This window comes from Pseudomonas sp. (assembly GCF_046581935.1).
Taxonomy (GTDB): Bacteria; Pseudomonadota; Gammaproteobacteria; order Pseudomonadales; family Pseudomonadaceae; genus Aquipseudomonas.
In genome coordinates this window covers 1-81891 of sequence record NZ_JAYGFK010000024.1, presented here as the reverse complement: position 1 = coordinate 81891, position 81891 = coordinate 1, and the positions used below count along the sequence as shown (strand labels likewise).

Sequence of the window (81891 nt, the reverse complement as noted above, 5' to 3'; positions counted from 1 at the left end):
CCGGTCACCCAGGTAGCCATTGATCACTGCCAGGATGCCGGCAGCCAACTCATGTTTCTCCAGCAAACGACGGAAGTTGAGGATGGTGGTTTCGTCAGGAATACGCTCCAGGCTCAGCCCGGCAAACTGGCGCAGGATGGTCGTTTCGTACAGCGCTTCTTCCATCGCCGGGTCGCTGTAGCCGAACCAGTTCTGCATCAGATGTACCCGCAGCACCGCCATCAGCGGATAGGACGGCCGGCCGCCTTCACCCTTGGGGTAATGCGGTTCGATCAAAGCGATCAGCCCTTTCCACGGCACTGCCCGATCCATCTCGATCAGAAACAACTCTTTGCGGGTCTGCTTGCGCTTACCGGCGTACTCGGCGTCGGCGAAGGTCATCTGCTTCATCGGAAAACTCGGCGGGTGAAATCCGGGTATTTTGCCAAAATCAGGAAGTCTTTTTCAGACCTTCCCTAACAGCACCCTGTTGCTCAAGCACCTCTCGGCGCGGTATTCGGCTTTTCTGCTGACGGCCATGGTGGCGTTTGTCGGCACCATCTTCTTCCTGCCATTGGCGTTGCTCAGTGCGCCGCTGCCGAGCAGCATCAGCCCGATGGGGATTGGCGCAGTGGTTTACCTGGGCATTCTGGTTACCGTAGGCGCATACGGGCTGTACAACTTCAGCGTTAGCCGTATGCCGGCCAGTCAGGCGTCGGGCTTTAGCAATTTGATCCCGGTATTCACCTTGCTATTCGCCATACTGCTGCTGGGTGAGCGCTTAAACGCCATGCAGATGCTCGCTGCCGCATTGGTCTTCACCGGGGTGCTGCTGAGCCAGTGGCGTGGCCCCCGTGTGATGCCGGCGGGCGTGTTGGATTAAGGAAGTTGAGTCTGCTGCGCGTCGGCGATGCTGGTTTAAAAGTGGCCTCGCTCTAGCTCGCGAGATACTAAAAATTGGGGAAGAAGGCATGAGTGATTCAAGAACCTGGGCGGGTGAAGCTATCCGCATCATTGAGGCGGATTTTCAGCGTAGCGCCGATACCCACCTGATCCCTTTGCCGCTTCCGGGCTTGCCGGGCGTCGAGCTGTATTTCAAGGATGAGTCCAGTCATCCCACGGGCAGCCTCAAGCATCGTTTGGCGCGTTCGCTGTTTCTCTATGCGTTGTGCAATGGCTGGCTTAAACCGGGTGCGCCGGTAATTGAAGCCTCCAGCGGCTCTACGGCGATTTCTGAAGCGTATTTTGCGCGGTTGTTGGGCTTGCCATTTATTGCGGTGATGCCGGCCAGTACCTCGAAGGAGAAGATCGCGCAGATCGCCTTTTATGGTGGGCAGAGCCATTTGGTGAGTGACCCGACGCAGATTTATGCCGAGTCCGAGCGTTTGGCCCGTGAAACCGGCGGGCATTTTATGGATCAATTCACCTACGCCGAGCGCGCTACTGATTGGCGCGCCAACAACAATATTGCCGAATCGATCTTCCAGCAGATGCGCAGCGAGCAATTCCCCGAGCCACGCTGGCTGGTTTCCAGCCCCGGTACGGGTGGCACGTTGGCCACGCTTGGGCGCTATGTGCGTTATCGCCGCCACAGCACCCAGGTGATGTGCGCCGATGCCGAGCGGTCGGTGTTTTATGACTATTACCGCAGCGGCGATGCCAGTCTGACTCTGGACTGTGGCTCACGCATTGAAGGCATCGGCCGGCCACGGGTCGAGGCGTCCTTTTTGCCTGCGGTGATCGATGCCATGTGCAAGGTGCCGGATGCTTGGTCGCTGGCGGCTATGCACTACCTGGCGCAGCGTTTGGGTCGCCGGGTGGGCGGTTCCAGTGGCACCAACTTGATCGGCTCATTGTTGGTGGCGCAGCGCATGGTGGCGGCGGGGGAGTCCGGCTCGGTGGTGACGATTCTCTGTGATAGCGGCGAGCGTTATGCCACCACCTATTACGATGACGCATGGTTGCACGCTCAGGGCTTCGAGCTGACTGCGTTAATCGCAGCGGTGGCCGACTGTGCTGAGCGGGGCGTCTCGCTGCCGGGTGAGTTATCTGTGTTGGGGGGCTAGATGGATAACCTACGCATTCGTCGGGCCCAGGCTGCTGATATCGACAATCTCTGCGCGCTGATTTTGGAGCACGGGCCAAATCCCTGGAATCACCTGCCTTCTGTTGATTGCTTGGCGCTTGAAATGTGACGATCCAAGTTGTGCTGTCGTCTTGCTGGGCTGGTCTGCGTAATCGTTGACCGCTCATTGCGGCGTGCTTCGCCGCTAATCGGGTGGCTGCAGGCTGATTCGTTGCACCTTTGCCGAGTACTCGGCAGCCTTGCCCAGACGCGCTGTTACAAAAACAACTCCAGCTGCTGAATTGGCTCTCAAAAGTTAGTTGGAGATGTACATCTATGAATACCTGGTTTGGCAACATCAGTGTCACCCGCAAGCTGCTAGTGGGGTTTGGCGCGGTCCTCGCGCTTACTGTGCTTATGGCATGGACCGGCTGGACCGGCCTGGGCAGCTTGATCCAGCGCGCTACCTGGATGACCGAAATCACCCACCTCAATAGCACGCTCACTGACCTGCGTATTGCTCGCTTGCAGTACATGATTGCCGATGGCGACCAAGCCAGCAGTGAACGTCTGCAGTCGACCCTGGGGGCTTACCTTAGCCAGCAGCAAGCGCTGCAAGCCTCGTTTAAAAACCCAGTCAATGTTGCGCTACTCAAGCAGCAGGGGGCGGTCAACGATGCCTATCAGCTATCCCTGAACGCTATGCGTGAGGCCTACAGTGCTGCCAATACGGCCGAGACGGCTCTGAAGCAAGGTGCCCGTGATGGCATCGAGCAACTCCTGCGGATCAACGACGCGGTGTTGCAGTTACCTGAGTTCGATCCGCAGCGGTTTAGTCAGTTCCAGGCCGTCAGCGAGAGTCGTGTGGACTTGCTGACATTGCAGGGGCTGGTCAACGCCTACAGCGATAACGCCAATCCTGAACGTGAGCAGGCGATGATGCGTGGCGTCGAGGCGATCAGTGAGGGTTTGACTGACCTAGCGAGGGCCTTCGACGGCACGCAGCAAGCAGCTATCGCGCAAGTTGAACGCACTCTGAAGCAATACCGCGATGCCGCCGTAGCGCTGCGCAGTGCTACTAAGGCCATTGCTCAGGCGCGCCAGGAGATGACCGCGCAGGGCGCTGAAATCCTCAAGATCAGCGAACAGCTTTATAGCTTCCAGACTGGTCGTCTGGCGGACGAAAGCACCAGCGCACGTAACGTGCAGCTCGGTACCACCTTGCTGGCGCTGTTGCTGGGTGTGCTTGCTGCCTGGCTGATTACCCGTCAGATCACCCGCCCGCTACAAGCAACCCTGGCCGAAGTTGAGCGCATTGCCGCAGGTGATCTGACGCCTGGCATAGCAGTGACCCGCCGTGATGAGCTTGGTGTGTTGCAGCAAGGTGTGCAGCGCATGGGTAGCACGTTGCGTGAGTTGATCGGTGGTATTCGCGATGGCGTCAGCCAGATCAGCAGCGCTGCCGAAGAATTGTCGGCGGTTACCGCGCAGACCAGCGCCGGGGCTAACAACCAGAAAAATGAGACCGATCAAGTGGCCACGGCCATGCACGAAATGTCTGCCACGGTGCAGGAAGTGGCGCGCAACGCCGAGCAGGCCTCCGAGGCTGCAACGCTTGCCGACACTGAAGCGCGAGACGGTGACCGGGTGGTGAATGAGGCGATTGATCAGATTGAACGCTTGGCCAGTGAAGTGAGTCGCTCCACCGAGGCCATGCGCGCGTTGCAGAAAGAAAGCGACAAGATCGGCAGTGTGGTCGACGTAATCAAGGCGGTGGCCGAGCAAACTAACCTGTTGGCGCTCAATGCCGCTATTGAGGCGGCCCGTGCAGGGGAAGCAGGGCGTGGCTTTGCGGTGGTCGCCGATGAAGTGCGTGGTTTGGCTAAGCGTACGCAGAAGTCCACCGAGGAGATCGAGGGGCTGGTTGCAGGCCTGTTGCTGGGTACCCAGCAGGTGGCCAGCAGCATGCAGAGCAGTTACGAGCTGACCGGCAGCAGTGTTGAGTTAAGCCGCCGTGCCGGTGGCTCGTTGGAAAGCATCACCCGTACGGTGTCGAATATCCAGTCGATGAACCAGCAGATCGCCGCGGCCGCTGAACAGCAAAGCGCGGTGGCTGAAGAGATTGGCCGCAGCATCATCAGCGTGCGCGACGTTTCCGAACAGACCGCCAGCGCCAGCGATGAGACCGCCCACGCGACTGTAGAACTGGCCCGCTTGGGTAATCAGTTGCAGATGATGGTTAGTCGTTTCCGCATCTAGGTGCTAGGTGGCGCATTAAGTGCGCCAGCGTTAGCTGATACAGCGTTGCTGTAGTCAACTCGACGCTGCAAAGAAAACGCCCCGCCTGTGCGGGGCGTTTTGCATTCAAGCTTCGGCGATACCGAGCATGTCGCGAATCAGCGCTTCGGCCACACGAATACCGTCAACGCCCGCCGACAGAATACCGCCAGCGTAACCGGCACCTTCACCTGCTGGGTAAAGCCCGCGTACGTTGAGGCTTTGCATGTCCGCACCACGGGTAATGCGCAGCGGTGAGGAGGTGCGGGTTTCGATGCCGGTGAGTACCGCATCATGCAGGTCGAAACCTTTGATCTGCTTGCCGAAAGCCGGCAGGGCTTCGCGGATGGCTTGGATGGCAAAGTCCGGCAGGGCCAATGCCAGGTCGCCTAGCTTGATGCCTGGTTTGTAGGACGGCTCGACACTGCCCAGCTCGGTCGACGGTTTGCCGGCGATAAAGTCGCCAACCAGTTGCCCCGGTGCTTCGTAGGTGCTGCCGCCGAGCAGGTAGGCTTGCGACTCCAAGCGTTCTTGTAACTCGACGCCAGCCAGCGGGCCGCCTGGGTAATCCTGCTCGGGGGTGATGCCAACGACGATGCCGGCGTTGGCATTACGCTCGTTGCGTGAGTATTGGCTCATGCCGTTGGTCACTACGCGATGCGGTTCCGAGGTCGCTGCTACCACCGTGCCACCGGGGCACATGCAAAAGCTGTAGACCGAGCGGCCGTTCTTGGCGTGGTGCACCAGCTTGTAGTCCGCCGCGCCGAGTTTCGGGTGGCCAGCGTATTTGCCTAGGCGCGCGCGGTCGATCAGACCCTGCGGGTGTTCGATACGGAAACCCACCGAGAACGGCTTGGCCTCCATAAATACCTCGCGCTTATGCAGCATACGGAAGGTGTCGCGCGAGCTGTGGCCTAACGCGAGGATCACCTGGCGGCTGTGAATCTGTTCGCCGCTATCGAGTACCACGCCGGTCAGTTGACCGTCTTCGATCAGCACATCGCTGACGCGCTGTTGAAAACGTACTTCGCCGCCCAGCGCTTTGATTTCTTCGCGCATGGTGGCAACCACGCCGGTGAGGCGGAAGGTGCCGATGTGCGGCTTGCTGACGTAGAGGATTTCTTCCGGCGCGCCGGCTTTAACGAACTCATGCAGCACTTTGCGCCCGTAGTGCTTGGGGTCTTTGATCTGGCTGTAGAGTTTGCCGTCAGAGAACGTACCGGCACCGCCTTCGCCGAACTGCACGTTGGACTCTGGGTTGAGCACATTCTTGCGCCACAGGCCCCAGGTGTCTTTGGTGCGCTGGCGCACCTCAGTGCCGCGCTCCAGCACGATTGGGCGCAAGCCGGCTTGAGCAAGAATCAGTGCAGCAAAAATCCCACAAGGCCCGAAGCCTACTACCACTGGGCGCTCGGCAAGGTTCTCTGCTTGGCCAACCGGCTTGTAAGTGATGTCTGGGGTGACGCTGATGTGCTTGTCGTCACTGAGTTTGGCCAGTAAGGCGGCTTCATCGCGCAGGCTGCAGTCGACGGTGTAGATGAAGTGCATCTCGCTGGATTTTTTGCGCGCGTCGTAGCTGCGTTTGAACAAGGTGAAGTCGAGCAGTGCGTCGTCGGCTATGTTCAAACGTTGCAGGATGGCCGGGCGCAGGGCCTCTTCTGCATGGTCGAGCGGCAGCTTGAGTTCGGTGATGCGTAGCATGGGGCGGTCCACAATCAGGGCCGGAGGCAACCCGGCAAGGTGTAAAAGGCGGCGATTATACCTGCGATTACCCGGCCAGCGCCGCCCCGTCAGCGCGAACGGCTGTTGGGGCGGCTTGCGGTGATATGAGGTCTAACGTGCTGCGGGCTTCACCCAGGCCAGCATCACATCGAGCATGCGGTTGGCGAAGGCCCACTCGTTGTCATACCAGGCCAATACCTTGACCAGATCACCCTGCACGCGGGTGTGGTTGAGGTCGGCCACGCAGGACACCGGGTAACCGTTGAAGTCGCTAGACACCAGCGGCAGCTCATTGCATTCCATCACCCCAGCCGGCAACTGCGCGGCACCCTGTTGCAGCGCGGCGTTAATCGCCTCACGGCTGGTTGGGCGTTCGCTGGTAAAGGTCAGGTCGACCAGCGATACGTTGGGCGTCGGTACGCGTATCGACAACCCATCCAGGCGACCAATTAGCTCTGGCATCACCAAACCGATGGCCTTGGCTGCACCGGTGCTGGTGGGAATCATCGATAACGCCGCGGCGCGAGCGCGATACAGGTCGCTGTGGGTTTTATCCAGCAGGTTCTGGTCGTTGGTGTAGGAGTGGATGGTGTTGACCAGCCCCTGGCGAATACCTACCGCTTCATGTAGCACCTTGGCCAGTGGTGCCAGGCAGTTAGTGGTGCAAGAGGCATTGGAGACGATCTGCTGATCGCCCAGCAGTTGATGGTTAACCCCGTAAACCACGGTCAAATCGGCGCTATCAAGTGGGTGAGAGAGCAGCACTCGTGGGCTACCGGCGCTGATGTGCTGTTCGACCAAGGTGCGCGTTTTCAGCTTGCCGGTGCATTCGAGTACCAGATCAACCGCGTGCTCACGCCAGGGCAGGTTGGCCACTTCACGTTCACGCAGCAGTTGGATCGAGTGACCATTTACCTGCAGTACATCGCCGTCCAGGCTGATGTGCCCAGGGAAACGGCCGAAGGTTGAGTCAAAGCTGGTCAAGTGGGCGAGGGTACTTTGCTCGCCCAAGTCATTGATGGCGGTGAGGTGAATTTGCTGCTCCAGCTTGCGCTCGAACAACGCGCGCACCAGGCAGCGACCGATACGTCCATATCCATTGATGGCAATGCGCAGCATAGTAATTTTCCTTTGGCTGACTTCACTGTCAGCTTAGGCCAATCGTCCAGCGGTGGGCTGATCTATCTCAGCTCTCTGCGCATTGTGTGTTTGCCCATGTGTCTAGTTGCTAGTCGTTGCGCGCGCCGCCGAGATAAGCACAGCCACGCAGTACTTCACCATTTATGCGCAACTCAGCGCTCATGTGCTGCACTGTGCCGCTCATGCTGTCGACACAGCGTTGCTTGGCGACCCATAGTTCCAGGCGCTGACCATTGGCTTCGCTGCTGAGGCTCATGCGGCCTTCGGGTAACTGCTCTTCCAGGTAAGGCAGCGCCTGAGGTTCTTGACCGGAGCGGTTGAGAATCAAACCTTGATTGCTAACGGCGATATTCCAGTCCGGTTCATGGCCGCTGGCGCGCAGTAGGGTGCGGGCGTAATTGATGTCATTGCAGGCATTGCCTTCAGCCTGTACGCGGTACACCTGGCTCGGTACGAACTGGCCATCGATGCCGGCTTGCGCGTTAGCCTGTAGCTGGCCGCGCATGTCTACATAGAGCTTGCTGTGACCATTACTGAACAGCGTGTTGGCATCACTGCTCAGCCCAGATGCGCCGTTGTCCTTGAGGATAAATTGGCGCTGTTCTTGGCAGGGGCGAAAGAGTAACTGGCCAGCGTTCAGGCTTAGCTCACCCTGCAGGCGTGTCTGCAGCATTTCGGGGTCGGCGGGTTTATCCGTGTACACTTGGCAACTGGCAAGCAGCGGTAACAAGGCAAAGCAAAAACGGCGGTTGAAACGCATCGTGACACTCCTGAAAAGTGCGCCCACGTTACCGAGTGCCCTGGCGTACCACAAGAGTGCGCGATCTATCAGTGTGCGCATGTTTGGCGGGGTTAGACACGTCAATCAAAGGCATTAACGCCACGATTGACGTGCCAGCGTACTTAGCTGTTTGTCTTGATAGTTGTTGAGGGACCATTGGTCTTGACCGACTCAATTCCTCCATCACGGCTGCTTGCTGCTTTGTACATTTGGCTGGTGCCAATTACTTGATGGTTGGCCGCTTTGAGATTGAAGTAAAAACGCCCATCGCTGGCATCCTTACGGTCGTAACGCCCATCGTCGGGTGCATTTTTCTGCACTGAGACAATCCCACCTTCGGCAGCTGCGCGGCTTTCGTACTGCTCACTGCGCAAAATCACTTCTGCATTGCCTGCTTTCAATACGAAAAAGAACTGGCCTTTCTCGTTCTTTGTCAGTTCATACCAACCAGCCATGGCGACCTCCATTGAGTAATAGGGACGAGGTAGAGCAGCGATCAGCGCAACGCTATGCGGCTATCGACGGACAAGAGCATAGCAACGACTTGAGCTCCTAACCTGCACCACGCGAATTGCTGAATGGTCCTAGGCGTAGGCCTCAAACAGATCTGATATAACCGTTTTGCTGCACTAGATCGTAGGATTTGAAGGCCAGACGGCCTGCGCACTGACGGTTACAGCGCGGTGCGCTGTATACGGTTTGAGCGTTATATGGCTTTGCGCAAAAACCGACTTGGTTTCGGGATTTTGCGTTTCTGCCGTTTGCAGACGGCTTGGCTGCCTTTATGGTGTGCACGGCATTTTACGGAGCAGTGCATGCGCGCGACTTGGGATATTTTCTGCAGTGTTGTCGATAACTACGGCGATATAGGGGTTACCTGGCGCTTGGCTCGGCAGTTGGTGGCCGAGCATGGCTTGGCGGTGCGGTTGTGGGTGGATGACCTCGGGGCGTTTGTGCGCGTATGCCCGCAGGCGGATGCGCAGTTGCTAAGCCAGGTGCAGCAGGGCGTTGAAGTACGTGCCTGGCCGCTTGATTGGCCAACGGTCGAGCCGGCGGATGTGGTGATTGAGGCGTTTGCCTGTGCCTTGCCTGCGGCTTATATCGCCGCCATGGCGGGGCGCGAGCAGAAAGTGCTATGGCTTAACCTGGAATACCTGAGTGCCGAGGATTGGGTGGAGGGCTGTCATGGTTTGCCTTCGTTGCAATCCAACGGGCTGTCGAAGTTCTTCTTCTTTCCAGGTTTTACTGCGGGCAGTGGCGGTTTGTTGCGTGAGCGTGAGCTGTTGGATCTGCGCCACGCTTTGCAGGCTGATGAAGTTGCCCGCCACAGGTTTTTGCGCAGTCTGGGTGTTGCGCCCGTTGCCGGCGCGCGACTGATTTCCCTGTTTGCCTATGAGAATGAGTCGCTGGCTAGCTGGCTGAGCGCTTTGGCTATCGGCCCACAGGTCACGCAATTACTCGTGCCTGAGGGGCGCGTCCTGAGCAGTTTGCAGGCTTGGCTCGGCGGCGCGGCATTGCAGGTGGGCGATAGGCGTCAACGTGGCCAACTGCATATCCAGGTGCTGCCGTTTATGCAGCAGGATCAGTACGACCGGCTGTTATGGTGCTGCGATTTCAATGCGGTGCGCGGTGAGGATTCCTTTATCCGTGCGCAATGGGCCGGGCGGCCGCTGCTTTGGCATATCTATCAGCAAGCAGATAATGCGCACCTGGAAAAGCTTGATGCGTTTCTGGCGCTGTACAAGGAGGGTTTGTCGGCAGAGGCGCAGTCGGCGCTGACTGCCTTATGGCATGCCTGGAATACCGGGCAGGCGGTCGATGAAAGTTGGAATCTACTGCTGCAAAGCTGGCCAGAGCAGTCGGAGCACGCTGAGCAGTGGTGTCTGCAACGGGCTTCACAGGCCGATCTTGCTGCGGCGCTGGTGCAGTTTTACCTAAATTGGCTATGATACGCGGCCGAGAATTTTGTAACTCCATCCAAACCCGGATATTCGTATGAAAACCGCACAAGAAATGAAGCCCAACAGTGTGGCCCTGATCGACGGCCAGCCTTGGCTGATCCAGAAGGCCGAATTCACCAAGTCCGGTCGTAACAGCGCCATCGTTAAAATGAAGCTGAAGAACCTGCTGAGTGGCTCCTCGACTGAAACCGTGTACAAGGCTGACGATAAGCTTGAACCGGTTATCCTCGACCGCGTAAACGTGACCTACTCGTACTACAGCGAGCCGAACTACGTCTTTATGGACGAAGAGTTCAACCAGTACGAGCTCAACAAAGACGACCTGGAAAGCGTAATGCCGTACATCGTCGATGGCATGACCGACGTTTGCGAAGCTGTATTCTTCGAAGGCAAAGTGGTTTCGGTTGACCTGCCAACTACCATCGTTCGCCAGATCACTTACACCGAAGGTTCCGCCCGTGGCGATACTTCCGGCAAGGTGATGAAGCCAGCCAAGCTGAGCAACGGTACTGAAGTTAAGGTTGCAGACTTCTGCAACATCGACGACTGGATCGAAATCGATACCCGTACCGGCGAGTACAAGTCCCGCGCTAAAGCTCCAGTCTAAGACTGGCTTTAACGGCGAGATGCAAAAGCCCGACCTTGAGTCGGGCTTTTTTATGGCCAGCCATCCATGCGGACCTCCTTTGGGTTGTCGCTGCGCGATGCTAAAAATGATTCCAGATCATTTTTCTGTCTGCGATTTTTTCGCCTGGCTTTAGTTGCGCTGTAGGCCGCTCTGCAGGGCCAGGTCCCAGGGCGCAACCGGGCCGAAGCGGGCTTTGAGGAACTCCAGCAGCAAACGGCTGCGCGAATCGGTTTCTCGCTCCAGGCGCAGGGCGTAAATGCCGCTGGGCTCCGGTGCGGGTAGGCCGTTTTCACAAAACAACGGCAGCAACTCGCCGCGCAGCAGGTAATCGCTGATCAGCCAGGTTGGTAGGTGGGCGACGCCTAGACCGGCGAGGGCGCTAAACAGCAGTGCTTCGGCATTATTGGCGGTCATGCGCAGGCGCTTGGGGCGGCACAGTTGCAGTTTGCCGTCCTGCTCGAAGCGCCAGGCAAACGGCGGGGCCAGGCTGTCCCAGTCAAGGCCGTCATGCTCCAACAGCTCCACTGGGCTGCGCGGTACGCCGTGGCGTGCCAGGTATTCAGGGCTGGCGCACACCACGCGGACCATCGGTGATAACGCGGTGGCAACCAGGCGGGTATCGGCCAGCGGACCGATGCGTAGCACCAGATCGACTTCGCCCAGGTGGGTGCCATGCAGGTCGACGAAGCTGTCGATCAGGCGCAGTTGCACATCCAGGCCCGGGTAGGCAGCCAGAAACTCGGCAATGGCTGGGGCCAGGTGGCGCCGGCCGAATGGTGTTGGGGCATCAATACGGATCAGCCCTTCGGGGGCGCTGCTCAGCGACACGGCTTCGGCGCGGGCCAGGTGCAGCTCAGCGAGGATGCGTTTGGCGCGCTCGGCAAAGGCCAGGCCCGCCGAGGTGGCGCGCACGGCATGGGTACTACGACTGAACAGGTTGCTGCCCAGCGACCGCTCCAGCGCATCGATGCGCCGCGCGACCGCTGAAGGCGTCAGCGGATGGCGACGGGCGGCGGCGGAAAAGCTGCCGGTGTCCAGTACGTCAAGAAACAGGCTGAGTTGCTCGGTCAGATTATCGGGGTTCATATTGGGCTCGGCTATGCGTTTTAAGCACAGCCATTGTGCGTTGCTGTGCGTTTCGCTACCAGTCGCGAGTGGCTAGGCTGTGCGGCTTATTCGTGGAGACCGCTGATGACTGTGCTCGATTTTGCCTTGAACCTGATGCTCGGGCTTGCCCTTGGCACCTTAGGCGGTCTGTTTGGCATCGGTGGTGGGCTTATCGCTATTCCGGCGCTGGGTGTGCTGTTTAGTCTGGATCAGCAACTGGCCCAAGGCACGGCGCTGGTGATGGTGGTGCCCAATGTGCTGCTGGCGCTGTGGCGTTATCACCAGCGTAACCGTATCGAGTGGCGGCATGCTCTGGCGTTGGCCGTGCCGAGTTTGGCGTTGGCTGTGCTTGGCGCAGGGTGGGCTGTCACTCTTGATGCAGATCGTATGCGCCTGGGATTCGTGGTCTTCCTGGTGTTACTGGCTGTCTATAACGTCTCGAGGCTGTACAGCAAGCCTGCGCTGCTATCGGTGGGGCTGCGTTATCCCTGGCCTTGGCTGATGTTGCTCGGCAGTGGTGCCGGTTTGCTTGGTGGCTTGTTCGGGGTTGGCGGTGCGGTGCTGGCGACGCCGGTGTTGACCACGGTATTTGGCACCAGCCAAGTAGTCGCGCAGGGCTTGTCCCTGGCGCTGGCAGTGCCGAGTACCTCGGTCACCTTGGCCACCTACGCTGCGCATGGTCACGTCAATTGGATGTTGGGCGCGCCTCTGGCGATTGGTGGTTTGCTGAGCATCAGTTGGGGCGTGAAGCTGGCACATGCGCTGCCCGAGCGAGTTTTGCGTGGGCTGTTTGCCGGCTTTCTGCTGCTCTGTGCGGTATTGCTCGCTTTTAAAGTCTGAAACCCTCGGCAATCTGCTCGGCCAGGGTTTCGGTGACCTGGGTTTGTGTATTGCTGTTGCGTAGCAGGACGATGCTGGCCGAGGGCAGAGTGGGCAGACCTTCGGCCTCGCCAATAATCTGCAAATCTGGAGTGATCAGGCTTTGCAGTTGGGCGGTAATGGCCAGGCCAGCGCTGACCGCCGCCATGATCGCTGACAGGCTGGGGCTGGTGTAGGCAATACGGAAGTTGCGCCCCAGCGCATTCAGGCCATTGCTGGCCCAGGAGCGGCAGAAACACTGGGAGTTGAACATGGCCAGGGGTAGGGTCTCCAGCTCATGCAGGTTGGCGTCGCGGGCCTGCGCCCAGACCAAGTGTTCCTGGCGTAACAATTGGCCGATCTCGGTGCCCGGCTCGCGGGTGACGATGGTGAGGTCGAGGTCTTGACGTTGCAGTAACTGGAAGGACGGCTCGCAGTGCAGTTCCACCTGCACCAGCGGATAGGACTGGGCGAAGCGCACCAGAATGCCTTGCATAAACCGCATCACATAATCATCCGGCGTGCCGATGCGTACGGTGCCGACCATATGCGGCTCGCGCATGCTGTTCATCACCTCGGCATGCAGCTTTAGAATGCGCCTGGCATAACCCAGAAGTAACTGGCCTTCAGCGGTTAGGCTGAACTGGCGGCCATCGCGCAGGAATAACGCGCGTTGCATCACGTCTTCCTCCAGGCGCTTCATCTGCATGCTCACGGCCGACTGGGTGCGGTTGACCATTTCTGCGGCGCGGGTAAAACCGCCGTGATCAGCAATGGCGACAAAGGTGCGTAGCAGTTCGCTGTCGATACTTGGGTAACTGGCCATGCATCAATCTCCGAGATGTAATGCATAAGAAACATTCGTTGGATTGATCATAAGCCGAGCGCGAGACTGTCGCCAACCCCACAAGGAGGGCGACGAGATGAAAAGTCAGAAAGGTTATGTGTTAGCCAGTAGCGCTCGGTTACGGGGCCGGCGGCCGCTTGAAATACTGCGTGCAGTTGCTCTGCAACTACGTCGCTGGTGGCAGTTGGCTGAACAGCGCCGGCGTTTGGCCATGCTCGATGATGCGGCATTGAAGGATATCGGGCTGAGCCGTGGCGATGTGATGCAGGAGAGCGAGCGGCCATTCTGGGATGATCCGCAAGCGCGTTGAGATGATCCATTTCGGCAGGGAGTTGTATGACGGCGGTTAATAAGGGGCACGCATGAGTGCTGTGCGTAAGGGAACTGATGCATTTCTGTTTCAGTTTATGGTGTTGCTGTGCGCGATCTGGGGTATGCAGCAGGTCGCGCTCAAACTGGCTGCGCCAGATATTGCGCCGTTGATGCAGGTGGTGCTGCGCTCGGGGATCGCCGCGTTGTTAGTGGGCGCGTTGATGCTCTGGCATCGCGACTGGCAGGGCTGGTTGAGTGCTACCTGGCGTGGCGGTGTGCTGGCTGGCGCGTTGTTTGCCCTAGAGTTCTTTTTTATCGCCTATGGCTTGCTGTACACCTCAGCGTCGCATATGGCAGTGTTTCTCTACACCGCGCCGATCTTCTCGGCGCTTGGCCTGCATCTGTTGGTGCCGAGTGAGCGTCTGCGGATGTTGCAGTGGCTGGGCATCGTGCTGTGTTTTAGCGGCATAGCCGTTGCGTTTGGCGCAGGCCTGAGCTGGGCGGCGCTAGACCGGCAGATATTGCTGGGTGATGCCTTGGGGGTGTTGGCCGGCATGGCCTGGGGCGCAACCACGGTGGTGGTGCGCAGCTCGCGGTTGTCCGAAGCACCGCCAACCTTGACCCTGTTCTATCAACTCTGCGTGGCATTTGTGCTGTTGCTGGGCTATGCCGTTTTGACCGGCCAACTGGGGCCTATTCGCTGGACGCCAGTAAGTATCGGCAGTGTGTTACTGCAAGGTGTTGTGGTTTCCTTTTTCAGCTATCTGGCCTGGTTCTGGTTGTTGCGGCGTTACCTGGCGTCGAACATGGCGGTATTTTCATTTATGACGCCGTTGTTTGGCGTGAGCTTTGGCGTGCTGATTCTTGATGAGCCCCTGAGCCTGAGTTTTGTCGTCGGGGCGCTGCTGGTGCTGCTCGGGATTGTGCTGGTCAGCAACCATGTCTGGCTGCGTCGGCAGTTGATTGCTAGGCGCTATGCCGAGCGGCACTTGCCGTAACGGGATTACCCACAAGGAGAATCACTGGTGTCCATCTATCAACTCGCACAGCTGAATATTGCCAACATGAAGGCCCCGCTGGAGTCGCCGAGCATGGCCGACTTTGTCGCCAATTTGCAGCGTATCAATGCGTTGGCTGAAGCTTCACCAGGTTATGTGTGGCGCTTGCAGGACGAGGCGGGCGATGCCACGGCGTTGCGTCCGTTTGGCAACGATGTGCTGGTGAATTTATCTGTGTGGCGCGATGTGCAAGCGCTCAGCGATTACGTGTACAAGTCTGCCCATCGCGAAATGCTCAAGCGCCGGAAGGAATGGTTCAGCAAGGTCAGCGCAGCGCATATGGTGTTGTGGTGGGTGCCGGCGGGGCACCAGCCGTCAGTTGCTGAGGCGGCCGAGCGTCTGGCTCTGCTGCACGAGCAAGGTGCGAGCGCAGAAGCGTTCAATTTTCGTCAAGCATTTGCGCCGCCGGATGCACTTGTGGTTCAGCCTGGCGAATAACCGCAACTCATGATTTTTGCGTTCCGTTTCAGTCGTGAGCGAGAGAGGCGGATCACCGGGGCGGCAAGCCTGCGGCGCATCCGCTACAATGCGCGCCGAATTTGTCTTGCCCGAGAGCCCGCCCATGTCCGCCTGCCAGACCCCGATTATCGTTGCCCTGGATTTCCCGACCCGTGATGCCGCACTGGCATTGGCTGATCAGCTCGATCCTGCGCTCTGTCGGGTCAAGGTCGGTAAGGAACTGTTCACCCGTTGCGGGCCGGAGATCGTCAACGTGCTGGCGGCGAAGGGTTTTGAGGTGTTCCTCGACCTGAAATTCCACGACATTCCCAACACCACGGCCATGGCCGTCAAGGCGGCGGCGGAGATGGGCGTGTGGATGGTCAATGTGCACTGCTCGGGCGGTCTGCGCATGATGGCGGCCTGCCGCGAAACCCTGGATAAACTCGCCGGTGCCAAGCCGCTGCTGATCGGCGTGACTGTGCTAACCAGTATGGAGCGTGACGACTTGGCCGGTGTTGGCCTGGATATCGAGCCGCAGGAGCAGGTGCTGCGCCTCGCTGGGCTGGCCGCACAAGCCGGTTTGGATGGCCTGGTGTGTTCGGCGCAGGAAGCGCAGGCATTGAAGGCGGCTTATCCCGCGTTGCAGTTGGTTACACCGGGGATTCGTCCTGCCGGCAGCGCTCAGGATGACCAGCGGCGTATCCTGACGCCGCGTCAGGCATTGGACGTGGGTTCTGATTATCTGGTGATTGGCCGGCCGATCAGTCAGGCCGCTAATCCGGCTCAGGCGCTGGCAGCGGTCGTGGCTGAACTGGCCTGATGCCAAAGCAGCTTAGCCGCTGCGTTTGGCGCCTAGCTGAGCCTGTTTCAACCGTTTAAATAATCACTGCGTTTCGACTAGCCAGGTTTTCTCTATATGCATCCCGCCGCCGAAGATTCGCCACTGGGTAAATCCAGCGAATACATTGCTACCTACACACCGTCGTTGTTGTTCCCCATCCCGCGTGCGGCGAAATGGGCTGAGCTGGGCTTGAGTGCCGAAACGTTGCCGTATCAAGGTGTGGATTTCTGGAACTGCTTCGAGCTGTCCTGGTTGCTGCCGTCTGGCAAGCCAGTGGTGGCCATGGGCGAGTTCGCGATTCCCGCTGACTCGCCGAATATCATCGAATCGAAGTCGTTCAAGCTGTACCTCAACTCACTGAACCAGTCGGTGTTCAGTACGCCTGACGAGTTGCTAGCGGTGCTGGTGGCGGATCTTTCAGTTGCGGCTGGTAAGCCGGTTGGCGTGCGTGTGCGCAGCTTGGCCGAGGTGACTGCGGAGGGTGTGATGCCTGCGCCCGGTACCTGCATTGATGAGCTGGACGTGAGCATCAGCAACTATGCGCAGCCGCAACCTGAGTTGCTGCGCTGTGATGCTGTGCGTGTGGTTGAGGAAAGCTTGCACAGTCATTTGCTCAAGTCCAACTGCCCGGTTACTGGCCAGCCGGATTGGGGCACGCTGGTGGTGCAGTACCGTGGCTTGGCACTGGATCACGCCAGCCTGCTGGCCTATCTAGTGAGCTTTCGTCAGCATGCGGATTTTCACGAGCAGTGTGTCGAGCGGATTTTTCTCGACCTGCAGCGGCTGCTTCAGCCTGAGCATTTGACGGTGTATGCGCGTTACGTGCGGCGCGGCGGTTTGGATATCAACCCCTATCGCAGCACAGGGCCTATCAGGCCGGATAATCAGCGCTTGGCGCGCCAGTAACGCAAAACCCCAGCGAGGTGCTGGGGTTTGGTTAGCGTTGGGTAAGTTAGATACCCATGTTGGCCAGGCTTTGCACAATGTTGCGCAAGGTACCTGCCAGGGTCGGATGGCTGACCTCGAAGCGCTCTACCGCTAAGTTGACCCCGTCGACCAGTGTGGCGTCAGGTGCAGCTGCGGCCTCTCGGGCCAGTTGCAGTTCGATTTCCTGGGTCAGCACAAACAACTCAGCGCGCTCCTCTTCGGTCAATGATGGCTGTTCGGCCAGTTGCTCTCGTAGGTTTTGCAGTTGTTGCTGCAGGCGGCTTGCAGGCATGAAATTCTCCCTTCTTTTATCGTCTGGTTAACTGACCTTACGCCATGGCGAAAGGTTCTGCAGGCGGTCAGGGTAATCCAAGCACGCCGGCTTTGCTTGCTTTGGATCAAGCTGCGCGCTCTGATGCTTTATCCAGTCGGGCTCAAGGCTTCTCGCCTTTGTGGCGGCGCAGGCTAAGGTCTGCCAGGCAGGTGGGTAGGTCGCTGAGCTGATCGATCACTGAATGCACACCCAGTCGATAAAGGCTCAGCGTTGCCTTGCTGCGCAATTGATCGCGCTCGCTCATCGGTAGGGCCTGCCAGTCTGCCGGGGCTTGGCCGCAAAGCGGGCCACAGATGGCCAGGCCAATGGTCCAAATGCCAGCATTTAGCGCAGCTTGTAACAGGCGTGGCTCGCCGCTGACCAACACGCAGCCGGCAAGTTGATTAACTTGCAACGCCATAAGGCTAAGCCAAATGGCATCGGGTGCAGGCCATGGTCGATGGCTGTGGCCGGGCATGCCGTGCAGCCAGTCTGGCAGAGCGCTTGCCAAACAGGTGCTGGCGTCGCGCGGTAATTCATCCAGCCAGGCGCAGGGCACGCCTTGACCCTTCAGGCTCTCAAGCAGTGGCAGAGCTGCCGGGGTGGCTTCGGCATGTTGCTCTGCCAGAGCGCAGAGTGCTTGCTGGTATGCCTGCCATTCTTCGGGGTGTGGTTCACGACCAAGGCTCTGCGTCAGGCCGCTATAGTCATTTGCTGTTGGGTAGAGGTGTTGCAGGGTGAGCGGTACGGTACGTGCGCCGAAATCCACCAAGCAACCGGACAAACTGAACAATATGGCGTCGAACATGGGGGCGGGCGGCAGCATGGGGCTTCCTTGGCGATGGCCTCGTCCAAGGTAGTGGTTGTTTATTACGTGATAATGAAGGTTATGTTTCAGTGGGTCGTCAGTGCACTGTGAGTGGCAAGACAAGAGTTTGCAGGTATTTGTTCCTCCACTATGCTGCCTATTTTGGCCGCCACAGCTTTATACTGCGCCACCTGATGTAGTAGCCGATAGGCAGCCTGAACATTTTCAAGGAGCGACAGTAATGCGTGTGACCGGTGCGAGTTGGATTGAACGATTGGGTCTGCTGGTTGCTTGTACCGGTGTGTTATTGCTGCCTGTATTGGCCCAAGCTGCTGAGGATGATCCTTGGCAGGGCTACAACCGCTTTATGTTCAAGGTCAACGACAACGTCGATACCTACACCCTCAAACCGCTGGCTAAGGGCTATCAGGCCGTGACGCCGCAATTTGTGGAAGATGGCATCAGCAATGTCTTTAGTAACATCGGCGACGTGAGTAACCTGGCTAACAACCTGTTGCAGGGCAAGTTGCATGATTCCGGTGTGGATACCAGCCGTCTGATCTTCAACACCACCTTCGGCCTGCTCGGCTTCTTTGATGTGGCAACTAAGATGGGCTTGCAGCGCAGTGATGAGGATTTTGGCCAGACCTTGGGGGCTTGGGGGTTGGGTAGCGGTCCATACGTGGTGTTGCCGCTGCTGGGGCCAAGCACTGTGCGCGATACCTTCGGCCGAGTGCCTGACAGTTTGATGACGGCTCCGATGTATATTGATCATGTGCCGACACGTAACGTGGTGATCGCTGTGGAGGCCGTAAGCCTGCGGGCCAACTTGCTTAAGGCTGAGCGCCTGGTTAGCGGCGACAAGTACATTTTTGTGCGCAATGCTTACCTGCAAAGTCGCGAATTCAAAGTGCGTGATGGTGAAGTTGAAGACGACTTCTAATCGTTTGTAGCCAGATAGCAAAAAGGCGGCCTGTATTGGCCGCCTTTTTGCTATCTGGCGTGATCACGTCATGGATATGATCGCTAACCCGAGCGCCTGCCGGCCATCGTCCAGGGTGGTGACGCGTACCACTTCGGCCTGAGCATCAAGCCCACGCAGCTCGTTATGGTCTGACGCGATATGAATGCGCACTTTGTCGCCCATCTCGACTGTGCTTTCTGCTTCTAGTTGCATGCCTGTACTGGATAGGTCGAGGCACAGAGCGGGAATTTCCTTGCCGCCATGGTGCAAAGTGACCGGCGCTTCTAGTCGCATGCGGATGTAATCGCGTTTCTCACTGTAAGCACGATCATTTTGGCTCATGGGCACTTTCCTCTTGTGATGGGGGTTGTCCTGCAACTCTTATAACCTTGGCTGATTTGAGGTGTAAAGGTATGTTGCGACGACTGGCGCACGCTTGAATCACATTGCGGATGGGAGTACCGTCTGCGCCTTGATGCAAGCCGAGTTCGCGCGTGCAGGCCAGGGGCCTGACGCATAAGCCAACCCACACCCGGCGCAGTTTGCCTGGATATCCCATGCACAAAACCAGTGCCACGCTGCTGATAATCGACGACGACGACGTAGTGCGCGCAAGCCTTGCCGCCTACCTGGAAGACAGTGGTTTTCATGTGCTGCAAGCCGCCAATGGGCTGCAGGGGCTGGAAGTCTTCTTGGCAGAGTCGCCGGATCTGGTGATCTGTGATTTGCGCATGCCGCAAGTCGATGGTCTTGAGTTGATTCGTCGCATCAATGCCCTGCAAGTGGAAACCCCAGTGATTGTGGTTTCTGGCGCTGGGGTGATGAACGATGCCGTCGAGGCTCTGCGCCTTGGCGCCGCTGACTATCTGATTAAACCCCTGGCTGATCTTGCTGTGCTTGAGCATTCGGTGCGTCGCGCGCTGGATCGTGCCAACCTGCGTTTAGAAAACCAGCGCTACCGTGACCAGCTGGAAACCGCCAACCGCGAGCTGCAAGCCAGCCTGCATCTGCTGCAGGAAGACCAGAACGCCGGGCGCCAGGTGCAGATGAATATGTTGCCAGCGACCCCGTGGCAGACTGATGGCCTCAACTTTGCTCACGAGATTATCCCCTCGTTGTATCTGTCAGGGGATTTTGTCGACTATTTCCGCGTTGATGACAGCCGCATTGCCTTTTATCTCGCGGATGTTTCGGGGCACGGTGCGTCTTCAGCATTTATCACGGTGCTGTTGAAGTTTATGACCACGCGGTTGCTGTACGAATCGCGCCGCGTGGGTAGCCTGCCAAACTTCAAACCGTCTGAAGTACTCGGCCACATTAACCGCGGCCTGATTAACTGCAAGCTGGGTAAGCATGTGACCATGCTTGGTGGCGTGATTGATCTGGACAGCAACCGTCTGACCTACAGCATCGGCGGCCATCTACCGTTGCCTGTGTTGTATAGCGACGGTCAGGCTCGCTATCTGGAAGGCCGTGGCTTGCCGGTTGGCTTGTTTGTCGAGGCTGAATACAACGACCTGGAACTTGAGTTGCCTGAGACCTTCAGTCTGACGTTGCTCTCTGATGGCATCCTTGATCTGTTGCCGGGCGACACCTTGAAAGACAAGGAAACCTTTCTGCCACAGTTGGTGAGTTCAGCAGGCGGCACGCTAGATGGTTTGCATAAGGCTTTTGGTCTGGCCAATCTGGGCGATATGCCGGATGATATCGCCTTGCTGGTGTTAAGCAGGAACCTTGCATGAACCCTGGGATAGGCCCCGGTAGAATCCAGTTCGCCGAACAAGATGGTACGTTCATCCTGAAATTCGTCGGTGAAGTACGTCTGACGCTGTGTTCAGCTCTGGATTCGACCATCGAGAAAATCTTCACGGCGCTGAATTTTTCAGCCATCGTGATTGATCTCACTGAGACACGCAGTATCGATAGCACGACGCTTGGTCTGCTGGCCAAACTGTCGATTCTGTCGCGGCAGAAAATCGGCCTGCTGCCGACGGTGGTGACCACTCACGCGGACATCACCCGTTTGTTGCAGTCGATGGGTTTTGATCAGGTGTTCAACATCGTTGATACGCCGCTGCCATGCCCTACGTGTTTGGATGATTTGCCATCGCAGGATCAATCCGAAGAGCTGGTCAGGGCCAAGGTGCTCGAGGCACACCGGATTCTGATGGGCTTGAATGAGTCCAACCGCGAAGCCTTTCACGACTTGGTCAACGCCCTTGAGCATCACTGATATACAGGGTTAAGCAAACGGGGCGCTCATTGAGCGCCCCGTTTGCATTCAGGCCTGAGCCGTTAGCAGCTTCTCCAGCTTTTCCTGATCGCGGGCAAACTGGCGGATGCCTTCAGCCAGTTTTTCTGTCGCCATGGCATCTTCATTCATACCCCAGCGAAATTGGCTCTCATCCAGTATCTGTTTAGCTTCGGCCGTTTGGCCAGGGGCTAGCAAGCGTGGCATTGGCTCTTGGGCGTCGGCCAACTGCTGGAGCAGTTCAGGGCTGATGGTCAGGCGGTCGCAGCCAGCCAATTGCTCGATCTGGCCGATGTTGCGAAAGCTCGCGCCCATCACCACGGTTTGGTAAGCGTTGGCTTTGTAGTAGTTGTAGATGCGCGTGACCGACTGTACGCCGGGGTCTTCTGCACCAGCAAAGTCACGGCCCTCGGCCTTCTTGTACCAGTCATAGATACGCCCAACGAAGGGCGAAATCAGAAATGCGCCAGCGTCCGCACAAGCCTGTGCCTGGGCGAAAGCGAACAGTAGGGTCAGGTTGCACTGGATGCCGGCTTTCTCAAGCTGCTCGGCGGCGCGGATTCCTTCCCAGGTCGAGGCAATCTTGATCAGCACGCGTTCGCGACCAATACCGGCCTCTTCATAGAGACCAATTAGGCGTTTGGCGCGGTCCAGGGTGGCCTGGGTGTCGAATGACAGGCGTGCATCCACTTCAGTGGAGATTCGCCCAGGGATGATTTTGAGGATTTCGCTACCCACAGAGACGCCAAAATGATCGCAGGCCAGACCTAAGTCACCCTTGCTGGCTTTAATAGCGTTTTGTAGCAGTGCGCTGTAGCCGGGCATGGCCGCCGCTTTCAGCAGCAGGGAAGGGTTGGTCGTGGCGTCGACTGGTTTTAGTCGGGCGATGGCGTTGAGGTCGCCGGTATCGGCGACCACGGTGGTGAACTGCTTGAGTTGATCCAGCTTAGAGGTCATGACACAGCCTTGTCGTTGCGGATGCACCGACATTAACCGAGTCAGCGGCCTTGCAGCAATTGCGCCGCTTGATCGAAGAGCGCCAGCGGTGCATCGGTTTTGTGAATGTCCACGGAAAGCAACTGGCGAAAGCGCCGCGCACCATTGAAGCCTTGTCCCAAACCGAGCATATGCCGAGTGATGTGGTGCATGCTGCCGCCTTCGGCGAGGTGCGCGGCGATATAGTCGCGCATGCTTTGCATGGCCTCGAACCGACTCAAGACCGCGCGGCTGGAACCGAACAGCTGTTGGTCAACCTGAGCCAGCAGGTAAGGGTTGTGGTAAGCCTCGCGCCCGAGCATCACGCCATCGAAGGTCTGCAGGTGCTGCTGGCAGTCTTCCAGGGTTTTGATGCCGCCGTTGAGGATTATCTCCAGGTCAGGAAAATCCTGTTTGAGCTGCGCCGCGACCTCATAACGCAGCGGCGGCACCTCGCGGTTCTCTTTCGGTGACAGACCTTCAAGAATGGCGATGCGAGCATGTACGGTAAAGCTACGGCAGCCTGCATCGCGTACCGTGCCGACGAAATCACACAGCTCGGCATAGCTGTCACGGCCATTGATGCCGATGCGGTGCTTGACGGTCACGGGTATCGCAACAGTGTCCTGCATGGCTTTCACACAGTCGGCGACCACTTGCGGATGACCCATCAGGCAAGCGCCGATCATGTTGTTCTGCACGCGGTCGCTAGGGCAGCCGACGTTGAGGTTGACCTCGTTATAGCCAACCTCTTGCGCCAGCTTGGCGCAGGCCGCCAGATCCGCCGGCACGCTGCCACCCAACTGCAACGCCAGCGGGTATTCCGCCACGCTATGGCGCAGAAAACGTGGTGCATCGCCGTGCAATATCGCGCCGGTGGTAACCATCTCGGTATACAGCAGCGCATTCTGCGACAACTGCCGTAGAAAGAAGCGGCAGTGGCGATCTGTCCAGTCCATCATCGGTGCAACGGAGAAGCGGCGGGACAGCGTAGGTGCTTTGGTTGCTGGGCTTGAGTTCAATTCTAAGGGCATGTCGCACGCTTGATATTTGACCGTTTTTGCTCGTTTTCACTGGTTTTTGCGCTGTCAGTACTAAATTTAAGCACCGCGAAAGGGGCGTTTAGCACTGAGGGAAGCATGGGGGCAATAACGCAGCGACGAAACTAAAACGGAGAGACTAGGTACACCGCGCAGATCCGGCTGCGGCGGAGTGGGGAAATAGTCTATCAGGAAACCCAGTCATTCGACCTGAAGGCCATAGCCCAAGGCTGGTTGAAGCGTTGGGAGACTGAGCTAGCGGCATCTTGTGCGCTAGAGCGGGTAGCTCGCAAGGCGGTCACCCTCAAGGAGATCATTGAGCCAAAACAATCTACGAACTGTGTGTTGTTGGGCAGAGATGCGAGCGCCGCTCAGGCTCTCGCATCTGAGTAGGCATCAGTAGGTGATGCACACCGATTTGCTTTCGGTAAAACCTTCGATGGCTGCTTTGCCAAACTCGCGGCCAATGCCCGACTGCTTATAGCCGCCGAATGGCAGGTTGGGGTCAACTGGCACATGGTTGTTAACCCAGACCGTACCGGCTTCGATGCGCGGAATTAGGTCCATCACTTGGCCTAGATCATTGCTCCAGATACTCGCGGTAAGGCCGTAGCGGCTGTCGTTGAGCATGTCTACAGCGTGGTCGACGTCATTGAATGGCAGCACCGACAGTACCGGGCCAAATATCTCTTCCTGCACGCTGGTCATGCTTTGTGCCACGTTGGCGAGTACCGTTGGTTGCACGTAATAGCCTGGCAAATCTGGTTTGCCTCCTCCGGTGCAGAACTGCGCACCTTCTTCACGGGCGATGTGCAGATAGCGCAGTACGCTTTCTTGTTGCTTACGGGAAACCAATGCGTTGATTTGTGCTTCGGGGTCCATGCCCGCACCGATCTTCATTTGCCCTACCTGGGCGCTCAGTGCTTCGACAAAATCTGGGTAGCGGCTGCTGTGAACATATAGGCGTGAAGCAGCTGCGCAGACTTGTCCCTGGTTAAGCAGACCGCCGCCGATGGCACCCGCTACGGCTTTCTCGATATCGGCATCGGCCAATACCAGCATTGGGTTCTTACCGCCAAGCTCCAGAGTGAAGCGAGTCATGTTCTCTAGTGCGGCAACGCCCACTCGCTTACCCACTGGGGTAGAACCCGTGAATGACAGCTTATTGATCAAGGGGTGGGAAACCAGTGTCGCGCCGGCTTCTGAACCTTTGCCAACGAGCACGTTAAACACCCCACTGGGTACCCCGGCAATAATCGCCAGCTCAGCCAGGCGCAGGGCCGTGAGCGGGGTTTCGTCGGCAGGTTTAATAATGATTGCGCAACCGCAGGCGAGGGCTGGCATCACCTTCCATAGCGCGATCATCATGGGGAAGTTCCACGGCACGATACCTGCTACAACCCCAGCCGGCTCGCGCCGTGTGTAGGCGTTAAAGCGTGCGCCAGCGGGAACTGGGATCGATACATCAAGGGTTTGTCCTTCGATCTTGGTGGCCCAGCCGGCCATATAACGCATGTAGTTGATCGAGGCACCTACTTCTACGGCGCGCGCTAGGTGAATAGATTTACCTTGGTTAAGGCATTCCAGCTGCGCAAGCTCTTCACCATGCGCCTCTACCAGATCGGCGAAACGCAGCAGAATGCGTTCCCGTTCGCTTGGTGGTAGGCGGCTCCATACTCCGGACTTAAAGGCGCGGTGTGCCGACTGTACGATGGCGTCTACCTGCGCAGGGTCGGCCTGCAGGCTAAGGCTCAGGACACTGTCATCGGCAGGGTTGTAGAGCGAGTGCGAGGTGCCATGAGGTGCTAGGCGTTGTTCGCCATCAATGAAAGAACCATGAGTGCGGGCGAGAAAGTCTTGCACGCTGGCGAGCTGTTTGGTCATAAGAGTGGTCACGGCAGGCTCCTGAAATCGGTGAGCAGTAAGTCGGGCAGGGCACTAAGTGCGTTGGGCTAGCTTAGGGTTTGCCTGCTGCTTCGGCTTGACTCTGCCTGCCGAAAGCACTTGTTCCTGATTGCCTTGTTTCATACTGCGGCCAGTAATTCTGCTGGCTGAGCGAAGTTGCCAGGTTAGAGCTGGCAGCCTAAGTCAACTGGCTGGATTACCAAGGCCTAGGCCAATGCCCGTGATGTTCTAGTGATAAAGATATTTTTCATCACAGGTTCGTTGACACAAGGGGCATTGATCTGCACCGTTTCAGCCCTGCGCTTAAGTAAAAGTTTAAGCGTTGGCAGCGAAGTGCAAGAGGCAGGGCAGGGGCGAGCAAGCCGGATGTTGCTTCGGCGGGCACACTGGGCGCGTGTCTTTGGCTGGTTACCAAAATCACATGGCATGGTTTTTTAGAAAAGTTTATTGACCCGCTCGGCGCTTAGCCCTGCGGGTATTTTTTTGCCTGCTATTTGACCTGCCGAGAACCTGGCGAGCCAGGCCCCGGCGCGTTTGGCGTTCCGGCTAGAAGGGCACCGCTACGGTCAGTTGGCTGTATACATTGGTGCCGTTGCCACCGACTTGATTGCCGCCGTTATCGGCGTCTTTTTTCGGTTTGTACAGGCCAATAAGTGGGCTGATGATCAGGTGTTCGTTAACCGCCCACTCGGCATACAGATCCAGTTCGCGGGCATCGACGTTGAGTGTTGCGCGCTCGTGTAGGGTATTGAAGTCAAAGTACAGTGCGCCAACAGTCAGGTTTTCCAGCGGTGTTACTTTGAAGGCGACATGGTGCACGTCGTTATTGCTGTTGTACGGGCCGGAATAGTTGGCGGCTACCTCACCCTGGAACCAGGTGCCATAACCACGACTGAAACCGTTGAACATCGAGTCCCAACCCTCAGAGTAACGGCTATAGCGGTAGGTCAGGTTGGGTGACCAGGGCATGCCAGTGAAGGTGTAACCAGCTTCGGCATACCAGGCTTTTTCGGCCCCAGCGTCTTTGTCTTGCCAGGCGTATTCGAAGGCTAGGTTGACGTTTTCTATCCCCGCATTGCCTGCGCCACGTAGGCTGTAAATATCCATGCCTTCACGCTGTTTCTGGAAGTCACTGGCCCATTGGTCGGTGACGTCGATGCCGTGGATATAGGTCAGCCCCAGGGTGCCAGGTGCGGCGGTGTACTCCAGTGTACCGGCTGCCATCTCGGTTTCAGCTTGCGCGCGGTTGTCGGACTTCATCCACATTGCGCTGCCATGCCAGCCTTGGTCGCCGCCGATGCGCAGCACTGCAGTTCGGTCAAAGGCATGACGGGCGGCGAGATAGTACGCCCCGCCGCGATTCAGGTTGCCGTCAGCAACGCCATTACCGAAGTTCAAGCCATCATCGTTGATGATAAAGCCGTCGCCGATCTTGATGATCTGTCGGCCAAAGGAGACATCTAGGCCGTTTTCCCCAAGCAGCGGGAATAGATCGGCTGATCGCCAGCCTAGGTAGGCTTCGTCAAATTTAGTGGTGCGCTCGGAACCGTCGGTAAGACCCGCTGCGTCACCGTCGCCCCAGGTTCCGGAGCTGACCAGATTGAACGCGCCGTAGGCCGTGCCGGCTCCGCCAAGACCTTGATCGCCGCTTAGACCGTACTTGATAAAGCCCTCACGCCAACTCGAACCGCCGGCACTGCCATCGTAGTTTTTGCGACTATTGAACCAGCCATATACGGCCAGGAAATCGGCGTTCAGGTGGCTATCTTCATCGCTGTATAGCTCGTAAGCACTGGCAACCTGACTGGCGGCCAAGTTAGCCAGGCCGATGCCGATGGCTGCGGCCAGTGGTAACAAACGGGTTGGGTATCCCATGAATTGTTCTCCCCTTTAGTGTTGGTCGTCCGGCTTTCTAGAGATCCGGGTAGCTGTTTGCGCTGCCAGCTCTATTAGCAGCGTGGGCTATTAGTCATGCTGAGGTGCTGGCAAGTCTTGTTTGTGGCTGCCAGCCATTTGATTGCCGCAGACAGTTCGTCACCCTTTTAGAGGATGCGCGCTAGGCTGCATGGAGCAAGGGTTGTGAGGTTGCAGAGGGGGGATGTCAGGCAGCAACAAAAACAGCGGCAGGCATGGTCAAGACGCTCTTGGAGGGCGGGCGCAAAGTGTTTTGCAACTGCGCGACAGCTGATTCTCGTTGGCCGTCGCATGGGGGAGATAGTCCGTGGTGACGCTGATGGCCGGTCGGGGTGGCAGTAATTCAAATCGCCGTTATCCAGGTCTGCCAAAGCCACAATAAACACAAACATCTACTTTCGAGGTCCGCCTAGATGTTGAATAACGACAAGCTCGCAGAGCATTTGAATCGCGGCACAGTTGGTTTTCCTACTGCGCTCGCCAGTACTATCGGTTTGATTATGGCCAGCCCGGTCATTCTGACCGCTACCATGGGTTTTGGTATCGGTGGCAGTGCTTTTGCGGCCGCGATGGTAATTGCCTTAGTAATGATGTTGGCGCAATCCACCACTTTTGCTGAAGCCGCTTCGATACTGCCGACCTCTGGCTCGGTGTATGACTACATATCCTGTGGCATGGGGCGCTTTTTCGCGATCACCGGCACCATTGCTGCGTACCTGATTGTTCATGTGTTTGCCGGTACAGCAGAAACCATCCTTGCGGGGGTAATGGCGTTGGTGAACTTTGAGCACCTCAACACCTTGGCTGAGTCGGCCGGTGGTTCGTGGTTGTTGGGTGTTGGCTTTGTGATTGTCTTCGGCATTCTCAATGGTTTTGGTGTGAGCGTGTTCGGTAGGGCTGAGGTCATTCTTACCTTCGGTATGTGGACCACACTGATGGTCTTTGGTCTGCTGGGGCTGTTCTCTGCGCCTGCGGTGGAGTTGGATGGTTGGTTTGGAGAGTCGCTTATTGGCACGGATATGAGCACTGTCCTGTCGCTGGTGGGGATGGCCATGTTTATGTTTGTCGGCTGCGAATTTGTTACGCCGCTTGCCCCAGATCTGAAAAATTCGGCTAAGACTATGCCGCGCGCCATGATGCTTGGATTGTTCGGTGTAGCCTCGTGCATGTTCATTTACGGTGCCGCGATGAAACGCCAGGTCGCCAACGTGTTGCTTGATGAAGCTTCTGGTGTGCACCTGCTGGATACGCCAATGGCAATTCCACAATTTGCTCATCAGGTGATGGGGGATATTGGTCCGATTTGGCTCGGTATTGGTTTTCTCTTCGCGGGTGCCGCCACCATCAACACCTTGATGGCCGGTATTCCTCGGATCATGTATGGCATGGCCGTGGATGGGGCATTGCCAAAGTTTTTCGCCTATCTGCATCCACGTTTCAAAACGCCGCTGGTGTGCATTGCGGCGGCTATGATTGTGCCTTGCGCCCATGCCGCCTGGCTGGGAGGCAATACAGACCAAATCTTTAACTTAGTATTGGCAGCGGTATGTGCCTGGAGTACTGCGTACTTGCTAGTGACCATTTCCGTGGTTAGCTTGCGTCTACGTCGCCCGGACTTGCCACGTGCTTATCGCTCGCCGCTCTTTCCGTTGCCACAGATTGTTTCCAGCATCGGCATTCTGTTGGGTATGTGGTACATCACGCCACCGGGCATGAACCCTAGCGATATCTATATTCCATTCGGTGTCATGCTCGGGTTGACTGCGGCATATGCACTGTTTTGGACGCTGTTTGTGCAGAAGGTCAACCCGTTCCGTCCGGTGCCGGTTGAGGAAGTACTGGCAAAGGAGTTTCGCAATGAGCTTGGCGTCGCTAGCAATGAATTCTATGGTCATGCTTCGAAAACTGTCTGAGTTCTTCGGTAACCATCGGGCACCCTCGGGATATCGCCCTGGGGTGACGTTGGAGCATGTGCGGCGCAACCTTGGGGACATGCAGTTTGTGTCCCTGGAACCTAGCCGCGGGCAATTCGCCCTGACTGACGGCACTTTGTCGTTTGAGGTGCAGGAGCGCACGCAATCCGAACTGTTGATGCACTTGGTGCTGAGCGATTTTCAGCTCAAGGTTGCTTCGCAAGGCCAAGGTATGGCGTGTATTGATATTCGTCATACTGGCTTGCTGCAGCGGCAAGACATCCGCTGTCGAGCATCCAGTGGTGATGAGCAGACCCTTGCACCGCTGGTTGAGGTGTTGCAGCACGACACTGAGTTGCATGAAGCGCTGATGCCCCTGGATTTCAAACGACTGCAGATCAAGCGTGAGAAGGATCAGTGGCTGGTAACGCTAGAGCATATGGCGGCCAGTGAGGTGGTTAACCGCATGCCCAGCTTTCGTCGTTACATCCGTCTTAGCGACGAGCAGCGTAACGCGCTCGTCGCCTCGCTGATGGCGTTGCAACGCATCCTGCGTTGTTACTGATTTGGCACTAAGCCCCGGGGCAGAAGCCTCGGGGCTTTTTTATTGGCGCTAATAGCGCCGCCTTTATCGGTGTGGCATAGAACCTGCTTTTATTCACAGCAATCAATGCTGTTGCGCCAATATTGATAACATGTTAACTATTAGCCAACAAAAACAAGATAACTCTCCGGAGGTACGTATGCGTGCTCAAGAAGTGGCTCGTGGCGGTCTGGAAGACTGGCAGACTGCGCTTAAGGAAATTTGCGGTAGCTTCGAAACTCAGTTGGCAACCAGCCGTTCGCTGTTTATTGGAGAGATCTTTTCGCGTAGTTATTTCGGGCTCACAATGGCGCACTTGCGCACCAATGCAGGGCTTATTTCACGCTCCTCGATCAAGTCTGATCATGGGGATGATGAGCACTGCTTTTTGATCAGCCAACGCAGTGGTTTTTCTCGTGTCACGCAGGGCGGGGTGAGCATCGAAATGGCTCCCGGCGACCTGCTGTTGATGGACTCTGTGGGCGCTTGTGAAATCACTCCTTTTGGCCTAATTGATCACGTCTCCTTACACCTGCCGCGTTGTGCGGTGGAACTAGCGTTTAGGTCTAAGCAAAACAAGTTCGGAAGGATCTCTTCCAGTCGTGCCAGCGGCAAAATGTTGCACGTGCTGATGGATCAACTGTGTCGCGAACAGAGCGGTGTTGATCAGGGTGAAAGCGAGGCATTGATGAGCGCTTTTATCTCGTTGCTGGAGCCCGCACTGGCGCATGATCGGCCAGATATGGACTTGAGCGAGAAAATGCACGGTGCAAATTTGCGTAGCTATGTGCAGAAAATGATCGAAGACTCACTGGCCGAACCCAACCTCAACCCTACTGGTTTGGCCGGGCGCTTGAATATCTCGGTGCGCCATCTGTACCGCTTGTTCGAGGAGCAGGGGGATAGTGTTTGCCGCTATATCCAGCGTTCTCGGCTCGAGCGCAGTGCTGATGACCTGGCCAACCCTGGGCTAAAAAGCGAGTCGATCACCTCCATTGCCTACAAGTGGGGGTTCACTGATTCGGCACACTTCAGTCGCTCATTCAAAAAGCACTTTGAGCAGTCGCCTAAGGACTATCGTGCGCGCAGACAAGAGACAATGCGTGTGACGCATTGAGTGCAAACAACAAGCCCCGGATTAACCGGGGCTTGTTGTTTTATCGTTGTGTTACTTCAGCTTATGGTTGCCAGGGTTTCCGGCAAGGTCGAACCGCCGTCCACTATGATGGTTTGCCCGGTGATGTAGCTGGCGCTATCTGATGCCAAGAACAACATGGCCCCGGCAATATCTTCGGGCTCACCCAAACGCCCAAGTGGTATTGCATTGGTGATTTTGGCGTTCAGGTCGCTGTCACCCAGGTTGTCCATAGCCGGGGTGCGGATCATCCCAGGCTCAACCCCATTGATCCGAATGCCTTGGCTGGCCAGCTCTAATGCTGCGCTACGGATAAAGCCATTTACCCCCGCTTTGGATGCCGCGTAATGACTAAGCCCAGGGTAGGCTACGCGCGGCCCGGTTACCGATGAGGTGACCAGCACACAGCCTTTGCCTTTTCGCTCGAACAGCGGCAGCGCGCCCTGGGTCAGCCAGAACAGCGCACTGAGATTCACCGCCAGGGTGCGCTGCAGGATCGCCGGGGTGATCTCGGTGAATGGCGTCAACGGAAAGTAACCGGCGTTATGCACCAGGATATCGAGACGCTCAAGCCCGGCCAGCAAAGTGGCGATGGCCGCCTCGTCGGCCAGGTCGATCCCAAGCGCCTGCGCCTCGCAGCCTCTGCCCTGCAGCTCACTTGCCAGCGCTTGCGCGGGCTCCAGCTGCAGGTCGGCAATCAGTACCCTGGCCCCGCTGGCGGCGAAGCCCTCGACGATGCCTCGGCCGATGCCCTGGGCACCGCCGGTGACCAGCACGGTCTGTCCGGCGAAATCGAACTTTGTGGCCATCAGGCACCTCCCAATCGGTCGTACACCAGGGTCGGTACGTCGACGATACTGGAGCCGCCGTCTGCGACGACGCTGGCTCCGGTAATGATCGACGCCTCGTCGCTGATCAGGAAACGGCAGACGCTGGCGATTTCCTCGGCATAGGCTGGGCGGCGTAACGGTACATCGGCGGTCACTCGGGTGTAGGCAGCGTCGAGGTCTTCGCCGAAATGCGCCATCAACGGCTGCATTTCTTCATCGGCCATCGGCGTGCGCACCCAGCCGGGGCAGACGCAGTTGACTCTCACCCCCAGGGGGCCATAGTCCCGTGCCAGAGAGCGGTTGAGGCCGATCAGAGCGTGCTTGGCGGTGGTGTAGCCGCACACTTGCGGGCCGGCTGCCAGCGAGGCGATGGAGCCGAGCAGGACGATACTGCCGCGACGCTCAATCAGCAGTGGCAGGCAGGCACGGGCGCTGTGGAAGGCGCTGTCGAGATTGCTGTGCATCGCCGCCTGCCAGACCTCATCCGAGGTCTCTGTAGCCGTTCCCAGGCCATGGCCGCCGGCACAGGCAAGCAGTGCGTCGATGCCGCCGAAGCGGGCACGAATCTCGTCTATGAAGCCGCTCCAGGACTCACCGCTGGCCGCATCGCCGACCAGCACCAGGCCGCCGATCTGTCCGGCGACCCGTTCCAGCGGCTGACGGCGGCGACCGATCAGCACCAGGTTGTGGCCGTCGTCAGCCAAGCGCCGTGCGCAAGCCTCGCCGATGCCCGTGCCGGCCCCGGTGATGACGATGGTTTTAGGCTCACTCATTGGGGTACTCGGTGCGGTTGAGCACGCTGCAATAGGACGCGACCGGGAAGTTGGACAGTTCGTCGAAACTGTCACCGGCGTAACCGAAAATCTTACCATCGCTGCGGTGGTTGGCCATGTCGATCATCACCAGGCCGAGGGTTGGTACGATCTTCTCGCGCCAGACGAACAGATACAGCTCATCGGCGATCTTGTAGTAATGGCAGCGGTCGGTGTCGCACAGGCCGGCTTCTACGCCCTTTATGCACTGCCAGCTGTAGAAGTTTTCGTTGAGGTAGATGTGCTCGTACACCTCCGTCGGACTGTAGCGATACAGGTTACGCAGGCCGACCAGTTCGTGGGTCAGCGCATGCGGGCAGGCGCCCTCTTGCCACGGTTTATCCAGGCTGCCATGAAAGAACTCGACCTCCACGCCGGTCAGTTGCTTGCCGGCCAATGCACGGTTGTACAGGCCTTCTTGGGTGTCTGCCTCTTTTGGCAAGCGGCCAATTACGGCGGTAAAGGAGGCGGTCAGGGTGTCCAGCACCAGGGTGATTGACCAGTCCTGGCCGTGCTCATTTTTAACGAAGTCGACCAGGTAAATGCCCGGTCGCACGGAGGTGGCGCGGTAGGCAGCGCTGCCACTGGAGTGGCCATCCGCAGCGTCCCAGCTAATCTGCTCAGCCTCGAAATGGTGGGCAATTTCCCAGCCATTGGCGAAGTACAGGTTGAAGTCTTTGCCGGCTAGGTCGGCAAGGTTTGGCAGAATAAAAGCTTCTGGGGCAAAGCCTTCTGCGAGTGCGCCTACGGTGATCCAGTCTGATTGTGTGCTCATGGGGAAACCTCAGTGTGGTTGTTTATGTGGCTTGATGGTGAGGGCTTTCCCAGGCCACGCCTATCAACCAAATGGTTGAGTCTTTTGCTGGTTTTTAAGCAAAGCAGGCGGGTTCCGGTTGTTCGGCTCCACCAGAAGACGAAGCCCTACGCTAGCGAGTGCCAGGCCAAGCATCAGGGCGGCCATAGGTTGCGCTGTGCTGGCATTCAGCAACCCCAGCAGGACGCCAGAAAGTCCTGATAGCAGGTACTGCAATACGCCAAATAGCGCTGAGGCTCGGCCCGCCTGCTCACGCTGGCCATCCATTACCAGCGCCATACCGTTACCCCAAAACATGCCAAGGCTGCAGATGCTCGCGCAAAGCAGGGCGAGAGGCGACCAAAAGGCTGTGGACAACAGGCTGACGATTAGAAACGCTGCGACCAAGAGCAAATGCAAGGCGATCCCCGCATCAAGCAATTGACGTGTGCTGAAATGGCGTAGCAGGTAGGCGTTCAACAACCCCAGCAAGCTCATGCCGACAGCGTTGCTGGCGAACAGCAGAGCAAACTGGCTGGGGCTTAAGCCATAGAGTTCGATCAATACAAAAGGTGCCCCGCTGATATAGGTAAACATGCTCGCTGTTAAGCAACTGCCCAGTAGGCTATAGCTCAAATACTGTCGCTGGCCGAGCAACTGGCGGTAACCACGCAGGCTACTTAGCAGTGAGCCTTTGCTGCGGCGCGGCACGGGAAGGCTCTCGGCAATGCCGTAGTAGATGCCGCCCAGGCACAACACGCCAAACAGCGTTAGCGCGGCAAAAATCGAATGCCAGCCATACGCCTCGAACAACAAACCGCCAATCGGCGGCGCAATGATCGGGCCGAGGCCCATCGCGAGCATCAGGAAGGTGTATAGGCGTGCTGCAGTGGGGCCGTCATAGCTATCAGTAATGATCGCCCGGGGGATCACCAAGGCTGCGGCACCGCCCAAAGCCTGCAGCAAGCGCCCGACAAGCAGCAGTTGAATGTTCGGTGCAAACAGAATCAGCAGCGAACCCAGGGTAAACACCAGCATACCCAGCAGCAGTGGTCGCCGCCGTCCGTAGCGGTCAGTCAATGGGCCATAAAGTAGTTGTCCCAGGGCCAGGCCAAGCAGAAATACCGCCAGTGTGGCCTGAATCCAGCCGTTGTCAGTGGCGAAATATTGCTGCATGGCGGGCATGGCGGGCAGATACATGTCGATGGCGACAGCATCGAGGCCAGTGAGGATGCCCAGTAGGGCGATAAACCAGAAACGCGGTGTTGCAGTGGGCTGTGGGGTCGACATTAACAGGCCTTCGGCGCGGGCAAAGTACGGCACGGGTGAATGGTCCGCTATGATATTCGCAAGATTTCCTTACTAGTATTTGCTATTTATGTTTTCAAAGTTAAGCAGGTCTTACGAATGGACAGTTTTATTAAGGGCATGGCGTTGTTCGCCACAGTTGTGGAGAAAGGCTCGCTAGCCGGCGCGGCTCAGGTGCTGGGCATCAGTCCTTCCGCTGTGAGCCAGCAGATGGCCCGTTTGGAGCGCGAGGCGAATGTCAGTTTGCTGCACCGCAGCACCCGGCGCTTGACCCTAACCGAAGCCGGGCGCGTCTTTCATGAACACTGCGTAAAGGTGCTGGAGCAGGCCGAACTGGCCCGTCAGCGACTTAATGAATACCGTGAGGCTCCGCTGGGTGAGTTGCGCTTGGCTGCACCCTCGGGTTTGGCGAGTTCGCTGATGAGCGAGATTGTACGTCCGGTCTTGTTGGCCCATCCGCAGTTACAACTGAGTTTGCTGTTTCAGGATGGCATCCTTGACCTGATTGAGCAGTGCATAGACTTAGCGATTCGCGTTGGTCCCTTGCCTGACTCTAGTCAGGTTGCCCGCCATCTGGTGGATTGGCCTAACGTGTTGTGCGCTGCGCCCAGCTACCTGGCCAGCTTCGCCCCGATTGTTGAGCCCGAGCAGTTGCAGCAATTGGATTGGTTGCTGATGAGCACTGACACTCAGCCCAGTTTGCTGCGCTTGCACACGGAGCAGGGCGCGCAGTTTGAGATGCAAATGCCTAGCCGTTTGACGGCTAACAATATTATTGCGGTAAAGCAGTTTGCCCTGGACGGCCTGGGAGGGGCCGTGTTGCCCGAGCCGGAGATTCGCGAACACCTGCGCAGCGGTCGTTTGCTACACCTGCTGCCACAATGGCAGGCACCGATGATAAGCCTTTACGCGGTAACTGCGCGGCGTGATGCGCAGCCTGCCAAGGTCACGGTAATGGTCGAAACGTTGCAGCAATTCCTTCGTCAGCGTGAGCGTCAGGCGCGTATCAGCGCCAGCAGCAACTAAGTTCTGCTGATCTGCCAGGCGTTGACAGACAAGCCGTCTGGCAGTCGAGTACAAGCGCCAGGGTGCGCGGGCGGGGTATCAATCAGGTAGGGCACGTTAGGTGCCATCCATTCCGGTTGATGGAGGCTCGCCACATGTTGAAGCGCTGGTTTACTCACGGCAAAACTGCACAAGCAGAGCTCGATAACCTGCTTGTTGCCACTCCCATTGCTCTCCCGCCAACCAGTACTTATTGGCCGCAGGAGCGTTTGCTTAATCTACTGGGGAGCCTGTCTGGGGCTATTTCTGCTGGTTTGCAAGGTGCCCGCCAGTCATGTGTGGAGATCAATCGGCGTGGTCAGCAAATGCAGCAGGCGGTGGGTGAGTCCGCCGGGCATATGCAGCAGGGCGCGGACATCGCCCTGACTATGCAGCAGGCGCTGAGCGAGCAGTTGCAGCAGGTGGGACTCGATATTCGCCAGCATCTGGACGAGGTTGCTCTGCAAGTGGAGGCCAAGTCGCAAGAGGTGATAGCGGTGCTGGGTGACATCGGTGATATCGCCAAGCAGGTCAATCTGCTTGCTCTCAATGCGGCGATTGAGTCGGCACGTGCCGGTGAGGCCGGGCGTGGTTTTGCAGTGGTTGCTGACGAGGTGCGCAAACTGGCCCAGCGCACGTTACTGAGTGCCGCCGATGCCACTGCCCGCATGGACCTCAATGATCTGCAGCGGCGTATGGCGACGATCTCTACGCACAGCCAGAGCAGCTTTGGCATGTTGGACCAACAGTTGGGGGCGTCCCTGGCGCAGATGAACAAGCTGTTTGCCACCGTTGACCAGAACCTGGCTGGCCTGCAGCAAACCAACCGGGTGATTTTGGAAAGCGCTCCGCAGCTGGACGTGCGCCTGGGCTATTTGGCCGGGCTGGCCGACCGCGCTAGTGGGGTTAGTCGTAGCGTGGCACCTATTCTGCTCGACGCGCAGCACATGACCTCGACCGAGGTGCAGCAACAGCTAAATGAGCAGTTGTACAGCCAGCATTTGCCGAGTGACCAGGGCTATGACCGTCTTGAGGATATTCTGCGCCGGCGCAAGGTGCGTATCGCCATCGAGCCGGAGTTTATCGGCCTGTCTTTTCGCGCTCGTCCGGGTGAGCCGTTGCGTGGTTTGGATGCGGATTACGCGCGGGCGTTCGGACAGTGGTTGGGGGTTGAAGTGGAGTTTGTTGAGCATAGCTGGGAGCAGTGCATGTCGCTGCTCTCGTTTGGCCGCACACGTAATGAACCACCGGCCGATTTGATGTGGAGCGCTTTGCCCGCTTCGCCGGCATTCGAGGGCCTGGCATTCTCTGAACCCTATAGTTTTGCTCCGTTGATTATGGCGCGGCGTACCGGTGACACACGTATTCGGGGCGTGGCCGACTTGCAGGGCAAGGTACTAGGCTGCGGTAGCGACCCGGTTGCTTTGCAAGCGCTGGCTGAGTTGGGCGTGTGTTGGGCTGGTGAGCAAGGTGCTGGTAAGGGGCGCATCGAAGTGGGCAACCTTGTCGTGTTTTCCGATCAGAAGCGCATCCACGATTGCTTAGCGGAAGGAGTGGTAGATGCGTTTGTCGTGGAGCGGCCGATCTACCAATGGGCCACGTCCGATACGCAAAGCCGCTGGCGCGGCAAGTTAGAAATTCTGCCTAAACCGCTGGGTGATCGGTTGTGGTGCTATAGCGTTGGCGTTGCCGCAAGGGCAGAAAATGCTCGTTTATTGGCCAGGGTGAATGAGTTTATCCAGCAGTTTCATGGCAGTCGGGTACGCGATGAGATCGAGCGGCGCTGGCAGGGTGAGGTGCTCAAACCAAACGCCAGCGCGTGCCAGCTTAGTGGTGTGCTTGGCGCGCGTGAGCTGGCGGCGTTGTCGCTTCAATAAGGCGTTTAGCAGCAGGGCGGCTGTTGCTGTTCAGAGGAACAGCATGCTCACCAATTCAGTGCGGTTACTGGCCCCCACTTTGCGAAACAGGTTGAGCAAGTGGGTTTTTACTGTGGGCAAGCCGAGGTCGAGCAGCCGTGCCAGTTCTTTGTTACTGACGCCATCGCGCAGCAGTAGCGCGATCTGTCGTTCCCTTGGGGTTAGTTGATCCAGCTGGGTGCTGGCCGCTGGAGTGCAACCGTGGATAGCCAATTGCAGTAAGCCCTGCAGTGGAATCAAACGCTGCAGTTCGGCGTTACTGAACGCCCCTAGATTATTACCGCGCAGCAGTGAAAGGCCGGCCACCGGTATGCCATCGAGATGTGCAATAACCTCCACCACATCCACGACCTGATGGCGCAGAAGGAACTGCTGGTATTCACCGTTGGCTTTTTCATCCTGACGCGCGAGCCCTTCACGCAAGGGCACCACCGGAAGGCCTGTGGCCATGCAGCGGCTCGGCTTGAGGGGGTCAATATGGCGATAGTGGTTGAGATAGGCGCTGTGCATGCGTGGGTGCATGCCTTGCAACTGGAAGTCGCAGGCCTGTAAATGCGGATTGATGCGGTAGAAGGCCGCGAGGGAAGCGGGGACTACCTGGCTGAAGGCATGCAGGCAGTGCTTGCCAAGCGCGCTGATGGAACGATCATAGGCGAACATAGCTCTTGCGCTCTAAAACCCGCCGGCACCTTACTTGGCGCCGACGGGCTGGTGATCACGCTACTGCGTAGTAGTGCTTAACAAAACTCTCACCCGGTACTTCCCAAATCACTACGGTGCCCTTGGTGACGAACCAGGTTTCGCCCACGCCAAAACGGGTTGTGATACCGGTGGATTCTTCTGTGAGCAGCACTTCACCAGTGACCACGGTCGCCTGTTCGTTGAACGGGTAGGTCATGCGGAACTTGCCTTTGCTGGTGCCAAAGTAAGCGGCGCTGACCGGGTCAGTCGGAGCACCTGAGGTCATCTTGCCGAAGGCTTTTACTTCACCTTCGAGAATCTCCGAACCCAGGTCGGCAACGGTGCCCCAGGCGTCCAGTTCGTTGAGGCTGATACCTTGTTTAATGGCGATAAGTGTCATGGCAGATCTCCCAATAATGAGGATGAAGGAATAGTTAGCGGCGGCCGGACCAGTAGCCGGATACCTGGTGCCAGGTCTTGCCAGCGCTGAGCAGCAAAGGCCTGAAGTGGTCTTTTCCGTACACCTGAATGCGTTTAACCGAGCTAATCAGGTCATAACGGGCCGAGCCTTCGCTCATGCCCTCGGCGAGGATCTTGCAAATAATGTGGCTCGGGGTCACACCGAAGCCCGAGTAGCCTTGCACGTAGAAGGCGTTAGGGCGGCCCGGCAATGAACCAATCTGCGGGAACAGGTTAGGGCTGCAGGCCATAGGGCCGCCCCATGTCAGGTCGATTTTCACGTCCTTGAGGTAGGGGAAAATCTTCAGCATCAGGTTGCGGTTCCAGGCTTTCAAATCGCTAGGAATATGCTCGATAAAGGGCGTTGCAGCGCCAAACAGTAAGCGGTTTTCATTGGTCACGCGGTAATAGTCGATCACCGGGCGAATATCGCTATAAGCGCCACGAATCGGGCTAATACGTTGGATCATTTCGTCCGAGAGCGGCTCGGTCATCATCTGAAATGCATAGGTATTGATGGTGCTCTTGTGCAGCTCCGGCTCCAGCTTGTTGAGGAAGCTGTCGCATGCCCACAACAGTTTGCTGGCTTTTACCGAACCCTTGCCGGTACGCACGGTGATGCGATCACCGTAGGTAACTTCCAATGCCGGGCTGTGTTCAAAGATTTTCACGCCATGGCTGGCTAGCGCTTTGGCTTCGCCGAGCAACAGGTTTAGTGAGTGCACATGGCCGCCGCCCATATGCAGCAGAGCGCTGCTGTATGCGTCGGAGCCGATGATCTGTTTTACCTCGGAGCCGCCAAGGAAGCGGATCTCATGCGTCGAGCCGAGCGACTTGAATTCTTTCTCCCAGGTACGCAGGGTTTTTTCCTGGCGACCGTTGAAGCCCAGATAGCCGTAGCCATGGCAGAAGTCAGCGTCGATGTTGTACTTGGTGATACGGTCTTTAATGATGTCCGCGCCCAGCTCGCTGATCTCGAAGATCGAGCGCAATCCCTCTTCGCCAACATCTTTTCTGATTTTCTCCATGTCATGGCCAATCCCCGCCATGATTTGCCCGCCGTTACGGCCGGTGCCGCCAAAGCCCAGGTAGCGAGCTTCCAGGACAACGATATTGGTGATGCCTTTCTCGGCCAACTCAAGCGCTGTGTTGATCCCGGAGAAACCGCCACCGATCACAACAACGTCTGCTTCCAGGTCCGCGTCAAGTGACGGGAAGCTCAGGTCGTACTTCTTGGTGGCCGTGTAGTAGGTGGGTGTCTCGATATTGATCATGACTGCAGCCTAAAACAGTTGGGTGGAATGCTGAGGGCGCGCTGCGGCTTGGATAAAGTCGTGCATGCGATGGGTGTATTAAGGGCTTGGTATGGGCTTGTCGTCTTGTTCCTGACTGCCGGGGTTTTTGACTTGGGCTGACAGCAAACGCTCAACTTTGGCCCTGGCCGCCTCGGCGCAGAGGCAGTCGAGTTGCTCCGATGCGCCGGAAATACCGATGGCTCCAATGACCTGGCCGGCAGCATGGAACGGCTCGCCGCCACCAAATAAGGCCATGTTGGCTTGCAGCGGCAACCCTTGCTGAACCGCCGTGGAGCAATTGGCCAGGCGTTGTTGCCAGCTACCGGTGGGTACACCAAAGGCCAGTGCGGTTAACGCTTTGTTGCGGGCGATATCACGGCTGTGTAGCGGGGCGTTATCCATATGCGCCATATGCACCAGCTGGCCGGCGGCATCCACGATCGCAATACTGATTTTCAGGTGCTCGTTCTCGGCTGCTTGCAAGGCCGCTTGTAGCGCATGCATGGCCAGTTCGAGGGTGAGGGTGGTTTGTTGCCGCAATAATTCACGCATGGCTTGACTTCTGTTTTGAGGTCGGTAGATTTGCCCATCATGAATAAGTTAACGACAAGCCGCAACGCGTATTACTACTGCCCGACCTGCTCCCAGCGGCGGTAGTTTCGGCCTACACCCGGACCGCCCGAGGCGGTTTCGGAACAGTTCTTCCGTAGTCTTCTTGGGCACCACAGCGAGAAAGGAAACTACGATGAATACCTCGGTTATAAACCCTACGACGGTTATTTGGGCTAGTCACGCCATGGCCTTAACCCACGGTAAGGAGGCGGCCGAGCACGCTCAGGCAGCAGCGACTGCGTTATTCCAGCAGCAGGGCGATGCGCTCGCTTTACGTCATCTGAATTGCCCAAAGCTCGCCTGAAGGACGGTATCGCCTTGGTTGATTTGTTGGTTGAGCACCAGTTGCAGCCATCCCGCAGCGCAGCCAGGCGTCAGGCTGGGGTGGCAGTGCGTGATGTTGACGAGCTGCTAGCGCGTGACTGTGATGGCTGGCAGCGCTATATGCGCATTCAAATCGTCGACTAAAACGCAGGTCACGGGCGCGCAACTCAGTTGGCAGGCTGGTGCAAGCACTGCTCTATAGGGCTCCTTCTAATGTGCTCAATACGCCGGTCTTTCTGCCGGTATTGGTCATTCATTTAGGAGTCCCCACCATGCGGCTATGGGCCAGCTTGATGCTGCTGTTGGTTATCGGTCAGGCGCATTCTGCCGAGGTGCTACGGGTATATAACTGGAAGAACTACATAGACCCTCAGGTGTTGGCCGATTTTGAGAAAGACACTGGGATTCAAGTCGACTACCAGACCTTCACCGCCGCTAATGAGTTGGACGAGGTGATGGCCAAACACGAGGCGTATGACGTAGTAGTGCCGTCGCACTTTCAGCTCTCGCGGATGATTCGTAGCAACCAATTGACGGTCCTCGATACCAGCCGCCTGAGTAACTACAAGCACATTGACTCCGGATTGCTGGCAATGCTGGCAGGGATCGATTCTGCCAACCGCTATGTGGTGCCTTATCTTTGGGGGTCGGTAGGGTTGGTGGTCAACCCGGCACTGGCACAAGCGCACTATGGTGGCCCACTGCCGAATAGCTGGGGACTGCTGTTCGATGAAGCGCAGGCCGCACGGTTGGCCGGCTGTGGCGTGAGTATCCTTGACGCCCCGGAAGAGACTGCTTCGCTGTGGTTCAACTACCGAGGCCGCAGCTTGGCGCGCAATGGCCCTCGGCATATTGAGCGGCAGATGCAGCCGTTGTTGCGCCTGGCTGCGCAGCAACATGGGATGGACAACGAGCGATACATCGATGATCTGGCGGACGGTAGGCTTTGCGTAGCCATGGCCTGGGTAGGGCATGCCATGACGGCGGCAAAGAAGAACCCAGCCCTGCGGTTTCAGATTCCCGATGAAGGGGCCATGGTGTTTATCGACAGCCTGGCTATCCCCAGCAATGCGGCAAATCCGGAGCTGGCCTATCGCTTTATCGATTACATGCTGGCACCTAAATATGCCGTGTTGAATGCCCGTGCTACTCAGTTCTACTCACCATTGCCGAGCAGCTCTGCAGAAATGCAGGCCTTAGCAAAAGAGTTGCCGATGCAGGTGCTTACGCCTGATGAGCGTCGCCGCGTGTACGTGTTGGAACGTTTAAATGGCGATCAGAAAGCTGCGTTGGACCGCTTCTGGGCGCAACTAAAAGCGGTACAGCATGTTGTGCAGTGACGCTGTTGATTGATAAAGCAAAGGTGTAGCCGAAGCCATGCAATGTGTTGACCCCGCGGCAAGCGCAAAGTCGTTATGCCGGCAGGGGTTTACCGAGCGGTACTAGCGAGTGCTATGCAACTGGCCGCTGAGGTTAATCAGCACCCACTAAAAAACCGGCCTAGGCCGGTTTTTTAGTGGCGTAGATTGGCTTTTAGGCAATGCCTAGGCACATGTACTTTTGTTCGATGTAATCGTCGATTCCGTACTTGGAACCTTCGCGGCCTAGCCCCGATTGTTTAATGCCACCAAAGGGTGCGACTTCGGTGGAGATCAGGCCTTCGTTGACGCCAACCATGCCGTACTCCAGGGCTTCGCTCACGCGCCAGGCGCGGCCAAGATCGCGGGTGTACAGGTATGAGGCCAGGCCGAATTCGGTGTCGTTGGCCAAGGCAATGGCTTGCTCTTCTGTCTCGAAGCGAAAAATTGGGGCCAGCGGGCCAAAGGTCTCATCGCGCGCTACCAGCATATCGGCGGTCACATCGCCAAGTACGGTGGGCTCGAAGAAGTTACCGCCCAGGGCATGTACATGACCACCCGCAAGGAGGGTGGCGCCTTTGCCGAGGGCGTCGTTGATATGTTCCTGAATCTTCTCCACTGCCTTGGCATTGATCAGCGGGCCTTGTTGCGCGCTGGCATCCACTGCTGGCGCTACTTTCAACGCATTAACCGCAGCAATCAGGCGGCGGCTAAATTCGTCGTACACGCTGTTCTGTACCAGTAGGCGGTTGGTGCACACACAGGTTTGCCCGCTGTTGCGGAACTTCGAACCGATGGCGCCCTGTACTGCAGCATCCAGATCGGCATCTTCGAAGACGATGAACGGCGCGTTGCCGCCCAACTCCAGGCTGACTTTCTTGATGGTTTCTGCACATTGCGCCATGAGCAGTTTGCCAATCCCGGTGGAGCCGGTGAATGACAGCTTTTGCACATCGGGGTTGCCGGTCAGTTCGCCACCAATGGCCCGTGAGTTATTACCGGTGACAATGTTCAGCACGCCGGCAGGGACGCCCGCGCGTTCGGCCAGCACGGCCAGGGCCAGTGCAGACAGCGGGGTTTCCGATGCGGGTTTGAGCACCACGGTGCAGCCGGCGGCCATTGCTGGGCCAACCTTGCGGGTGATCATTGCGTTAGGGAAGTTCCAAGGTGTGATGGCGGCAACTACACCAATCGCTTGCTTGATCACGACCAGGCGACGGCCTGGTTTGTCGTGGGGGATGACGTCGCCGTAAACGCGCTTGGCCTCTTCGGCGAACCATTCGATAAAGCTGGCACCATAGGCGATTTCGCCACGGCTTTCGGCCATCGGTTTGCCTTGCTCCCAGCTCAGCAGCGTGGCCAGGTCTTCCTGGTTGGCCATGATCAGGTTGAACCAGTTACGCAGAATAGTGCTGCGCTCCTTGGCCGTTTTGGCCTGCCAAGCGGGTAGGGCGGCCTTAGCGGCGGCAATGGCGCGGGCGGTTTCAACTTGGCCGAGGGAGGCAACTTCCGCGATCAGCTCGCCATTGGCCGGGTTGGTGACGCTGAAGCGAGCATGGTTATCCGCCTCGATCCACTGGCCGTCGATATAGGCTTGCTCACGCAATAGATTCAAATCGTTGAGTTTCATCATGGTCCTTGTAGGGCTCAGTAAACGCTACTGCCGGGCGCTGCGGCCGGGGCTTCGGTGTTTTTATAGCTGGCGGCCAGGCTACTGAGGCCGCGCATCAAAACGGTGGTGTCGACGCCGACGGCAACAAAGGTTGCGCCCAGTTCTAGGTAGCGACGTGCGAGGGTTTGGTCGGCACTCAAAATACCGGCGGCTTTACCCGCCTTGCGGATGCGGGCGATGGCGTCTTCGATAGCCGCCTGCACCTGCGTATGGCCAGGATTACCACGGTGGCCCATGGCGGCGCTGAGATCGGCCGGGCCGATAAACACACCGTCAACGCCTTTTACGGCGGCGATAGCATCGAGGTTGGCCAGGCCGTCGAGGTTCTCGATCTGCACCAGCAGGCACATTTGTTCATCAGCGAGGTTCAGGTAGTCAGGGATGCTGTTCCAGCGTGAGGCGCGGGCGAGTGCGCTACCCACGCCACGAATGCCGCTTGGCGGGTAACGCATGGCACGCACCAGTTCGCTGGCTTGTGCCTCACTCTCGACCATGGGCACGAGCAGGGTTTGCGCACCGATATCCAGCACTTGCTTGATCAGTGCGGTATCGCCAATTACCGGGCGAATTATCGCTTCGGCGGCATAGGGGGCTACGGCTTGTAGCTGCCCAAGCATGCCGCGCAGATCATTGGGCGCATGCTCGGCGTCGATCAACAACCAGTCGAAACCGGCATTGGCTGCCAGCTCCGCGCAATAAGGGTCAGCCAGGCCTAGCCAGAGACCAATCTGTGCTTCACCTTGGGCGAGGCGCTGTTTGAAACGGTTGATGGGCATGTCCATAGACGGCTCCGGAAGTCAGACGAAACGGCAGGCAATCGAGCCGAGCATGTCGTAGTCGACATGGAAGGTATCGCCTGGGTTGGCAGCTACTGGGCGGGTAAAGGAACCGCCAAGAATAATTTGCCCGGCCTCCAGGGTGACGTCGTAGGGCGCCAGCTTGTTGGCTAACCAGGCCACGCCTTTAGCGGGGTGGTTGAGTACGGCGGCAGATACGCCAGACTCCTCGATCACGCCGTTGCGGTAGAGCACGGCTGGTACTTTGCGCAGGTCAATATCGGTAGGGCGCACTGGGCGACCGCCCATCACCACGCCTGCGTTGGCCGCGTTATCGGAAATGGTGTCGAACACTTTGCGGGTGACCTTGGTGTCGGGGTCTACCTGATGGATACGCGCGTCGATGATTTCCAACGCCGGGATGACCCACTCGGTGGCGTCCAGTACATCGAATACTGTGACATTCGGCCCTTTCAGCGGCTTGCCAAGAATAAATGCCAGTTCAACTTCAACCCGCGGCACGATAAAGCGCGAGAAGGGAATATCGCTGCCTTCCTCGAAGAGCATATCGTCCAGCAGCGCACCGAAGTCGGGCTCGGTGATGTTCGAGGAAACCTGCATAGCCCGCGAGGTCAGGCCGATTTTGTGGCCCACCAGCTTGCGCCCGTCTTTGATCTTTTGCGCCACCCACGCCCGCTGAATGGCGTAGGCGTCTTCGATGGTGATTTGCGGGTAGTCGAGGGAGAACTGACGGACCTGCTGGCCAGAGCGTTCGGCGGCGTCGAGTCGAGTAGCAGCCTGTTGAATGAGCGTTGCGTCAAGCATGGGGAACCTCAGGAGTTCTTGTTGAACAGGGGGTGCAGGCTGCTGTGCTTAGCGTCGTAGACCTGCCCCGGGCTTTCGTCGATTTGTAAGGTGATGCCCATCGGGCGCTGCTGCACGAGCTCGTCGAGGTGGGCGCGCAATACCGCCAACAGGTTGTCGCCAACCGTCTTGTGTACGCTGGCGCTGCGGCCTGCGCCCATACGCAGGTTGGCGTAGAGGAACGTGTAATCGCCTTTACCGTCGGCTACCGCGTAGTGCGCCGCCGGGAATGCCAGGACACGGGTACCGCCAGTGGGAAATACGGCTTTGCCGCTTTCGTCGCGCTGTTCGAGCATGCAGTCGGCCAGGGCACGGCACAGGTTGGAGATATCCGCTTGTTGTTCGAGTTCAGGGGTATAGAGCAGAACCAAGTGAGGCATGGTGGTTTTCCTGCAACGTTGTCCGTGGCTATACCGCTCTACCGAAGTCGAGCGGCGGCCAGGTTGCTATTGGTTAGAGCCGGCTTGGGGAGGCGCGATGGGCGGCGTCGCTGGCCTGTGGCTGAGGAATGGTTGAGCCATCCTGCGGCGTGACAGGGAACAGCGCATTGATCTGCCCAGTGCCTGAGGCGGCGAAGTAGGGCGTCAACACTTCGGCCTTACCGTCGTATTTCGACCAGCCTAGAGCGCCCATCAGCATGGCGGTGTCATGCATAAAGCCTTCGCCATGACCTTTGGCCGCGTACTCCGGCAGCATGCCGCAGAAGGTTTCCCATTCGCCGTTCTGCCACATTTTGACAACCCGCTCATCGAGGGTTTCCAGGAAGGGGCTCCAGATCTTGGTGGCGAACTCCGGCGCTTGGCCGTTTTGGGCAAAACGGTGTGACAACGAACCGCTGGCGAGAAACGCTACCGTGCCATCGTAGTGCTCTTCCACGGCCTTACGCATGGCCCAGCCAAGGCGGGCGCTGTCGTTAAGAAAGTGCGATGTGCACAGCGCCGAAACCGAGATGACTTTGAAGTGCTGGTCGGCGTTCATGTAGCGCATAGGCACTAGGGTGCCGTATTCCGGTGCCAGGGTCGTGGCCGAGTGGGCCATGGTTTCCACACCGAAGCGGTTGCACGCCTCAGCCAGAATCTTGCCCAGCTCCGGGTTCCCTGGGAACTCGTATTCCATGTTGCTGATGAAGTGCGGCAGTTCGTTGCTGGTGTAGCGCCCTTTGAAGTGCGGGCCGCAGAGCACGTGATAATTGGCGTTGACCAGCCAGTGGGTATCGAACACGACAATGGTGTCTACGCCCAACTCACGGCAGCGGCGGCTGATTTCGATATGGCCGTCGATGGCTGGCTTGCGAAAACCCTGATTCGGGCCAGGCAATTCGGATACGTACATCGACGGAACGTGGGTGATTTTGGCAGCCAGAGCGAGTTTGCCCATGATAATTCTCCAAGCGCGGCCCAAAGGGCCTGGGTTCTTGTGATTGGTCTGCACGCAGGAAGCTGGCGACTCGTACCGGGTTATAAACCCGGCCGAGTCACTCTTGCGAGCCGGCCGTTACACGCCCCAACGGGGAATATGGTGGCTGCCCATGGAAATACACACGTTCTTGATTTCAGCAAACACTTCGAAGCTGTATTCCCCACCTTCACGGCCGGTGCCCGAGCCTTTCACACCACCGAACGGCTGGCGTAGATCGCGCACGTTCTGGCTGTTGATAAACACCATGCCGGCCTCAATGCCGCGTGCCAGGCGATGAGCTTTGCCGATGTCCTGGGTCCAGATGTAGGACGCCAGGCCGTACTCGGTATCGTTGGCCAGGCGCAGCGCTTCGGCTTCGTCCTTGAACTTGATCAAGCACACCACCGGACCAAAGATTTCTTCCTGGGCGATACGCATGCGGTTGTCGACATCGGCAAATACCGTAGGCTGAATAAACTGCCCCTTGGCCAGATGCGCGGGTAGGTTGGCTGGACGCTCCAGACCGCCTGCCAGTAGATTGGCACCTTCTTCGATGCCGATCTTGATGTAGCCGGTGACCTTGTCGTAGTGCGCTTGGGTGATCATTGAGCCGACTTGAGTTTTCGGATCCTGAGGGTCACCAACGATCAACCGCTTGGCACGTGCCGCAAACTCGGCGACGAACTGGTCGTAGACGGTTTCCTGAATGAAGATGCGGCTACCGGCGGTGCAGCGCTCGCCGTTGAGCGAGAAGATGGTAAACAGTGCCGCGTCCAAGGCGCGGTCAAGGTCGGCATCGTCGAAAATCACCACTGGCGACTTGCCGCCCAGTTCCATGGAGTACTTCTTCAGGCCGGCGGTCTGCATGATCTTCTTACCGGTGGCGGTGCCGCCTGTGAAGGAGATCGCGCGTACATCCGGGTGGCGAACCAGGGCATCACCGGCAGTCGCACCATAGCCTTGCACAACGTTGAGCACGCCTGGCGGAATGCCGGCTTCCAGAGCCAGGCGGCCCAGCTCGTTAGCGGTCAACGGCGACAGCTCGCTCATCTTTAGTACCGCCGTGTTGCCCAGCGCCAGGCAGGGCGCGGTCTTCCAGGTGGCGGTCATGAACGGCACGTTCCACGGTGACACCAGGCCACATACACCGACCGGTTGGTAAAGGGTGTAGTTGAGCATCTGGTCGTCGACCGGGTAGCTGTGGCCGTCCATGCGCGTGCAGACTTCGGCGAAGAAGTCGAAGTTGTGCGAGGCACGTGGGATCAGCACGTTCTTGGTCTGGTGGATCGGCAGGCCGGTGTCGAGGGTTTCCAACTCAGCCAGCTGCGGTACGTTTTGCTCGATCAGTTCGCCCAGTTTGCGCATCAGCTTGGCGCGTTCTTTGGCTGGTGTGTTGGCCCACTTGGGGAAGGCTTCCTTGGCTGCCGCGACAGCTAGGTTGATTTCATCCGCGCCACCGCTGGCGACTTCGCCGATGGCTTCACCAGTAGCAGGGTTGAAGTTGGTGAAGGCGTCTTTGCTTTCGACTTCCTTACCGTTGATCCAGTGCTTGATCATGCTCGTGGCCTCTTATTTTTTTACTTGCCGCGGGCGGCAAAGAATTCAGTTTCGCTAACGATGCGGTTGACCAGGCGGCCAACGCCTTCCACTTCCACCACCACTTCATCGCCTGGTACCACGTCGGCCAAGCCTTCCGGCGTGCCGGTAGCGATCATGTCGCCTGGTTGCAGGGTCATGAAGCTGGAGAAGTATTCGATCAGGTAGGGGATGTCGAAGATCATGTCGGCGGTGCTGCCTTCCTGCTTCAACTCGCCGTTGATCCAGGTGCGCAGTTTGAGCTTCGAGGGATCTGCCACGTCGTTGGTATCGACGATCCACGGACCGATCGGGGTGGTGCAGTCTCGGTTCTTAACGCGCAGGTTGGGGCGGTAGTAGTTTTCTAGGTAGTCGCGGATCGCGTAGTCATTGCAGACGGTATAGCCCGCGAGATACTGCAAGGCATCCTCGCGTTTGACGTTGCGTGCCGGCTTGCCGATCACGGCGACTAGCTCGCACTCGTAGTGCATGTACTTGACGTTGTCTGGACGCCAGGTGACCTGATTGTGGCCAGTGTAGGCGCCGGGAGACTTGATAAAGGCCAGTGGCTCGGTGGGTGCTTTGAAGGCCAGCTCGGCAGCATGGTCGGCGTAGTTCAGACCCAGGGCGAACATGCTGCCTTCGGCAGGCGGCAACCATTCGACGTCTTGCTCGGCGAGTAGGCGGCCATCGGCAAGGCGTACGGCATTGTCATCTTCAACGGTGACGTTGTGGGTCTCACCCTGAAAACGGATACGGGCATATTTCATCAGAGTGCTCCCTCGGCAACCACGGTATTGGTGAGCCGGCCTAAGCCGTCGATCTCCACTGCGACGATGTCGCCAGGCTGGACATCAACGCGACCTTCAGGGGTGCCGGTGATGAGTACGTCGCCTTTGTGCAGCGTCATGAATTCGCTCAGTTCGGCGATCAGTTGTGGGATGTTTCGCACCCAGTTTGCGGTGCTGTTCTCTTGGCGCAGTTCACCGTTTACATACAGGCGGATACCCAGCACGTTTGGATTGCTGATTTGACTGGCGGGTACAAACTCTGGGCCGATGGGGCAGAAGCCATCACGGCACTTGGCCTTAACGGCCGGGCGGTAGTAGCTGTCTTCTGGGAGGCTGAACTCGTTGACGATCAGGTAGCCGGCAACATGCTGCATGGCGTCTGCTGCGCTCACACGGCTGGCATCCTGGCCGATTACCACGCCAAGGGCTGGGCCGGGCTGCAGGTGTTCGACACCGGCAGGGAATACCACTGGCTGGTCGTTGCCGTTGCGAGTGTTAGATGTCTTGATAAAAAGCACGGGTTTGATCGGGGGCTTTTGATAAGGCGGCTGCTCGAATGCTTCCAAGTGGCTTTTCAGCAGTCCCTGGTAGTTCAGGGCAACGCCGAACAGGGTGCCGGCAGCAACCTTCTCTAAGGCAAGGCTCATCGGGTGTTCTCCAATCACAGTGAGAATCACCGCTGTGCAGCGGTGATTAATATATTAATGATATAATTAATAGGTTAACGATTGTCAAGAGAAGCGGCTTTTCGATCAGTTTATTAGGTGGGGTCGACAGCTCTAAGAGCACCTATGATGCGGGCTGTAGTTCAGGGCTGAATGGCTTTTACGGTTTTTGAATTGCACTTTTCATGGCCTTTTTCGCCCGTTTTCAATAGGCCTAGCTTAGAGCTGGTCGCCTAGAAGGGCTTGCCTATGCCTGCACGGCGGCATGCTTCTGGCTGCCACCAGAACCCTGGCAATTGACCACAGGCGCGCGCTTGTGCAGGCTGAAAAGTGATACCGTTAATCTATTCACAACCGTCTTAAAGTCGAAGCCCACTATGCCTGTTGTTACCCGACCATCCCTGACCCTGACTCTGCTCCAGGCCCGCGAGGCCGCTATGAGCTTCTTTCGCCCGCTACTCAACCAACACGGCTTGACCGAACAGCAGTGGCGGGTGATTCGCATCCTGCGTCAGCACGGGGAAATGGAGAGTTATCGTCTGGCTGAACTCGCTTGTATCCTCAAGCCGAGCATGACTGGTGTGCTCAGTCGGCTTGAACGCGACGGTGTTGTGGCGCGCCGCAAGCCGCCGCATGACCAGCGCCGGGTCTATATCGATCTCACCAAGCATGGGCACGAGTGCTTCCTCTCGATGAGCGGTGACATGGAGGATAATTACCGGCGCATCCAAGCGCAGTTTGGTGAGGAGAAGCTTCAGCAACTGCTCGGGCTGCTCAATGAACTCAAGCAGATCAAGCCCTGAGTTTGATTGGCTGCGGCTAATCAGTAGGTTATTACCGAGAAGCGGGGCGGCTCATGCGCGACCAGCAACCCATCCCCAATATCAATATTGGTCAGGTCTATGACCAGCGTTACGCCGATGCCGATGTGCATTACGAGGCGCTCGGCAAACTGGCGGATTTCTTTGGGCGTAACATGCCGGTGCACCGGCATGACCGCTTCTTTCAGGTGCATTACGTCAAGAGCGGCGTGGTTCGGGTTTACCTGGATGACCAGCGTTACCAGCAAGAAGGCCCCATGTTCTTCCTCACCCCGCCGACCTTTGCGCATGCGTTTGTGACCGACGCAGATAGTGATGGTCATGTGCTCACGGTGCGCCAGGAGTTGATTTGGCCGCTATTGGAAGGGCAGCAAGGGCTGGCTCAGGGCCCGCAGATTGCCCCGCTATGCGTGGCAATCTGCGAGATTGACGCGCAGCATGAGGCCGAGGTGACCCGTCTCAACCTTCTGTTCAACGAACTGCGCAGCGAGTTTGCCGATGATCGTCCGGGGCGAGCGCTGAGCCTAGTAGCGCTGACTCGCTTGATCTTTATCAGCTTGCTGCGGTTGTCGACCCGCTCGATCCTGTCGCAGCCGGCGCGCCGCGAAGACTTGCTGGTTTTTCAGCGTTTCAATGCCCTTATTGAGGCCAATTACCAAGCGCACTGGGCCTTGGGCCGCTATGCCGAACAGTTGGGCGTGGCCGAGGCGCGCCTTAACGATATCTGCCGGCGTATCGCCGACCTGCCGTCCAAGCGCCTGGTGTATGACCGTCTGATGCAAGAGGCTAAGCGTCTGTTGCTGTTCACCGGTAGTTCGGTCAACGAGATCTGCTACCAACTGGGCTTTACCGATCCAGCTTATTTCAGTCGTTTCTTCACGCGCAATGCTGGCATCACGCCGGGAGAGTACCGCCAACGCAATCCAGCGGACGATTAATCAAGTAAATCTTGCGACGTAGGGGCAATCGATGCGCAAAATTTTTCCGATTTTGAAATAGGCCAATAGAATCGCGTAAACAAAGCGGTCAAGTTTGGGCTTAGCTGTTCCAATGGTGTGCACAGAATGTCCATGGCTCAGCGTGATGGAGCGGCGCTCAGCATGCTGTCAGAATAAAGCTATTTACTCGCCTGTAATGTTCGCCAAACACAGAGAGAGCAGAGTCCTAGCGCTGACTCCCTGTGTGGCGAGTTAATCAGTAATTGAAGCCATTGGCCTTGGCTGTTTCCTCCAGCGCTTTTGCCAGATGATTTCCATCGATCCCTTTCTCCGCGGACTCTGCAATCCAGCGCTGCCGAGCCGTGTCAGCTGCTGCTCTCATTCGCTGATAGTCATCAGCAGTAATGGTGGATACGCTTGCGCCAAGATCGATGGCTATCTGGCGTGCTCTGTCCGCCTCCTTATCCCAGCTGGCACCAAAGGTTGTAGATAGCTCTAACCCACTGTTTCGGTCGATTATCTCGCGCAGGTCATCTGGCAGGCTTTCGTAGCGTTTCTTGTTCATCAGGAAGCTGAGTAAGGTGGTGGAAAAAATGGGCTGCCCTGCTTGCGGTTCAGAGTGGTGGCGAGTGATTTCTTCAAGCTTCAGCGCGGGAATCACTTCCCAGCCTACCAGTGCGCCGTTGATAACACCTTTTGATAAGGATTCGGTCAACTGAGCAGGGGGCATGCTCACCGGGGTTGCTCCCAGGGCGTCGAGTAGGCTGGCGGTCATGCGGGTCGAGGCACGTATTTTCTGGCCTTTGAATTCCGATAGCTTGGTAATCGATGCGCCGACGTTGTGCAGTTGCATGCCTCCGTCACTATGTAGGGCGAGCACCTTGTAGTCGCTGTAGTCGTCCTTCAGTGTTTTTTCGTAAAAATCCCATATGATTTTCGAGCCTAACTCGCCGTTGGCGGGCAGCATGAACGGGAGTTCTACGGCTTCGCTGCGAGGAAAACGGCCAGGTGAATAGCCCGGTGCCGTCCAGACGATGTCGGCAATGCCGCGGCGTACCTGGTCAGGCAGTTGTGACGGGATGCCGCCAAGCTGCATGGACGGATAGATCTGGCAGCGGATGCGGTTATCGGACTGCTGATTAAGCCTAGTACACCACGGCTCAATCACGTTGCGTTGGGCGTTGGATAGCGCAGGTAGGAAGTGCGCAACTTTAAGGGTAACTGTTTCAGCAGCCTGGATGAGTGGGGTGGCGAGTAGCAGGCTGAGAACGAATATAGGTTTAAGATTTTTCATGGCTGTTCCTTGTTATTATCGTGACTTGCAATAAGCGTATTTGTTGCACTGCGCATGGCATTTAGGCGACTTCTCGACCGTCCTTCTGGGCTGCTTCTTCGGTGGCGCGACGTTTGAGGTAGATGCGCATAGCGACGGCTGGTGCATCGCTGGCAACGGAAATCTCATAATAATTTTCGTCAACGTTTTCCAGTACTGCTTCGAGTGCGCCGAGCCCCTCAACATCTTCCTGGAAGGCCGCGAACAGGCCTTCGTGCATAAAGTGCCCGAGTGCTTGATTGGTCAGGTCGAAATCGCGCCCGTGGATAATGTGGTAGTGCATCGTGTTCTGAGTCTCAGGAGTCAGAATATGTGCCGTGTGGATTCTGAACACCGGGCGGTTTTCTTCCGCAGTAGCGGTGTCATAAAAACTCACGCTGACACGGTGCAAGCCTGGGGAAAGAAATTCCGAGGTGGCGATCCGCGCAGCGGTAGGCGTTTCAATGCCGGTTGACTTTGCCCATACGGGAGACAGAGTGGTGGGCAGCACATTGCGCACCAGTTTGTAGTAGCCATCTTGTAGGTCGGTTTCGAATGGAGCACTGGCGTAATCAGGGGTGCCGATCGTGTTGGCGTGGAGAAACGACAGGTGCGTCAGATCGAGAAGATTTTCGTGCATGCTGACGTAGTTGCCGGGATGGTGGAAATACCCGGATGTGCATTCCCACTCCGGACTTTGTGTCCAGGGTTGATCTGGCAATGTTGACTCATCGGCAAGCGCAGGGTCGCCCATCCAGATCCATACCAGCGGACCGCGCGTCACTAACGGGTAGTTGCGGATGCCGATGCCTCGTGGGCAGGCTTTCTGCGAAGGTGTTTCGATTAGGTCGCCCTGTTCGTTGTAGCGAAAGCCATGGTAGTTACAGACGATGGTGTCGCCGTCGAGGGTGCTTTTCGAGAGGGGGAAGGAGCGATGTGCGCAGCGATCGTCCATGGCGACGGCCTTGCCCGCCAGGGTGCGATACATCAGGACGCGTTTGCCAAGGATTGTACGGGGCAGCAGTTCACGGCCGATGTCATGGGTGAATGCCGCTACGTACCACTCGTTGAACACGAAAGGGGTGTTTCGGTCGGCCATCCGCGCAGTTGCTTTGCGTGAGCCAATGATGAGATTGTTTAAAGGCAGAGTCATTTTTGTTGTCCTCCATCGCTTAGCGGGCCGTTATGGCGGCCGTTGGGTTATAGGTTGAGTTCGAGAGACGGCGTAACGGCTCTTGAAACGCAGATGAGCATGCTTTGGTTGCTGGTACGCTCCTCATCCGAAAGCACCAGGTCGAGGTGTTCTGGTGTGCCGCTACAAACGGCTGTTTCGCAGCTGCGGCAAATGCCCGCTCGGCACGACCAAGGCACCTCCAGACCATGACTTTCGAGCGTTTCCAGGATGCTTTGCTGCGGTGGGACACGCAGCACTTTGCCGCTCTTGCGCAGTATTAGCTCAAAGCCCTCGTCGGCTGAATGAGCCTGCGGCAGGGTCTCAGGTGGGGAGAACCATTCGAAGTGCAAACGGTTGCTGACGGCCTTGCCCGCTGTAAGTAGGGCTTGCATCAGAGAGTCTGGTCCACAACAAAACAGGTGTTCGTCGGCAGCCAGTGACGCGATGAGCGCCTGGTGGTCGAGCCGCCCCCCGGACTCCTCGGTGAAGTGACACTGCACACGCTTAGTGCTCAGTGCCTGCAGATCTTCGTAGAACGCAGCGCGGTGGCTGCTGCGGGCGGTATAGATCAACCGCCAATCCTTACCCTGCGTTACGCACCAGCGGATCATCGACATCAGTGGTGTGATACCGATGCCGCCCGCCACAAAGCAATAGCATCCTGCGGTATCAGCTAGCGCAAAGTTGTTACGCGGTGCGCTGCTTGTGACCATATCGCCTTCGCGAAGGCTACTATGGATGTGTTGGGAGCCACCACGGCTGTTGGCAGCCAGACTGACGGCAATCAAGTAGCGGTTACGCTCGCTAGGATCGTTGAATAGGGAGTAGTGACGCCGGTGGCCACCCGGCAGCCTCAGTTCCAAGTGTGCGCCTGGGGTGAACGCGGGCAGTTCGGCTTGCTGAGGGTCGTTTAGCTCGATTGAAAGGATGCCCTTCGCTTCGGCGCGGATGCGGTTTACCCTGAGTCGTAGGGTCTCGTTAGTGTGTTTCATTGTTATTGTCTGCTTGGCTAAGGGTCGTATCCAAAGCCTACAGTCTTCAGGCAAACTCTCTGTCCTCCCTGAGGATGACAGGCGTATCCGAGCCGGGCTGGCTAGAATTCTCGAAAATAATAATTAGCGACGAGATCTACTGATGATCAGTGTATGGAAACCTTTCGCCCATACGGTTCAGCCCGAGCTGCAGGGGCTTGTTGACCTGACCTCGATCATGGGCAGTGACAGGTTTTCCTCGTCACTGCTCGACTGCCTAGGGCGCTGGGTGCAATCACAGCACTTCAGTGTGCTGCGTATGGACAAGCGCCAACCACAGATGCTGCTAGCCGGCACCCTCCACCGTGATCCTGACTTGGTGTGGCGTTGCTGGCAGGCCTACGCACGGCAATTCCATCAGCATGATGAACTCTATTCGCAGATGCTCAAAACTGATCAATCGCGAGGTGCTTTGGTTGGTCACTTACTTGCTGAAGACATCGAGTTTGCGCCCTATCGCCAAGACATATACCTGCGTAATGGGATGACCGAGCGACTGTCTGGCCTTACTTGGGATGATCAGCAAAACCCAGTGTTCTTCAATCTGTATCGACACAAAGAGATTGGCTATTTCTCCGACCGAGAAATAGCTGCTTTCGAACAGCTAACGCCAGCGCTGATTCAGATTGTACGGGGCCATATGGCGTTATCGTCGCCACGCAGGAGTAATGCGAATGAGCAGCGATCACGTCTGGTTCGTCACGCCCCGACCCTAACAACCAAGGAGCTGGAGGTGTGCGAGCGGCTCCTGCAGGGGATGACCCATGCCGGAATCGCCGCTCAGTTAAACGTGAAGGAAACCACAGTCAAAACCTACCGTAACCGGGCGTTCGCTCGATTGGGTATCAATTTCCGTAGTCAGCTATTTGCGCTGATGCAGGAATGATCTGCAGCATAGAGAGCGTTCGGCTGTGTTGTCAGTATCTCAGTGTTGGCTGCGCTTTGGTGGGCGCTGCGAGCGGGGAGCAATGCGCGGCCGATGCCAGGTTAGCCTCCTGCTTATGGCGCGTATTGGTTCCTCTCACCTCAGCAATACGCTGCGCGCGAGCCGATATCTAAGCGATATCGGCTGAGCACTGAAATGGATTGTTTACCTGCTTACCAAAGTGCAAGTGTGTAGCCAAGGATCAGGCGGTTTTCATCAATGTCGGTCTTCAGGCCATCGCCCGAGCGGAAGCTAACGTTGCGCATGCGAATGTTGAGGCCTTTCAGTGTGCCTTCCTGAAGGGTGTAGACCAGGTCGCTATCGCGCTCCCACTCGCGGCCATCATGCACGTTACCTTGCTCGATATTCCTACCGCTGGTGTAGCGGGTCATGAACGCCAAGCCCGGAATACCCCATTCGGCGAAATTGAAGTCATAGCGTAATTGCCAGGCATCGGTCTCAGCCTTAGTGAACGTGTTGTAGGTCACCAAGTTGACTGAGTACGGGTCACCGCCACGCAGGAAGGGGAAGTTTCCGTCTCCGGACAAGCGTTGCAGTGCTGCGCCAAATTTATGCGAGCCGCTGCTCAGTGTGAGCATGCCATTGAAGAAGTCGTTATCGATTTTCCCGGTCAGGCGGTTGCCGCTGTCGGTACTTTTGAAATAACGCAGGTCGGTGCGCAAGCTCATGTCTTTTGGCAACTGCAACACGTGCACCAGGCCCACGAAGTGTTGCCGATAGATGTCCTGAAGGTCGCCATAGTAGTAGCTGGCGGTGAGCTGCGGGTTGATTGCGTAGGAGCCCCCGGCAAAATCGAAATGGTCGCTATCGGCGCCGGCGTAACCGATATCGTCCTGGTTACTTGAGTCTCGGTAATTGGCTTTGGTGATACGCCCAGCGTTGAAGTCGAGACCTTTAATTTCCTTCGAGTTGAGCATGCCGCCACTGTAGGTGCTGGAGAGCAGGCGGGTGTCGTTGTACTGCACGACCGGTAGCGTCGGTTGCAGGGTGCCGAGCAACAGTGTGCTGTTGGCGAGGCGTGCTTTGGCGGTAAGACCTAGCTCGCTGTAGTCATCAGCGGGCGTGCCGTCACGGTCGACGGCCAAGACGCCAGTGCCGCTGCGACCCTTACCCGAGTCGAGCTTGACGCCCAGTTGAGCCAGAGCATCCACGCCGAAACCTACCGAGCCATCGGTAAAACCGGATTTATAGCGCAACGTAAAGCCTTGGCCCCAGTCCTCTTGGGTTTCGCCACTGTTCGCCTGGCGGAAATCACGGCTCATGTACATGTTGCGCAGCTCTATGGCCGCAGTGCTGTCATCGATGAAACCGGCCATGGCAGTGGCGCTGGAGCCACAGGCAAGCGTCGTGATCAGGCAGGGAAGTAGGTGCTTGGAGGAGGGCGGCCGAGTCATTATTTTTATTCCTTGATTGGCTTTTTGGGTGACCGCTGTGTGGCGGTCGGCGGCTGTTTTATAGCTAATCATTAACAAATTAACAACAAGGCTTTTGTCTTAAATCATCATTTTCATCACCCGTGATGAGTCGCTAATGAGCGCATTTATTTATATAAGTAATTGAAATTATTAGATAAATATTTTTATTTGGCGTCTTTAAATTAAGCCGATTGATGCTGTTTAGATAATCGAGGTTGACAGATTTTGACAAAAGGTTAACTTATTAATCATGCGAGTTGCTCTAGCCTATCCAGGCATCCCACTGCATCTGGCAATAAAAACAATACGGGACCTAAAGCGATGAAAACCCTGAAAATTGCAGCGCTGTGTGTGACCTTTGGTTGCGCGATCAATGCCCATGCCGAAACTGTCACCCTGAAAATTGCCCACTTCCTGCCCGCCAACTCCAATGCACACGCCAACGTCATCGAACCGTGGTGCGCGCAGTTGAGTGAAGAGTCACAAGGGCGTATCAAATGCCAGCTCTACCCCTCGATGCAGCTAGGGGGAACACCGGCAACGCTGGCCGACATGGCACGCAATGGGGTGGCCGATATTGTCTGGACGGCTCCCGGTTACTCTGCTGGCAAGTTCCCACGGGTTGAAGCGTTAGAGTTGCCGTTCCTGCTGCCTTACGGGGGGATGGCCGGCAACGAGATCATCTGGAACTACTACGAGCAGTACGCTCAGGATGATTTCAAGGACTACAAGGTCCTGGCGCTATTCGGTGATGGCGGCATGGATGTGCATACGCGCAATAGTCCGATCAAGACTCTGGCGGATTTCAAGGGGCTGAAGCTGCGCGCCTCCGGTCGGACTATCGCCAGAACGATCGAAAGCTTGGGCGCAACGCCGGTCAGCATGCCGCCCGCGCAAATGACTGAAGCGATCTCTAAAGGTGTGGTCGATGGTGCCGTTGCCACCTGGGAGGTGGTCGCGCCGACCAAGCTTGACGAAGTGACGAAGTTTCATAGCGCGGGTGATGAGGGGCAACCAGCCTTCGGTTACACCGTGCTGAGCATGTTGATGAATAAGCGCAAGTACGATCGCATGCCCGATGACCTCAAAGCCATTCTCGACCGTAACAGTGGCAAGGCGCTTTCCTTGCGCTTTGGCAAAGCTTGGGACGTGGAGAGCGCAAAGGCGCGTGAGTCTTCTGCGCAAGGCAGCATCGTGGCTATCACCGCGTCTGATTATCAGGCTATGCAGCAGGCTGTTGCGGCAGTCCCCGAGCAGTGGGCTGAGGACGCTACCAGCAAGGGGCTTGACGGTAAGGCGCTGCTGGACGGTGTGCGTAGCCTCTCTAGCGTCAAGCAGTAACGCCCCATGAAAGAGTCTATTTCTTTCGAGTGCGTCGACCTGACGAGTCGCGGCCCGATGCGTCGTTGCCTAGAAAAGGTGGCGGAGCTGTTTGCTTTGAGCGGCGGCTTGATTTTGCTCGCGTTGGTGAGCATGTCGCTGGTTTCCATCATCGGCCGCAAGCTGCTATCGATGCCGATACGCGGAGATATGGAGCTGATGGAGGTTGGCGCAGCCGTTGCCATTGCAGCGTTCCTGCCTCTTTGTGAATTGCGTGGCAGTCACCTGAAAGCCGATGCCTTCACCTTGGCTGCACCAGAAGTGGTGCGGCGCTTTTTGGATGGCCTGGCGCATGGGTTCTGCTGTTTGGCCGCGCTGATTTTGCTCTGGAGAACGACCTTGCAACTGCTGGATAACCGTGAATATGGCGATGTCACGACGCTATTGTCCATTCCGCTATGGACGCCTTTGATGCTGATCGTTTCCAGTCTGGCGCTGCTGGCCCTGTGTTCGCTTGCTCGTGTTATCGACATCATGCGCAAGCCTGGAGTTGAGTCATGAGCGGCTTAGCGCTTGGCCTTATCGCCATCTCGGTCACTATGGGTATGTTGGTGTTGCGCATTCACATTGGCGTCACCATGTTGGCCGGCGGCGCACTCTGTTATTGGGCGGTGAACGATGGCGATTTCAACGGGTTGTTGTTTACCCTGAATAACCTTGCTTACTCGCGTCTGTCCAATTACGACTTGGCAGTGATTCCACTGTTTGTCTTGATGGGCCAGTTTGCCACCCATGGCGGTTTGTCTCGGGCAATCTTTCGGTGCGCGGCAGCCTTTGTCGGGCATTTGCGCGGTGGGCTCGGTATCTCGGCGATAGGTGCATGTGCTGGGTTCGGCGCGATTTGCGGGTCGTCCCTCGCTACGGCAGCAACCATGAGCCATGTCGCCTTGCCCGAGTTGCGCCGGCATAACTACTCGGGGCGTCTGGCCACCGCGACCGTTGCGGCTGGCGGCACGCTGGGTATCCTGATTCCACCATCGGTGCCGTTGATCATCTATGCGGTATTGACTCAGGAGTCGATTGCCAAACTGTTCGTTGCGGCGGTTGTTCCGGGAGTCCTTGCGGTACTCGGCTACATGATCGTGCTGCGCATCATGGTGGCTCGCGAGCAGGGCGGTTGCGATACGCCGGAAAAAGTCAGCATGGCTGAGCGCATTAAGGCGTTGGTGAAAATCATCCCTGTGATCGGCGTGTTTCTGGTGGTGATCGTTGGGATCTACGGTGGCTGGGCCAACCCCACTGAAGCCGCCTCGATCGGCGCGGCAGCCTGTGGGATTCTTGCCGTGCTGCAGGGTGGCATGCGCTGGTCGGGGATGCGCATGAGCTTGCTGGGCACCGCCGAAACCACGGCGATGATCTTTCTGGTGCTACTGGGTGCCGATCTACTCAACTCCGGCTTGGCGCTCACGCAGATGCCGATTGAGCTGATGGAGTGGGTCAAGAGCGCTGGCCTTGAGCCGATGCTGGTGCTGGTTGCGATTCTCCTGCTGTATCTGGTGCTGGGCTGTGTGATGGACTCGTTGGCGATGATCCTACTGACCATCCCGATCTTCTATCCGATGATCATTGGCCTGGATTTCTATGGCCTGGATGCGTCAGAAAAATCCATCTGGTTCGGCATACTGGCATTGATGGTTGTGGAGATCGGTCTGATCACGCCGCCTCTGGGCATGAATCTATTCATCGTCCAGCGAGTGGCGGGTGATGTGCCGTTTATGGAAACCGCCCGTGGCGTTCTGCCGTTCCTCGTGTCCGACCTGCTTAGAATCGTGCTGCTGGTGCTGTTCCCGGCCATAAGCCTGTGTCTACTGAGTCTATAAAGCTGGGAATGGGGTCGCCTGCGGGCGACCCCATTATTTTTTACCTGGAGTGTTGTTGATGTCGGCAGTCAGCCAACCACGGTTTTTGATCGTACTGCTGGCGGTGTTGGTGGCCTTCGGTCCGCTGTCGATTGATATGTATCTGCCCAGCTTGCCACTGATTGCCGCCGATCTGCAGGCCAGCGAGCAGCAGATACAACTGACTATCAGCCTGTTTCTTGCTGGTTTTAGCCTAGGCATGCTGTTTTACGGACCTTTGTCTGATCGCTTTGGCAGACGTCGACTGCTGCTGGCCGGGATTGCTTTGTACATGCTGGCCAGCTTGGGCTGTGCTACGGCCAGCGAGCCGGGCCAACTGGTTGGCTGGCGTTTACTGCAGGCATTGGGCGGGGCGGCGGCTTCGGTACTGGCGCGGGTTATCGTGCGTGATTTGTTTCCACTCAATGAGGCGGCGCGGGTGCTCTCGTTGATGCAGCAGGTGACGATGATCGCCACCTTGGTCGCGCCAGTGCTGGGCGGCTACCTGATGCTCGTAAGCAGTTGGCGAATGCTGTTTATTGCTTTGTTGGGGTTTGCTGGCCTGTGCCTGTTGCTGGTACTGCGCTATATACCGGAGACACACCTACACACGTCACGAGGCACTTCACTTGCGAGCGCCTTTAAGGCCTATGTCGATATCGCCCGTAAACCGCAGGCGCTAGGGTACATCTTGTGTATGGGGATGACGTTCGCAGGGATGTTTGCCTTCATCACCGCGTCGCCCTTCATCTATATCCAGTATTTCGGGATTTCTCCCCAGCATTACGCCTGGCTGTTCGCCCTGAACATTGCCGGGATCATGAGCATGAGTTTTATCAATGCGCACTTGGTGGGCCGGCTTGGCTCCCAACGCATGCTCGACTTTGGCGTCAGTCTTGCGGCGTGCTCTGGCGTCGCGTTGCTACTGTGTACGGCTGGTGCGGTGGGTGGTTTTCCTGCGCTGGTGCTGTGTCTGCTGCTGTTTGTCAGCGTTACAGGCTTGATTGCGGCGAACTGCTTGGCTTGTCTGATGGCTATTTTCTCGCGCCAAGCGGGTGCGGCAGCGGGGCTCGCAGTGGCCATGCAGTTCGGTTTCGGTACCTTAGCCAGCAGCCTAGTCAGTGCGCTGTACGACGGCAGCCCTTGGCCGATGGGGCTGGTTGTCGGTGTTGCCGGCATTGGTGCCTTCCTGGCTTTTCGGCTTACGCGCGTTTGAGGCGGTGCGCTGCCCAGGCGACATAGGCGAGCAACAACGCCCCCGCCCCCAATAGCGCACTAGGCGCGCCTAAATGGGCGGCAATCAGGCCGGCAAGCAAACCGCCGATGGCATCGAAACCGAAGCGGGTCGAGGTGTACAAGGCTACGACCCTGCCACGCAGAGCCTCGGGCGCATCACTCTGCAGCAAAATATTGGTGCCGACATTGCAAAGCGTGATGCCGAAGCCAAGCAGGGTCATGGCGAATAGCGAAAGCCATAACTGTGTGCTGACGGCGAACAACAGCATAGCCACCGCACTAACGGCTGCACTGGTAAGAATAAATTGGCGCAATGGTGACGTGCTGCGGTTGCCGGCCAGTACCAGGCTTGAGGCTAATGAACCGAGCCCGGCAGCGCCCCAGAGCCAGCCGAGGGTGCTGGCGTCTCCAGCAAAGATGTCCCGTGCGAATACAGGTAGCAGTACCACGTAGCTGGAAGCGGTCAGGTTGACCACCATCACGCTGAGCATCAACTGTTTTACCTGCGTGTTGTGCAATGCATAGCGCAGGCCCTCGCTGAACACATTGCGAAATGAACCACCCGCGCGCGGTGAGGGGAGTAGGCGCACGCAGCTTAAGCCGATCACCAAGGCTAGGTAGGACAGCGCGTTTAAGGTAAAGCAGGCCGCCTCACTGACCATTGCCAAGAGCAAGCCAGCAAGGGGCGGGCCGATAAAGCGGGACATAGTGAACAACGTGGCGTTGAGTGCCAGCGCGTTGGGTAGATCTTCCCGGTCGTCGACGAACTGGCTGAGTAGCGACTGACGCAATGGCGTGTCCACGGCATTTAGAACACCGAGAAGGGCAGCCATGGCCACAATCAGCGATGGCCCGATCAACGCCTCAGCGGTTAACCACGCGAGGATCAACGCCTGCAAAGCGAGTGCCGCCTCGACCACGATCAGCAGTCGGCGTTTGTCACGCCGGTCGATCCAGGCTCCGGCAAACGGGCCAACTAGCAGTTGCGGAATCAGCGCAGCGAAGGTGGTCAGGCCAAGCAGAGCGACTGAGCCAGTCAGGCGATAGATTAGCCAAGACAGAGCCACTTGCTGGATCCAGGTGCCCAGTGTGGAAATTGCATGGCCGATAAAATAAAGACGGAAATTGCGGTGGCGCAGGGCGCGCAAGGAGCGGGGCCAATGACGCATGGCGGGGTGAGTCCGGTGCCGTATGGAGGCGTTATGGTACTGGTTTCGTTGCTTTGTTAACAAAATATTCGCAGTGCTAAAGCTGTAAGTACCTTAAATGCATGCTGGGCCATGAAAAGTGCAATCGAGAGTTTGTAATGTCCATTTTTGCCATGGCTTTGGCTGCGCATAATCCATCTGTGAGTGCCGTGCGGGATCTTCTATCTCCCGTGTATCGGTCTACCAATGAGCAGCCTGCACGCAGGTCAGGCCACGCAAGCGAATATCTAAAAATAAGGTCGCAAGCAATGAAAAAGTCAATTCCTCTCCTTGAAGCGCTCAAGGAAATTCTTCCCGCTATCGCTGCCAATGCCGCTCAGGCCGAGAAGGACCGTATGGTTCCGGCCGAGAACATTGCCATGCTTAAAGGCATTGGCCTGCATCGTGCTTTTCAGCCAAAGGCTTTTGGTGGCTTGGAAATATCCCTACCGGATTTTTGCGATTGCATCGCTGTACTGGCCGGCGCCTGTGCGAGCACCGCTTGGGCTATGAGCCTGCTGTGTACTCACAGCCACCAATTGGCGATGTTCTCCAAGCAACTGCAGGACGAAATTTGGGGCGAAAACCCGGATGCCACGGCTAGCAGTTCCATTGCACCGTTTGGCAAGGTAGAGGAAGTTGAGGGCGGTGTTCTGTTCAGTGGTCAGATGGGCTGGAGCAGTGGCAGCGATCATGCCGAGTGGGCCATCGTTGGTTGCCGTCGCCCGAATGCCGAAGGTACACAGGATTATTGCTTCGCCGTGCTGCCGCGTAGCGACTACCAAATACTGGATGATTGGAATGCCGTTGGCATGAAGGGTAGCGGCACCAAGACGCTCTCCATTAACAATGTATTTGTGCCTGAACACCGCATTCAAAAAGCCAAGGACATGATGGAAGGCAAGTCCGCTGGTTTCGGCCTGTATCCCGACAGCAAGATTTTCTACAGCCCATATCGTCCGTACTTTGCCAGCGGTTTCTCGACCGTTAGCCTGGGTATTGCCGAGCGCATGCTCGAAGCTTTCAAAGACAAGACCCGCAATCGCGTTCGTGCCTATACCGGTGTCAATGTCGGTGCCGCTACTCCGGCACTGATGCGCCTCGCCGAGTCCACGCATCAGGTTGCCGCCGCCCGTGCTTTCCTGGAGAAAACCTGGCAAGAGCATGCCGAGCATGGTGAGCGTCATGAATACCCAAGCCGCGAAACCCTGGCTTTCTGGCGCACCAACCAAGCCTACGCCGTGAAGATGTGCGTACAGGCCGTCGACCGGTTATTTGAGGCCGCAGGCGGTACTGCCTGGATGGAAAGCAATGAGCTGCAGCGTCTGTGGCGTGACTCGCACATGACCGCTGCTCACGCTTACACCGACTACGACGTCTGCATGCAAATACTCGGACGTGAATTGATGGGGCTGGAGCCTGATCCAAGCATGGTCTAACGGACCAAACCACTTTCACGAATCGACCAGCCGGGTTCGCCCGGCATTGAGGACATCATGACTGACCAACAAGAAGCGGGCTTTGATCCGCGTGCGTTTCGCCGTGCCTTGGGTAATTTTGCTACAGGTGTGACCATCATGACCGCGGCCGTGGATGGCCGCAAAGTCGGGGTTACCGCTAACAGTTTTAACTCGGTGTCGCTGGACCCGGCGCTCATCCTCTGGAGCATCGACAAACGCTCCACCAGCTATGACGTATTCAACGACGCTAGCCACTTTGCAGTGAACATACTGGCCGCAGATCAGATCGATCTGTCCAACCAATTTGCGCGACCCAAGGATGACAAGTTTGCAGGTATTGAGCATGAGGAGGGCGTAGGTGGTGCGCCATTGTTTAGTGACTGCGCCGCGCGTTTTCAATGTGAGCTGCATCAGCAGATTGATGGCGGCGACCACTGGATTCTTATCGGTAAGGTTGTGGCTTTTGACGATTTCGGACGTTCTCCGCTGCTTTATCACCAAGGCGCGTACTCCATGGTGTTGCCGCATACTCGTATCAACCAGAAGGTAGAGGGAGGAGTAGCTTCCAGCGCTTTTCAGGGACGCTTGAGTGAAAACCTCTACTACTTAATGACTCAGGCTGTGCGCAGTTATCAAGCTGATTATCAACCCAAGCAGCTGTGCACCGGCCTTAGAACCAGCGAAGCTCGCATGATGATGGTGCTGGAGGGTGATTCGGGATTGGATACAGCAGCGCTGCAGCGCGAAGTGGACATGCCGCTGCGTGAGATCGAACAATCGATTGAAATACTCAAGCGCAAGGGGCTGGTGAGCGAAGGGGCCGCCGGGCATTTTCCGCTGACGCCGGCAGGTATCGAACAGACCGAAGCGCTATGGCGTATTGCGCTGGAGCAGCAGAACAGGGTGTTCTCTGACGTAAGTAGCGAGCAGTTGGAAACCTTTAAGATGGTTTTGCGCAAAGTTATTGCTCACTGCTAAGTACGTCAGCTCAAATATTGTTTAGCTTTACGGGCCTTTCGTTCGTATCAGAATGAATGGCCCGTTTGCTTCGTTGTTGTGACTTAGGCGATCAGTCCAAACTGCAGAATGCAGCCCTAGGGGCCATTCTGTTGGTGAAGAACTTTAGCGCCTGCTCCCACCTGAAAATCGAAGTACACCTCGTGCAACCGACGTCCTGTCGCCCTAGAACCTGCAGGTCCGTTAGATTTCTATGTGCCTGGTGTGCTGACGCATCTAGAGATGAACCAGTGATAGACCTGCACGGTTGATCTAGCATGCCCGCATGTACTGCAAGGCACGCACGTAACCGGCATCAACTGGTCGGTAAAATCTAGCACCTCCGGGCGCGGTGAAACGTCCATGCTTGATACAGCAGAGTCACTGCTGTGAACGCCCCGACCTCAATAACGGCACCGCCGTTGTACTGATGATTAGCGCTGCCAAAGCCAAGACACTCAACCTGCCGGTGCTGGCGAAGAGTGCTGCCTACGCCAATGCAGGTTTCGTCCATCGGCCCGATCTCTGCAACCAAGCGCTGCCTGCAGAAAGCGGGCTGGCAGCAGAGTGATCTGGCTCTGATCGGAGCCAACGAATCCTTCCGCCCAAGCCCTGCCTGGCTGCGAGGAACTGGATTGGGGCGCGGCCAAGACCAGCGTCAACGGCGACGTCATCGCCCGAGACCATCCAATCGGTGCCTCTGGCCGGGTCCTGGTTACTCTGCTGTACGAAATGATCGAACGTGACGTCAAGAAAGGCCTGGCCACTCAGGGCGGCGGCCAAGGCGTGGCCCTGGCCCTGGCCATTGAGTGCAAAGTCGATGACGTTGCAGGCGCTTATTGCGACGGCTGATACCAGCTAACGGTAAATGCGATTAACAGGGGGTGCCGGTCATTCGCTAGGGTGGGCATGCTCGCCATAATTATAAGGAAGGCTGCCCTATGAAGTGCTTGCTGTTGCTCCTTGCCATACGCTGTTGGTGTACCGCTTCGTGCAATCCATTGGTGGATAGCGGGCCGCGGAAATGAGCTGGTTAAAAGAGCTTTTAGGCAACCTCTCAGTCGGTGCCAAGCTTTGGCTGGGATTCGGTTTGGTGCTGCTGCTCACGGCGGGTGTTGCGGCGACGGCATTCAGCTCCATTGCCTCATTGCAACAGCGCAGTGAACGCCTTCGTGGTGAGTTGCAAGTGCAAGCGCAAGTCCTGCTGGCGCGCATTGCCGAGAAGGACTTTGCTCTGCAACTGGATGAGCGCTTCGCGGAGCAGGTGCGCTCAACTGTGGCTGCGTTGCATCAGGGCGTAACCGTGGACGATCGCCAGCCAATGGTACTGGCCGCTCAGGCCTATCTTGACGAGTTCGAACAGTACGCCCAGGCACTGCGTCAGTTGCAGGACGCCCGTCTGCAGATGCAACGCACTGCACGCATCGCCTCCGAGAGTTTCACCGCGGTTTTCCTCGATCAGCTCGATGCGCTCACCTTAGTCTCAGAGCAGCAGGCCGACACGGCTGAACCGTTGGTCCTGCTGGAGCAAAGCGCCGCGTTGCGCGACAAGCTGGCGCAGGTGCGTGACAGTGAGTTGAGTTTCAGTCTGGATAATGACCAGAGCCGGCTGGCAGACTGGGAGATGGGCATGAGTGACGTGCTGGCGTCTATGGATACCCTGGCCTTGAGAGTGACAGAGGAGGGGCAGGTCTCGTTGCGTGAAGCGCGTCAAGCGCTTGCCACCTATCGGCAGTCATTCACGCAGTTCGCCGACAGTCGCAGCCGAATCGTCGAGGCCACCGCCGGTATGCAGCAGCAGAGCGCGCATCTCACCGGCCTGCTGGCTGCATTGGAAGAACAACAGTCCAAGGCAATGGTGGAAGACGGGCGCAACGCTTTCCGTCAGTTCGGTTTTATCACGCTGCTGGCGTTGAGTCTGGGCGCTGGAGCCAGTGTGTTGATTCGCCAGACCATTCTGCGCCCGCTGCGCGAGGCAGTGGCGTTGGCGCGGCGTATTGCCAATGGTGATTTGAGTACAGCGCCAGCACGGACTCGGCGTAAAGACGAGTTGGGCCTGCTGCTGCAGACCTTCGACGGCATGCTGGATAGTTTGCGTAGTCTTGTAGCGCACATCAGCCAGGGCGTGGAGCAGCTCAACGGCACTGCATGCAGCCTGGCTGAGGTGATTAGCCAGAGCCACTCGGGCGTGGAACAGCAACGCCAGGAAACCGAAGTGGCGGTGATCTCCATGCAGCAGATGAGTGCCACGGCGCGGGAGGTGGCGCGTAACAGCTCCGAAGCCAGCGACGCGGTGCAACAGGCCAACGAGCAGGCACGCGGTGGCAGCCAACTGGTGCAACAGTCTGCTGACAGGGCCGAACGCCTGGCCCTGGAGATGACCGGCTGTGCCGAGGTGATGCATAAGCTGCTAAGCGAGTGCTTGGCGATCAGCAGTGTGCTGGATGTCATTAAATCGGTGGCCGAGCAGACCAATCTATTGGCGTTGAATGCCGCCATAGAAGCAGCCCGTGCAGGTGAGCACGGCCGCGGTTTTGCGGTGGTAGCCGATGAGGTGCGCGGGCTGGCGCGGCGGACTCAGGCATCTACGGGGGAGATCGAAGCGCTTATCGCCCGCCTAGGGCAGGTAGCGCAACAGGCGGCTACCCGTTTGCAAGAGAGCCGTGTGCTGACGGACGAATCTGCCGGGCTTGCGAGCCAGGCCTCCAGCGCGTTGTTGGGCATTACCCAGGCGGTTGCCACCATCGAGAGAATGAACCAACAGATTGCCACGGCAGCGGAGCAGCAGAGCGTGGTGGCCGGTGAGGTTCATCACAGCATTAGCCAAGTACGTGCGGTGGCCGAGGAGAGTTCACGACAAAGCCAGTCACTGCAGGCGTCGACCGCGGACCTGCAGCAGGTCAGTGGCCTGTTGAATGTCGCGGTTGGGCATTTCCAGACCTGATTGCGTCGACTGGCTACGGAGTCAGGTACAGAGCTTTCTGCCGCTAGCCAGTCATTGTGTAGCCATCCGTTTAGGCAAATAGGCCACATCGCCAGCAAACAGCGGCTGAATGGCCAGTTGATTCGCGTTCATCAGCGCCCCTAGAGCCAGAGTCGTGAATAGGCAATCACGACTGGTCATACAAGACGTAGCTAATACGACGCTGCAAAAGCGAGCCCAAGACAGACATAGCGCCAAAATTTACCGGCTGCGACAGGTATCGATAGCAGCTAAACACAGCCCACACAGGCAATCGAGAGTGGTCGGCCCCGTCACGCCGACCTCCCTGACTGGTAAGTGTTTATGGCGGCGGGGTAGGGCGTGTGGATACTGACTGAATACATAGTGCTCAGGGGCAGACCACTGCGCTTGAAGTGGCTGAAATCTGCCTACCAATATTCACCCATACGGAAAAACGGCAGGGCTTACGCACCTGCCGTTTAAGTCACTAGTCTCGTCGATAATGCTGCGCGAGGACCTTACCCTAAGCGGCCGCCGAGGGTTTCTGCCACCCAGTCAGCAATGTACTGGCCAGCATTGATGCTGTTGTCGAAGCTGGAGTGCTGCACGCCGCCTTCACGCTCCGTGAAGATTTTCAGCTCGCGTTTGGGGCTGTTGACCAGTTGCTCGTAAGTACGTTCGGCCCACTTCAGTGGTATCTGCGAGTCTTTCGAACCGTGAGTTACCAAGAACGGCACTTTGATCCGATCTAGCACGCCATCCAGGTGCACGTTTTCGGCGATGGCCATGAATTCATCCATGTCCTTGGCACCCCATACCCAGCGCACATGAGCCCAGTAGTGTGGTACCGGTAAGCTGCCTTCTTTATCCAGTCGGCGCTTCTGTACGTCACGCCAGTCATGGTTGGCACCCCAGACTACGCCGCAGGCAAAACGAGGCTCGAAGGCTACCGCACGTGGACAGTAGTAGCCGCCAAGCGATACACCTTCCATACCGATACGTTTGGCGTCGACATCGCTACGGGTTTCCAGCCAGTCGACCACGCGACTGGCCCAATGCTCGCTGTCGTAGCGGGCGGTGAGGTTGTGCAGGCGTAACGCTTCACCCGTACCGGGCTGGTCGATGATCAGTGACGAAACACCACGTTTAGCCAGCCAAGCCGGTAGGCCGACGCGGTATTTCATTTCCTTGGTCGAATCCAGGCCATTAACTTGAACAAGCAGCGGTGCCGGGCCGTTAACCCCCTCGGCACGTACGAGCAGGCCGGAGATGTGCGCGCCCTCATAAGGGATTTCCACCCGCTCGCAGTTTTCTTTGCTGAGTGCTACGCCTCGCGCGAAGGTACTCAGCACGCGTTGATAGAGTTCGGCACGGCCTGGCGCGCCATGGGCTTGCAGGCGCTCGCAGGTGAGGTAGTAGGTGGACGCGCGGTTGTATTTTTCGCCGGCAGAAAACAGGCGGCCGGCAGCTTCGTCTTCTTCGGCCATGCCGCACAGCTTGTCGGCCATCTTCGCCCAGGTTTCACGGAAGGCTGCAGTGCCGGCGGCATCGGGCTGCTTGGCGGCCTCGACCAGTGGCTTGCACATCTCCTCGATTTCGCCGATACGGGCTCCCATCTCGATGGCTAGGTTGACGGAAAGGTCCCAGACGTAATTGGTGGGGAAGTAACGGAACATTCTTATTGTCCTTATCGTGACGGCAGGTTGGCGCTGTGATCCGGGCAGGCAAAGCCCACGGTCGCCGTTTGCTGAACACGTTAAGTAGGGGGCAGCTATTTGGCCAATCGTGAGTCTGGATGCGAGGTATCGCGAAACGAGATGGTAAGCCGGCGCAACGCAGCTGTCGGGAGGGTTGCGCCAGTTTGTTCAGTTCTGCCCCAGGTCGTGGATAAATGCACTGATCCGTTCGCGTAGCCAGCGGTGCATTGGGTCGCGGTCCATAGTGTGGTGCCAGAGCATGCATTCGCGCATTACTGGGATTTTCACCGGTGGCGGGATAATCCGCAGCGGCAAGTGCGCCGCGTACAAGCGGGCCAGGCGTTGGTGCATGGTAGCGATGCGCTGGGTGCCGACGATCAGTTGCGGCAGGGTATTGAAGTCGTTGGTGATCACTTCCAGGCGGCGGTTGAAGCCGTACTGGTTCATAAACCAGTCCTCAATGCTCATGTGCCGGCTGCGGCCGAATCCCACCGAAACATGGCCCATTTCCATGTACTGCTCCAGGGTCAGGCTATCGCCGACCAGAGTATTTTCATTCCAGACCACACAGACATGCTCCTCCTCGAAGAGTAGTTGTGAGGGGTGGCCTTCGAGGATGTAACGTTCGGGAACGATCATCAGGTCGACCTCGCCGCGTATCAGCAGCTCGCCGGAGTTGTCACCGGGGACGAGCATCTCGAAGGTGGTGTGCGGAGCTTCCTGGTGGATGCGCTGGATAACTCGGGCCAGCAGTACGGTAATCAGATAGTCCGAGGTCACCATGCGGAAATGGCGTTTGCTGCTGGTGGGTTCGAACACCGGCTTGGCGGTGATCGACGACTGGATGGTCAGCAGCACTTCGCGTACCGGGGTGATCAGTTCCAGGGCATAGGGGGTTGGCTGCATCTTGCGTCCGACCTGTACCAGCAGGTCGTCTTCGAAATAGCTGCGCAGGCGACCGAGCACACCACTGGTGGCGGATTGGGTCATGTGCAGGCGTTCGGCGGCGCGGGTGATGTTCTGCTCTTCCAGCAGCACATCAAGCGCCACCAGGAGGTTGAGGTCCAGGTGGTTAAAGCGCATGGCAGTCTCGCAGCTTGTATTTATTTTCGAGATACCTTCGTGCCTGCGCATCATGGCGTCAACCCCAGGCTTACGCCTAGCCGCTAAGCTTCTTCGATCCTGCTTACGCGCGCTTCATGTATTGAGTTTTCCGATAGGTCGCATCCCAACAAGCGATTAGTCAGAGATATGTCGGCGCGGCAATCTTGCCGCCAGTCGGTTAGCCGTGATGCGTGTACCGACTCCACCACCGGATACCCGTATTGCTCTGCCAGGTGCTTGTCGCGCTGACAGATTCGCGCTGCCGGGGCGTCCGCAGAATAATTTCAATGGAGTGGTAAGCATGAACATCATTGGCCTTGACGCTCTGATCTTTGGCGTCGATGACATTCAAGCCTGTACCGAGTACCTGCGTGACTATGGCTTGCAACCGGTCGATGCGGGCGCCCATGGCGGGCGCTTCGAAGCTCTCGATGGCACTGCAGTGATCATCCGCCGTGCTGACGATGTCAGCCTGCCAGCCGCCATCGGCCCAGCGCCCTCGATTCGCGAAACCGTCTATGGCGTGGCCAGCGCGGCTGACCTTAATGCCATTGCCGACGAGCTCGGGCGCGATCGTCAGGTCACTCGTGATGCTGATGGCGTGTTGCATAGCGTCGACGACATGGGCTTTGCCATCGCCTTCCAGGTAAGCGTGCGTCGCGCGTTCAGTGCGCCAGCCGATCTGACCAATGCGCCGGGCCACGCACCGCAACGTCCGCTCAATCAACCGGGTATCACCCCGGATATGTCGGCGCTGCCGCGCACCTTGTCGCATGTGGTGTATTTCGTTCCGGACGTGGCCAAGGCCGAGGCTTTCTACCAGCGCTTGGGCTTCGTCACCACCGACACCTTTATCGGTGCCGGGCCGTTTATGCGCCCGGCAGGGGCCGACGATCACCACTGCCTGTTCATGATCCAGACTCCGCCGCACATGAAGGGTTGCGAACACTTCACCTTCCACATGGGTAGTGGCAGCGAAGTGCTGCTGGCCGGGCGGCGCTTCGAGCAGAAAGGCTGGACCAGCTTCTGGGGGCCGGGTCGTCACCTCTTCGGTTCCAACTGGTTCTGGTACTTCAACAGTCCGCTAGGTTGTCACGTCGAGTACGACGCCGATATGGACAAGCATGACGATGCCTGGGAGGCGCGTACCGCGCCGCTGTCGGCGGACACTTCGCAGCTGTTCCTATTCACCTCCAGGGAGAATTGGGCGCCGGGCGGTCCGCCGCCGAAGCAGGCCTGAGTCTGGGCTCGCCCATGAGCCACGGTGACATTGCCTTGTGCCTGATGGATGAACTGGTGGAAGGACAGGCTCTCGGTTTCGACCCGCTGCAGGTGGGGAAGGACAGCGTGTTTGTCCTGCGCCACGGTGGTGAAGTGCGGGTTTACCGCAATAGCTGCCCGCATCTGGATGTGCGCCTGGAGTACCGCAAGGATCGTTTTCTCTCGGCCGATGGCAGCCATATTGTTTGCTACGCCCACGGCGCGCAGTTTTTGCCGGAAAGCGGACTGTGCGTCTATGGGCCTTGCTTGGGCGAGCATCTGAGCGCTCTGCGATGGCACCTGGATGATGGCTGGCTGATGCTGGAGGCAGGTCAGTTGGTGCTGTGTGCGGGGTAGGTGAGGTATCGCATACGGCGATACATCCCATCCCTACAAGCGATTAGTCAATCCCCCTGTTTTGCCGGGAAAGTGAACATCACGCGCAGCAGTTGGACTAGCGAAACGCTAGCCCGAATCACAAGAATAAGAAGTGAGTGAGATAGCCATGAATGCAGTGAACAAGGTTCTTGTCGTAGGTGGTGGTATTGGTGGCCTGTGTGCCGCAATCGCCTTGCGTCGCAAGGGTATCGAGGTTGATCTGGTCGAGCTCAAAGCTGAGTGGACTGTTTACGGTGTCGGCATCATCCAGCAGAGCAACGTGGTCCGCGAGATGGCCAAGCTGGGCGTGCTCGATGGCTATTTGGACGCCGCCTTTGCCTTCGAAGATGTGACCATCAATACCACTGACGGCCAGCCGCTGGGGCGTATTCCCGGTCAGCGCCTGGCCGGTCCCGAGTACCCGGCCAACGTGGGTATCTCGCGTCTGGCCCTGCATGACGTCCTCAGCGAAACCACTGTCGCCCTCGGTGCTTCGGTTCGCCTGGGTCTCAGTGTGGAAACCCTGAGCGAGGACGTAGAGGGCGTTGATGTGCTGTTCACCGATGGTAGCCGCGGCCGCTATGACCTGGTGGTCGGTGCCGATGGCCTGTTCTCCAAGGTGCGTGGCCTGCTGTTCGGCGACAAGTACCAGCCGCGCTTCACCGGCCAGTCGGTGTGGCGTTACAACTTCCCGCGTCCGGTGGCGATCGATCACCTGGCCAACTTCCAGGGCCCTGCCGGCAACGCTGGCCTGGTGCCGCTGGCCGACAACCTTATGTACATGTTCGTCACCTCCCACGAGCCGGGCAATCCGCGCATGGACAACGCCAACCTGGCTGCCGAGATGCGCAAGCGCCTGAGTGGTTTCGGTGGTCTGATCGGCGAGCTGCGCGAGCAGATCACCGACAGCGCCCAGGTGGTCTACAAGCCGCTGGAAGTGGTGTTCGTCAGTGAGCCCTGGTACCGCGGCCGTGTACTGCTGATCGGCGACGCGGCCCATGCCGCCACCCCGCACCTGGGGCAGGGTGCCGGTATGGCCATCGAAGATGCCGTGGTGCTCAGCGAAGAACTGACCGCCGGCGGCAGCGTCGCCCAGCAACTCGAACGCTTTATGGCGCGCCGTTACGAGCGCTGCAAGTACATCGCCGAAAGCTCGATTCTGGCGGGTGACAAGGAAATCGCCCACGACCAAAGCTTCGACCGCATCGGCCTGGTCAAGCAGATGCTCAAGCTCACGGCCGAGCCCATCTGAGTTCGTGCGCGGCACCCTGCGTGCTACGGGTTCCGCGCACTCATGGATAACCGAAATACCTGCTCCTGTATTGATTTGTCTTGCTCGGTAGAGGAGCGGTTACGCAAGAAAACGCAAGAAGAGCTAACACACAAGAACAATAAGAGGGTTACTTCTATGGCTACTCGCAAGATCGCCGCGTCGCGGCGTGCACCTTTCACTCTGACGCTGGCGGCCAGCCTGGTGCTCGGAGCCAATGCGGCCCAGGCGTTTCAGATTGATACGGGCAACCCAGACCTCAGTCTGCGCTGGGACAATACGCTGAAATACAGCTCTGCTTGGCGTCTTAAAGACCCAAGCAATAAGCTCAGCGGTACTTCAACTGCGCTCAATCAAGATGATGGTGACCGCAACTTCGATAAGGGGTTGATCTCCAGCCGCCTGGATATTCTTTCCGAGTTGGATATCGGTTACCGCAATTTCGGTGCACGCATTAGCGGTGCCGGCTGGTACGACTCGGTGTACCAAAATGACAACGCCAACGATGATCCTGCGCGATCCAATCAGCGCTCTGTAGCTTACGACGAGTTCACCGATGACACTCGTAAGCTTCATGGTGGTGATGGTGAATTGCTCGACGCTTTTGCGTACTGGAATGGTCAATTGGCCGACCGTGCACTCTCCGTGCGCCTGGGACGTCACGGCTTGGTGTGGGGCGAAACACTGTTCTTCGGCACCAATGGCATTGCGGGGGGAATGGCACCCGTCGATGCGGTGAAAGCCGTTTCGGTGCCCAATACCCAGTTCAAGGAAATCACTCGTCCAGTCAGTCAGATTTCGACGAGCTACCAGCTTACCGACGATCTTTCACTTGGCGCGTATTACCAGTTCGAGTGGGAAGAAACGCGCTTGCCGGCTGCCGGGAGTTACTTCTCCACGACCGACAACATCGGTGAGGGTAACGAGAGCCTGATCGTGGGTGGGCCGTTAGGCAGCTCCGGTTACCTGGCGTCCTACCTGCACGGTAAGGACAAGAAGGCCCGTAGTTCGGGGCAGGGCGGGCTGCAGTTGCGCTATTCGACCGAGAATATCGACTACGGTCTGTATGCCATCCAGTATCACGACAAAACACCAAAGATTTATCTCAAGTCCAATGCCAGTGGACCTGATTTCACCACGGGTCAGGTGGGCGAGTATTACTGGGTCTATCCCGAGGACATTCGCGCGTTTGGTGCAAGCTTCACCACAACGGTGAACGAATACAACTTTGCCGGTGAAGCCTCGCTGCGCTGGAACATGCCGCTGGTATCCAACGGCCAGACCGTAGTGGCTGGCGAAGCAGCGGACAACAACGATCATCCTCTCTATGCCGTTGGTCGCACGGCGCACATGAACCTTAATGTGATCGCCTCGCTCGGTCCATCCTTCATCGCCAAGGAGGCCAGTCTGACGGGGGAGATCGCCTGGAACCGACTGCTTGAAGTCACCCGTAACCGCGAGGCACTCGACCCTGGGGCGACTGACGATGCGGTGACGATGAAGGTCGTCTATACGCCGACTTACCGGCAGGTCTACCCAGGGCTCGATCTCAGCGTGCCAATGGGCATCAGCTACTCGCCGATGGGGAAATCGGCCGTGGTTGCCGGTTTCGGCGTTCATCACGGCGGTGATTTCAATATTGGAGTCGAGGGCACTTATCTGGATCGGATCACGCTGGGGTTGACCTATACCCACTACTACGGTCCTGAAGATACCGTCACCGATGCCGCCAATTACTACACCTATAAGCAGTCCCAGAAGGACCGGGATTACCTGGCTTTCTCGGTCAAAACCACATTCTAAGGGCCTTGCACATGACTATTCCGTTCACTCTCAAGACCTTCTGTCTGGCCATGCTCGGTGTCGCCGCGCTGAGCCTGCAATCCGCCATGGCGGCAAGCCTAGATGACCTTGGCAAGAGCCTGACGCCATTGGGCGCAGAGCGGGCCGGTAATGCCGATGGCACGATTCCCGTTTGGGATGGTGGCTATACGACGGTCGATCCGTCCTATAAAGCCGGTGGCAAGCGTAACGATCCATTCGCGGCTGACAAACCCTTGTTCAGCATCACAGCGCAGAACATGGATCAGTACGCCGATAAATTGAGCGAAGGCACCAAGGCGGTTTTCAAACGTTACCCCGACACCTATCGCATCGACGTCTATCCGACTCGACGCACTGCGGCGGCTCCGCAATGGGTGTACGACAATACCTTGAAAAATGCCCGCGAAGCCAAGCTGGTGGATTCAGCTACCGGGCCGAGGCCGGAAGGCGCTTATGGTGGGATTCCGTTTCCTATCCCAAAAAACGGTCCGGAAGTCATGTGGAACCACGTCCTGAACTGGCGGGGTACGTCGATCTCCATCGATACCCGCCACTACCTGATTACCGCCGATGGATCGCAGGTCATGACGACTGACGGGCGGGGGCTTCAAGAGATGCCCTATTACTATCCTGAAGGCAATGCGGCTAACTATGACGGCACGTATTGGCTGTTCCGCTTGGTCACTATGGGGCCGGCACTGCGTGCGGGTGAGCAAATTATGGGGCGGCTCAATATCGATGCTGATAAGGACGTGAACTACACCTATCTGGTTGGCCAGCGCCGTGTACGCAAATTACCCAATGCCTGTTGCGATACGCCGTTGCCGGCGTCTGCCGGGGTGATGACCTTCGACGAAACCAATCTCTATCAGGGGCGGATGGATCGCTTCAACTGGAAGTTGGTGGGCAAGCAGGAAATGTACATTCCTTACAACACCAACAAACTGCAAGCCGCAGCCAAACCGGAAGACGTGCTTGGCAAGCATCACCTCAATCCTGATTACGTGCGCTGGGAGCTGCACCGTGTTTGGGTCGTGGAGGCCGATCTCGCGCCGGGTAAGCGTCACCAGTTGCCCAAGTCGCGCTATTACTTGGATGAAGATACCTGGCAAACCGTTTTGGGTGAGCGTTGGGACGCCAATGGCCAGTTGGCCAAGGTCTTGTGGTCGATGCCATCGGTCATGCCTGACGTCCCGGCAGTCGCTCAGGTGTCATCGGGCTTCTACGACATGATTTCCGGCGCCTGGTTTATCCAGAGCTTGTATGCCGGCAAGGAGTCGCAATACGGCATCGTCGATCGCTACAACGCGTCCGAATTCCTGCCAGCGGCTATGGCTGGTAGCGGCGTGCGTTGAGTCTCTTTGCAACGGATGGAGCGATGCGCTCCATCCGTTCTTACCAGCCTGATATCAGGAGAAGGGTATGAGTGAGGTTTTTCCTGCTCATGTGCAGTGGTGCGACGACGCTGCGTTGTGTCGTGCTTTCGCGGCCGATCAAAGCCTTGGCCAGGGGTGTCTGCCCAAGGCCGTCGTCAAGCCGCGCAACGTCGATGAGCTCATCGCGGTATTGCAGTGGGCCAACAGCACAGGTACTGGTGTCGTACCGGTTTCATCCACGGGCTGTCGTCGCCGTGGCGATACGCTTGCGAAAAATGACAATACCGTGATTGTCGATTTGTCTGGAATGCGCAAGCTCATTCACGTCGATGCGCGCGACAAGATCGCGATCATCGAGCCGGGCGTTGATTTTGCCAGCATCGATGGTTTGCTGGCACCTCACGGTCTGCGGGCGTTCCGGCCACTGGCCCCGCGTGGTGGAAAGTCGCTGATCGCCAGTTATCTGGAACGTGAGCCGATTCTGGCCGCCAATGACCATTGGGATGTCGCCGATCCATTTGGCGGTACCGGCGTTGTACTGGGCAATGGCAAGTATGCGCCGACTGGCGGCGCGGCCATCGAGGGTACGCTGGCCGAACAGTTGGCGCGTGGCCATCGGCACATGCAGCCTGTGGGGCCGATCAACCTGGATATCCTCCGGGTGTTACAGGGAGCGCAGGGCAGTCTGGGCATCATGGCGTGGGCGGCCATCTACTGCGAGCGCATTCCCACGCTCGAAGAGAGCTGGTTCGTTACGGCCGATACGCTGGAACCTGTTATTGAGGTTGCCCGTGACGTGCTGATGCGCCGCTTGGGTAGTCAGGTATTTATCGTCGATAAAGTGCAGCTTGCGCTGCTGCTCTGCGAGGATCGCGTTGCCTTCGACCTCCTGCTGCCAGCGTTACCCCAGTGGATACTCTTTGTCAGCCTGAGCGCTCATCAATACGCGCCGGCCGAGAAGATGGCCTGGCAAGTCGAGCAACTCAATGCTTGTGTAGCGCCTCATGGCGCGATGCTGCAGCAATCATTGGCGGGACATGGTGCTAATGACTTGGCAGGTTTGTTGCGCCGTAGCGAGTCGTCTTTCTTTCGTGATCGTCTCGCCGGTAATCACCTTGAACTGTTCTTCCTGCAGCAACTGGATCGGGTTACCAGTTTTTCCGCGTTAGTTCGTAGCAGTCTGGACAATGATGGCTTTGCCGACATGCCGTTGGGTACTTACATTCAGCCGATGGCGCAGGGCACCTACTGTCACGTCGAGTTCACTGTGCCGTATGGGCGTGATGGCTTATCTCGTGGCGACGAACTGATGAGCACTTGGCGTGCCACTGCCGAGCGTTGTGCCGATGCAGGAGGTTTCTTCAGTCGGCCCTATGGCGACTGGTCGGATATTGCCTTCAGCCGCGCAGGTGAGACTCAGCCGCTATTGAGCATGACCAAGTCCATTTTCGATCCCGGCAATGTGATGAGCCCGGGACGCCTCCCTTATTGAAAGGTACGAACCATGATTACGTCTCAGCCTCTCGCGGAGCGTCATGATTTTTTGGCGCGTTGTACACGCTGTTCGCAATGTAAATTTGTGCCCACCATCAAAAGCCAGCGCCATGCCTCTGCGTGCCCGAGCATGGACTACGGACAGTTTCACGCGTTCAGTGGCGGCGGCCAATTGATCATGGGCTATGGACTGCTCAGTGGCGATGTTGACTGCAGTGAGGAACTGGAGCGGGCCGTCAGCAGTTGCACCATGTGCGGCAATTGCGACATTTCCTGCAAGGTCAATTTTGCCGAAACCGTCGAGCCTCTGGACTCGCTCTATGCGCTGCGCGCCAAGCTGGTCACTGACGGTCACTCTCCTGCGGCGCATGTGCGGACGATGGAGAACATTCGCGCCACGGGTAACCCCGAGGGGCATCCGCGTGTCGATCGGGGCAATTGGGCGTTGGGGTTGACGCTCACCGCCCGTGATAGCGCTCCTGAAGTAATGCTGCATATCGGCAGCCAACTCGCCTATGACCCGGAGCGCTGGCGCTCTCTGCGTGCAGTGATCGAGTCGCTAGAGGCGAGTGGCGTGGCTTTGGCTCATCTCGGGGGGAGCGAAGGGCCCAGCGGTGGTCTGGCCTTTGATCTTGGCTATGTGGACGACGCCAAGGCGTTTGCGCAGCAGATGGTCGAGCAAGTCGCATCTTCAGGAGCATTAACGCTGGTGACGTTTTCGGCCTCAGCCCTGGCCGCTTTCCGTGCGATCTACCCGCGTCTTGGACTCTCGTTCAAACACATTCGCGTATTGCACTACACCGAGTACCTGCAAGAGCTTGTACACGATCGTCGTCTGCGTATCAGGCCGCAACAGCATGCCTCGAACAACCGAGTTGCTTACCACGATGCCTGCAAGCTGGGGCGACTCAGCGAGCCGTGGCAACCACGCGACCTGCAATTGGACAACCAAATGGGTGGGATTTTGACTTCCCGCGCAGTGCAGAAACTGCGCTTCGGTCATGGCGGTTGTTACGACGCACCGCGAGCGCTGCTCGGGCAGCTTGGTTTCGAGGTGGTCGAGCTGGAGCGCAACCGGGGCTCCAGTTATTGCTGTGGTGCGGCCGGTGGCGTTGTGCAGGCGCAGCCGGAGGCGGCCAAACTCGCGGCAGCCAATCGGCTTGCCGAGTTGCGTGATGCCAACACCTCGACACTGGTCAGTGGCTGTCAGGGCTGTACCTGTCATCTCGGCCGCAATGCTGCAGACGACGTGCAGGTCCGCGACCTGATCGATCTCCTGGCCGATGCCCTCGAGCCAGTCCCTGCCGAGCCTCGTTGAAGGAGAGCATGATGAGCAAACGTATGACATTGCCCGCCGATGTGCGCCGTGAGTTCGAGCAGATCGTCGGCGCTCGCTTCATTAGCGACAGCCCGGCCATGCTCTCGGCGTATGCCTGGAATACCGGTGTTGGCAAAATTCCTGGTGACAAGAAATTTGCCAAGGTTTGGCCGATAGCGGCCGTTCTGCCGTCGACCGTCGAAGAGGTCGCCGCCGTCGTCAAGTGCTGCCTCAAGCACGGCCTGGGCTACAAGGCGCACTCCACCGGCTATGGCTCGATGAGTCATGTGCCGACCGATACGTGCGTAGCCATTGATCTACGGCGGATGAACACGCTGGAAATCGATGCGAAGAATCGCATGGCGATCATCGGCCCCTACGCGACTGCCGGGATGCTGCAGGCCGAGGCGCTCAAGCATGGCCTGACCTGCCATATCGTCGGTGCCGGTCCGGCGCATTCGCCACTGGCCTCGGCGACTTCGCTTATCGGTGTCGGGATCACCTCGCAGGGCACCAGCGCGAACATGCGCAACCTGCTGTCCTGGGAGTGGGTGACGCCAGAGGGCGAGATCGTCCGTGGCGGTGCGGCGGGAAGTGGTTGCGGCTGGTTTTCCGGTGAAGGCCCGGGGCCGGGTGTGCGCGGCATGATCCGTGGCTTCTTCGGCGGCGGTGGTGCGCTGGGGGTGTTCACCCGTATTGGCTACAAGCTCTATCCATTACCTGTGGAGAAGCCCCTGCAAGACACCGGTGCCTTGCCGCAAATTGGCATGGCGTTGCCGGAGAACTTCGGTTTCTACCAGGCAGTCTGGCCGGACTGGGAGAGCCAGCGTACGGCGTCATTCGAGTTGGTCGATGCCAACATCTGTTTCGCCATCTTGCGCATGCCGCCCGACCATATCGGTTGGACGGTGACGGGCACCAATGCCGAGTACGTGGAGCTGGCTCAATGCGGCGAGCTGCCGGAGGTGGCCCAGCCCGATAGTGACAAGAACTGGACATTGCTGACCGTCTCGCGTTCGAGCGCCGAGCATCAGTGGCGCGATGCCGTGCTCAAGGACATCGTCCAGCGTACGGGCGGGCGTTTCATCGAGATGTCCCAGACGCATACCGAGGTGCTGCTGCGCAACCTGCTGACTTCGCAGTACGTGCCAAGGGTCATGCGGCCTTCCGGCGGTATCACCACCTCGTTCGGCGTGCTCGACTCCTTCCATTTTCTGCCCAGGGCCATGGAAGCGGGCGAGCAGAGCCTGCGCGGCGAGAACCGCCCCAATGGCCGGCTCATCGAAGGTGGGCGCGAAGAACAGTGGGTCTGGCCTCATGAAGGGCGCTACTTCTGGGCGGAAAACATCATCAACTTCAACCCGGCGGAAAAGCCTGCGCGGGTCGCCGCCGCTCGGGCATTGCTGGAGCACTTTGCCGTCAGTTGGAAGGACCCCGTCGGCATGCTCGCCCTTGGCGTCGGCCCGATCATGGATCTGCAGGGCGACAAGATTGGCGCGCCGCAGAACTACATTCGCCAGGTCAAGAAGCATCTGGATCCCACCGATGTGTCGAAGTCCAAGGACTTCGTGATC

Annotated in this window: 75 protein-coding genes and 4 pseudogenes; 42 read left to right on the top strand and 37 right to left on the bottom strand. The window is 57.7% G+C overall.

Annotated elements, in window-relative coordinates; all coding sequences use genetic code 11:
* Positions 1-390, bottom strand: a 390-nt coding sequence (locus VCA57_RS20850) for a transposase (protein WP_411187195.1), incomplete at its 3' end; no start/stop codon positions are given.
* A 73-nt stretch (positions 391-463) separates the two neighbouring features.
* Between VCA57_RS20850 and VCA57_RS20845 the strand changes: the two are divergent.
* The 3 genes and pseudogenes from VCA57_RS20845 to VCA57_RS20835 form a co-directional block, all read left to right on the top strand.
* A pseudogene (locus VCA57_RS20845) lies at positions 464-862 on the top strand (DMT family transporter); the annotation flags it as partial.
* Positions 863-950: 88 nt separating this feature from the next.
* Positions 951-2045, top strand: coding sequence for a PLP-dependent cysteine synthase family protein (locus VCA57_RS20840; RefSeq protein ID WP_411187193.1), 1095 nt, complete (start codon positions 951-953; stop codon positions 2043-2045).
* A gap of 335 nt (positions 2046-2380) precedes the next feature.
* On the top strand, positions 2381-4303 hold the full coding sequence (locus VCA57_RS20835) for a methyl-accepting chemotaxis protein (protein ID WP_411187191.1): 1923 nt from the start codon (positions 2381-2383) through the stop codon (positions 4301-4303).
* A 105-nt stretch (positions 4304-4408) separates the two neighbouring features.
* Here the strand turns inward: VCA57_RS20835 and VCA57_RS20830 are convergent, their stop codons facing one another.
* The 4 genes from VCA57_RS20830 to VCA57_RS20815 form a co-directional block, all read right to left on the bottom strand.
* A complete protein-coding gene (locus tag VCA57_RS20830; RefSeq protein ID WP_411187189.1) occupies positions 4409-6022 on the bottom strand; it encodes an NAD(P)/FAD-dependent oxidoreductase in 1614 nt (537 codons plus the stop codon).
* Between the two features lie 132 nt (positions 6023-6154).
* Complete coding sequence (gene gap, locus VCA57_RS20825; RefSeq protein WP_411187187.1) at positions 6155-7162, bottom strand: type I glyceraldehyde-3-phosphate dehydrogenase; 1008 nt, start codon at positions 7160-7162, stop codon at positions 6155-6157.
* Positions 7163-7271: 109 nt separating this feature from the next.
* Positions 7272-7943 carry a COG3650 family protein gene (locus tag VCA57_RS20820; RefSeq protein ID WP_411187185.1) on the bottom strand — a complete coding sequence of 224 codons (672 nt, stop codon included), beginning with the start codon at positions 7941-7943 and terminating at the stop codon, positions 7272-7274.
* Between the two features lie 143 nt (positions 7944-8086).
* Entirely contained in the window at positions 8087-8419 is a 333-nt protein-coding gene (locus tag VCA57_RS20815) for a YegP family protein (RefSeq protein WP_411187183.1), read from the bottom strand.
* A 360-nt stretch (positions 8420-8779) separates the two neighbouring features.
* Here VCA57_RS20815 and earP point away from each other — a divergent pair, with 360 nt between their 5' ends.
* Both earP and efp read left to right on the top strand, forming a co-directional pair.
* Positions 8780-9913: an elongation factor P maturation arginine rhamnosyltransferase EarP gene (gene earP, locus VCA57_RS20810; RefSeq protein ID WP_411187181.1), complete on the top strand. Its 1134-nt coding sequence runs from the start codon at positions 8780-8782 to the stop codon at positions 9911-9913.
* Between the two features lie 46 nt (positions 9914-9959).
* Positions 9960-10532, top strand: a complete 573-nt coding sequence (gene efp / locus VCA57_RS20805) for an elongation factor P (protein ID WP_411187179.1) — start codon at positions 9960-9962, stop codon at positions 10530-10532.
* A 150-nt stretch (positions 10533-10682) separates the two neighbouring features.
* Here efp and VCA57_RS20800 read toward each other — a convergent pair whose 3' ends face one another.
* Positions 10683-11639 carry a LysR family transcriptional regulator gene (locus VCA57_RS20800; RefSeq protein ID WP_411187177.1) on the bottom strand — a complete coding sequence of 319 codons (957 nt, stop codon included), beginning with the start codon at positions 11637-11639 and terminating at the stop codon, positions 10683-10685.
* 105 nt (positions 11640-11744) lie between these two features.
* Here VCA57_RS20800 and VCA57_RS20795 point away from each other — a divergent pair, with 105 nt between their 5' ends.
* Entirely contained in the window at positions 11745-12500 is a 756-nt protein-coding gene (locus VCA57_RS20795) for a sulfite exporter TauE/SafE family protein (protein WP_411187175.1), read from the top strand.
* Here the strand turns inward: VCA57_RS20795 and VCA57_RS20790 are convergent.
* Positions 12490-13344 carry a LysR substrate-binding domain-containing protein gene (locus tag VCA57_RS20790; RefSeq protein ID WP_411187173.1) on the bottom strand — a complete coding sequence of 285 codons (855 nt, stop codon included), beginning with the start codon at positions 13342-13344 and terminating at the stop codon, positions 12490-12492. The two genes, VCA57_RS20795 and VCA57_RS20790, sit on opposite strands and share 11 nt — an antisense overlap.
* A 97-nt stretch (positions 13345-13441) precedes the next feature.
* Between VCA57_RS20790 and VCA57_RS20785 the strand changes: the two genes are divergently transcribed.
* From VCA57_RS20785 to queF, 5 genes are all read left to right on the top strand, one after another.
* Positions 13442-13675, top strand: coding sequence for a DUF1127 domain-containing protein (locus VCA57_RS20785; protein ID WP_411187171.1), 234 nt, complete (start codon positions 13442-13444; stop codon positions 13673-13675).
* Positions 13676-13727: 52 nt separating this feature from the next.
* Positions 13728-14675: a DMT family transporter gene (locus tag VCA57_RS20780; RefSeq protein WP_411187169.1), complete on the top strand. Its 948-nt coding sequence runs from the start codon at positions 13728-13730 to the stop codon at positions 14673-14675.
* A 27-nt stretch (positions 14676-14702) separates the two neighbouring features.
* On the top strand, positions 14703-15173 hold the full coding sequence (locus VCA57_RS20775) for a DUF3291 domain-containing protein (RefSeq protein ID WP_411187167.1): 471 nt from the start codon (positions 14703-14705) through the stop codon (positions 15171-15173).
* A 124-nt stretch (positions 15174-15297) separates the two neighbouring features.
* A complete protein-coding gene (pyrF, locus tag VCA57_RS20770) occupies positions 15298-15996 on the top strand; it encodes an orotidine-5'-phosphate decarboxylase (RefSeq protein ID WP_411187165.1) in 699 nt (232 codons plus the stop codon).
* Positions 15997-16092: 96 nt separating this feature from the next.
* Complete coding sequence (gene queF, locus VCA57_RS20765; protein WP_411187163.1) at positions 16093-16923, top strand: NADPH-dependent 7-cyano-7-deazaguanine reductase QueF; 831 nt, start codon at positions 16093-16095, stop codon at positions 16921-16923.
* 46 nt (positions 16924-16969) lie between these two features.
* Here the strand turns inward: queF and VCA57_RS20760 are convergent, their stop codons facing one another.
* A complete protein-coding gene (locus VCA57_RS20760) occupies positions 16970-17236 on the bottom strand; it encodes a DUF4404 family protein (RefSeq protein ID WP_411187161.1) in 267 nt (88 codons plus the stop codon).
* Positions 17237-17378: 142 nt separating this feature from the next.
* Entirely contained in the window at positions 17379-18083 is a 705-nt protein-coding gene (locus tag VCA57_RS20755) for an HAD family phosphatase (protein WP_411187159.1), read from the bottom strand.
* A 223-nt stretch (positions 18084-18306) separates the two neighbouring features.
* Between VCA57_RS20755 and VCA57_RS20750 the strand changes: the two genes are divergently transcribed.
* A complete protein-coding gene (locus VCA57_RS20750; protein ID WP_411187157.1) occupies positions 18307-19008 on the top strand; it encodes a VacJ family lipoprotein in 702 nt (233 codons plus the stop codon).
* A gap of 63 nt (positions 19009-19071) precedes the next feature.
* Here VCA57_RS20750 and VCA57_RS20745 read toward each other — a convergent pair whose 3' ends face one another.
* Entirely contained in the window at positions 19072-19371 is a 300-nt protein-coding gene (locus VCA57_RS20745) for a PilZ domain-containing protein (RefSeq protein ID WP_411187155.1), read from the bottom strand.
* Between the two features lie 215 nt (positions 19372-19586).
* Here VCA57_RS20745 and rssB point away from each other — a divergent pair, with 215 nt between their 5' ends.
* Both rssB and rssC read left to right on the top strand, forming a co-directional pair.
* Complete coding sequence (gene rssB / locus VCA57_RS20740; protein ID WP_411187153.1) at positions 19587-20771, top strand: two-component system response regulator RssB; 1185 nt, start codon at positions 19587-19589, stop codon at positions 20769-20771.
* A gap of 8 nt (positions 20772-20779) precedes the next feature.
* The gene (gene rssC, locus VCA57_RS20735) at positions 20780-21262 is read left to right on the top strand and encodes an anti-sigma factor antagonist RssC (RefSeq protein ID WP_411187207.1); all 483 of its coding nucleotides are present in this window, start codon (positions 20780-20782) and stop codon (positions 21260-21262) included.
* A 48-nt stretch (positions 21263-21310) separates the two neighbouring features.
* Here the strand turns inward: rssC and tal are convergent, their stop codons facing one another.
* The 4 genes from tal to VCA57_RS20715 form a co-directional block, all read right to left on the bottom strand.
* Positions 21311-22237, bottom strand: a complete 927-nt coding sequence (tal, locus tag VCA57_RS20730) for a transaldolase (protein WP_411187151.1) — start codon at positions 22235-22237, stop codon at positions 21311-21313.
* A gap of 41 nt (positions 22238-22278) precedes the next feature.
* Positions 22279-23289, bottom strand: a complete 1011-nt coding sequence (gene dusA / locus VCA57_RS20725; protein WP_411187149.1) for a tRNA dihydrouridine(20/20a) synthase DusA — start codon at positions 23287-23289, stop codon at positions 22279-22281.
* 402 nt (positions 23290-23691) lie between these two features.
* Positions 23692-25179 (bottom strand): aldehyde dehydrogenase family protein, encoded by a 1488-nt coding sequence (locus VCA57_RS20720; protein ID WP_411187205.1) that lies wholly within the window; start codon positions 25177-25179, stop codon positions 23692-23694.
* Positions 25180-25746: 567 nt separating this feature from the next.
* Entirely contained in the window at positions 25747-27075 is a 1329-nt protein-coding gene (locus VCA57_RS20715) for a hypothetical protein (RefSeq protein WP_411187147.1), read from the bottom strand.
* A 452-nt stretch (positions 27076-27527) separates the two neighbouring features.
* On the opposite strand from VCA57_RS20715, the gene VCA57_RS20710 reads away from it, so the two are divergent.
* The 3 genes from VCA57_RS20710 to feaR all read left to right on the top strand — a co-directional run bounded on the left by VCA57_RS20710 (position 27528) and on the right by feaR (position 30727).
* Positions 27528-29027, top strand: coding sequence for an APC family permease (locus VCA57_RS20710; RefSeq protein WP_411187145.1), 1500 nt, complete (start codon positions 27528-27530; stop codon positions 29025-29027).
* Positions 29008-29592, top strand: coding sequence for a DUF3156 family protein (locus VCA57_RS20705; protein ID WP_411187143.1), 585 nt, complete (start codon positions 29008-29010; stop codon positions 29590-29592). The genes VCA57_RS20710 and VCA57_RS20705 overlap by 20 nt, the downstream gene beginning before the upstream one ends.
* Positions 29593-29770: 178 nt before the next feature.
* Positions 29771-30727 (top strand): transcriptional regulator FeaR, encoded by a 957-nt coding sequence (gene feaR / locus VCA57_RS20700; RefSeq protein WP_411187203.1) that lies wholly within the window; start codon positions 29771-29773, stop codon positions 30725-30727.
* 56 nt (positions 30728-30783) lie between these two features.
* Here the strand turns inward: feaR and VCA57_RS20695 are convergent, their stop codons facing one another.
* From VCA57_RS20695 to VCA57_RS20680, 4 genes are all read right to left on the bottom strand, one after another.
* Positions 30784-31554: an SDR family oxidoreductase gene (locus VCA57_RS20695; protein WP_411187141.1), complete on the bottom strand. Its 771-nt coding sequence runs from the start codon at positions 31552-31554 to the stop codon at positions 30784-30786.
* Positions 31554-32348: an SDR family NAD(P)-dependent oxidoreductase gene (locus VCA57_RS20690; RefSeq protein ID WP_411187139.1), complete on the bottom strand. Its 795-nt coding sequence runs from the start codon at positions 32346-32348 to the stop codon at positions 31554-31556. Before VCA57_RS20690 ends, VCA57_RS20695 begins: the two co-directional genes overlap by 1 nt.
* The gene (locus VCA57_RS20685; RefSeq protein WP_411187137.1) at positions 32341-33162 is read right to left on the bottom strand and encodes a molybdenum cofactor biosynthesis F family protein; all 822 of its coding nucleotides are present in this window, start codon (positions 33160-33162) and stop codon (positions 32341-32343) included. The genes VCA57_RS20690 and VCA57_RS20685 overlap by 8 nt, the downstream gene beginning before the upstream one ends.
* A gap of 63 nt (positions 33163-33225) precedes the next feature.
* Positions 33226-34503, bottom strand: a complete 1278-nt coding sequence (locus VCA57_RS20680; protein ID WP_411187135.1) for a multidrug effflux MFS transporter — start codon at positions 34501-34503, stop codon at positions 33226-33228.
* Positions 34504-34587: 84 nt separating this feature from the next.
* Here VCA57_RS20680 and VCA57_RS20675 point away from each other — a divergent pair, with 84 nt between their 5' ends.
* The 3 genes and pseudogenes from VCA57_RS20675 (at position 34588) to VCA57_RS20665 (ending at position 37409) form a co-directional block, all read left to right on the top strand.
* Positions 34588-35514: a LysR family transcriptional regulator gene (locus VCA57_RS20675; RefSeq protein ID WP_411187133.1), complete on the top strand. Its 927-nt coding sequence runs from the start codon at positions 34588-34590 to the stop codon at positions 35512-35514.
* A gap of 119 nt (positions 35515-35633) precedes the next feature.
* Positions 35634-36299 (top strand): annotated as a pseudogene (locus VCA57_RS20670) (methyl-accepting chemotaxis protein); the annotation flags it as partial.
* A 3-nt stretch (positions 36300-36302) separates the two neighbouring features.
* A complete protein-coding gene (locus tag VCA57_RS20665; protein ID WP_411187201.1) occupies positions 36303-37409 on the top strand; it encodes a substrate-binding periplasmic protein in 1107 nt (368 codons plus the stop codon).
* 30 nt (positions 37410-37439) lie between these two features.
* Here VCA57_RS20665 and VCA57_RS20660 read toward each other — a convergent pair whose 3' ends face one another.
* The 4 genes from VCA57_RS20660 to VCA57_RS20645 form a co-directional block, all read right to left on the bottom strand.
* On the bottom strand, positions 37440-38108 hold the full coding sequence (locus tag VCA57_RS20660; protein WP_411187131.1) for a helix-turn-helix transcriptional regulator: 669 nt from the start codon (positions 38106-38108) through the stop codon (positions 37440-37442).
* 55 nt (positions 38109-38163) lie between these two features.
* Positions 38164-38529: a cupin domain-containing protein gene (locus VCA57_RS20655; RefSeq protein WP_411187129.1), complete on the bottom strand. Its 366-nt coding sequence runs from the start codon at positions 38527-38529 to the stop codon at positions 38164-38166.
* Positions 38530-38563: 34 nt separating this feature from the next.
* Positions 38564-39862 carry an NAD(P)/FAD-dependent oxidoreductase gene (locus VCA57_RS20650; protein ID WP_411187127.1) on the bottom strand — a complete coding sequence of 433 codons (1299 nt, stop codon included), beginning with the start codon at positions 39860-39862 and terminating at the stop codon, positions 38564-38566.
* A 78-nt stretch (positions 39863-39940) separates the two neighbouring features.
* Positions 39941-40435: a GlcG/HbpS family heme-binding protein gene (locus VCA57_RS20645; protein ID WP_411187125.1), complete on the bottom strand. Its 495-nt coding sequence runs from the start codon at positions 40433-40435 to the stop codon at positions 39941-39943.
* Between the two features lie 345 nt (positions 40436-40780).
* On the opposite strand from VCA57_RS20645, the gene VCA57_RS20640 reads away from it, so the two are divergent.
* On the top strand, positions 40781-40963 hold the full coding sequence (locus VCA57_RS20640; RefSeq protein WP_411187123.1) for a hypothetical protein: 183 nt from the start codon (positions 40781-40783) through the stop codon (positions 40961-40963).
* Between the two features lie 128 nt (positions 40964-41091).
* Positions 41092-42159: an extracellular solute-binding protein gene (locus VCA57_RS20635; RefSeq protein WP_411187121.1), complete on the top strand. Its 1068-nt coding sequence runs from the start codon at positions 41092-41094 to the stop codon at positions 42157-42159.
* A 193-nt stretch (positions 42160-42352) separates the two neighbouring features.
* On the opposite strand, the gene VCA57_RS20630 is transcribed toward VCA57_RS20635, so the two are convergent.
* The 8 genes from VCA57_RS20630 to VCA57_RS20595 form a co-directional block, all read right to left on the bottom strand.
* Positions 42353-43807, bottom strand: a complete 1455-nt coding sequence (locus tag VCA57_RS20630; protein ID WP_411187119.1) for an NAD-dependent succinate-semialdehyde dehydrogenase — start codon at positions 43805-43807, stop codon at positions 42353-42355.
* Positions 43808-43824: 17 nt separating this feature from the next.
* Entirely contained in the window at positions 43825-44631 is an 807-nt protein-coding gene (hpaI, locus tag VCA57_RS20625; RefSeq protein WP_411187117.1) for a 4-hydroxy-2-oxoheptanedioate aldolase, read from the bottom strand.
* 15 nt (positions 44632-44646) lie between these two features.
* Positions 44647-45450 (bottom strand): 2-oxo-hept-4-ene-1,7-dioate hydratase, encoded by an 804-nt coding sequence (hpaH, locus tag VCA57_RS20620; RefSeq protein ID WP_411187115.1) that lies wholly within the window; start codon positions 45448-45450, stop codon positions 44647-44649.
* An 8-nt stretch (positions 45451-45458) separates the two neighbouring features.
* Entirely contained in the window at positions 45459-45869 is a 411-nt protein-coding gene (locus VCA57_RS20615; RefSeq protein ID WP_411187113.1) for a 5-carboxymethyl-2-hydroxymuconate isomerase, read from the bottom strand.
* Positions 45870-45942: 73 nt separating this feature from the next.
* Positions 45943-46866: a 3,4-dihydroxyphenylacetate 2,3-dioxygenase gene (hpaD, locus tag VCA57_RS20610; protein ID WP_411187111.1), complete on the bottom strand. Its 924-nt coding sequence runs from the start codon at positions 46864-46866 to the stop codon at positions 45943-45945.
* 117 nt (positions 46867-46983) lie between these two features.
* Positions 46984-48444 (bottom strand): 5-carboxymethyl-2-hydroxymuconate semialdehyde dehydrogenase, encoded by a 1461-nt coding sequence (hpaE, locus tag VCA57_RS20605; RefSeq protein ID WP_411187109.1) that lies wholly within the window; start codon positions 48442-48444, stop codon positions 46984-46986.
* Positions 48445-48464: 20 nt separating this feature from the next.
* Positions 48465-49232, bottom strand: a complete 768-nt coding sequence (locus tag VCA57_RS20600; RefSeq protein WP_411187107.1) for a fumarylacetoacetate hydrolase family protein — start codon at positions 49230-49232, stop codon at positions 48465-48467.
* Positions 49232-49900, bottom strand: coding sequence for a fumarylacetoacetate hydrolase family protein (locus tag VCA57_RS20595; RefSeq protein WP_411187105.1), 669 nt, complete (start codon positions 49898-49900; stop codon positions 49232-49234). The genes VCA57_RS20600 and VCA57_RS20595 overlap by 1 nt, the downstream gene beginning before the upstream one ends.
* 395 nt (positions 49901-50295) lie before the next feature.
* On the opposite strand from VCA57_RS20595, the gene hpaR reads away from it, so the two are divergent.
* Positions 50296-50721: a homoprotocatechuate degradation operon regulator HpaR gene (gene hpaR / locus VCA57_RS20590; RefSeq protein ID WP_411187103.1), complete on the top strand. Its 426-nt coding sequence runs from the start codon at positions 50296-50298 to the stop codon at positions 50719-50721.
* 53 nt (positions 50722-50774) lie between these two features.
* Positions 50775-51677: a 4-hydroxyphenylacetate catabolism regulatory protein HpaA gene (gene hpaA, locus VCA57_RS20585; RefSeq protein ID WP_411187101.1), complete on the top strand. Its 903-nt coding sequence runs from the start codon at positions 50775-50777 to the stop codon at positions 51675-51677.
* A gap of 256 nt (positions 51678-51933) precedes the next feature.
* Here the strand turns inward: hpaA and VCA57_RS20580 are convergent, their stop codons facing one another.
* The 3 genes from VCA57_RS20580 to VCA57_RS20570 all read right to left on the bottom strand — a co-directional run bounded on the left by VCA57_RS20580 (position 51934) and on the right by VCA57_RS20570 (position 55155).
* Positions 51934-52971, bottom strand: a complete 1038-nt coding sequence (locus tag VCA57_RS20580) for a TRAP transporter substrate-binding protein (protein ID WP_411187099.1) — start codon at positions 52969-52971, stop codon at positions 51934-51936.
* A 61-nt stretch (positions 52972-53032) separates the two neighbouring features.
* Positions 53033-54142, bottom strand: a complete 1110-nt coding sequence (locus VCA57_RS20575) for a Rieske 2Fe-2S domain-containing protein (RefSeq protein WP_411187097.1) — start codon at positions 54140-54142, stop codon at positions 53033-53035.
* 47 nt (positions 54143-54189) lie between these two features.
* Positions 54190-55155: a PDR/VanB family oxidoreductase gene (locus VCA57_RS20570; RefSeq protein WP_411187095.1), complete on the bottom strand. Its 966-nt coding sequence runs from the start codon at positions 55153-55155 to the stop codon at positions 54190-54192.
* A gap of 142 nt (positions 55156-55297) precedes the next feature.
* On the opposite strand from VCA57_RS20570, the gene VCA57_RS20565 reads away from it, so the two are divergent.
* A complete protein-coding gene (locus VCA57_RS20565; protein ID WP_411187093.1) occupies positions 55298-56080 on the top strand; it encodes a helix-turn-helix transcriptional regulator in 783 nt (260 codons plus the stop codon).
* Positions 56081-56292: 212 nt separating this feature from the next.
* On the opposite strand, the gene VCA57_RS20560 is transcribed toward VCA57_RS20565, so the two are convergent.
* Positions 56293-57456: an OprD family porin gene (locus tag VCA57_RS20560; RefSeq protein WP_411187199.1), complete on the bottom strand. Its 1164-nt coding sequence runs from the start codon at positions 57454-57456 to the stop codon at positions 56293-56295.
* Between the two features lie 420 nt (positions 57457-57876).
* Here VCA57_RS20560 and VCA57_RS20555 point away from each other — a divergent pair, with 420 nt between their 5' ends.
* Genes VCA57_RS20555 through VCA57_RS20540 form a run of 4 tightly spaced genes read left to right on the top strand, consistent with a single transcriptional unit; the run spans position 57877 to position 61989 of the window.
* Positions 57877-58896, top strand: a complete 1020-nt coding sequence (locus VCA57_RS20555; protein ID WP_411187091.1) for a TRAP transporter substrate-binding protein — start codon at positions 57877-57879, stop codon at positions 58894-58896.
* Positions 58897-58902: 6 nt separating this feature from the next.
* Entirely contained in the window at positions 58903-59436 is a 534-nt protein-coding gene (locus VCA57_RS20550) for a TRAP transporter small permease (RefSeq protein ID WP_411187089.1), read from the top strand.
* Positions 59433-60755: a TRAP transporter large permease gene (locus tag VCA57_RS20545; RefSeq protein ID WP_411187087.1), complete on the top strand. Its 1323-nt coding sequence runs from the start codon at positions 59433-59435 to the stop codon at positions 60753-60755. Before VCA57_RS20550 ends, VCA57_RS20545 begins: the two co-directional genes overlap by 4 nt.
* 58 nt (positions 60756-60813) lie before the next feature.
* Positions 60814-61989, top strand: a complete 1176-nt coding sequence (locus VCA57_RS20540; protein WP_411187085.1) for a Bcr/CflA family multidrug efflux MFS transporter — start codon at positions 60814-60816, stop codon at positions 61987-61989.
* On the opposite strand, the gene VCA57_RS20535 is transcribed toward VCA57_RS20540, so the two are convergent.
* On the bottom strand, positions 61976-63178 hold the full coding sequence (locus tag VCA57_RS20535) for an MFS transporter (RefSeq protein ID WP_411187083.1): 1203 nt from the start codon (positions 63176-63178) through the stop codon (positions 61976-61978). The genes VCA57_RS20540 and VCA57_RS20535 overlap by 14 nt on opposite strands.
* Positions 63179-63465: 287 nt before the next feature.
* Here VCA57_RS20535 and VCA57_RS20530 point away from each other — a divergent pair, with 287 nt between their 5' ends.
* The 5 genes and pseudogenes from VCA57_RS20530 to VCA57_RS20510 all read left to right on the top strand — a co-directional run bounded on the left by VCA57_RS20530 (position 63466) and on the right by VCA57_RS20510 (position 68596).
* Positions 63466-64635 (top strand): p-hydroxyphenylacetate 3-hydroxylase oxygenase component, encoded by a 1170-nt coding sequence (locus tag VCA57_RS20530; RefSeq protein WP_411187081.1) that lies wholly within the window; start codon positions 63466-63468, stop codon positions 64633-64635.
* Positions 64636-64692: 57 nt separating this feature from the next.
* A complete protein-coding gene (locus VCA57_RS20525; RefSeq protein ID WP_411187079.1) occupies positions 64693-65634 on the top strand; it encodes a p-hydroxyphenylacetate 3-hydroxylase reductase component in 942 nt (313 codons plus the stop codon).
* 421 nt (positions 65635-66055) lie between these two features.
* Positions 66056-66504 (top strand): annotated as a pseudogene (locus tag VCA57_RS20520) (acetyl-CoA C-acetyltransferase); the annotation flags it as partial.
* A 172-nt stretch (positions 66505-66676) separates the two neighbouring features.
* Positions 66677-67738, top strand: a pseudogene (locus VCA57_RS20515) (HAMP domain-containing protein); the annotation flags it as partial.
* Positions 67733-68596: a methyl-accepting chemotaxis protein gene (locus VCA57_RS20510; RefSeq protein ID WP_411187197.1), complete on the top strand. Its 864-nt coding sequence runs from the start codon at positions 67733-67735 to the stop codon at positions 68594-68596. The pseudogene VCA57_RS20515 and the gene VCA57_RS20510, both read left to right, overlap by 6 nt.
* A 518-nt stretch (positions 68597-69114) precedes the next feature.
* On the opposite strand, the gene VCA57_RS20505 is transcribed toward VCA57_RS20510, so the two are convergent.
* The gene (locus tag VCA57_RS20505) at positions 69115-70272 is read right to left on the bottom strand and encodes an alpha/beta hydrolase family protein (protein ID WP_411187076.1); all 1158 of its coding nucleotides are present in this window, start codon (positions 70270-70272) and stop codon (positions 69115-69117) included.
* Between the two features lie 189 nt (positions 70273-70461).
* Positions 70462-71376 carry a LysR family transcriptional regulator gene (locus VCA57_RS20500; protein ID WP_411187074.1) on the bottom strand — a complete coding sequence of 305 codons (915 nt, stop codon included), beginning with the start codon at positions 71374-71376 and terminating at the stop codon, positions 70462-70464.
* 322 nt (positions 71377-71698) lie between these two features.
* On the opposite strand from VCA57_RS20500, the gene VCA57_RS20495 reads away from it, so the two are divergent.
* The 8 genes from VCA57_RS20495 to VCA57_RS20460 form a co-directional block, all read left to right on the top strand.
* Positions 71699-72637, top strand: a complete 939-nt coding sequence (locus tag VCA57_RS20495) for a VOC family protein (RefSeq protein WP_411187072.1) — start codon at positions 71699-71701, stop codon at positions 72635-72637.
* 14 nt (positions 72638-72651) lie between these two features.
* On the top strand, positions 72652-73014 hold the full coding sequence (locus tag VCA57_RS20490; protein WP_411187070.1) for a Rieske (2Fe-2S) protein: 363 nt from the start codon (positions 72652-72654) through the stop codon (positions 73012-73014).
* A gap of 148 nt (positions 73015-73162) precedes the next feature.
* Entirely contained in the window at positions 73163-74287 is a 1125-nt protein-coding gene (locus VCA57_RS20485; protein ID WP_411187068.1) for an FAD-dependent oxidoreductase, read from the top strand.
* A gap of 156 nt (positions 74288-74443) precedes the next feature.
* Positions 74444-76108 (top strand): DUF1302 domain-containing protein, encoded by a 1665-nt coding sequence (locus VCA57_RS20480; protein ID WP_411187066.1) that lies wholly within the window; start codon positions 74444-74446, stop codon positions 76106-76108.
* 11 nt (positions 76109-76119) lie between these two features.
* Positions 76120-77484 (top strand): DUF1329 domain-containing protein, encoded by a 1365-nt coding sequence (locus tag VCA57_RS20475; RefSeq protein WP_411187064.1) that lies wholly within the window; start codon positions 76120-76122, stop codon positions 77482-77484.
* 67 nt (positions 77485-77551) lie between these two features.
* Positions 77552-78997 (top strand): FAD-binding oxidoreductase, encoded by a 1446-nt coding sequence (locus tag VCA57_RS20470; RefSeq protein WP_411187062.1) that lies wholly within the window; start codon positions 77552-77554, stop codon positions 78995-78997.
* Between the two features lie 12 nt (positions 78998-79009).
* Complete coding sequence (locus VCA57_RS20465) at positions 79010-80317, top strand: (Fe-S)-binding protein (RefSeq protein WP_411187060.1); 1308 nt, start codon at positions 79010-79012, stop codon at positions 80315-80317.
* A gap of 11 nt (positions 80318-80328) precedes the next feature.
* The coding region (locus VCA57_RS20460; protein WP_411187058.1) for an FAD-binding oxidoreductase at positions 80329-81891 on the top strand (1563 nt) is incomplete at its 3' end.

What these genes read in the sequence shown, in the direction of transcription:
- VCA57_RS20840 (WP_411187193.1), top strand. Translation starts at nt 951, where the DNA reads ATGAGTGATTCAAGAACCTGGGCGGGTGAAGCTATCCGCATCATTGAG.
- VCA57_RS20835 (WP_411187191.1), top strand. Translation starts at nt 2,381, where the DNA reads ATGAATACCTGGTTTGGCAACATCAGTGTCACCCGCAAGCTGCTAGTG.
- VCA57_RS20830 (WP_411187189.1), bottom strand. Translation starts at nt 6,022, where the DNA reads ATGCTACGCATCACCGAACTCAAGCTGCCGCTCGACCATGCAGAAGAG.
- gap (WP_411187187.1), bottom strand. Translation starts at nt 7,162, where the DNA reads ATGCTGCGCATTGCCATCAATGGATATGGACGTATCGGTCGCTGCCTG.
- VCA57_RS20820 (WP_411187185.1), bottom strand. Translation starts at nt 7,943, where the DNA reads ATGCGTTTCAACCGCCGTTTTTGCTTTGCCTTGTTACCGCTGCTTGCC.
- VCA57_RS20815 (WP_411187183.1), bottom strand. Translation starts at nt 8,419, where the DNA reads ATGGCTGGTTGGTATGAACTGACAAAGAACGAGAAAGGCCAGTTCTTT.
- earP (WP_411187181.1), top strand. Translation starts at nt 8,780, where the DNA reads ATGCGCGCGACTTGGGATATTTTCTGCAGTGTTGTCGATAACTACGGC.
- efp (WP_411187179.1), top strand. Translation starts at nt 9,960, where the DNA reads ATGAAAACCGCACAAGAAATGAAGCCCAACAGTGTGGCCCTGATCGAC.
- VCA57_RS20800 (WP_411187177.1), bottom strand. Translation starts at nt 11,639, where the DNA reads ATGAACCCCGATAATCTGACCGAGCAACTCAGCCTGTTTCTTGACGTA.
- VCA57_RS20795 (WP_411187175.1), top strand. Translation starts at nt 11,745, where the DNA reads ATGACTGTGCTCGATTTTGCCTTGAACCTGATGCTCGGGCTTGCCCTT.
- VCA57_RS20790 (WP_411187173.1), bottom strand. Translation starts at nt 13,344, where the DNA reads ATGGCCAGTTACCCAAGTATCGACAGCGAACTGCTACGCACCTTTGTC.
- VCA57_RS20785 (WP_411187171.1), top strand. Translation starts at nt 13,442, where the DNA reads ATGAAAAGTCAGAAAGGTTATGTGTTAGCCAGTAGCGCTCGGTTACGG.
- VCA57_RS20780 (WP_411187169.1), top strand. Translation starts at nt 13,728, where the DNA reads ATGAGTGCTGTGCGTAAGGGAACTGATGCATTTCTGTTTCAGTTTATG.
- pyrF (WP_411187165.1), top strand. Translation starts at nt 15,298, where the DNA reads ATGTCCGCCTGCCAGACCCCGATTATCGTTGCCCTGGATTTCCCGACC.
- queF (WP_411187163.1), top strand. Translation starts at nt 16,093, where the DNA reads ATGCATCCCGCCGCCGAAGATTCGCCACTGGGTAAATCCAGCGAATAC.
- VCA57_RS20760 (WP_411187161.1), bottom strand. Translation starts at nt 17,236, where the DNA reads ATGCCTGCAAGCCGCCTGCAGCAACAACTGCAAAACCTACGAGAGCAA.
- VCA57_RS20755 (WP_411187159.1), bottom strand. Translation starts at nt 18,083, where the DNA reads ATGCTGCCGCCCGCCCCCATGTTCGACGCCATATTGTTCAGTTTGTCC.
- VCA57_RS20750 (WP_411187157.1), top strand. Translation starts at nt 18,307, where the DNA reads ATGCGTGTGACCGGTGCGAGTTGGATTGAACGATTGGGTCTGCTGGTT.
- VCA57_RS20745 (WP_411187155.1), bottom strand. Translation starts at nt 19,371, where the DNA reads ATGAGCCAAAATGATCGTGCTTACAGTGAGAAACGCGATTACATCCGC.
- rssB (WP_411187153.1), top strand. Translation starts at nt 19,587, where the DNA reads ATGCACAAAACCAGTGCCACGCTGCTGATAATCGACGACGACGACGTA.
- tal (WP_411187151.1), bottom strand. Translation starts at nt 22,237, where the DNA reads ATGACCTCTAAGCTGGATCAACTCAAGCAGTTCACCACCGTGGTCGCC.
- dusA (WP_411187149.1), bottom strand. Translation starts at nt 23,289, where the DNA reads ATGCCCTTAGAATTGAACTCAAGCCCAGCAACCAAAGCACCTACGCTG.
- VCA57_RS20720 (WP_411187205.1), bottom strand. Translation starts at nt 25,179, where the DNA reads ATGACCAAACAGCTCGCCAGCGTGCAAGACTTTCTCGCCCGCACTCAT.
- VCA57_RS20715 (WP_411187147.1), bottom strand. Translation starts at nt 27,075, where the DNA reads ATGGGATACCCAACCCGTTTGTTACCACTGGCCGCAGCCATCGGCATC.
- VCA57_RS20710 (WP_411187145.1), top strand. Translation starts at nt 27,528, where the DNA reads ATGTTGAATAACGACAAGCTCGCAGAGCATTTGAATCGCGGCACAGTT.
- VCA57_RS20705 (WP_411187143.1), top strand. Translation starts at nt 29,008, where the DNA reads ATGCTTCGAAAACTGTCTGAGTTCTTCGGTAACCATCGGGCACCCTCG.
- feaR (WP_411187203.1), top strand. Translation starts at nt 29,771, where the DNA reads ATGCGTGCTCAAGAAGTGGCTCGTGGCGGTCTGGAAGACTGGCAGACT.
- VCA57_RS20695 (WP_411187141.1), bottom strand. Translation starts at nt 31,554, where the DNA reads ATGGCCACAAAGTTCGATTTCGCCGGACAGACCGTGCTGGTCACCGGC.
- VCA57_RS20690 (WP_411187139.1), bottom strand. Translation starts at nt 32,348, where the DNA reads ATGAGTGAGCCTAAAACCATCGTCATCACCGGGGCCGGCACGGGCATC.
- VCA57_RS20685 (WP_411187137.1), bottom strand. Translation starts at nt 33,162, where the DNA reads ATGAGCACACAATCAGACTGGATCACCGTAGGCGCACTCGCAGAAGGC.
- VCA57_RS20675 (WP_411187133.1), top strand. Translation starts at nt 34,588, where the DNA reads ATGGACAGTTTTATTAAGGGCATGGCGTTGTTCGCCACAGTTGTGGAG.
- VCA57_RS20665 (WP_411187201.1), top strand. Translation starts at nt 36,303, where the DNA reads ATGAACAAGCTGTTTGCCACCGTTGACCAGAACCTGGCTGGCCTGCAG.
- VCA57_RS20660 (WP_411187131.1), bottom strand. Translation starts at nt 38,108, where the DNA reads ATGTTCGCCTATGATCGTTCCATCAGCGCGCTTGGCAAGCACTGCCTG.
- VCA57_RS20655 (WP_411187129.1), bottom strand. Translation starts at nt 38,529, where the DNA reads ATGACACTTATCGCCATTAAACAAGGTATCAGCCTCAACGAACTGGAC.
- VCA57_RS20650 (WP_411187127.1), bottom strand. Translation starts at nt 39,862, where the DNA reads ATGATCAATATCGAGACACCCACCTACTACACGGCCACCAAGAAGTAC.
- VCA57_RS20645 (WP_411187125.1), bottom strand. Translation starts at nt 40,435, where the DNA reads ATGCGTGAATTATTGCGGCAACAAACCACCCTCACCCTCGAACTGGCC.
- VCA57_RS20635 (WP_411187121.1), top strand. Translation starts at nt 41,092, where the DNA reads ATGCGGCTATGGGCCAGCTTGATGCTGCTGTTGGTTATCGGTCAGGCG.
- VCA57_RS20630 (WP_411187119.1), bottom strand. Translation starts at nt 43,807, where the DNA reads ATGAAACTCAACGATTTGAATCTATTGCGTGAGCAAGCCTATATCGAC.
- hpaI (WP_411187117.1), bottom strand. Translation starts at nt 44,631, where the DNA reads ATGGACATGCCCATCAACCGTTTCAAACAGCGCCTCGCCCAAGGTGAA.
- hpaH (WP_411187115.1), bottom strand. Translation starts at nt 45,450, where the DNA reads ATGCTTGACGCAACGCTCATTCAACAGGCTGCTACTCGACTCGACGCC.
- VCA57_RS20615 (WP_411187113.1), bottom strand. Translation starts at nt 45,869, where the DNA reads ATGCCTCACTTGGTTCTGCTCTATACCCCTGAACTCGAACAACAAGCG.
- hpaD (WP_411187111.1), bottom strand. Translation starts at nt 46,866, where the DNA reads ATGGGCAAACTCGCTCTGGCTGCCAAAATCACCCACGTTCCGTCGATG.
- hpaE (WP_411187109.1), bottom strand. Translation starts at nt 48,444, where the DNA reads ATGATCAAGCACTGGATCAACGGTAAGGAAGTCGAAAGCAAAGACGCC.
- VCA57_RS20600 (WP_411187107.1), bottom strand. Translation starts at nt 49,232, where the DNA reads ATGAAATATGCCCGTATCCGTTTTCAGGGTGAGACCCACAACGTCACC.
- VCA57_RS20595 (WP_411187105.1), bottom strand. Translation starts at nt 49,900, where the DNA reads ATGAGCCTTGCCTTAGAGAAGGTTGCTGCCGGCACCCTGTTCGGCGTT.
- hpaR (WP_411187103.1), top strand. Translation starts at nt 50,296, where the DNA reads ATGCCTGTTGTTACCCGACCATCCCTGACCCTGACTCTGCTCCAGGCC.
- hpaA (WP_411187101.1), top strand. Translation starts at nt 50,775, where the DNA reads ATGCGCGACCAGCAACCCATCCCCAATATCAATATTGGTCAGGTCTAT.
- VCA57_RS20580 (WP_411187099.1), bottom strand. Translation starts at nt 52,971, where the DNA reads ATGAAAAATCTTAAACCTATATTCGTTCTCAGCCTGCTACTCGCCACC.
- VCA57_RS20575 (WP_411187097.1), bottom strand. Translation starts at nt 54,142, where the DNA reads ATGACTCTGCCTTTAAACAATCTCATCATTGGCTCACGCAAAGCAACT.
- VCA57_RS20570 (WP_411187095.1), bottom strand. Translation starts at nt 55,155, where the DNA reads ATGAAACACACTAACGAGACCCTACGACTCAGGGTAAACCGCATCCGC.
- VCA57_RS20565 (WP_411187093.1), top strand. Translation starts at nt 55,298, where the DNA reads ATGATCAGTGTATGGAAACCTTTCGCCCATACGGTTCAGCCCGAGCTG.
- VCA57_RS20560 (WP_411187199.1), bottom strand. Translation starts at nt 57,456, where the DNA reads ATGGCCGGTTTCATCGATGACAGCACTGCGGCCATAGAGCTGCGCAAC.
- VCA57_RS20555 (WP_411187091.1), top strand. Translation starts at nt 57,877, where the DNA reads ATGAAAACCCTGAAAATTGCAGCGCTGTGTGTGACCTTTGGTTGCGCG.
- VCA57_RS20550 (WP_411187089.1), top strand. Translation starts at nt 58,903, where the DNA reads ATGAAAGAGTCTATTTCTTTCGAGTGCGTCGACCTGACGAGTCGCGGC.
- VCA57_RS20545 (WP_411187087.1), top strand. Translation starts at nt 59,433, where the DNA reads ATGAGCGGCTTAGCGCTTGGCCTTATCGCCATCTCGGTCACTATGGGT.
- VCA57_RS20540 (WP_411187085.1), top strand. Translation starts at nt 60,814, where the DNA reads ATGTCGGCAGTCAGCCAACCACGGTTTTTGATCGTACTGCTGGCGGTG.
- VCA57_RS20535 (WP_411187083.1), bottom strand. Translation starts at nt 63,178, where the DNA reads ATGCGTCATTGGCCCCGCTCCTTGCGCGCCCTGCGCCACCGCAATTTC.
- VCA57_RS20530 (WP_411187081.1), top strand. Translation starts at nt 63,466, where the DNA reads ATGAAAAAGTCAATTCCTCTCCTTGAAGCGCTCAAGGAAATTCTTCCC.
- VCA57_RS20525 (WP_411187079.1), top strand. Translation starts at nt 64,693, where the DNA reads ATGACTGACCAACAAGAAGCGGGCTTTGATCCGCGTGCGTTTCGCCGT.
- VCA57_RS20510 (WP_411187197.1), top strand. Translation starts at nt 67,733, where the DNA reads ATGCTGGATAGTTTGCGTAGTCTTGTAGCGCACATCAGCCAGGGCGTG.
- VCA57_RS20505 (WP_411187076.1), bottom strand. Translation starts at nt 70,272, where the DNA reads ATGTTCCGTTACTTCCCCACCAATTACGTCTGGGACCTTTCCGTCAAC.
- VCA57_RS20500 (WP_411187074.1), bottom strand. Translation starts at nt 71,376, where the DNA reads ATGCGCTTTAACCACCTGGACCTCAACCTCCTGGTGGCGCTTGATGTG.
- VCA57_RS20495 (WP_411187072.1), top strand. Translation starts at nt 71,699, where the DNA reads ATGAACATCATTGGCCTTGACGCTCTGATCTTTGGCGTCGATGACATT.
- VCA57_RS20490 (WP_411187070.1), top strand. Translation starts at nt 72,652, where the DNA reads ATGAGCCACGGTGACATTGCCTTGTGCCTGATGGATGAACTGGTGGAA.
- VCA57_RS20485 (WP_411187068.1), top strand. Translation starts at nt 73,163, where the DNA reads ATGAATGCAGTGAACAAGGTTCTTGTCGTAGGTGGTGGTATTGGTGGC.
- VCA57_RS20480 (WP_411187066.1), top strand. Translation starts at nt 74,444, where the DNA reads ATGGCTACTCGCAAGATCGCCGCGTCGCGGCGTGCACCTTTCACTCTG.
- VCA57_RS20475 (WP_411187064.1), top strand. Translation starts at nt 76,120, where the DNA reads ATGACTATTCCGTTCACTCTCAAGACCTTCTGTCTGGCCATGCTCGGT.
- VCA57_RS20470 (WP_411187062.1), top strand. Translation starts at nt 77,552, where the DNA reads ATGAGTGAGGTTTTTCCTGCTCATGTGCAGTGGTGCGACGACGCTGCG.
- VCA57_RS20465 (WP_411187060.1), top strand. Translation starts at nt 79,010, where the DNA reads ATGATTACGTCTCAGCCTCTCGCGGAGCGTCATGATTTTTTGGCGCGT.